This is a genomic window from Paenibacillus sp. FSL R7-0198, assembly GCF_038000415.1.
In the GTDB taxonomy this organism is placed as follows: Bacteria; Bacillota; Bacilli; order Paenibacillales; family Paenibacillaceae; genus Paenibacillus.
Genome location: NZ_JBBOCB010000001.1, coordinates 230,685 through 346,027, shown reverse-complemented (window position 1 = coordinate 346,027; position 115,343 = coordinate 230,685). Strand labels below are relative to the sequence as shown.

Sequence of the window (115,343 nt, the reverse complement as noted above, 5' to 3'; positions counted from 1 at the left end):
TTCTGCTTGACCCAGACGTTTCATTGGTGTTGCCGCAGAAAGTGCTTGTTTACTCTCTTCCGGGATAATCGGTGTGTCGATGAAGCCTGGGCAAAGGGAGTTCACCCGAATATTTTGCTCAGCATACTCGAGCGCGAGCGAACGAGTCAGGTTCACTACGCCGCCTTTAGCTGCATTGTAGGCTGCAGAGCCAGGCGAACCAACCCATCCGTACATGGAAGCCGTGTTGACGATTGTACCTCCACCAATTTTGAGCATTTCGCGAATCGATTCACGAGCAACCAAGAATACGCCGTCCAGGTCAACATTGACTGTATTGCGCCATTCAGCATAATCAAGCTCATGCGTAGGATGAACACGTCCGATTCCCGCATTGTTGAATACGATATCGACTTGACCAAATGCTTCTACGGTTTGTTTGAAAATCTCAGAAACCTCTTCTTCACTTGTTATGTTGGCTTTAATAAAGAGAGCTTCTGCTTTAAGCGCTTTCAGTTCCTGCTCAAACGCCTTGCCTTTTTCATCATTTAGATCCACCAAGACCACTTTAGCTCCTTCGGAAACGAATAAGCGAGCTGTCGCTGCACCAATCCCGGATGCTCCTCCTGTGATGACTGCAACTTTATCTTGAAGTTTGCCCATGAATAAATCCCCCAGTATAATATTTTGAATAGCGCCTATATAAATAGTGCTATATGATGTTTACAAAACTAATTCTATGCTTAAAATTGTAACAATCCAATCATTAAGATGTGACCAAGTGTCTACCTCGTAGACACTTTATAAAACTATGTCTATATTTATAGGAGTTTTTTTGAATGAATAATGAACTTATTGTGACATCTCAACATCGTAATCGAACCAAGGAGCACCTAAAAACCGCTCTGATTCAGCTCATTAAGAAAAAAGGATTCCATGGTGTTTCTGTCAAAGACATCGTTGATCAGGCCGGTTATAATCGCAGCACGTTTTATTTACACTACCAGGATAAATATATTCTCGCCGAAGAGTTGTTGAGTATGACACTCGAAGGATTGAGGGGCGCAGTAGGTAAACCTTACTGGCACGGTCAAAAGGTTTCAACAAACAAGCTGGATGCCGAATCTTTTCAAATCGTGGATTATATCTACGAACACCGTGACTTCTTCGAACTGATTCAATACGATGATACGTTACCCGGTCTACATACAGGCTTTCCACAAACCATACTCAAAATCTATCAGGAGCAATTTGTCTTTGAGACGATCAACAACTCGCCAGTTAACATGGACTATTTCAAATACTATACCGCCTACGGTTTTTTTGGACTGTTGAACAATTGGATATTAAGCGGATATCGTGAGTCGCGAGAGTCATTTATTAAAAACGTGATTGAACTCACCAAAACGCATATTCACTCTTTTCATTATGTCGGTAACACGTTTGAATCATGATCTCGAGTAAGTTGATTTGAAAATCATGATGAACGATATGTCTGCCTTAGATAACAGGCCAGTTGCAGATGGAGCAGATGCTCCTGATTACTCAGGGACATGCCCAGAATCTCTTCGATTTTATGAATACGCTGATACAAAGTATTGATATGAATATGAAGTGCTGACGCAGCTTGGACTGCAGAACCTCCGCACGCCATATACGTCATGAGAGTTTCCTCTAGTCCGCTGGTCTGCCCTTTGGCAGGCCGAAGTGGCTCAAATATCTCTGCCATAAATGCATTTAAATCCTCAGCCGGTTGTCGGATAAACAACCGGTTAACACCAATATCCGTATATCGGATCGTCCCCTGTTCTCCTCTTGTCTTCTGGTATGCAAGCGCCTTGTCCGCTTCCTGGTATCCCGTATTAATGGCATCAACCCCAGACCGCACTGAACTTAATCCCCCCAACAATTTCACATGATTACGATGTTCCCACTCCGGCAGTAATGCGCTGAACTGTTGTTCCAGTTTGCCTGGCTTGTGCGACTCGTTTAGCATAAGCAGTACTGTAATTCGTCTTTCATTGCCAAACGCAATGGGCAGCGCGCCTGCTGGCATTTTGTCTCTTAGATAAGCTACCAATTGAACAGACAATGCGCTAAGCGTAGAAGGGTTGACCCACTCCGCAAACTCCAGCAGTCCCACCACGATGGAGGTTGAAGGAACGATTCCGATCTCCCCGGACTTCTGCCAATAATCCTCTGAATCCTGACTGAGCCTCAAATCGTTGAAAAATTGCTGTGTTTTTTTAAAATAAAATTCGGCCAGGGACTGTTTGCGCATCAATTCCAGGGCCAAAATGGAGCTTCCCTGCTCCAGCGCAATCAACTGCAATGGTTCAAGCTTTGTGATCATCTGGATAATGAGATAACCAAGGCACTGATTGGCTGAAGCGATTGGATACAGATATTGATACGATCGGTCGGCTTTTCCCTCGATACACGTCAGATAATCTGGATGATGCAAGGATTCGTATAAGCTGCGAAGACTTTCTGTATTCCAGCCATTCATGATTTTGCTGCGTTTCGGAATCCATTCGTTGTCGATAAAATCCACAAAGGTCATTGGTACGCCAATAACACGTGTCAGTTCGTTAACAATAGATACCACGCCCTTATTTTGCAGCGAAAGCCGCATAAGCGAGGAGTGAATCTCATCCCGTTTCATGAGTGTCTCGTTCTGTTTGCTCAGATTCTCGTACAGTTTGGCATTTGTGATCGCAATCGAAACCTGATCTGCAAAGCTTTGCAGCAGTCGAACATCCGACTCCGTGAATAGCGGGACCCTTCCTTTTTGATAAACGATTAACACACAATCCGATTGACCTTCTACCTTGATCGGCACCGAAATAATTGAACCTATATCTTGAAAATTATACGCCGAATTCAGATGATATTTGTTCTCCGATGTCATATTGCCAAAGTCGTCTTCTACTGTAGATAAACCGTTGTAGAGCTTTGGTGTACCTCGCTTAAAGGTGTTCCCGATGATCCCTTCACCTGGTTTCAGTTTCATTCTCAGCATGCCTTCACCCATCTCCCCTGCTCTTGCCTTGACCGTCAACGCGTCGATCGCAGGGTCATACCTCCACAACACACCTATGCACTCATAAGGGATAACCGATAACGCACTTACCAAAATCCGTCCAAGCAACTCGTTCAGATCCAGAAGTTGAGTCACATCCCTGATGCTGTTCATGATTTCATTCAAGGCTCGTTCATTCTTGCTTGCCACAGCTTCCGTATAGTATGGGTAAAGCAAAGACGACAGTGTAACTAAATCTTCCGCAGAAAACTCCCAGTTCTTAAATACCCGGATAGCCACACATATATTGTTATTGTATGGAAGAAAAACTAACATATTTTCTTCTGATTCCCGTTCTACTTTGGGATGTTGCAGTGGAAGCTGTTCCGCAAAACAAGGCGGTGTACTTTCTCTTCTGCCTATCGCTTCGATCAGTACCCAATCCGCCCAGTTACTGCTGATCCATACCTCATAATCGCAGTTCCCCAAGCGTTCTTGCATGATTTTATGTAAGATTCCATTCAATGCAGCCGCCTCCTGTCAATGTAGGTTTTCACATCATGATTCAGATAATTATACAGAGATATACATTGTCTTGAAACCCCTACATCATGTAACTTTAAAGCAACACAGAAATTTAGTTAACATTTGATGAGAAAGAAGGTAACGCGATGTCTAAAATCATGCACAGTAAACACTTCAAGTACATTGTTCTCACTCTCTTGTTTCTCGGCTGGTGTCTTGGCAACCTGGATCGTTTCGTCATCAACTATGCCATTGTAGGCATTACTCAGGATCTGGGCCTAGGTGCTTCTGCACAAGGAATCATCCTCAGCAGCTTTTTTCTCGGATATGCCATTATGCAAATTCCAGGCGGAGCACTCGCCGACCGTTTCGGTTATCGGAAAGTTATTCTCGTTTCCTTGTTCTCCTGGTCTGTATTCACTATTCTGACGGGTTCAGCCTGGTCGTTGTTCTCTCTTATCTTTGTCCGTTTCCTGTTTGGGATTGGAGAAGGTAGCTTCTTCCCTTCCGGTTCCAAGGCGATTGCCACGAACTTTCCCATTAATCAGCGCAGTGGAGCCATGTCCATTATGCTATCATCCGCAGCCATTATGGGGGTAATTACTCCGATTCTTACCGGACATGCCCTTGTGACTATTGGCTGGCGCAACCTGTTCTATATCATTGGTGCGGTAGGGATTCTCATCACAGCCTTGATGTTCTTTTTATTAAAAGAACCCGTCAAGCCTGCACTTGCGAACTCCCGTTCGGGCCAACAACCCAAAACGTCACTGAAAACCGTCCTGAAGACGCCCATGATTTGGAATTTGTTCATCAGCTATTTCAGCATTTATGCAGTGAACTGGGGACTTCAATCCTGGATGCCGACGTACATGGTCAATGTCCGGGGACTGGATATGACTCAAATGGGACTGCTCGCCGCCATTCCGGCTTTGGTCAGCATTTTCACCATGATTCTCAGCGGCTATGTGCTTGACCGTATCCCGGCAGGCAAAGATCGAATTATCGCTTCCGTGTTCGGTGTACTTGTGGCCTTGTTCCTGTATCTGATGGGCTCCGCGGGCAGCATCACCACATTCATTACGTACATGACAATCGTTACGGCAATGGCCGGATTTATCTCAACACTGATCATTTCGAAGTCCCTTAAAACGATGCCCGAATCTGTCGTCGCAACAGCCAATGGATTCATTAACACAGGAGCTCAGCTTGCAGGTTTTCTGACTCCGATGCTGATCGGATTCCTGGTTGAAGCTTCCGGGGGATCTTATGCCACCGCCTTTATGATGCTGATTGCTTTCGCTCTGATCTGCTCCATTACCTTGATGTTCTCTCGTCGTTCGAATTCGGATCAGGATAACACAACTGAGATGCAAGCAAAAGCTGTATAAACAATTTCTCTGCAATTCATAAATAAGAGTTTGCCGCCACATGTTACTTCGACATTTAGTTCATGTTCTATACGACAATACAACCATTTTAACGAATAAGAGGTGCTATGAATTATGACTACAACTGTAGATTTGACTCAATTTATCTCGGAAGCCATTGAAGGAAAACGCGATATGTTCACCAATGCCAGTGACCGAGTCTGGGGGTTTGCAGAGACACGTTTCGATGAATTTCAATCAGCAGAGTTGCTTATAGGGATGCTGGAATCCGAAGGTTTCACGATTGATAAAGGTGTGGCAGGATTGGAAACCGGGTTTATCGCTTCCTATGGTTCGGGGTTGCCCGTTATTGCTCTATTGGGCGAATACGATGCCCTGGCTGATCTCAGCCAGGAAGCTGGAATCAGCACATATCAACCTCTTCAGCCGCGTGGAAACGGTCATGGATGCGGGCATAATCTGCTCGGCATTGGTGCAATGGCTGCTGCAGTAGCGATCAAAGACTATCTTCAGGAACATCCGGAAACCCCGGGAACGGTGCGCTTTTACGGATGTCCCGCAGAGGAAAGTGGATATGGTAAAACGTATCTGGCTCGCGAAGGTTATTTTAAAGATGTAGATGCTGCTCTCTCCTGGCATCCTCATTCCTTAAATGCCGTTATGCATGGAAGCTCCAATGCTGTCATTCACGGCACATTTACCTTTAAAGGCATTAGTGCACATGCTGCTGCCGCTCCTCACCTGGGACGTAGTGCTCTCGATGCAGTTGAGTTGATGAATATCGGTTCCAACTACATGCGTGAACATATGATTGATCAGGCCAGAATTCATTATGCGATCACGAACTCAGGCGGCTTGGCTCCCAATGTAGTGCAAGCGGAAGCCGAGGTCACTTATCTCGTTCGAGCTCCCAAGAGCGCACAGGTACGCAGTCTGTTTGAACGGCTGGTGAAAGTGGCCGAAGGGGCTGCCCTGATGACCGAAACAACGATGGACTTCAAATATGAAGGCGCCTGCGCCAACCTGATTCCGAACAGTACGCTTGAGAAAATAATGCATCAGCATCTCGTTGCCTTCGGCGCACCTGAGTATGAAGAGCAAGAATACACCTACGCCAAAGCGATCTACGATACGCTGCCCCTACAGAACCAACAGGAAGCTGGCGCGTTAGTTGGCCCTGAGCTTGCGCCTCTTTTGGCTGAACGACCACTACCTAACTTTATTGCTCCGTATTCGGATGAGCGGGAAACGTTCATGGGTGGTTCAACCGATGTAGCAGATGTCAGCTGGAATGTGCCGACAGCACAGTGTATCACGACGACGATGGCCTTTGGCACGCCGCTTCACGCATGGCAAACCGTTGCTCAGGGCAAGAGCAGCTTTGCTCACAAAGGCATGTTACTCGCAGCTAAAGCGATGGCGGCTACGGCCATTGAGTCCATTTTACATCCAGAGATCATCAAGGAAGCACAGCAGGAATTGCTGGACAGACTCGGCGGGGAAGCCTACGACTGTCTTGTTCCGGCAGATGTGCAACCTCCGAAACGGGGAGAATAAGACCGTGAGGTTCAAAGACGTATTTTCTATTATTGGTCCAGCCATGATTGGACCCTCAAGCTCCCATACCGCTGGAGCAGCACGGATTGGACGTACAGCTAGACAGCTGTTCGGGGAGTGTCCCTCACATGCTGAGATCCTCATGTTTGGTTCTTTTGCCGCAACGTACAAAGGACATGGAACCGACACCGCCATCGTGGGTGGTCTGCTGGACATGGACACGGATGACCCCGGACTGCCTGATGCATTTGCCCATGCAGACACTGCTGGTATGGAAACCATCATCCGTCCGGGGACGGGGCTGTACCCTCATCCGAACACGGCCGAGATTGCATTAACCAACGCTGCGGGAAATCGTACATTGAATATGGTAGGCACATCGATCGGTGGAGGAAATATCGAAATCGTCCGGATCAACGGCTATAACCTGAAATTGACGTCGCTCTATCCTACACTCATCATCCGTCACAGCGATGAACCGGGCGTCATTGCCATCGTCACTCGGTTGCTCGTGGATAATCACATTAATATTGGACACATGTCCGTGGATCGAAAGAATCGGCGCGGTGAAGCTATGATGGTACTAGAATGTGATGGCAAGGTGGATCCTGCCGTGGTCCGCCAGATCGAAGTCATTCCAGAGGTCCAGGAAGTCACTCTACTCTGTCTTTAGCTTAAATATCTGACTTCAGCTTTCTCAAAAAAAGGAGTTTCGCCAATGAATTTTCGAACCTTAAAACAACTTGCTGAACTGGCGGAGACCCGTAATCTCACACTCGGCCAGCTCATGCTGGAAGAGCAATGTCATGAATCGGGCGAAGACAAGGATGCTGTCTTAAACCAAATGCAAGAATACTATGAAATTATGAAAAGTGCGGTGCATCAAGGTCTGCATACCGATACTACTTCCAAAAGCGGCTTGACTGGAGGAGATGCCCGGAAACTGATGGCTTATCGTACAGATGGACAGTCCCTACTCGGCGATCATGCCAGTCTGTCGATGAGTTACGCCCTTGCAGTTTCTGAGGTCAACGCCTCGATGGGTCGAATTATTGCTACACCGACGGCGGGTTCCTGCGGCATCATTCCCGGTGTATTTATTAGCAGCCAGGAACGGTTTGGGTGGTCTGATGAACAAATGGTTTACGGCCTGTTCGCGTCTGGAGCCATTGGTTACGTCATCGCCAACAATTCGTTCATCTCTGGTGCGGAAGGAGGTTGTCAGGCGGAAGTGGGTTCTGCCATCGGGATGGCAGCCGGGGCGTTGGTGGATATCCGGGGCGGGTCCCCTTCACAGGCGATTCATGCCGTTGGACTTGCTCTGAAAAACACCCTTGGCCTAATCTGTGATCCGGTAGCCGGCTTGGTCGAGATACCATGCATCGTGCGTAATGGCTTTGGTGCAATTACTGCTCTGGGAGCCGCCGATATGGCTCTTGCTGGCGTACGCAGCGTCATCCCTTCGGATGAGGTAGTGCAGGTCATGCTGGAGGTTGGATCAGCGATGCCTGAATCTCTTCGCGAAACAGCCGGCGGCGGCCTCGCCCAGACACCAACGGGACGCAAAATCACAAGGGATTTACAGCACAAATAAAGAACAGGCATGTCATTTATACGAGAGGAATAAAAACCTCAAGATAAATGCATGCCTAATAATAAAAGGGACCATAACACCAGCTGGACAATGTTTTCTAGCGGCAAAATAATTAATGCTCTAGGGTTGCAGAAAATTGTTCAGTGCCATTTTTATTAATTAAAGCAACTTCAAAATCAGATACCCATGTAAGTTCACCTAGATGTTTAGCATAGGCGAATTCATCTGGTTGTTCTGATATGACCTTCTCTAAAAGTACTTGCGTACCATCTCGTTGTAAAATAGATAGGAATATATCCATGCTTTCTAAATTATGATGACATATGACTTTAGCATTGTACTTCTTATTGGGACTCTTTACGGTTTTTCTCCAAGTCCATTCATTTACATAACCTAACGCCTCTATTTGCAAAGCTATCTCCCTAAATGGATCAACCTCCCAATTATTACGTAGAGCAAGTTTCTCTATGCCCTCCATTAGCAGTCGAAGCGTAGCCTTTTTTTTCTCCAACTCATTTTTTCCACTAAAGTCATTCAAACTAAATTGGATTGGTACCGAACACACACCAGAAACGTTAACAATACGTTCATCCGTAATGTTTTCTACACACTCTATTAGGACTTTCCAACAATCTTTCGTTTTGTATTTCCCCAACAGACGTTCATACATCGCTGTAATACAGCGAGTTTCCAAACTAAAAGAGCGTCTTTTCCATTTCCAATTCAACGCATAATCTAATTTCGTTGCTTCGTTGTACTCACATTTTTGTTTTTTCATTATAGATTCAATATTTTCATCATCTACAATATACGGTAAATCCAAATTGAATCCTTTTAGATACATCTGGTTCTCTCCTTAGATTACTCCCGATGGTAAGTACACTATTAACTTTTCTCCAAACTTGAAGCCCAATTTTTAAAGCAATCAAGCATCTCTTCTAAATTTTTTGCTCCCCCTGCACTGTGAAACACGCGATCTCTCACGATACAGTAGAACCAATCTTCTTCATTTCTCTCTTCTTCAATCGAATCAAATGGCGCATCTTCTAAATATGTATCCTTCAAGTCGATCTCGACAGACCAACCAGGATTATCCACCGTATCAATTCGCACACCGTATGAATGTTCCCAATCACCGTCACAGTTTTCATAATACCAGCTTTGAATCCATTTTAGGGTATCCATCATCGTGACCTCTTTTTGTTTTTTCTACTCTAGGGACTTATTATTTAAAGGAATCCTTATGCCATGTTTCATGCTTTTTTCGTATGAATTATCTTTTAGTAATAATTTGCTTTTTTTATGTAGGGTATACTTAAAAGCAAGGGGAAAACTTTATTTCAAATCAAGGAGGTTATTATGAAAAAAATAACATTATTTATCTTCATTAGTATGATTATACTTGCGGGCTGTTCTAACAAGGATGAGAAAGAGAATTATCCAGTTTTCGAGGGCACTGTAGTATTTAAAACAGATGAAAATGACAAGTACAAATTTCTTGTACTACAAAATATAAGTAAGGAAGACCTGGAGAATGGAAATCTTGAGGATTTTATAGGACTAGCACAAGATCAGGAAGCTTCGTATTATTTGGTCGATAGAGAAACATATGAAACATTTGAAGTAGGGCAAAGAGTAAGGATCACTGCTGGCTTTGACCAACTAGAACCCTCGCCACCCATTAGAACGGTTGTGAGTATTGAACAAATAGGCTAAGAATTCTTCGATTGCCCAAAAGATAAAAAGACCTTAACGTTTCCACGAACGTAAGGTCTTTTATCTTTTTGGTTTTAAGAGTTCGGAGTTAAATCTCGCAGGGTTAAATCCGTCCCCCTCTTCTCTCGTTACCCCTTCTGAAAACTCCAGGCAAATCAATACTAAGGCTTTTGAGGTTTCTTAATCATCTCTACGCCGTCAAAGGTAAGGCTGTCAATATCCGTATCCTTTTTCAACATATATTTATCAAAGAACGCCTTTGTATAAGAAGTGATGATGTTGCGCTGTTCCATCGCGTCTCGGGTTCCTCTGGATTTTTTATCCGTAGTTGTAAACAAGGAATCGGAGAAGTCACCATGGACTACATTATCAATAATGGCAAAGTAGGTGTCCTTACTGTTGGATTCAAGAAGAAATGCATTTGTATTATAGGCTAGCACGGTGCTAAGCTGCATGAAAGGTTTCTTAAAATCGCTATCTAAGGCACCTAACATATTACCGTCAAGGTTTACAGCGCCGACAAATCGGTCATCGTCACGGCTAACAATTGCCGCTGTCGTTCCTCCAAAAGAATGTCCGAACACACCCATACCGAGATCAAGCTGTAATCTGCCTTTAAACATGGATTCCATGTCACCTGTATTCATTTTGTACAAGTTATCTGCAACATATCGAATATCCTCGCTCTGTAAAACGGCATATTTTGCAAACTTGACTGCTTCAGGCGCCGAAGTTAATTTGCGAGCAATCTCAATAGCTTTTTCTTCCTCAAGCTTCTCTGTCACAATTTCAGGTGGTGTTAGGGTGGCCGCTTCCATTCCGTATTTCGTTACTTCGTCCATAAATGTCTCTGACAACCCAACCGTTCGTCCATCTTTAAGTTTGTACACACCACTTTCGGCATGGCCGATGGATACCACAATATAGCCAGCGCTTGCCAGGTCTTGAGCGAACAAAGTGCCTTGCTGTGGGTAAGCGCCCGCGCCATGAACAAAGAATAAAACCGGATATTGTTTTTCCTTTTCAGACAAGGCCAGATCGTCATAAGACCATGTCTTGAAATTGGAATCAAAAAGTTGCTCACCACCCGCCGTTCCTCCTAATCTAACCAAAAGCTCATCCCTTAGTGAATGAAACTCCGGAAATGCATACTCTGCCGTCGGCTTGCCCTCATTGCTGTCTGACGGATAGAAAAATAATGCCGTCAGTTCTCTTTCTGAATGGTTAGATGCTGTGTACTTGAAGTCCATCTGTGTACGTCCGACCGTATAACTTCCCATTGGTTTCGGAAACTCATTCTGATCAGAAGCAACACTATTTTCAGGTTTAGGAATTTCCTCCTGTGTGGAAGTCCCGCTATTAGTGCTGCTGCAGGCGGAGAGCATGGTCAGTGAGAGAACAGTTGCCAGAATCGTTGTCAGTCTTTTTTTCATCATTTTTCCTCCAATTTGTATTCATGCATCTATCATAAACGGAGGAAAAAAATAAAAAATCGTACAAAAGGGCAATCCCCACATGTACGATCGGGCAAATCTATGAAACGTTCGATTATAAATGCAATATTCCACGCTCCACCGCGACGGCGACGGCCTGCGGTCTCGAATCCACACCCAATTTATTGTAGATACTCGTTAAATGAGTCTTTACAGTCCGTTCGGATATGCCCATATCAAAGCCGATCTCTTTACTTCGAGAGCCACGGGCAATCGCTTGAAGTACGATCAGCTCTTTGTTTGTAAGTGATATTTTCGATGAAGGTGACTCTTTCGCCTTTCCTGATGCCTTGTGAGCAAATACTTTCTCGCTGATCTCCGGTAATAGCAACGTTTCCCCTCGCATTGCTGCATCAATTGAACGAAATATCATTTCTCGTCCCGTGTCCTTCAGCAAATACCCTTTGGCACCTAACGCCAGTCCGCGGATCATCATCTCATCCTCGTTATATGTAGTCAAAATAATGATCGGTATATCCATTCCTTTAGCTCTGAGCGCTGTCATGGTATCCAGGCCGCCCATTTCAGGCATGTTTAGATCCAATAGAATAATGTCCGGCTTGTAAGTATCCACCCGTCGAACCGCTTCCGCACCGTTAGATGCTTCTGCAACTACCTCGTACCTTTGATTGGTTTCCAGGATCAGCTTAAGTCCCTCCCGAACGACGAAATGGTCGTCCACAATAAGAATCTTGATTGTCATACGGTGGTGTCCTCCTGTTGTAATGGAATGCGAACAGAAACTTTGGTTCCCTGCTTTCCGCTTTCAATTTCGATCTCCCCGCCCATAATTCGGGTTCGTTCATATAAGCCAATTAAGCCATAACTACCGGATTGTTTCTCGATGAGGTTGGTATCGAACCCTATTCCATCATCCGTTATGCTTAGCTCGATTTCGTTTTCCCGTGCAGCAACCATTACTTCTACATTCGTAGCATTAGCATGTTTAGCTGTATTGGCCAAGCATTCTCGGATGATATGTAAGCTATGTTCGAAGATCAACTTCGGCACCACCAGATGGGGCATTGATAACGGAGTGACAATACGAATCCCTGTTATATGTGAGAAATGTTCAGCCTCTTCCTTCACTGCTTTAGAAATATCTATGACCTCTGCAGAATACGAACGCAAGTCGTCAATTGCGCTTCTCGCTTCTGAAAGCGTGCGCTTTGCTTGGGCTTTTGACAACTGAACAATCTCGTGGGCACGATGGTTATTATCATTTTCTAAATGCGCATCCACGGCATCAAGCTGCATGATAAGACCTGCCAGCCCTTGTGCCAAGGTATCATGTAAATCACGGGCCATCCTTTGACGTTCATTGGCAATCGTTAGCTCCTCCACTTTCCTGTGTGCTCGTTCCAATTCACGTAAAAACGACTGGGTTCGCAATTTGGCACGAACTTGTTTATAGAACAAAGCGGCATAGCCGATTACGAAAAACATGATAAAGAAGAGCGATGGTACTGTAGATGGCAAATCCTCGGTAGTCCCGAGCCAAACCAGGGAGACAGAAAACAAGGTGCAATAAAAGGTACATACTAGGAGCACCTTCATCCGTTGAGCGTATACGCCAATACTCTGACCCGCCAAAGCCGTCAATAAACTTACAAAGATGAGAGAATGAGCATTAGGCATGAATAATGCACACCCCCAGACAATACATCCTTGTGTCACAAAATAAATCCAGGGTCTTCGATCAACAACGTATCCGGCATACCAATGCAGCAGAATGTGAACCAGAATGAGAGCTGTAAACATCATAAATTCAAACCATGTGGGCAACATCGGTAGCTGGGAATACAATGCAGAAAAATAAATCAATATGCCCCAGATCAAAGCAGGCAAACGAGAATCACGCAGAACATTTTGAATATCAGATCGGGAGCTTGTATACGGTTTGTTTATCGAATAATCACTCATGCTTGATCACCTCTATCAGGTACTATTTATAAAACAATCTCTCTAAACACAAAAAAAACGGTACATTACTGTACCGATCATTATCTCACTCCATCTATGTTAATGTACGAAGTGTCTCGAAGTCCAGCCCCAGCAGAATCGTCACGATTCCACGCAGCCTTATCGCCCCGCACTATCCCATGATCCATTTCTTCTGTGAACATGTATTCCTCTATTCTGCTGCTATACTACCCATTTTCATTTCATGCTCGTTTCCATTATTACCCTTAACGATATCAACTGAATTATATGGAATAATATGCCTTTTTAAAATTAAAACCCGCTGATAACTTTTAATTTCACATGGATAAATATGTGATTTGGTCCTCTTTGGAGTGTCCCCTTTTCCTTCCAAAAAGATCGTTACATGTTTTCCAATACACCAGCTGCATGCTTGGTTTCTTTATACAAAAAGTAATCAAAATCGGCATGTTTTCGGGTTCCGCCAAGATCCTGCACACAAAGACCGATATAGGTTCCCGTAAACCGGATATACTCCGGAGATTCATCGGACAGATGTGTGATATCAACCCACTCGCCTGCTGTATTCCAGGATGAATCACTATTTAACGCATAGTAAAAGCGGGCGCGATCTTGATCCACCACAGCCTTTAAACGGAGCATGTTCCCCGACTCTAGCGGAATATCCTCCAGCAGTTCGTCGTATACCCCGTATTTGGACTGAATAATCCCCAGGCACAGTCCTTTCTCTTCATGATACGTTACACGTAAATAGAGATAGTCCTGGGTATCGTAGTACAAAATCAATCCTGCCATTTGCTGTGGATGGTCCGGCGCAAATTCCAGACACGTCTCGGCTTCACACTCCAAGGCCTGAAGTCTCCGTGCGATTATACTTTGCCTATGCGTTGAACTCATCGACTCCATGCCGTGCAATCGCAAGTAACCGGGACGTTCCGTCAAGCTGAACCAACTCGAATCGGGTGGAATGCGAAGTGTATTCCAATCATGCCGAAGCTCAAAGTGATCGAAATGATCCATTTCAGCAATCGGCTCAAACGGATGGGACGGGATCATCGGTGCAGGCACCTGAACCTCCGGATATCGGTCACCGCTCGCAAGTCTCAGCCAGCCGTCTTCACTCCACGTACAGAGCTGAAGTGCGGTCTCACGTCCAAGAATGCAATATTTGTGATGAACGGGTCGTCCGACCAGATGAGCCATGTACCATTCACCGGTATGCGTTTCGATTAGACTACCGTGGCCTGCCTTTTGCAGAGCTAAATCCGGTCTGCCGTATGAAGTGAGGATCGGATTGGCAGGATCGACCTCGTAAGGGCCTTGTAACGTACGGGAACGTGCTGCTGTAACCGCATGCTCATAACCGGTTCCTCCTTCAGCCGTAATCAGATAATAATAGTCTTTGTGTTTGTACAGATGGGGTGCTTCGGTCAGTCCTAATGCGGTTCCCTTAAATATGTTCACCGCAGGACCAACCAGCTTATGTTCCTGAACGGAATATTCCTGAAGAACGATGCCTGCAAACCGGTTGTTGCCCTTACGGTGATCCCAGATCATATTGACCAGCCACTTACGCCCATCTTCATCATGAAACAGGGAAGGATCAAAACCGCTGCTGTTCAAATACACCGGATCTGACCAAGGCCCCTCGATATCCGTTGCGGTTACTAGGTAATTGTGGGTATCTTTAAAAGCGCCTACCCGGCTTTTGACATCGGTGTAGATCAGGTAAAACACACCGTTGTCGTAACTAAGACAGGGTGCCCATACGCCTCCGGAATTAATGTTGCCCTCCATGTTCAACTGCGTTACACGAGTCAGCGGAGAAGCGATGGGCCGCCAATGAACCAGATCCCGGGAATGGTGAATCCGTACACCAGGGAACCATTCAAAGGTGGAAGTAGCGATATAATAATCCTCCCCTGCTCGGCATATGGACGGATCGGGATGGAAACCGGGAAGGATGGGATTGGTGATCATTTTCTTGATCTTATTCATGGAAGAAACCTCCGGTATGAAAGTAATGATCTGTACAACAACAGATACACAAAAGGTGGATATCAGTACCAGCCCAGCGCTTTTTTGCCGGCTTCCAGGGCGGTTATGATCCGCTCTACATCATATACATTCCCTCTCCAAGTCCCACCGCTGACCGATTGCAATGCAGCCCAGAGCTTTGTATCATCCGGCAAAGCTTCATCAGGCCTCATATCGGGATGAAAGGACCTTTGTGCCAGGATGATAGCACCTTCTTCCGGAGAAACCTCGATCTCTCCTTCTCCGACAAAGTTCATGCTGCCCTCCAGCGTGTTACGATCAACCGCGATGTCAATCAGGTCTCCGTTCCGCAGTTTGCCAATCGGTCCGCCTGCCAGCGCTTCGGGGCCAACATGACCAATACACGCTCCGGTGGAAACACCGGAGAACCGGGCATCCGTAATCAGTGACACGTATTTGCCAAAAGGCAAATGTTTAAGCGCAGATGTAAGCTGGTACGTCTCCTCCATACCGGTTCCCGATGGACCTCGCCCGAGAAGCACAACAACGTCGCCAGCCAGAATACCTCCGGTCTTAATCGCATGGATCGCCTCACGTTCGGTGGTAAATACCTTTGCTCTGCCGCGATGACGGTATACGCCATGCTCATCCAGCACATCAGGATCAATAGAGGTGGATTTGATGACAGAACCTTCCGGAGCGATATTCCCGGTTGGAAATGTTACGGTCGAAGAGATTCCAAGCCGCTCAGCGTGTTCTACACTCATGATGACACTGTCCGGATCGATGCCGTCCTGCTCTTTCAACTGTTTCCGCATGAGATGACGGCGTTCCGACGATTCCCACCAGTCCAGTACCTGACCCAATGACGTACCTGTAACCGTTGGTACAGACTCATCCAACAGACCCAGCTGTCTGAGGTGAAGCATGACCTCTGGTACACCTCCGGCCTGAAAGACACGTATGGTCGGATAAAAGATGGGTCCGTTTGGCAGGGCACTAACCAGCCTCGGAACATTTTTGTTGACCTGTATCCAGTCCTGTACCGTGGGTACGGTTAAACCGGCGGCATGGGCAATCGCCGGTATGTGAAGAAGCAGATTGGTCGATCCGCCAAACGCAGCATGAACGGTCATCGCATTGCGAATGGATGCATCCGTGACAATGTCTGCCATCCTCATCCCCTGAGACTCCATATGGATGAGTGCACGTGACGATTGGCGCGCCATTTCAAACCAGATGGGCTGCCCGGAAGGTGCAAGCGCGGCATGTGGCACTGTCATACCCATTGCCTCGGCTACAACCTGGGCTGTAGCCGCGGTACCTAGAAACTGACAGCCTCCTCCCGGTGTAGCACAAGCTCGGCATCCTAAATCGGACGCCATTTCCAGAGAAAGCTCCCCGTTGACGTACCGTGCACCGATGGTCTGAATTTTACCGGCATCCTCTCCATCGGTAGGCGGAAGTGTGACGCCACCGGGAACGATTACGCCAGGCAATTGCGGCATGCCGGCAAGTGCGAGCATCATCGCTGGAAGACCTTTGTCACAAGTGGCGACACCAAGCACGCCTTTACGCGTTGGCAGAGAGCGAATCAGTCTGCGAAATACCATAGCGGCATCGTTCCGGTACGGAAGCGAGTCAAACATGCCGGTTGTCCCCTGTGATCTGCCGTCACACGGATCGCTGACATATCCGGCAAACGGGATTCCTCCCCGGCTTGACAGTTCTTCTGCGGCAGCCTTCATCAGCAGGCCGACCTCCCAGTGGCCCGTATGGTAACCGAGTGCTGCCGGGCTGCCGTCTTCGTTGCGTATGCCACCTTGTGTACTCAAGATCAGAAATTGTTTTCCGTTCAATTCCCCGGGTTTCCAGCCCATTCCGACATTCTGGGACATGCCGAACAAGTCGCCGCTTGGAGCATTCCGCAGCAAATCATCCGTTAAAGGCAGACGTCCGGCAGCCCCTGGAGCATGGGATATGATATCAAAGCAGTTGGATGCCGTCTCTCCCATAATCGACGTAATCTGTTCGTACATGGTTGCCTCCCACAGTTTATGACTTCACAAAGACCGTTTTGATGGCCGTGAAAAACTCGATAGCCGCTTGCCCCTGTTCTCTGGAATGTGAACTTGACATCTTCATTCCGCCGAACGGAGCCTGAAGCTCTACGCCGGCCGTTTCTGCATTAATTCTGACAAGTCCTGCATCCATGTCCCGGATGAAAGAAAGCATGGCTCCGACGTTTTGTGTATAGATGGAAGCACTTAAGCCGTAATCGCTGTCATTAGCCGCTTCGATCGCTTCCTCCAGGGAATCTACCGCAATCAAGGCAAGGACCGGGCCAAAGATTTCTTCTCGGGCGATGGACATATGGGATTCGACCCCTTCAAATACGGTCGGCTGCACATAGAATCCCTCTTCCAGTCCCGGACCGTCCGCTCTTTTTCCGCCAGCGAGAAGAATAGCACCTTCATCTTGGCCTTTTTGAATATAACTCAGCACGGTATTGAGCTGTCCTTCGCTTGCACATGGACCCATCCAGCTTCCAGCAGACATGCCGTCACCCAGCCGGATTTCCTGGATTTGCGAGAGCAGCTTTTCTTTGAAGGCATCGTATACTTTTCGTTCAATAATGACTTTGCTGGTGGCCGTACATTTTTGCCCGGTCGATTTCAACCCACCGCTGATGGTGGCTTCCACAGCCAAATCCAGGTCAGCGTCAGCCGCGATAATAATCGGGTTTTTCCCGCCCATTTCAAGTTGATACTTGGCCCCACGTGCCAGTGCTGCGCCGCCGACCCGTTTGCCCACTTCATTGGAGCCTGTGAACGTTATTCCCCCCACATCCAGATGCTCAGCAAGTGCAGATCCGATCACTGAGCCTCTGCCGCATACCAGATTAAGAACACCTGCCGGGATGCCTGCCTCTTCAAAACACTCCATGACTTTAGCGGCGGTGACCGCAGTTTCCTGAGCCGGCTTCAACACAACCGTATTGCCGTAGATCAAGGCCGGAGCCGTTTTCCAAATCGGAATGGCTACTGGGAAATTCCAAGGAGCAATAACCCCTACAACGCCAAGGGGTACGCGGGTCGTAAACATCAGCGCTTCGCTGTCCGTTGATGGAATGACATCACCGGTTTTTCGCATGCCTTCTCCAGCGTAATATCTTAAGATCGCGACACCGCGCAGTGTCTCTCCTTTGGCTTCTGGGAGTGTTTTGCCCATTTCTCTGGTCATCGCCTCTGCAACTTCATCGGCCCGGCGTTCCAGCACATTGGCTGCTTGAAATAGATAGTTGCCGCGTTCCGCACCCGATAACCTCCGCCAATCTTTTGCTGCTTCTTTCGCGGCTGCAACAGCCCGGTTCAGATCCTCTACGCCGGAGGTGGGTACGTAGCCAACTACCTCCTTCCGATTCGCCGGGTTGATGCTTGGTTCGGTTTCGCCGGACGTCGCCTTCACCCATTCTCCGTTAATGTAATTGCTGTATGTCTGCTCTACCTGAAATGTAGTCATCCTATTCATCCTCCTTATACATTAGTTTGAAATGACAGGGTTAATCAGTGTCCCGATATTGCTAATGGATATTTCAATGCGGTCCCCGGGTGCAAGTGTAAAATCATTGGGTGGCACAATGCTGGTGCCTGTCAATAACACCGTACCGTCAAACAGTTCGTTATCTCTGGCCAGAAAAGAAACCAGTTCATCGAGTTTTCGGTTTAACTCACTTGTGCTTGCCTCGCTTTTGACAACTATTTCACCTTCGCGATATATCTCGCAGACAATGCTGAACGCATATGGATTCTGCACCGTTTCCGCTAGACGAATGGCCGGACCTATAGAGCAGGAATTACGCCACATTTTTGCTTGCGGCAGATACAGCGGGTTTTCCCCTTCAATATCGCGGCAGCTCATGTCATTGCCAACGATGTATCCCACAATGCTGCCATCCGCGGCAAGCACCAAGCCCAGTTCAGGCTCCGGGATCTGCCAATTGGAATCGCTGCGAAGCGTGACTGCCTCAAGCGGTCCTATAGTGCGGGCTGCTGTGGATTTAAAAAAGATCTCCGGCCTTTCGGCATCATAAACTTTATCGTAAAAGGTCTTTGCATCCAGCTTACCTTCCGTCGCTTCATAATTTCGCGCTTCCCGGCTGCGCTGATAAGTCACACCCGCCGCCCATACTTCCGGAGCTTCAAGTGGCGTGATCAGATGCAAGGAAGTCCAATCGTCAGTTAACTTGTTTAACGGTTTAAAAGCGCTTTCAACAAGTTGAACTGGAGAAATTCCCTGCTTTCTTGCTTGATAGATCAAACTCATAAAATCTGCTTGTGGCAAACGATACGCTTGTTCATCATCCGTAACGGCTGCCAACCACTTCTGTTGTCCGTCCAGAAATCGAATAATTCTCATTCAAGCTTGCCTCCATTTTTCCCCATCGGGTTGATAATACTACCATAGCACCCGCTATGGTTCATGACGATGTTCTAATCACTCCGACGATTTACCCTTTTCACGCATTTTTTTTCTGTTAAGATGAGGTTAGATCCGTTGAACTAAAGATGGTTTACGAGGATACTCCGATGACAGGATGTTGGTATATAGAATAGTACAAGGGGGTTGGTTTGCTGTGACCAGGCTTTCGGATGCTGTGTATTTAGGGCGTCTGCCCGATGTTCGCATGTCTTTTCAATTATTGGGGCTGCATGCAAGAAAAGTAGATTCCAGCTGGACTTATCCGTCTCACGAACATTCAATGTATGAAGTGCACTGGATGATGGACGGGCAGATGAACATGGTTGTCAACGGGCAGTCTTATCGTCAGTCGGTTGGTGACCTTCTGTTCATCCGCCCTGGTATGACCCACTCTTGCACCGGAGCCGGACTGGAGGGGTTCACTTATTTTTCCGTGCATTTCAGCATACACGATACATCCTTTTGCAGAGAACTTAACCGTTGCAAAGACATCTATTATCCGGCAAATTCGAATTTGGCTCTGGGGCTCTCCCCTTCCCTGTCTACCTTGTATGGGTTGGCCACAGAGCATTTGTCTAGCTCGCTATCTTCCTCCAAACAGATGAAGGTACATGCCGCCGTGTTTGAACTGCTTGGTTCCCTGGTCGGCCAGTTATCTCAGCAAGCTTCCGTTACGTTGTCGAGAAAAGAAACCATTGCCCATCAGATTGCAGAGCACATTGAGGATTCGGTAAGATATATCCATCTTCACGGGGAAATTCAAGAGAGTGAGCGAACCTGGATTCAGGACATTGCCAAATCGCTGAGCATTAGCCCGTCACAGGTTAATCGTATTTTTCGGCAGGTATACGGCATCGCTCCACGCAAGTTTCTATCTGAAACCCTTCTGAACGAAGCGCAGCGGCTGTTAAAACAAACGGACCTGAACATAGACCATATTGCGATGATGCTGGGGTATAAGACTAATGCGCATTTCAGCCGCCAGTTCAAGCGGTGGACAGGCATCGCGCCAAGTGAATATCGCAGCCATTCTCAGCAGGCTCTGGCAACCAACCATACAGATGATTGAAGAATAATAGTAGTACAAGCGACACCTGTCGGTATGTTTGGAGAGCGCTATCATTGTTGGGTAATTATATACTTTTTTTTATAACAGATATTCAGTCGAGTTCATCTGATTGGCAGAACTTCACGGATGCGTTTCCAAATTGAATCTGCACAGATGCTTGAAAATACCAGTCTGGATTATACCTTGTTGCGATTAACATGGCTTTATAACCAAACGGGTATGTGAACCCAATACTGATTGGACAAAGCCTTCAATTTATTAGTGCTTCATCACTTCGTTTAGAATAGAAAACGGATAAAAAACCGCTCACCCGAGTAACGGATGAACGGTTTTTTCATCTTAAACAGTTAGTGATGAATACCAAATCGTTTCAACCAACCATTCAGGTAGTTCGCTCCACGGGATGCCAGCAATCCAGCAGCTACCATCGATGTGTATGCGGAAATTCCGGTCAGTCCGAATGGATTCAATCCGAATGAGATTGCTAAACCAACGCCGACTACGATTGACACACCATATGTAGCTCTATCCTTAATTGGGAGAACTGTCTTAACTACCTCTGTAAGAGCTTCAGTTAAGCCCGCCAAAAGCAACCACAAGCCAACTGAGGCTACGGCTGTAGTAAGTACTGCATTCAATGTAACCATATTACTTCACCGCCTTGGCAATCAGAATGGTATTCAGAAACGCTAGTTCTGCGGCTGTCAGAGTCCCGTTCTTAGCTTTAGTGATCCAAGCTTCGTCTGTAAAGTAGCCCTTAGCCTTAAAATTAGTCAGTGCGTTCACGAGCATGTCTACCGCCCATTTATCAAGTTTCATTGGTTCGTCATCCCCCGATACTGTATTTTGTGGTACATTTACTTGAGTCGTAGTGCAATCCTTAAATTCCGCTACCACGTCATTCAGAAATTTCGTCTTGCTTATGCCCATAATCTTCAAGGCGTTCTTGTAAGGGTCGCTCTTACGATTGGGGTCAAGTTCGTTGTGTCCTGAGATACATTTCAGAGGATCCAGTTTGAACTTGTTACAGAGGTATGCCATGTACCAAACGTAACGCTTGTAAGACTCTGTGTTATTAATGCTACCCTTCTTATTGGAGTAACAAAGCTCTACGCCGATGGCACGATCATTAGAATCGAATCCGTAAAGATCATTGTCAGTCTTTACGTTGTAAAGGACATGCCAAGCCTTCTCTGTGAGGGGCACACACTCAATGATTACTTCATCATCGATAAAGGTATGCGCCGATGCACTTTGGACATTAGCGGAGTTAATGTAGTAGTTCACGTTACCTGCCGCTGTACTTCCATCGTTACCTGTATCGTGTGCCACGATAAAGCTAATTCCCTGATTCTTGATACCGGAACGTCTCTTGGTATTGTTAGGCAGATACCGTTGCTCGATAGTGTATTTCATTTTAAAAGTCATCTGGTTCACCCTTTCTATTGAATTTTCGGTGTATTATCTACTTTAGTTCCCTCCACAGTAAGGACACTTTCTACTAGAGAATGCTCAGGCACTGTAAGGGGAGTTTCTGAATTGGTAGTTTTGAACTCTTTCACAGTCTGTACGGCAAATACTCCGCCAACAATAGTCATGACCACCGTACTTAAGCTATTAATCGCCTCTAAGGATACAGCACTCACCGCCGCTCCTAAGAATGGTGCAAAGAATGCAATTGTTAGAAACAACGCGAACAAACCTCCGAATAGTACCATTAAAAAATCCTTTGCAGAAAATCCGTCTCCATCGTTCCAGAAAGCATTAATTAAAAAATTTCTCACCCTATGCTACATCTCCCCTCCGTGTTGAGAGTTGAGCTACTAACTGCTCTACTTTGATGTTTAGTAGTCTGTTCTCTGTAATAAGTTCCATATTTTCCTGGCGGAGCGTGATCACTTCGTTGCTCAGTAGTTCAATCTTTTCTTCGGATGAGGTCAACCTTTCAATCAACCTCTCACGGAAGGCTTGCTCGTCTTTGGAGAGCAGTTCCCTGTCAGTCACTTTGTTGTTACTTTTACCACTGGCATAGCCGATTACACCGGATACAGCTGTACTAACAAGACCGACGACTGCTGTGATTACCCCTACATCCATATCTATCACTTGACCTTTCCGTACCTGTATGAATTATGTTGAGACGTTCTTATTCTACCTACAAACAGAAAAAACTTACCGATCCTACCATGGAAAACTGTGTACAGGATATAGAAAAATAAACAGCAAACATTCAGAAAATTTCATTCTCTTACAACTATAATATAAGTAATTTAGGCGTGAAAATAACCCCAACCAAGTAAGGTAGGGGTTATTTTCATTACATGATGAAGCAGTAACCGTAGTCAGCGACTACATCAATTGTGGATACAATGTCGTTACGATACAGAATATCAAGTTGTGACGGTACTGTACGGAATTGCCATGTTTCGATGAAGGACGGAAGGTCTGATTTATCAGTCTGCCTTGCTACGATTCTACCGTCGAGGTCTTTGTCAGCACTTCTTCGGATAGTGATTGTAGAAGTCAGGTCGGACTTGTCAGTTCTCCGTACCGTAATGCTACAGTCCAGTAGGTCACTCTTCTCCAATACTTCAAAGCGCATCGGGATTTGAGAGAAAGCACTTCTGCGGACTATAATTTTGGAGTTCAGGACTCTCCATTGGATGGTGTTAATGCTACCTCCAATGTCGCTGTTGTCCCTCTGCTTTACGATAATCTTACTGCTCTTGTCGTTCTTGCCCCAAACCCTTACGGCAATCTCCGAAGGCAGGTCAGAAGGGGTAGTTCTTCTGACCGAGATTGTACCCGCCACGTCAAGGAAGTGGTGAACTTCGATTGTCGAAGGTAGGTCTTCGTGACCGAACTGACTAACAGTAATATTAGATGGGAGGTTTACGTGCTCATGGACTTCGATAATCGACTTGAGGTCGCTATCGTCTACCGGAATAATGAATACTTTACCCGTCATTTTATTTACAGGAGGAACACCTAAAGTAGTAGGTAGGTCTTCATTTGCTCTGTATATAACGTCCATGTTCGCAGGTAGGTCGCTCTCCCTTCTCACACGTACTGTAATGCTAGAAGGAATGTCATCCTCAGCGTTCAGGACAACTTGGATACTACCTGCGATATCGGAAGCAGGGCTAATGTCAATACGTCCGTCGAGGTCTGAATCCCCAACAGGGATGAAGTCAACGTTACCTGTCATCGTGTTATCGAAACGAACGCCTAACTTGGAAGGAATGACATTAAAGAACACTGGTGAGATAGTAGAAGCAAGGTCACTATCAGCCTTGACGATTACCTTGAGCGTTCCCGCCGTGTCGTGGTTTGCCCACACCCGTACTCCGATTTTACCTACGAACTGCGACCACTCTTGGACTTGCAGGGTCGAAGGAATCTCCGAGATGAATCGGGTTCTTACTCCGATAGTACCCTTCAGGTCTTTGCTGTCGTAGGCAGGTACGGCGATGACAGAAGCCAAGTTGCCTGAGATAATTCGAATAGTCGAAGGAATGACGCTTGCCCCAACAACATCAAGGCTTCCTAAGATATCGCTCATGTACTTCACGTAGGTTCTGCTGTTAAGGTCACCATCTGCGCTGTGCATTACTGCCACACTAGAAGGCAGGTCTTTGTTAGCCACTACGTCTAGGCTTCCTGTAATATGAGGTCTGTTTACCACCAGACCGCCCTCAAACGAGGACTCGCTTTCTACCCTTACTCCGATGCTTGACTCAAGGTCAGCAGGTTTGGTAACGACCACACTAGCAGGAGTTTCCTTTCTACTTACCGCCACGCTTGCCGCTACATCATTCTCGCCTACTACCTTGACCGTAATCGTGGCGTTAATGTCGGCAGGAAGAGTAACTTCCAAGCTAGAAGGAGCATCCGGTCTGCTTACCGCCACAGTAGATGGCAGGTAATCGAACCAAGTAGGTGCGACTCGCAGTTGAGCGGCAATATCGCTGGTCAGTGGTACGAACAACGAACCTCCCAAGTAATACCCAACAACCTGCAAAGATACAATCAGGTCGCTGTCTGCTTTGCCAATTACCGTTACCTCAGAGTAAAGGTCTTTGTTGATGCCAACGTTGACTTTGATACTTCCGTCAATGTCTTCATCTCCACTGTGCCTTACGGTCACATTAGCAGGAAGGTCAGTATCCTCACTACGCTGTACCGTGACAGCCCCGCTAAACTCAGGCTGAGATACAGCAATCTTCGCTTCCATATCTTCGTCAACGTAACCACGAACCGTAAAGCGTAACTCGATATCGTTGTGAGGTTTTACGAAGATGGTAGCAGGTCTCTCTTTCACATTGACAACCAACCAAGAAAAGAAGTCCTGTTCAATCTCTACTCTTACGCCGACCTTAGAAGGAAGGTCTACTCTATCTTTAACGTAGAAGCTGACTGGAAGCTCAGGTCTACTTACTGTCAGGCTACCGTCAATCTTAGCAAGAGCCCTGTTCGATACTCCCAAGTGAGAAGGAACATCGTGGTTGTTACGGTACACGACATGAACGCTGGAATCCAAATCAGGTTGGCTTACTGTAATAGCACCGGAGAACTCATTATTACGAGTTACTTCAATGGTCGCAGGAATCTCTACGTCCAGCCAAGCAGGTTTTCTAACACGCAGTCTTGATGCCTTATCGTAGTGCTTAGGTACTCTAATGCTAGAGTCGATGTTAGAACGTCCAAAACTCCATACAGCAGGGTCAAAGTACGTGACCACTAACTGAGGGGCTAGGCTTGCTTCCTTGGTAAAGAAGTATTCATAATCGTTCTCAGGCTCGTCAGCCGCCACCAAGTAGAAGTCAACTAGGTTGTTCCCCTCTCGGTACTGTCCTTCGATGAAGTCTGTCACATCGAATGTCACGTGCCCGTCTTCAGTTGCTACTGTGTAGGCGCTGGTAATTTCTGTACCAATGCTTGGACGGTTGTTCCATGTTACGCCCATCTCCGACCAGCTTCCGTCAACTGCGTACAGCTTCAGGTTCTTGTCAGGCTCTTGACCGTACACCATGCGAAGTTCAACCTTGTCGATATCGTAGCTTCGTTTCAAGCTAGAGATATCGAATCCAAGTAGTGAGCGAAGCACCTTACCTTTATAGCTACCGACTGCGAAAGTGGTCTCTTCCCCATAGTTAAGGGTTGGAACATCTTCCCTAACATATGTGTCTTTGATAACATCCAGAGTAACTTCCTCACGGATTGGTAAAGTGATATCTACAATACCTGTCATCTTATTGGTAGGTGTGACTCCCAAGAAGCTTAGGAGGTCTCCTGCCCCACCCTTCGCTACGTCAATGCTTGACTCAACGTCACTGTGGACACGAATCTTAGCAAGGACTTTGGAAAGAATCTCACTCCGTGCAGGGTACATGACATTGATTCTACTGTTCAGGTCTGCGTGACTAGGGATGATAATACTACCCGCTAAGTCGTTATGCCACAGGATGGAAATGCTAGAGTCAATCTCAGAATGTTCTGCTCTACGGATGGAGATTTTACCCTTCAGGTCTCTAACAACCCAAACATCAATACTACCCGCCAGGTCTTTTCCTTCGGTACGTCTCACTGTAATACTAGAGTCTACTGACTTGTCGTAGGTTTGGCGTATAATAACACTACCTTCAATCGTGCTAAAGGAGTACACGTCGATTGAGGAATCAATATCGCTTGCCAATCTCACTCTGACAATGAACTCACTGTCAAGGTCTTCGTTGCCGTAAGCAGGAATCTCCAATCTACTGGACAGGTATCCCGAATTTACTTGGATGCTGGACGGTATCATGCTTGCCCCTACTACATCAATCTCAGCAAGAATGTCCTTTCGGTAAGGCACATTAATTTTAGAGTTCAGGTTAGCGACCTTATTCTGCCTTACGGTAATACTGCCTACCGTGTCGCTGTGAATGATAGGGAAGATTCTACCTTGCAGGTCAGGTCTGGATACTGCCGCCCGCCCATCAAGGTCGCTCTTATCCTTACGTCTTGTCTTAATTACCCCGTCTAAGTCACTTCGGAATCTGACGTAAACTGAAGAGTTCAGGTCAGGTCTGGACACCGTAATGCTAGATTCCTTTTCCACTTGCGAGGAACGTCTTACAGAAACGCTACCCTTGTAGTCGATATAAGGATTAACCCCAATTGTACCTTGAAATTGGAACTGGTTGGCAGTGATGCTAGAAACAATATCACTGTTCTCGCCGCCCCTTGCGATTACCTGCGAAGGAAGGTCATCACGGTTCAGTACATAAATCGTACCTGGTTTGTTGCGCTCACTTACGGTAAATGTTCCGAACAGGTCTTCGTCCACCGAATGGCGAACTGTTACGCTTCCTCCCAAGTTAACGTAAGGTCGTACATAGACTTGTGCAGGACGTTCTTTAACGGTAATAATTGCCCAACCGTAAAGATTATCTTCACTCCATACTCGAACACCCAATTGCGAAGGAGTGTCTTTTCTGTTGGCTACGTAAAGTTCTGAGTTAAAGTTAGGTCTGGAAATTACAATACTACAGTTCTCGAGGTCGTACAGGTCTACTTCTCTTACGGACACCTTAGAATCAATCTCACTCCAAGTATTTATCCTTACCGTACCCTTACCGGACAGGTCAGGTCGGCTAATCATCACACTGGAAGGATAGTTCTCGAATCTCTTACCCGATGGCGTAACCGTAATCGTCGAAGGTAGTTCTTTCTTATCGGACTTCTTGAATACATTAATCTTAGAAGTCAAGTCCTTTTTAGCAGGGTACGTGACTAAGATACTCGTATCAATTCCAGAACGTCCAGTGCTTCGGATTACTTCATCGAAGTAAGTGTACTCGATGGTAGGTGTCAATGAAGCCCCTGCATCCATTGAAAAGAACTGCACAGATTCATCGCTCTCATTTACCGCCCGCAAGTAAAAGTCTACAAGGTTCTTTCCCTGCTCTTTTGCTTGCAGGATGAAGTTGGTAATGTCGAACTCGATGAAGCCTTTCTCAGCGTTTACAACGTAGTCTCCTTGGCTAACAATGTCACCGGAGTCAGGTTGGTTGTTCCAAGTGATTCCGAACTCTGTCCAAGCACCATTGACGGCGCTTAGTTCAATTGGGATAGTTGGAGTGCGTCCGATTGAATGCTTCAGTTTCATGACTACTTTTTCAATCTTGTAGTCGTTGGTCAGCCCCATGAGATTAGTAATATCGAAGCCGACAATGCTTCGGAACACTTCTTCACGTGTTGCACTGTAACCTGTAACCAACGTTTGCTCCCCGCCGTAGTTCAGCTTAGGGTATGCTTGACGAACGAATGCGTCACGTTTAGCGGTCAATTTATCGGTTACTCTCGTAGGTTGCTGAATATCTACAATTGCTGTCATCTTGTTTGCAGGGGTTACACCTAGCGTCATAGGCAGGTCAGAGACTTGCTTGACGTTTACATTAACGCTCAGGTCACTGTTATCAGTGCCCCAAATGTCGGTATTACCTGTCATGGAGTTTCTTATACGGACACCAATTCGACCGTCGATGTAAGACTCACTGACACCCATCGCAAAGATACTACTCTTGATTTCCGTCTCGCCCCGACCGAAGATATCAACCGTACCGTCCATAGTATTGGACTCTCTAACGGCTATCTGCGATTTAAGGTAGCTATCTTCCGTTCTCTTGACTTTTACCTTCGTATTCAGGTCGGCATCCCTTACACCCCAAATGAACGATGTACCTTCCATTGTGTTCGTCTCTGTTACGGAGATAGCACCATTCAACGCTTCAGTGATTGGAGGGGCTACTGCTAGGCTACTGCTTATCTCCGAATCAGCCGCCACTGCGTTAAGTATGGAAGTATGTTCAGCGGTAAAGTAAGTGGTGTTAGGGTCTATCCTGTTATATGCTTGAAGGTTGAATGTTTTAGAATAAAGTGTATGTTCTGCTGTTAATTGTAAGTCACTCGTCCCGTACTCCACCGTGTTATGTCTAGCGGTTAAGTTCAACCGCACACTCTTAGGGAGAACTGCATGGCTACCAGTTAATAAAAGTGGCGACTTCCCTTCTGTTCTATGACTTGCCGTTAAATTGAACGTTGCTGTCTTCAGCAAGACGTTATGGTTGGCAGTTAAGGTATAAGGGGTATTTTCATTAATGGTATGGGTAGCCGACAGTGGTAGGAAAAGAGTCTTGGTTAAACTAACGTGCGAAGCCGAAAAACTCGACTCCGCACCAATGATTCCTGATGCTGACAATTCAACCACTTCCTATCCCATTGTATTGAGATGAAAAACCCATTACTCTGCCGAAGTCACTGTTACGGTTATATCGAACTGCCCTGCACCAGTTACCCCATCATAGGTCTTTACTCTAGCGTACAAGTCAAACTCTCTACCACGTAGGATACTTAACCCGTTCAAGGAAAGTGGGTTGGCATTGTCAGTGAATGTCCCATCCAAACTAAGCTGAAGTTCTGTCTTATCTGACACCCCTGCCGCCCTTGCCCAACCTACATTAATACTTTTTATTTGGTACTTATACCCATTCTTTAGCCTGACCTTCTTAGTGGGGGAGTTGCCGCCCTCAAGCACTGCCCCAAAGTCCAAGTTTGTAATCGGCTTACCTGCGTCAAGTAGGAGGAACGACATGAAGTCTTCAAACCACAAAGCAGGGTAGGATACCGGACGAAGAACCCAAAACGTATTTACGCTTGTTGTCTGGTTAGCATTCAGGTTGTACATATAAGAAGGGTCTTTGAGTTGCGTCTCCGTAACAGCTAAGGCAAGGTTTCCGTTATACCCTGCATAGTTCATTCTTGTGCTGTAATAGCAGTTAATAATATTCATCGGGACACTGTTCGTCCAGCCTCCTGCAAACCCTCCCAAATAAGAGTTATTGGAATTATAGGATATAGTATTGGAAGCCCACGAACTATAGCATTGAGGGTTGGCTGAAGATATACTTCCTACGATACCGCCTACGTAGTTGGAATACTGCTTGATATCGACATTGAGCGAGTAAACGTTGCGAATTGTACCATTCGACATACTCCCTAAAATCAGACCGGAATAGCCGCCCACGTAAAACTTACCCCCACTGACATATACGTTCTCAATCAGCGCTCCCGCCACAGTCATTGACCCTGCCACAGCCGCCATATAAGCTACGCCCGTTGTTTGTATATCTACGTTTACCATACCGAAGTTTTTAACTACTGCGGTTGCCCCAACCTGAGGAAACAAGCCCCCGTAATTGGTAGCCTGTCGGTTGAAGTAGTTGCTGATTACGTACCCATCCCCATCGAACGTACCAAGAAAGGCTGTTGTATGCCCAAGATAAAACCCAAGACCTGTATTGTAAGGGGCGATATTAAGGTCAATGTCATTAACTAGCTGTGCACACTTGGATGTGTTAATAGTACCTACCTTGCTCAAGAACTCAAACAGGTCGTACCCATCTTCAATCAGATAAGGGTCGTTCGCTGTTCCTGTGCCTCCCTTATAAACTCCATTAGCCATTATAAAATCACCTCTGAGTGGAATTGTAATTACATATGAAAAGCCCTTACCATCATTATAAGATAGCAAGGGCGCATTTTAGCTTTTGCTTGGGTCAGCTTTGACAAGGATATCAAACATGCCGCCCCACATGGATTGACGGTTGGCGGCTATGCGAACATAAAAGCTAATCTTCGCATTATGCTCTAACTGCTCCACGTAGGTCAATTTGTCAAGCGGATCGAAAGGAGCGTCTAGCTTACTTACCTCTGCTTTAGCGTTCGTACCGTCAAGTTCTCGCTGGTCTACTGTCAACCGGACATTCTCTACCGGATAGCCTAGAGTATTCTTTACAAACACCCTCTCTGCCGCTGTGGTCTGCCCTGCAACGATTGTACCGAAGTCGAGGTACTTAATTACCTCTCCGAAGTCATCCGAGTAGAATGACTCAGCGGCATCGCAGAACATCAATCCTGATAGGATACCTACGAAAGTGATATCCAGCGACCTAGCCCCGCCCAATTCATCCAACGTGTCAACTCTGAGTACGTTGTTAACACCATTTTTGACCTTAGTCTTCGGAATGGTGTATTGAATGCTTAGAGGTACCGCGTTGTATCCGGTATAACCATCCTGCGGGTATAGCTGTTCTCCGTTTAACGTCAGCCTGTACTGTACCTTGTCGATATCTGAGTCATTAACTGTGGCGTTAAGGAAGTTACCCTTTACCGTCCCTGTTATCGTAGGGGCAGTGTTTGTCTTAATGATTACCTGCGTCCAAGTCGTCAATGAACCTAAGTCATCTTTTACTTCAATCTTCAGGGTGTTAGCCCCCACGTTGAAGTCTGCGTTGTTGATGACCAAGCCGATTGTTGCAGGTGACGGCTCAAGTTCTGTAAAGCTAGTAATCGGGTATTTCTGAACATTGTTCAGGAGCACACGGTACTGTACTTTATCACCTTCAGGGTCGGACACTGTTCCGCCAATCATGATGTTGTCCTTGTGAATCTGAACGGCAGACAGTTCAGGGGAAGCAGTGGGGGCAATGTTAGTCTTGGTTGTCGTCCACGTAATGGCATCAGTCATTCCTGTCGTATCCCTGACTTCCAGCATTACAGAGTTGCCGCCCAAGTCAAAGTAAGTATGGGACAGGTCTTTAGTAAGCATGAAATCAGGTAACTGTGGAGAAGTCCATCCACTCGAAGGGAATCTCTGCGTACCATTTACTAACACCCTGTATGATATGAGGTCATGTTGTACGTGGTCAATTGTGACGACTAGCTGGAAGTCTTCCTTGTGGAACTCCTTCGTAACGCTGGTGGCAGAGAACTCAAAGGCGATTTCACCACCGCCCATGAGCCGTCTAACATCGTTTGTCACGTTCTGCCACGCAACTACACCATTACCGCTGTTGTTATTTACAGTAGTACCTAACATCCCATAATGGTTGTAACCTACAGACCGGACATTACCTTCGTAGTCCAGCGCCATAGTATGATAGTAACCCATAGCTACCTGCTTGGTGTTTGCCGCCACCAATGTAGGTGTTGGATTTATACTACCCCCTACGAACCCTCTGCCTAGCTGACCGTAATCGTCATTACCGAAGGTATACAACTTACCTTCATTTGTCACAATTCCTGAGAAGTACCCGCCGCAAGTGACTGAGCGACAATTATCCATAATCTTGTGAGGTGTCGGGTAGGCGTTACTTGTACTGTTACCTGTGGCTCTGCCTGTTTGACCATGATAGTTGTACCCTGCTCCCCACACCGAACCATCATTCTTCAGGAACAATGTATGGTACACACCTCCGTCCACTTGGCGCACATCATCCATGACGTAGGTGAAGCTGTACCTAGCCTGCGTCCCTGCGATACCAAGCCCACCGTATCCGTTGTACCCTGTAGCATAAAGCTTACCCTCTTGGTCGATCGTAAACGAAGAAGTATACCCTGCCCCTATCCTACGAATACCTGTGGCTACCTTCTGTGGTACGTAGCTATCGTTTGAGCTTCCGTTACCTAGACTGCCGTAATTATTATAACCAAAGGTGTATACGTCACCGTTATTCTTTAAGACAACCGTGTGCAGGTATCCACAGGCTACTTCCTTAACATCGGACATGACCTTTACAGGCGTGGGATACGCATTACTGTTTCTCCACCCCCTTGCGTCACCAAGCTGACCGTAGTAACTGTACCCAAAGGTATACAGGTCTCCATTCATAAGGAGTACAGCAGAGTGGTAGTGCCCCTCAGCCACCATTTTGACATTAGGTAGTTGAGAAACCTTTGTTTGGTAAGGGTAAACAGCAGAGGATGAAAACCCTAGCTGACCGTAGCTGTTATGCCCAAAAAAGTAAACGTCACCGTTGTTTTTAATGTACGACGAGTGCAGTGCTGATTGAGTACTCATTTATTCCCTCCTAGCCGCATATTAAGCGGGGTCTCCTACGACTCTTACATCGAATTCTCCCCCGCCAATGGCTTTTGGTGAAGCATTGATTCTTACGTAAAAAGGTACGCTCTCCGCATGGGCTAGGGAATCAACCTCTATCCTATTAGTTGCGGTGAAAGGTTTGTCCGTCAGGCTCAACTCTACGACCTCTTCGGTAGGATTAAGGTCTTTCTGCGCCGTTGTCAGTATGATATTCTTTACTTCGTACCCAATGGTGTTCTTCAGAGTAACTTTGAACATTCCTGACAAGTTGCCTGCCACAATCGTCCCTACTTCAAGATACTTCAGAACCTCACCGATATTAGTAGAGTAATACTGACCGTCCTCAGATATGAACATAAGACCTGCGTAGTCAATCAGGGTGGTTTCCTGCCAAGTCTTGCTCTCCCCCATGTCATCTTCCATCACGATTTCTACCTTGTGAGTGTTGCCGAAAACAATAACTTCTTTAGGTATCATGAACTGAACGTCAATGGGAGTCGGTATATACTGCGTCCATACACCAGCGGAGGGAGGGTAAACCTGTGAACCATTTATCAAGACTTTGTAACGAACGGCATCCCCGTCATCGTCAGTAATGTGAGCAAATAGGGTCTGCCCTTTAACTTCAGCTTCCACTAGAGGTAGTTTATTTAGCTTACTGACGGTCAAATTTTTACTCACTGTCGCCCCGTACTCGTCTACCGCATTCACTATAACCGTATTGTCACCAATTAGAAGGTCACTGTTACGCAGTGAGTATACGTAGGTATACGGTGTATTTAGGCTCTCAGTGAACCCTCCTGAGTCGGGGTACTTAGCAACCCCGTTAAGTAAAATCTGAAACTTAGCCTTATCTTTTTCTGCGTCAGACACGACTATCTCAAGGGAGATGTGCTCCTTATGGCAGGTCAGCGTAGATGCCGTTATGTTAAGGAAAGGGTCAGTGTTTGTCTTGAGGACGGTCGCTACAGCCGTCACCTTAGCAGAGTGCGTATCTATAGCTTCCAGCGTTATCGTGTTGGAACCTAAAGCAAGATCCCTATTAGATAATAGGTGATTGACTGTAATAGGCACTGGAAGGGATGATACGGTGGCTTTCTCCACCCCATTAACAAATATCTTGTAGGAGGTTGGCAAGTCATTCGTATGCCCTATCGTTGCGGTAACACGGAAGTCTTCACGTGTCAGCGTGGCAGGTGTTGCCTTCAGGTCATTAATTAAAGGTCGCTTGTTTCTTACACTTAGTTGAATAAGCCCGTACTGGTATCCGTTGGCGGTAATGTATGTCGCCCCGCCGTAGTTGAAGCTGGAAGCGCTGAAGTAACTATTTAATTTATTTCCAATCATGGGGTAGGAGTTAGCTAAATTACCATAACGTTTACTGTACGCCCCTAGACGTACCCCGCCGGATAACGGAAGAAATACGTACTCGTCCGTGACAGCGAAACTAACTAAGTTGTTTGGAGCATACCAAGGAATATCTACGACAAACTCTGGTATAGCATTGGGAGTGTCCAGCTTGATCTTGTACAATTTAGCCGTAGTCCCTTGACCAAGACCGTTAGCGAGTAGGTAAGCGTATCCTTCATTCGTTTGTTTGTTGAATGCGAACTTAGTTCCTGCCCACGTTACCAGCACCCCGCCGTTGGATAAGCTTGAACTAAAGGTGTACTTCGCAGTGTAGGTCAGATTCCAGTTCATACTTGGCTTATTAATACGGTACTTGTACATGGTATAAGGGTCTTCGTCATGGATAATGTACAGGTGGTCGTTCCAAGGGTTGTAATCATAGCAGTCAGGATGCGTAGTAGTATATTGCATACCAGTTAGCTGGTAATTTCTTACGTAGCTTACTGACCCGCCCACAGTAGCAGTTCTGACCATGTGCCATATGTCGTTACCTCCGTGTCCTGTGTCACCGATAACATCCAACGTGTTATCAATCTGTACCATCTGCATGTTGTATACGTACCAAGCAGGTATTTCACCGACCTTGGTTACATTCAAAGAATAATCCTTATTCAGCACATCCCCGTAAAACTCTACCTGCTGTATGGTTTGGTCTCCCGTACCTGTCCTTACAAGAGTCACGGTACTTCCATACCAGTTACCACTCGCTTCGTACCAAGTGTTTGTGATGGTTAAGTTAGTGACGACTCTCACGTTATCTACATATATGGACACCCCTTTAATTGGGTAACTTGGGTGCGATTTAAATCTGAGCTTAGTAAAGCGAATCGGAACGTCCCACTGATACGTAAAACCTGCGTAGGGGTCTCCGTTGTCATCAAAGGGATATGTCGTGTTAGGTGTAAGAAGACCAACGGGGTCGAACCTGCTGTATCCACTCGCAAAGGCGTAATCGTACTGAGGTGCTACGTTCTCGATGGAGGTTGTGTACCACTGTCCGACGAGTCCATTCCCTGTGGGTACAGCCCCCGCCGTGTTCATTACGGTTGTTACCTCAGATGCAGACAGCTTCCTATTCCAAATACGGGCGTTACGAATATATCCGTTAAACTGGTAAGAAGTGCTCAGAGACCACCCACCAAACGCCGCTGAGTTGCTTACAGTCATTGAGCGTGAACTACCAAGGCGCTGTGCTATCGTCTGCTTGACCCCGTTAATATAAATTTCCAGGTTTGATGCATTAGGTACTCCGTTATAGAAGACAGCCGTCACATGTACCCACTTATTCGCTAAACCACTGCTTGCTATCCCAATAACATCACTATTATTTGTGTTGATTCCTAAGCTTCCAGACACTAAGTAAATGTCGTAGTTGTCAAAGCCGAAGGGCATCTGCCCATCATCTCCCCGCCAGAACATCCAAAACTCTACAGTGTTTTGAGCGCCCGCTGTGCGGTTCACGCCCGTAGAATCTACAATTAGGCGGTTGTTTTTATGATTAGCCATTGTATTGACCTCCCTTTCTTACAGGGCATTGCCTGTTACTCTAATCTTGAAGTTACCTCCACCCACCGCCAAGTCGTTCATTGTCAGACGGACATAGAACTTAAGCGTGTCTCCTGTGTCGTAGGTGTCAGGGTAAAGCAGTTCACTCTCAGGAGCGAATGGTGCATTGCTAATGCTGACCTCAACCTTCTCGTTGATTGGGTGAAGGTCTCCCTGTAACGGTTTAATCTTGACATTCTTTACAGGATATCCGAGCGTATTCTCTACGAACAACTCAAAGATTCCTGACTGCTCCCTAGCATAAAGGACTCCAACATCCAGATGCTTGAGCATAACCCCGAAGTCTGTAGTATAGAAGTTGCTAGAAGCATCCTTAAACATCAGTCCACTGTACCCTAGTACTCCTGTCGAAGACCACTCTGATATGTCTCCCGCCGAGTCGATTACCTCAACCTTCACTGTATTAACTTGGTTAGTGATGATTTTCTTCTTGGGTAAGGTGTACGTAACAGCTAAAGGTGAAGGGAACGGGGCAGAGTAACCGGACTCAGGGATAACCTGTTCACCATTTAGCAGAACTCTAAACCTAACCATATCTCCGTCAGCGTCCTGCATGAGTATGTTAAGTGTGTTTCCTTTCATGGCCACCGTCAACTCAGGTTTTGTGTTCACCTTTGTCACCGTAATTGTGCCTGATACAATTTCAGTATTGGTCTTGTAGTTATCCTTCACTTCAATAGTAATCGTGTTGCTACCGATGTTTAATTGGTCAGCCCTGAACGAGCGCCGAACAGTCAGTGGGGAGTTGTAACCTGATACTGTCCAGTCATTAACCACAATGTCATTTAGCAATACCCTGTAAGTCATGAGGTCGGTGGGTTCGTCCTTTACATAGGCTTCAAAGATTACGTTATCCACGTGCGTAGTTGATCTTGAAACGCTGGTTACGACTATAGGTTGGTTATTCGTCACCGTGATGATGAAGGTCTTTGTTGATACTCCACCGTAATTATCCTTAAGTTCCAACGTTAAGGTGTTATCCCCCAAGACCATTTTGGAAATTGGGACTGTTACAGTATTATTAGTCACTGGAAGTGGAAATAAAGTTGCGAAAGGCTTAATTACCGTCCCATTTATCAATGCACGGAACGTGGCTGAGGACGCACTACCTAATGTTTCAAGGGAGATATCAAACTGGATATCAAAGTCGTCATGTGCAGTGGTAGGGATTGTAGTATTAGATACAACTAAGTTAGTAAGGAATAAGGTCTTAACTGTGTTACTGAAGGTAAAGTAGTACGCTACACCTCTGTTGGTAGGGTTTATCTGGATGCACCCCGTGTTTCCCGAAATAGCAGTGACTCCGAAGCTTGATAGATTACCACTTTTCATGATAGACTCTGCTAACGAACCGTTGGACAAGCTAAAGCACCCAAGAAACCCGTCAGCTTCGTTCGAGCCAGAACCCCAATAAGCGTAATTTCCATCCACTAAGAGACCGCTCCCTGTGTAACTTGAGTCAAGAGCATAACCGCTACCTTGTATGCCAACAACCTTGGTCAACCCACCAGTCTTGTTATTCAAATCCCACTTATATATGCTCATGTCATTCCTGTTCCAGAACCAAACAGCGTCCCTTCCGTCCCAACCACCACGACCATATGAACCCATTGTGGTAGGGGCAGCATACTGAGTACGGCTTACAACCACTTGGTCGGACTGCCTAATAGTCCACTCGAACAGTAAAGCGTGACTAGAAGACCAACCGACAAGGTAATCTTGCCCGTCTTTAGTGTAAACGGCATAACCATAAGGCACTGAACTTCCGCTTGCACAAATATATTGGACGTAACTGTCATTTGCGACCCAATTTAAGCTCCTGACTAAAGAACCAAAAGTTCCGTCAGCATTTTTATTGTAAACATATACGGTGTTCAAGTTATATGAAGCAACGTATAGGTATTTATCTCCGACCATAACATCAGCCACAGAGCCATTCACCGTCTGCGATGCGGCTTGTCCTGTGAACACTAGATTTCCTATTTTATACGGCATGGACGTTCCTCCTTATATAGAAAAAGACTGTCTTAGGTTCAAGACAGTCCGAAATTAACTTCGCCGCCCACGCCTTTTCTTAGTGGTGCTTTGAGTTCTGTGGCAATTCGGTTGTTCTTCTTGATTAGAAGCACACCGTTAAGCTGTTGATCTGCTACAAGCCAGAAGTTGATATACATCGGCTCACCGAATGGAATTCTGCAAGTAGCTTTAAACTGGAAGGTTACTCCGTCAATCTCAATCAAAGACTTGTATCCAAAGTTAAATTGGGTAATTGTAGTGTCAGCGACAGTTCCGCCCTGACCCACAGCAAAGTTCACAGAAGACTCCGCATCTTTGTAGGTGATGATATCGTGAAACTTTCCAGCGTGACCGGTAAGGTTGTACTCTCTTTCCCCGTCCTTGTAGATAACTTCTATTCCCGAGCCACCGAGGTTGAACACACCGTCATTCTCGAAGAAAAATTTATTACCGTGACCGATAACGCCAAATCGAACCAACCGATCGCGATCAATATCGTAGAAACTGTTCTCTTCCTTGGTTGTAAGGTCGAATTCGGATAGGTAAGTACCATCTATGTACTCACCCACCCACACGAAGTCTTGTCCTACAGGAGAGATCCCGCTGTGTTCATTGAAAATCGAAAGCATGTTATGAATTCCTCCTTCATTGTATTGAAGTCAATGTTTACACGTACTGGTAAGACACACGTGTCAGGAATGTTACTAATCCTGCTGTAGCTGTTGGTGGTACGTTGGCACGAAGAGTTACCTTCGATAAGTTTGCCGTTGTGTTAGCAGTATTAATGTTACCGTCATTTGCCGCTCCTTTGATTGTTTTCGCAGGAGTGTCAGACTTCGTAGCACGAATATCTTTCGTGACTGTGCCGCCGATAGCAGTAAACGTGGATTCGGATAGAGAATCCACTTTAACTTCAATCCAAGTGTTTGTTACAAGTTCACCCGTGTTACCACCCGAACTATCCTTAGTTGTGATTGTGCAGTTCTGCATATCGGATACTGCGGACGAGCCGCCACGGTTATTCCAAATCAGTACCGTAAAGGTAGTGGACAACGAACCTGCGTCAACTGTACCGATATCCCACTGAGTTACTTGCGAAGAGTTATCGGACGTGTACCAAGAAACTATTGGTGCTGGCATTGTATTTCCTCCCTTAATTGCTTAGTTCTCGACTTTGTTCTTGTCAAGCTATAGACAATATAGGTTGGTCAGGTGAAACCTTAACAATTGCCGTGTAAAGTACACTACTATATTAGTCGTTTTATAGTTAGGTTCGGGGCAAATAAAAAGACCCCGATAAAGGGGTCTAGTTACTAGAGAATCTTCTTGTACTTGACGTACAGTACATCAGGGATTCCGTCAGTGATCTTCAACGTCTCAGGTGCGAATTTTACACCACGGATTGCGCCATTACCGTCTACAAGGTACTCGAAGTTGATGGTAGGTGTCTGTACTTGACCGTTGATGGACAGAAGGACAGTCTTAGGTTTAGCCAAGCCGTTAAGGAACACGTACTCAGTCTCACCGCCCGCCGCTTCAAACACTTCTTCTTCATCTTCAGTTTCAAGTTTCACCAAGCGGTCAGTTTGAGCCTTAAACTCAGCATCAGCGGCAGTCTCAAGGTCAACGATACGACCCTCAGCCGTGCCGAAGTTTCCCGCCTTGAAGTAGCCATTGGCAGAGTCAGAATCACGGTTAGCGATGCCCACAGTCAGCGTCTCAACTTCTACCAAACGCTGTGCAAGGTCAGCCAGTACAGCCTGAACGTTTGCACCATCGTAGTTAGGGTCAACGACTACCCCAACAAGGCTCGCACCTTTAGCCGCCGCAGTGGATGCCAAGTCGTTACGGATAGCTGTATCAGCTTCAGTACGTGCTTGAATCTCGTTGGCAATTTGCTGTACAATGCTAGTAGCGAGGTTAGCGTTACCGTCATTGTCCAGAGTGCCACCGCCACCGTAAATGTCCTTCATCAACTGGTTAAGGTTCATGTAGGCTTTAGCATCGACGGCATCTGCTACGAGACCTGCCCCGCCACTAACAATAGCATCAACAGGAATTACAGACAGGTTAGTACGGGTAATGTACTTGTAGTCGAATGTTACCGCATCTACGAATGTGTAAGGGGCCTCTACTCCTGCAACTTCACTGAAGAAGTCAAGGTAGAAATCTCCTGCATCTTCACGTACTTTACCGTAAACTCTATCTCCGTCTTCATCAATAAACGGGAAGTCTTGTGTGCCATTCTTACGTAGTTCGATTACGTTGCCGACAACAGTACCCTCAGTGTTGGAGTCAACTGCTACGTTAGTGTTTAGAATGTCGGGCGTGATTGCGATGGAGTTCAGCCCCACACCTACAGCTACATCATTCTTTTGAACGAACACGTCGATTTTGGTATTTTCAAGGGATTCACGGTGTGCGTGGAAATCAATATCCAAATATTGCTCATTGATTTTGTTGGCAACATCGAAGTGGTTATTACGCATCAACTTGTTGTTCAACTGTTCACCACGGAATCTAGCAATACCCCTAGTTCCTGCCATATTTATTCACCTCTCCTTTACGATCTTGCGGCTCTTTACCGCACATACATTATAAGCAAGTAGTCCAATATTTTACTGTGGGTTTGGTAAACTGTGGAACTATCCTAACCGCACTACCAGTTCTATTGTTACACCCTCAATGCCTTCTCCACGTTCGACCACGTTGATACGGAAATGGTCATCCTTGTTGATTCTAGGAACGGATACAGCGTAAGGTCTGTCTGACGTTCTACTGGAACGCTCGTTCCCATCTACCACGAGATTGCTGTGGAAGATTGTCTCCCATGTTGGGTTCAAACTGTCGTAACTTTCCTGAGAACACTTCTCAATTTGGAAGATAGTGTCAGCGTCTCCCTCACGTGATGTGGAAGCGTAAACCTCAGTGATATCTCCCTCATACGGGAAGCGCATGACTAGCTTGGCTACTCCGTCAAACACCCGACTCAGGAAGAATACCATTGTCTTGGATTCTACCCGCCGCTCAATAAAATCGAGACGTTCATCAAGGCTGGAATGAGGTGCGTCAGCGTCCTTGTATTGCCTTGCTTTCCGTATCTCTTCTTCCAGAGTCAAGAACCTGAGTTCATCAATGTTCCCGTTGCCCTGACGGTATTCAGGCTTCCATGTACGGATAAGGATTTCATCGCCCACCTGAAGCTGTACAGGAAGTCCAGCAAGGGGTGTGTCTCCTTCATACGTCCCTAAGTCCAACCGGATAGTTGTCGGGTCAATCTCTTCGTAGCCGCCGCCTTCTAGCAAGTGTGCTCCGTTAAAGTACACGTCTAACTGCTTCGTGCCCATCCGGTATTCGTGGTCAAGGTAGATGAACAACCCACGCTCTAATAAAAGGTACTGTTCGTCTACGATGATTTCCTGTTCATCCCAATACTGAAACTCACCGCTCCCGTAGCGGCGAAGGGTCATCTTCGTTCCTGCCATTTACGCTCACCTCCTTACGTATGGTTAATGTCCAGAATAAAGTGCAGGGGTTTAATCTGGAAACGGTCTTCCATCCTCTCAACTTTCATCCAGAACTTTCGTTCTCCAAGAGGTGGTAAACTGCCCATATCTAGAAGCTTCGAGAACTCCTCTGTCGGCGTGTCTGCCCCGTCATCATGGCAAATGTCTGCCCACTCGTACCCGAACGTCTCCATATACTTTAGGATGCCAAGCGATATGGTGTTTGCAGGTTTCTCCTTGGAAGGGTTCTGTAGTAACATCTGAACGAGAATCTGATTTTCATACATCGTGCCAAGATACGTGTCGGTCTCCTTGTTAAGTTCCTTACCATTCCAGATAACCTTTAGTTCAGTGCCAAACAGGTAAATGTCGCCACCGTAGATATCGAATGCGCCGAGACTTGATAGGAGCGTACCTTGCGTATCGTAAACCCTGATAATCCCGTTATAGGGCATCAAGGGCAGTTCAATCTCACAGCCTGTCCAGTTAGGCTCAACCACCGCTGAAGCCACTGAATTGCCGTCAGGGTCACAGAGGTAAACTGAGTACCCCGTAGGTAAGTTGCCTATCGTAATTTTGTCGCTCTTGCAGACAACCATCCTATCGAGGTTCAGAGTGTCGAAGTTAGTTTGTTCCCTATTCTTTAGGATGACACCCATCTTCTCAGCGACCATAGGAGCAGTATCGAATATCTCCCACCCACTACCGCGATGGGCATAGAATGTCCACTTATTTGCTTTCTTTAGTGCCCGCCAACGGCTATACTCCCTAATGGTTGTGTCTTTACTCTCAAGAAACTCCAATCGATGGTATCCGTCCTGCCAGATGATAATACCGCCTTCATCTAACAGTTCTGTCGGCACGTAGTCAGCGGTCACTTCCATTAGCACAGTCTGCTCTTCAGGAACATCGAACATAATAGAAGTGTCGCTTTCAGTGTGCGGAATGATGACCTGACCTAAAGCATTGTCGATTGAAACAGCATCACTAGGTGAAAGGGTATAGCGGGAATGAATACTCCCGCTATCGAACCTGTCATCGAAGATTAAGCCACTCGACTTCTTATAGATTCCCAATTATTATCACCTACCTTGTTTTCTTCCAGTTCCAGATGCTCCAAGAAGCTATCTTACCGATAATGAGCCAGATGCGAGGTTTCTTCGGTTCTTCAGGTGTCTTGAGAATACCCCCCTCAGATTTCTCAATTGTCGTCTCGATTACACGTTTAGGTCGTTCTGCACCTTCTGATTGCTCGATATCGACCTCAAGAACAAGCTTAGGTCTGTCGACTTTCTCCGGTTTTTCAATTCCCACCTCAATCGCCTTAGTAGGTCTAGCGGCTTCTTCCGGTTCGCTGATATGCGTCTCGATAGGCTCACGGTGATTCGTCACTTTGGAGTCGTCTTGGATATCAGTCTCAAGTTGCAACCTCTTCCGTACCCCTGACTCCAAATCCTCAATGACTGCAAGGTCTTGATGTGAGATGTGCTCAGCGAGTTCTCCTGCCTGAATAAAGGCACCCGTATCCTTACCGCTTACCGCTCCCTCCAACTCATGGGTGACTGCTTCAGCATTGGTTGTCGTTGTTGCTGTCCCCATTTCCGAGATAGTTCCAACTTTACTGCTATCATCAATATTAGCCGATTCACCCTCATGAATAACGCCCATTGTCGAGCCGTCATGGTATTGGGCTGATTCTCCTTGATGAACCACAGCTTCTTCGGAAATAAAGGAAGTTGCTCCTTCTATACCCACCACAAATGCGTCATTAGACTTGCCGCTGGTAGCCCCTTCTAGCTTGGACTCCACTGCTTCATACCCTTTGTCCGTAAACATTGCTGTGTGTTCTTCGTAAAGAACAGTCTCCTTCGCAACATCGCTATGCCAAGCATCCTCCAACTCCTGAATAGCTGTAGGTGAGTTTCCGTCACTGATTCGAGCGCCTTCGATTTCATGGGTCACTGCATCCCTGTCTGTCCGTTGTTCGCCCAAACTAATGCCGTGCCACACACCGTCCACACCTGTACCATTAAACGCTGTCTCAGTCTTGTGTTTATAGCTTACATGCTTGCTGTCAGACTGTGCGGCGGACTCCATATCCTGCTTGATGCCCTCTACACTTGTTACTTGGTTGGCTGTGTCCGGTCTTTCTAGCTCGCCTTCATACCCCATGCCCGCCAAACCTATCTCAAGCTTTGTACCTACACCTTCAGCAGTAGGGTTAGATAACGCTATCTCAGTCTTGTGTTTATAGCTTACATGCTTGCTGTCAGACTGTGCGGCGGACTCGATGTCCTGCTTGATAGCCTCTACACTTGTTACTTGGTTGGCTGTGTCCGGTCTTTCTACCTCACCTTCATATCCCATGCCCGCCAAACCTGTCTCAAGCTTTGTACCTACACCTTCAGCAGTAGGGTTAGATAACGCCGTCTCAGGTAAGTGAACTACACCGTCCCTTGTAATGTCGGTCTCTGCCGCAGTGAGCCCTGTCTCCTTAACACCTTCACCGAAGGTCTTCTGATCTGCCTTGTCCAGTCCTTGAATGACTCCGATGTGCTTGTTGGCTTCCGCAATTGCCCTGCTTATTTCAGTAATGTTTGCAGTCTGCTTGAAGTCCGATAAGGAAGCACCTGAAATTCCCTGCGGCATCGTGCCCTCCGGTTCTACTACGTACCGTCCGGTCGTCGGAGACTCTGCTTTCAGGTCTGCCCCCTTGTTGTGTTCGACGTGCACCTCTTCCTGATTGGAAGCAATAACCGTAACCCCTGCCCCCGCCTGTTTCAGCTTCTCGATTACCGTCTGCGTAATGGCAGGGAAATCAGCTTGTGTGAAACCTTGAGTGATGCTATCTTGGATGATGTTCTCCATCCCTGCTTCAATCAAATCTACCGCTTTTGAGCCGTACATAATTTCCATGAGTCGCACCGCCTTCAGTATTTCAGGCGATTCTGCAATCGCTTCCCGAATCTGCTCGAACGTATAAAGGGATTCTACCTCTGCCTGTATGCGCTTCGACATGCCAGCTACCGTCCACTCTTCGAATTCTGCATCCATTTTGTCACTCTTATCGGTAGCTTCTATGAATCTATCAACCAGTGGGTCGCCGCCCACGTAAACTTCTGCGTCACTGATAAGCTGGATAGCCCCGTCACCGCTCACATACGTAACATCCGTAAAATCGTCAATGTCAGCGTTGTATTCCTGTACGGCGCTTCCTTGGGATACCAGTTTGAGGTAACCTTCGTTGTCTCCAATAGCGCTAGAAGCGTCTGTAAGGCTTCCTGCTTTAGCCGTGTCCGAAGTGTACTCTACAGTTACAAGAAGGCTCTCAGTGGCATCCTTGACACTATCTGAGCTTGAAAATGAGGAATTGGTGATGTGCTTAGCGAAGTAGTATGATTGGTCTAAACTTTCAACGCCCGCCATATACTCCATCTCAATCTTACCGCTTTCCAGTTCGAGTGACTGCCTGCCCTCTTGCTCTGTGTCAGCCGTCACCGTCCGGTCAATCAAGAGCAGTGAGTTAGCCCAACTTTCCGCTCTAGTGAACGTCTCAAGTTCACTGTCCTGCCTTGTATCGTAGGTCAGGAACTCCTGCATATCTGCTGAGACACTTGTGTCCACAGACTGAGTAGATTCAATTCTAGCGTCCTTCACCTGAGAGGTTGCCTTGGATAAGAATTCGAGGCTGTGCCCGTTCTCGTAGGTAACAGCGGTGGTCTGCTCGTCCGTCTGTGTATTGACTAAAGTGTCGTACATCAAACTCTCCTGCATTGCGGCATCCTGTACGTTCTCTCCCTGTACCAAGACCCTTTCCACTTGACCATCGTAAACAGACTGAATCAACTCACCTCTTACGTCATCCTGCTGGCTTGCTTGCATAACTGTATCCGTCTGAATGAACTCCTGAGCATCGGCGTTCTGGTAAGTATGAACCTCAGTAAAAGGCTGAAGGTCTACGTCCTTATTCGTGTCCACCATCACATACTCACTCAAGATGGTTGGTTCGTTGTAAAGGGTCTCTGCCAGTACGTGTTCATTCATCTCAGCTTCACCGCCGCCGTATGTGTCGGCTACCGTGGTAAGCGTAAGTTCTGCTTCATTCCTCTTTTCAGCGAAAACAGGTGTTCCTGTCTGAGCATCAAATACCATATCCAAATGTCCTGTCTCTGTCCGAGAAACGAAAGCATCCTCCGTGACTTCCAGCTGTCTTGCTTCCTCCCTGCCCTCAAGAGTACCCTCCTGTCGAGTATCCGTAAGTACGTAAACTTCTAGAGAAGATCCCTTTACGGCTATCTCTGCGAGTTCATACCCTTGCTCACTACCCTCACTTACAAGGACTGCATACTCCAATGGATAAGAATCACTGACAGCTCTGTCAAACCCAACCTCACCTATTTCCGTATAGTGTAGTTCCCCTACCACGCTAATGTCAGGGTTATGGGTAGCTACGCTGGTTAAAGCCATCTCCCCATCTAAGATACTGCGGACGATGTTGGAAAGTACCGCCCGTCCTTCTTCAGCATTCAACCGGACACCGTTCTCTGCGGATTCAATTCCGCCCATCTGAGTGTCTTGTGAGATACCGGATACGGTGGATTCGAGCGCGTGTATTACACTTTGTTTGTTGGACAGGGAAATGGAAACCCTATTACCTTCTGCAACGGAGACCTTAACGTCATAAAGATCACCGGAAGCCAGTTCTTCAAGGTGTGAAAATTTGTCTATCCGACTGCCTTCACTTACCGCCGCACCTTCAGCTTCAAGTATCTGCTCAAGCCTACGTGCATCCTGCTGTCCATCTGTTGTTCCGTCTGTGACTGTTTCGCCGTTAAAATACTTATGGATGCCTGACAGGTACGATACGATAGAAGCTACTACAGTCTCTACTTCAAAGCCGTCATACTGAGTGATGTACTCAGCACTCCCTAGCCGCCCGAATAATCCGGTAGCCGAGTGAGGGGCTTTGTTTGCGTTCTTCATGGTATCCTCAATCAATGTCTTATAGGTACTGTTAACGGGAGCGGTCAGGTGATATTGATTCTTAGCATTGATAATTTGTTCAAACCCAATTTTCAGTTCATAGCCCCTTTTAGAAAAAAGGGCGGTGAAGCTGATTAGGTAAGATTTCTTACCGTTCATCATTCACCGCCAACCTCCCATACTATAGATTACGAGTTCTTTTTAAGCGTTTCTTTTAGGATGCCTAGGCCAATTGGAGCAAACGGTGACATGTTAGCTAGAGTGAACGGGCTAACAGGTGTGTCTGCCAAAGTGTAGCGGTACAGTTGCTTGTACTCGTAAGTGGCAAGAACTTCCGCTTCAGCCGCAGGTTCTTTACCCTCAAGGAAACTGATTGTCTTCGTCTCGATATCAACCGTGTAGTCCGTGCCGAGCGTTTGGTCTACACAATCCACCTGAACCTCAAGCTTGAACGGCGTACCGTCATCCTTCAGGGATGGCGAGTGAGCCATGTGGAAGACTTTGTTTACTCCGTTGCCCTTGCCCAATTCCTCATGGTCAGAAGTCTCAACTACTTCGAGTTCATCCAACTGAGAAATGTTCTTAGGGTGGACGGCATAACACTCATCCAGCTTGCCTACAAAGCCATCATTCGGGTGAACAATGTACATCGGAGAAATGTGGTACTTGCCACTATATACCGATGGGTTAAATCGGGTTTCGCCCGCATCAATGCTCTTATCGTGCGTAATGAATGCGAGGTAATGCTGTTGGTAGTACGTACCACCAATAGACTGCTGTAACTGTACTCCACGGTTTCCGTTGGAAGTGTTGTTTCCGTAGTCCACGTAAACTGCACCCAACTTCATGTCCTTTTTCCAAACAACTTCATCGGCTTCACGGCAACCGGAGATAATGACGTTGTTCTTACGAGGGGCTTTACCGAGGGTCGTCAGCCGCCCGATGTACAATGGAGCGAAGTACGTGTTCTCTGCGCCCGGAGTTGGGTCTGGACGGAAGAACATTACAATGCGGTCTTTGGTCACATTCCCCCAAAAGTACATCGTGCTGTCGCGTTGCCATCCTCTATCAAAGTTCTGCAACGGAGTGAAGGACAGAGCCGTTGGCAAGGACGGATAGATGTAGTAAATGGACGAGTACACAGCGTTCATCAGGTCGGTAGGTTTATCAGGGTCAAAGTTCTTAACCATAATATCACCGTAGTTCAGGGTTTGTGTTCCTGTGGCGTTCAGAATTTTCACGTAAGATGCGTGAAGTTCTGCCCCTGCGTCCGGTGCTTTTCCAATGAACGTTACAGTATTATTAGTGTAGTCAACTGTGTAATTAGTTGCGGCTTGTTCGACCTGATTTACATAAACCCGAACAGTGTCAGGTTTAATCGTTGCTACAGTAGGGATTGGGAACAATTTCTTAGTTCCGTCACCATCAGGTAAAATGGATTCAGGGTCTCCGATTACTACAGTACCACTTACGCCTTGTACAATACGTTCGCCCCGCACGTCATCAAATGTGAAGAAGTACATACGCTTCACTGGTTGTGGTGCAATTGGGGATGGGGAATAGTTGGATGTGATTGCGTCTGTAGGTTCAGGAGCAGAAGTGAACGTAACTACGCCCTTCATTGCATCCAGTGCGTAATCCGTGGAAGGCACGACGTTACCGTTCTTATAGATAATTGCCGAGTCTGCGATTACAGGGAATACTTGGTACTGGAACTTGGTATTCAAGGTCTCATCTCTAATCAACGCACCAAGAACGGAGTTCTGAGAAATAAACTCTTGCTCACCCAATGCAGGGGTACTCTTCTTACCGTAGCCGTAAACCATGCCGAAGTTACGCATTTGATTATCCGAGCCAAGAGACCTGAACAAGCGGACTTCTGCGAACTTGAGACCGTCTTGCGATACAGAGCGGTACTTAATGAATGTATCCCATCCCTTGGAGTTAAATAGCGCTTCAAGGTCTTTGGGGAATAGCTGAATCGTGGAATCTCCATCAAACCAACTCACAATAGATCACCTCTAGTTTAGAATTGCCCCGCCGATTTTACACAGCAGGGCTTGATTTTTATGGGGTTACAGGCGGTGTTGGGGGCGTAGAAGTAACTTCTACTCCTTCGTCATTGACTGTGTTGAAGTACAATCCGATACCCGCTGGGCGGTACTGAGTTCCTGGCTTGCTGGTCAGTGGCGATACGCCTTCGACCAAGAAGTAACGGAATACATCGAACTCGTCAGGGCAATGCTCCTTCTTTACACGCAACTTGTTAGCGTTAAAGGACAGCGCCGACAATGCGATAGTATCCTTCAGTGCTCCCCTCACCCCTTCTTCTGGATGTACTACGTACAGCTTGGAGGTGTGAACCTTACCGCTGTATCGGGATGGGTTAAAGGAATACTTGTAAAGAGGATTCTCAGCGTTGTTCCAAGCCCTTGGGTAATCTCTCTTACCATCCACTGAAGTACGCATTGGAGGGATAGCATTTGCAGGGGCGTTCCACGACAGGTAGTAAGCCTGATAACGAGCACCTAGTTTACCACGGCTTACCATGATGTTATCCAAACCGTTCGCAGGGAACTTAGGATAAGACTTCATGAGCGGCATGATGTTTGGTTGCTTCTTCGCAGTGTCATCAAAGTCGTATTCGGAGATTGCTGTCAGCCCCGCCGTACCTGTACTAGATACGATAGGCACACTACCCGTGAACATTGCATAAGCATCGTCACCTTCTTCAATAGCATCTAGCTTACCGAAGTAAAGAGGAATGACTGGAACAAGATTCCCTTCCGGTGCGGGTACATTATCACACTGGATGATGAAGAACAGGCTTTCTCCGTTCAAGTGACCTTTAATGGAGATTTCAGAGTCAGCCCACCAGTTCGTATTCTGAATGGCGTAGTTGATAGTGTCATCGTAGTAATTTTCCAGCAGGTTTGTCCGAAGACCAGCTTGCATAATAGGAGACTGCATCCGATTACCTTCGGCTTTAGTTACTGTAAAAGTAGCTGATGCACCTGTGCCCACCCAACCTGAAACTTCAACTTCGATATCCAACACTGCCCTCTTGAGTTCTGAGGTATTTAGCCAAGGCAATGTAATGTCAGGGTTGTTTGTAGTCAGTCCAGCAAGGTTCTCGACCATGTAAAAGTACAAGGTTTGTGGAGAACGGTACTTACGGAACTCGTTTGTCGCCCATTCAGAGAATACTTGGAGTGTCGCAGGAGCAGGTGCTTTAGTGTCAGGGGACTTGTTTAACTTTCTCAGCACACCTAGATTCTGATTCCAAGTACCAAGGACAGCCACCCCGAACATCTTACCCTCCGTGTTCTTGTAGATGAAATGCTCTGCTACGTAAATCGGAATGTCAGTAGTATCAAGTCCGGTATAAGTGCTTCGCATTATGCCTGAATCAAATGTCACTTTCTTAAAGTTTGCGACTGTCTCCCACCCTTGAGTAGCAAGCAGGTCGCCCAAACGCGGTTGTATATCCTGCTCCGTTACCTTTGGGATAAAAGATGCAGGCGTTGTGTCGATAAATGGCATTTAAATAACACCCCTTCACTTATTTGCTTGTATGAAGCCCTGTTATTACACAGGGCAGTTTACCAAGTATTCCCACGATGAACCTGAACCTGAGCTAGAACTCATCACTACTTTAATCTGCGTCACACCGCCCACAGGACTGTACTGGAACTGAAGCGAACCGCCATTGGATACCTCAGTGTTCGTGCTTGCAAGCAACTGATTCTGATAGTAAACATCCATTCGGTCAGCTACTCCGTACATGTTGTAGGTGATTACCACTCGTCCAGACGTGTTACCCATCTCATGGAGTTTTTCAGTGTAAGCACCGCCGCCAGAGTCATTCAGCTTACCGCACTGCAATGTGTTTGCGGGTGGTGGTGGAGCAGGTGGTGGTGGAACGTACTTGGCAGTTACCGATACGGTCGCCGTACCCGTTGCCTTCTGACCTAATTCATTCCACACCGTAAGCTTGACTGAATACGTGCCGACATTGTTGAACGTAAATGTTGCATTATCGACCGTATAGCTCCCCTTGTTCACATCGCTTGCTACTTCCCACTTGAAGTTTGTAATGGGAGAGTGTTTACTGTAGATAGAAGTAAACCTGATTGGTGTTTCCTCTTCTATACTTGAGTAAGCAGGGTCGATGGTTAGAATCAAGGCTGGTGGCTCAGGTGGTGCAGGAGGAATCTCAGGGAGAGTGTAGCCCGCCTTCAGGATGCCTAGTGCGGCAGGTCTGAACGGCGTTGCAGGTCTCTTTGTCAGTGGCGAGATGCCTTCGACCAAGTAGTAGGAATAAACTTCATACCTATTCTCGTCATCGCAGTAATCCCTCACAGCCTTTAACTCGTCACCATTCATTATAGTTAAGGGAGACGTTAAAATAACGTTTCGCAGTGTTCCGAACGTGCCATCTTCAGGGTGAACCAGGAGCGCACGGGATGAATGGGCTTTGCCACTATACCTTGAAGGACTAAACTGGTACTTGTATTGTTCATTCATGTAATCCTTCCATGCTCTTGGGTGCTTGTGTCCGTCAGAATCTTCCCTGGGTGGCGGCATAGTGTTTGACGGTACATTCCATGACAGGTAATGCGCCTGATACCTTGCTCCGAACTTGTTACGTTTGACCATGATTGAGTCAACGCCGTTACTTGGGTAGTGGGGGTATTCCTTCATAACAGGCAGTAGAATCTCTTGCTTAACTGACGCATCATCGTAATCGAACTTAGCTGACTGTTTGAGTGCGGCTTCTACGTCTGCCCCCTCTTTGTTGTACGCTGTTCCTGAGAACAGAGCAGACGGTGCTCCCTCAGCGTTCCTATTGGTCTCGATATGCACCTCAAGGAACATTCGACCTGATACCGGAGTGTAACCACTTACCCCATCCCCACTTTCTGCTTCAATGGTTACGGAGGACATACCCTCGATACCTGTGATATCAAACTGACCCATCAACTGAGCATCATTCTGATTGTTTGACGGTTCTTTCGCCCCCACAGTGTTGAACCGACCAATCTCCTGTCCTGCAATGGTTAGTTTGACTGCTTCGTCAGGCATGTCGCCGTCCGTGTCACCCATGAGCCATACCTTTACATAAGAACCTGCATTGACCATTGGCTTTCCTGAGATGATCGTCGAGGTCTTAGTCGTCTTCCGGTAGAAGTCAAACGTGATATCCCGATTAATAACTTCCTCAGTCAGGCCATTTACGTCGAAGTCTCCCATGTAAAGAGGAATCGCAGGTACGGCATTGCTGTCCCAAATCGGAGCAGTGTCAGCTAAGATGATTAACATAATACTTTTTCCGTCAATGAATCCTTTGACGAACACTTTGCTATCATCCCACCAGTTCGTATACTTCACGTCCACGAAAGCAATCTTCTCTGTATGTTCAAGCTGAGGAATACGAGTCCTTGCTGTAACGATTGGAGATTGATACATCTGAGGGAACGCGTCCGTTATTCTCGACTGAAGAGCATTCGTGTTATCGTCCAGCCCCCACATGCTTGTCTGCACCTCTACGTCCAGAGAAACCCGTTTCAGTTCATCGGTTTTCTCCCAACCCACCAACATCTTCCCATTTCCAATCCACTTTTCAAGCTGGTAAAAGTAAAGCGTGTGTCGCTCAAAGAGTGCATCTTCGTTTGCCTTCTGGATGGCCCATGAGAATACGCCGCTGTCCTGCGGTGTCAACTGCGTACCGTAATCTGCATTTTTATCGTAGATTGCAAATGGTACTTTGCACCCTGTCCGTCCAATCTGCTCATTGACTTTTGCCATCATCGCCATACCGAATAAGTTTCCCGATATGTTCTTGACGATGATATGCTTGGTCACGTAGAAGTCGAAGGCATCCGTGGACCCGACTGTGCTGTAGTAAATAGCTACCTGACCGGACACACCTGCTTCAAACGTGAGCGTGGTTGTCTCGTCTGGATTCTTGACCGCCGTATAATAGGATGTTGGAGCAATCTCCCCATCAATGAAAATGTAGTAATCGTCGTTGAGTACCTTCGGCAAATCAATTTTAGGGTTAGCCAGCGGAAGATAGAACCGCTTGATTGTAGGCTTTGTTAGCTTGTTAGAGTAGACGACCTTGGTAAACTCAGTAACCTTTGTCCACCCATTGGCTGTCATAATTCCAGCAAGCCCTTCCAGCAGGAACTCTTCATTGATAGTCGTGTCGAGCCACGGCGTTGGTTGATATGAAGTATCTGCCATTTAATCACCTTCTTCCTACTTGAGAGTTTGGTAGTTTGCCCATACGACCTTGGGCTTGCCGCCCTCATTAAAGAACTCAAAATGAATCTGCGTCCCTTGCTTACACGGGATGATTGCTGTCAGGTACATGCCCTCCGGTAAGTCCTTCGTGTAAATGTTCTTACAGACTAGCCGTTCCCCTACATACAAGTTCCAGTAGTCCCTTGCTTCATAGTTGGATACGCCTACTGCAATAGAGAGCAGTTCGCAATCTTCTTCAATGGTTAGCTTATGTTCGACCTTGCCCGCCATTTGGGACTCTACCATAATCCCTTCAATGTACGGCTCTGTTTTTGTTGGCATAAAAGGAGGGTCGAGTCTACCGCCTACCAAGTAACTTGCAAAATTAGCGCCGCTAGACATTCACTACACCCCCTTTATATATTCGAGTTCCAGATTACTGAACAACCCGTTCTCCCTAATAATAGTCCCTCTAATGGTGCTAAAAGATGCGATATCCGTTTCCTCTTCCATTTGCTCGTTGATTCTGGAAGGATATGCTATCTCTATAAGGAAGCCGTTAACGATTAGATTCTCGTCCCTCTCAAGCGTCAGCACTTCAATAGTCCCATTGTCATAGGTGTAAACCACTGAGGTTACGAGAGCGGAGTATCCTGCCATCTCTCTACGGGCTTCCACGTTAATTACATTTGGTTCTAAAGGAGCACTGTTTATGACTGTGAGGTCATCGCCGCCCGTATACAGACCAGACTTCTGCATCTCCCTACGAATTAAGTCAAGTATGGGATAAATCTCATTCGAGTTTAGAAAGTTTCTATTCTCCACAGAATCCACCTCACTTCTATGGCATTATAAGAAAAAGCAGGAAACAATTAGCGTCATAGACGTAAGTGCTCCCTGCCCATATGTGCTTACCCTACTTCTGATAGTGTCTGCCAGGTCAACTCAAGGTAATTGAAAATACCTTCGTTACTGCCCACCATTCTATTTCCCTTTACTAAATAGTAACTGGACGTGAATGTCTTTGCGTCGTAGACATAAACTGAATCCAGCAGTTCGATTAACGGATTCCCTTTGACCACCACATTCTTCGTTCTCGCCTGACGTTTATAGTCAAAGAAAATCTTGTTGGCTACGTCCTCCTTCAGCCCACGCATTGAAGAGCCATCGACTTCCTCAATCCAATCCAGTTGAGCACCTGCGGTACGCATGTTACCCTTGGTTGCAATTATCAGCGACTTATCGAAAAAGTGCTCGACAATCCCTGCTGTACCGGAAATCATCAAGTGGTTTCTAACACGGGAGTAATCCGTAGAAGAAGTGACTTCCATTAGATTCTCGCCGTCGATGAACTCCCACTTCATTCCAGAGACCATGGCCCAATCAGGTGCATCCAAGAAATCCATGCGTTCCATTCTGAACGTCCCGTACCTATCGCAGTAGATTCGGTATGGTAAGTCCTGAATGAGAGACTGCAAGGCATCGGAAGCGTTTGTACCTAATGGGAAGGTTACACTTGCCACGAACGGGTTCTGCCAGCCACCCACTTCCATGATGTTCTCTTGACTAACGGCTTCTAGTTCTCCGTTATCCTTGTTGAACTTCATGAATGTGTTCTTTCCCTTGTTTACGTCAGTGTACACTGTATCCTCAATTACGTAGTCAGGGTTAGCCATATCCTCTGCATGAACTTTCCATGCGGTGAATCCAGAAGCGACAACGATATCCTCCACGATGCTTGATTTAATCCAAGCAAACGCCCCACCGTCTCCCGCATAAGCTTCTTCTGGCGGGTATTGCATCGGCTTGTAGAACACAAATTCCTCAAGCATGTCGAACCTGTCCACACAGCTAAAGGAGATAGTCTTCTCCGCAGAGTTCTCTGTAATCTCGCCTTTAATCATCCCCGTGAATACCCGAACAACTTCTTCGCCGTATCCAGCGTAAATCCTGATTGGGGTGTACTCACTAATGACGTGACGCAGTTCTCCTTCTTCGTAGTAACTCAGGGGAGACTTGTCCGTTCGGAATGCGTCAGGAAACTCCGGTTTGCGCTCCCACAATGGAGAGTAGATACCTGAAGCGTTGTTCAGCGTAATCCTTGCTGTGCTAATAGTCGTATCGAGATGGGTATTGATTTCCCAATTCATTACGTCTACATCGATGGTGTACGTCTCTTCAAAGACGAACTCCCCTACTTCATACCACTTCTCCTTGTAGGTGTCACCGATAGCTGTAGCCAACTGCTCAACGGCGTAGTCGTTAGAAGCATAGTTGATGCTATCGAGGTAAATTGTCCCATCCGTCACAGCGAACAGGATTCTGCTCTGGTATGGGTAGTCGAACGCCGCCCCACGGATTCCGGTGTTGACCCAAACATCGTTAAGCTTCACGTATACGTCAATGTCCGTTTGGTCATGGCAAACTACGGTATACTCAATGAAATCGGCAGCCGTATTGAGTTGGTATGTCCCACCACCACTAGTGTAAATTTGGTCATGCTTTATGTTCAGAAGGAATCCTTTTGTACCATCGCTGATAACCAGCTTTCCACTTGTGCCCGCCGCAGTCTTCAGGCTGAAGTTAATCGTAAAAGGGAACTTCTTGATTTTACCTAGCTGCTCAATACCTGCTTCGCCGCCACTGGTTGAGATTGCCTGATAGTCACCTTTGTCTTTTTGTACAACGGTGCTGTACGGAGTCCACTTGTTGGCGCTACTCATGTTGTCCTCAAAGTCCCATAAGGTTTTTGTCTCTACCGTCTCCACATCAAACTCTTTAGCCCGCAACCAAAGAATACCGAACTTGCCTCTCGATGCTTTGGAAGAGTTGGCAAACGTAATCTCGACCACGTTATGTCCTTTTGGCATTGGGATTGATGGTGGATAAGCTACACCGTTCTTGGCATTAATACCTTTGATTCGCACGACCTCGTAATCATTTACCTTGACGATAATTACATCGTCTATTTCAAGGTCTGAGAAGTATGACCATCCAAGGTTTCCTGCCTTAAACCAGTCATGCTCGAACACTATCGTCTTAGCCTGACCAGCCCCGCCCGTACCTTTGAATCCGAGTACGTTCATCTGAGTATCGTCGTCAATGACCGTCATCTGTACCGCGCCGTCAGTCTTGGTGTACTTCTTAACGTCCAGCGTTGTCTTCTTGGTTGTAAAATCCTTGAAGTAGGTCTGCTTGGAAGTTGTCTTGTTGTACTGGTACGTCACGATTTCTTTGTCGATGCTTGTATCTCCGGTAGTGTCCGCTGAACGGGTCTTTCCGTCTCCCCAAGACTTCACTTTCACCACGACAGGCTTCCTACCAAACTTAAGGGCATTAGGCTTCGTGTCAAAAAGTATGTCAATCCGGTTTCCTTTAATGTCTCCGCCAGTATCATCGGCAAGATATTCTCCCCAACTTACTCCATCGACAACAAGTTCAACCTTACTCTTTAAGGGGATGATGGAAGGGTCAACGGCAATAATCTTCCAGTTCTTCCATGTGCGAACGTCAGTGCCGCCTCTTGTGATTCCTATACAGCCGGGGCAATCAGCGACATATGCCGTGGCTTCCATGTTGTATTCCACATGGGAAGTCGATGAATCAGCCATAACCGAAGCATCCATAAAAACAGAATCCTGTATGTTTCGTGGGTCAGCTTTGGATGCGGTCTGGATGGTCTTCTTACCGCGAAGGAACTGCTCAGGGTTCAGTGCCTTACCGTTAAGCCTTACTTCAAAGTGTAAGTGTGAACCGTCTCCCCCATTAGACCGAGAAGTACCGGAGTTGCCCCCTAGACCAACGAGACCTCCTGCCTTAACCTTATCCCCCACACTGACACTTATCTTGTTTAAGTGGGCATAGCGAGTCTCCCATCCGTTGCCGTGGCTAACATAAACAACTCTACCGTATCCTCTTAAGGTGCTGGCGACTGTGACCGTACCTGACCACACAGCGTAAACAGGGTCGTTCATTGCAAGGTCGAGGTCAATCCCTTTATGCTTACCTCCACGACCAACATACCGTGTGCTTCTTGGGTCGGTCTCAAAGAAGTCCGTGATATACATGCCGTTGATGGTACGCTCCCCGTTCTCATGTCCGTGCATGGTCGAACTGCTCTTGATTGGCATGGAGAAGTCGGAGTTACGAAGTTCCGTGCTAGTCTCCACCAACGTACCGTCAACGTAGTCCGTAAGTTTCTCAGCCTTGTCGATGGACAAAAGGTCACTTACAGCACTATCCATTACGTACTGTGCTGCATCGTACTTTCTACGGAATCCCCGCACGTATGATGTTTTGTCTAACTCCACGACCACCTTCGGCTCATTTCCAAGTGCATTCACACGCTCCATGATTCCTTGTAACAACTGCCTTGAAGGGTAGTTCACGTTAGAAACATAAGTCACTTATCCCACCTGCCTTATCTATATTTCTCTGTAATCCACTCAATGAATCGGTTTAGGTAGGTTACAGCTTCCGCTCTAGTAATACATGCTTCAGGTTCAAATTTGTCATCGGTGTAAAGAGGGAACACGTAGCAACCGTCATGGTATTTTTCATCCAGTAGAGTCAGCACATCGTTCCTGTACCAATTGGCTTGAATATCAGCTTTATCTGCAATATCTCGCATTGGCGTGGCGTTATATGCGAACGCACGGTCAGTGTATCGGTTATGAAGGTTCTCATAAATTCGGCTCATGAGTGCGAAGAAGTCTCCACGACGAATGCGAACGTCTCCGAAGAACCTGTCGTTATATGTCACCCGTCCTGATTCGACGATTACCGTCTCGCTTGTGCGTCTATTAACCCCATTAATCTTTGCGTTATACCCGATGGTTGCAGGGAATCCGTTATACATATAAGGAAGGTACACTTCACCTTTATGTATTACGAATACATCCCGTTGGAATCCGATAGCATTCCTGATTACAACTCCCGCATCGCTTCCAGCCCCTACAGTAACAATCATCCTCTTCAGCTTTACACCAAGCACCGTACAAGACTCCGGTGGGTTGCTCAGACTAAATTTGTAAGTGGTCGCATATTTTAGCGTTCCGTGCGGCATCCGGTAGTCAGATGTTCCGTTGTATGGGGTATTAAGGCAACCAATATCCTTCCGGTCAGGAATACCATAAGCGACACATACTACCTCTATGCCCGCCGACAAAGGGTTGGACATGGTAACTTTCCCATCCTCAATCTTTTCGGGAAGAACCTCCACCCCATTAATCATGACGAACATAGGGTTGTCGGCATGGTATTTATAGTCAGGAACAAGGAACTCCTGCTGTCCGTTGACTGTTACAAAACGCTTAACCATGCGTTCGTAACCTGTCTTGAATACGTTATAAGTCATGCCGCTTAGTACGTCCACGTCACCTGTACCGTCTGTCTTCAGTCGGGTAATCTCAAGGGTGTCGCGGTAGAACCAATCCAGAGGGTCAACGTCAATCCATCGTTTCATCTTAATACCCCCTTAATAATTTATCCACGTATCTATAAGTCCTCATAAGCAACGTTACTGACTCTGCCCGTGTCGCCGCTTCGTCCGGACGGAAGTTAACAACGGACTCCCCGTCTGCTTCCCAATTCGTTGCAATAAGTCCAAGTTGTTGCATATTGTCGATGTACTTGTTTGCCCAATGGTTCTCAATGTCGATGAACTCGGTCAGGTATTTGTACTCGAACTCCTGTTTGCGGACAAGGGACATACCAATGGTTACGATGTACTTGGTTTCCATCTCTGCAGTCCTGATGTTGGGTTCACCTGTTACGATGCCGATGTAAACTGTTCCCTTTTCGTCGTAATACTTATGCTGTGATCCAATATACTGAAGCCAATCAGCGTATTCCTTCTTGGAATAGAACAGCATGGTAAGTGTAGCGTCATAGTGGGAAGTACCGTTTTGCACGAGCCCCGCAGAAGATGCTAGGGTCTTATTGACATATGTCTTAAGTACTGGAGTTGGAGGCTTATATTCCGTAATCAGTTTCGCCTTGACCTGTGTAAACTGAACTCCGTTGTCGTAAAATAGCTTCTTCTTATAAACCGAATCCTCCGATAAGAGGCTGTTTTGTTGTGTCATGAGTGTACCTCCCTATACGTAACTCCCCACCTCATTTTAAGATGGGGAGTGAGTTGTTAACTTCGGTAGTTAATTGGGTTCATGGCTTGTTGGTTACGAAGACCCCCCACACGTCCCACTGACAGGCCTTGTCCGATGGACTGTCCGACCTGTTGCAACTGGCTGGATGTCATGCCGTTAGTCACGTTAGGAAGCGTGATGTTTACGGTCACGTCTCCTGCTCCAATGGTAGTTGTGTTATGAGTATTCCCCCGTGTGAGGTACTGGTAGCGACTCATAGCCTGTACACCATCTGGCATGTTGAACGTGCCTGCCGAAGCTTTCATTTCACTCAAAATTCCTAACTGAGTCTGTAAAGATTGCTTTTGCAAGTCGCGGATTTCTTGATTAATCTTATAGGTCTCGTCAGCTCCTGCCGCAGGTAGCCTAGCCTTCAGGTCAGTAATTACCTGATTGATTTCGGATACCTCTTCCTTGGCGTTGGCGATACGTCTGTTACGTAGTATTGGGGAAGAGTCATCAGGGTTTCCAGCACGAAGTTTGAGTTCCAGTAGCCTGTTCTCGCGTTCCGAATTGTTGTTCTGAATTTCTGCAGTACCTAGACCGATGGATGCAAGGTTGTATTCTTTAATTCTTGCTTGCTCGTTGGCAATTTGATTCTGAAGCTGTAAAACCTGCGTTGCTTGGTCTTCGGAGAGATCCCCGATGGATTCGATTGCTTTTAGGCTGGAGAGTTCGGACTTCATCGCAGACAGCTTATTCAGGGTGATTTGTTTCAGGGTATCCAGATATTCCTGAGACTGAGTATCCATGTTGTATGCCGCGGCTAATTCCTTCGCCTGAGCGAGAAGATCAATTCTTGACAGACTGTTATTTACCTTGCGCACCTGACCTTGGTATGTTTCCTGACGGTTGTTCCATTCTTCCTGAAGAATTTCTGCCTCACCTTCATTGGCTACTTTGTCTCTGGCCGATGTAAAGGAATCATAGGCATTCTTTGCATTTTGATACTCTTGCGACTCAGGATCAGAAGTTTCCATAATCGTCTTTGCATTTTGGATATACTGATCAATGATAGCCAATTCATCATTCAATACCTGACGTATGGATGCCGCTTGTGCTTTACGCATCGCAATGTACTCGTCGGAGTCGGTCTTCATCCCGCTCATGAGAGAACGGAGGGTTTCGATCTGGCTGGAATCTTTAATCCCCTTCAGATTGTCAGTGACACGATTAAGTACGTTGTCAGTATCAATGGAAGAGAGCTCAACAGCACCCTCCTTGTACTTCTTCTCATACTCTTTCGTAGCGATATCTTGGAGCTCTTTCTGTTCTTTTTCAGCCAATTTTGAGGCTTCGTACTGCTTGGTAAAGGCTTCCTGACGCATCTTTTTCGTTACCGCAGAACGTCCAGAGTTTTTATTGAACTCAGCAACGGCTTCCTCAACAGTCTGCCCTCCACTTTCTTCTCGCTGTTTGAGCCACTTAGAGAAGTCCTCCTGACTTCCTCCGTAGAACTTGAAGTAATTCATCATTTCGCCCATCATGCCGAAATCGTCGTTGGTCACACTGCTTTTGAAAAGAGTGGTAAAAGGGTTACCACTAGATTCGAATAAACCAAATTCAGACGGAGTTCCATCGAATGTAGACGTGACTCCATTCATAGCAGAGTAGAATAGCCCTGTCAGGTTATTACGTGTCTGCGCCCAACCGCCTTCGGCCAAAGCATCTACTTTGTTAGCCATTCCCTTCAGGTCGTTGTCACGGTCGTCAGCTTTAGCCAAAAGTCTTTGGTCGTCGGTTGACAGGTACGATTCAGACAACCCCTTAGCCGCTTGAGCAAGCCCAATTGCCCCTGCTATTTCCAGTGCCATCTTAGCAATACCGCCCGCCAAGTTCTTTATCGAAGACAGCGCACCTCTCCCTAAGTCTTTAATGTCCTTCAAGAACTGTTTGAAACCAGTCTTCAGGGATGTAGTCTGAGATAATGCAGAGTTCATTCCACGCACTGCGTTGGATAGGTTACCAAATTCAGGGGAGGCTCGTCGTGCAGATGTGGCAATTTCCCTTTGACTATTCTGATACTCATCCATCGCACGACTAAGACTCTGAATATCATTAATTTGAGGTAAACCATTGCGCTGTCTGTCTACCAAGTGGTCTTCAAATCCATTGAAATCTCCTTGAGACATTCGGGACATTCTGTCAGTCAATTCGGTGTATCCAGATACGTTTGCTCTGTAGGTTCCGAATGTCCCTTGACTAGCTGTACTATTGCTCAGCCTGGTCAGAAGGCTAGGGTTAATAACACCAGCCAATTCAGCTCTTGTGCCCAGACGGTTGTTGTACTGCCTTGTACGGTCGAATTTTTCATCGTCTGTTAACTCCGTCTGCTTCTCCCAATTCTTAGCTTCGTCCATCGTAGTAAAAAGAGTTGGAATGTCTTTTATATCAACTTTCTTTTCAGAAATGTAATCTTTAAAGTGTCTACTCTGTTCTTCCGACATACCATTCAGTTCCTGAACATATCGATTCAGCAGTGGATCTTGCTGCATAGCAGCTACCTCTTGTCGATTTAACTTCTTGAAGTCGCTATCAACACTTACATCTTTCATGTTATCTAGGAAAGCAGTCCGTGCAGTCTCACTCTCAAAGTTACTTCTAATACCTAGATTTCCAGCTCCCCACTTTATACCTTTGAGCATTAGCATTCCGAGCACCACATTCGAGAGTACATCACCCAAAGCTACAAATATCTGAGCATTCTTCGCCACGTTTTCTGCCAAGTTAATAAGTGCATAGGACACTTTATTTATGGCAGGAGTCATTTCTTGAACGATAGCATCAAAGGCAATGGTAGTCCCTTGTGTTGCTCGTTTAGTGTTGACAAGAGGGTTGTCTATTGAAGTCATAATCATTTTCTCGTACTGGGACTTATTGAAGTTATCAGTAACTTGCATTACCTTGACGAACGTGTTCATGACTTCGTGCATTGCCGCAGCACCCTTTGAGGACTGCGATGTACCGAACAGGGTATCAGCTGTGTTGCGAACTGTTAGACTGTCTGCACCGGACAACTTTTGAGAGATGGATTTGAAGAGTTCCTTGGCTGGAACTAGGAGTTGTCCTCCTGTATCCGTAACGTTCGCAAGACCAAGTTCCTGCAGTTTCTTCATGGCATCAGGAGACTGAAGCTTGGCAGCTACTTTCTCGCCATCATCACCGTAGTTCGGGTCAACAGCCAACTTATCCATTTTGTTCAGCAAGTTAGAAGGCTGTAATCTTTCTACAATGGAATTGTAGAAATGACTGACATTTGTCCCTTCTATTGCAGGAGATTGGTTGGAAGCGCCAGCCATTACAATAGCTGTCTCAGAATCAACTTTGGTATTATTAGAAGCAGAACCGGATCGCTTTATAATGTCGAAAAGTTCCTCGACGCTGGTATTCGTGACTTGAGATACTGCTGCTATCGGATGTGCCACCCTATCTTCCATGTCGGACATCTCAAGGCCGAACTGCGACTTTGCTGACTCAAGACCCTTTGCGATTTTAAGAGGGTCACTACCAGGGGTGAGGGCCTGCAACTGAGCAGTCACCCGTACGAATTCTTTCATTTCAACAGGCTCTTTGAGAAAACCGGAAGCTACTCCACCAACTTGATAAAGTTTATGGTAGTCCGTTCCGTAAAACATGGACTGTTGTCGAATAAACGATTGTAGTTCGTTGACAGTATTCTCTACTCCAGCCATGTTGGTGCTATTGAGGACATTTCCGTTTTCGTCTTTATTGTACTTGTCCTTCATCATCAAGTTCTGAATCATCTTAATCTGTTCGGTCTGAACAGACTTGAAGGTCTCGACAGCTTGGTTCAAAACAAGCATCGGTGCACCGACCATAACACCTGTAATCTTGTTGCGCATCATGTTAGAGACTGCGGACTCCAGAGCCACGTTGCTTATTGTTCCTGCAAAACTGTTCTCCTGACTTGAACTGTTTCCGTTGGATACCGTTTCACTTGGTGTTGTGCTGTCGTTCTTGCCATTCTCGGAATAGGATTCTGTAGAAATGTCAAGACCTCCTGCGTTCTGTATCTTAGCGTCTCGGTTTAATCCTTTTGGTCTTGACTGGACTTCATTAATCTCCTGGATGATAGACTGTACCTGTTCATCCACTTGTTCGCGGATTTTATCAATCATGGCATTATTAATATGATTAATTTGGTTGACGAGGTGACGCTTTAGCTTAGGTTCAGGCGTGATTTCCACATTGTTAATTGTCTTAACTATCTGGTCAATCTCTTCCTGTACACTATTACTCATTTTCTTGTCGAGAGCCTTAGCCACTCGTTCAAGTTGATGTTTCAATTCATTCCCACGGAAAGAACCTAAATCCACTGTTCCAAGAGTGTCCAATTGATCAACCGTAGTTTCGAGTTCTCTTGCAATAATCTTCTTGACTTTATTGCTGAGGTTTTGTATTGGAACGTCCAGCTTGCCTGCCGTCGCCCCGTTGATTCCTGCTACAGTTTTGTTGACGTACTCCGTAAAGCTACGTTCAAGTTCGTTCGAGATATTCTTAATATTGTCGGTGATCGCCTTGCCGCTAACATCAGGTACTTCCACTTCTACCGACTTCAACAGCTTTTCTTTTACATTTTTGATTGCTTTGTTCAAGTCTTCTTTGGTAATTATGAAGTCCCTAGAATTCGCTACATATGGGTTCTCAAGCTTATTCAGAATCTCTTGCTTGATTTTATTGACGAACGCCATGATGGTGTTATTGCCTACCGTAACTTGTAAACCTTCGAGAGAGTCAGGTCCAGTCAGACTTGCTGTGTGATTTTGAATAATGTTAATAAGGTTATGGATTTGCATTTTTACAACCTTAGCGACTTCCTCGTTGATTTCATTGAAATCTTCGTTGCTGATAGGTAGCTTCTGCCCTTTGGCATAACTAGAGTCTATTTCAACATTCATGTTACGGACATGCTTACGTAACTCTTCATTAATTTCGACCTCTATCTTACCGAGGATGCCTTGTAGAGTCTCACGCTGAACGGTCAGTCCTGTCGAACCTAACTGCTGAAGAAAAATTTCATTTCCTGCAATAAAGTTGTTAAGTCCTTTAGTTAATGATTCTGTAATATTTCCATCAGTTCCACGAGAAACTTGGGATTGCAGCCCAGACAGAGATGTCCGCATTGCGTCAATACGTTGGTCTAATCTACCAAATTGAGCATCGAGAGTTGCCATCTCCTGTCCCAATCGGGTCATGTTTTCAATGGATTTCTGAAATTCTAAAATCACATCAGATTGGATATTTTTCATAATCTCACCACCCTCATAAAATAAAACTCCTGCCCCTCCCTAGAAGGAAGCAGAGCAGGAGAATTTATAATAACTGTGCAAGGAAACTCATGTCTTCCGCATCGGCTACTTTATAACCATTCACGTAGTTACCGTCGGTTCTTGTTTCTTCCTCGCCACCGCTGGAATCTTCGTTGGAAGGAACACCGCTACCGAACAACCCGCCGAGAGACATACTAGAAACTTTGATAGTAAATTCAATGTGTTCATTACATTGTTCCAGGTAATAACCCAACTGAGGTAAGGTTAACTGCCATACATCCTGCTTTTTCAAGTGGCAGTAGTGGGCGAGTTTGAAGAAGATATTTGCCCAATTGACAGGCGGCATGCTGTCATAGTTTTCTTCCTCTACCTGAGTGGTTACATGGACTTTTTTAGCCCGTTGAGACCAATCATGCAGTCGATAATTTTCTTAGCCGTCTCCAAATCAACGTAATTTCCAAGATGTTCGACCGTCATGTGGTTGTAGTACGGTTTAAATGCCATTAGTAGCACATCAAGCAGTTCCTCAAATCTATCATCCCCGTCTTCAGGGATAAGGTTAGCGATGATTACACCAGAATCAATCGTGTTAAGTTTATTCATTAGCTTTCGAGCATCCATCAGACCTAATGGTGGAATATTGTAAGTTTTGCCGTCACGTAAACGAACCTTATCGTCCTCTTCAAAGAATACTTTCTCACACACTTCTGCTTCCTCTTGTGTCAAAGGATTCTTTTCTTTTTCAGTTACCGCCTCTTGTGTCTGCTCTTCAACTTGACTGGCAATCTCTTTGGTCACAGTACTATCTGCTCTTGGAATTACTAAATCTCGTTCACTCACTTTACAATCCCCCTTTAAATTCTCCCCCAAGAATCAGTTAATCGAAGTGACGACAAGGTGGGGGAATCCTTGTAATCACCTCATAGGACATTCTAAGTGAGTAAGCCAAGGCTATAACATTTTGTATGTAAAAAGACTCCCCGAGGGGAGTCTAATGATTAGCAATCTACCGATTGGGCTGAACCTGCCTCGTAACGCTTGATAGAACCAAGCTTACCGTCAAAGCGTTCAGGGTCGATTACAGTTAGAGTTACACTATGTGTGGAAGCTTGTTGACGTTGTGCGTCGAGAGTGAAGTTGGACTTCACACGGCATTGGTACAGCTCAGTTTGATAACCTTGAATCGTTCCATCTTTCTGTTCGAATTGTCCGTCGTGAACAACGTGAACTGTCAACGGCATGTCCTTGGTTGTGATATCGAGGATATCGACAACTTCGTTACGCTTGTAGTTAACATAAATGTCTACATCTTTCATAGCCGAGTTGAACTTCAGCGTGCCGCCGCTAATTACATACTGGTCTTCCGTAGGATTAGGATTGACCGTTTTTTTCAGAAGGACGTTACCTTGCAGGGTACGGACGGATATCTGAGGGTCTGTATTGAGCGAAGCACCATAAACAAGATCAGTAGTGAATTCAGAACCATTTTGTTTAACGTTGTGCTTCTCTTCCAGAACCCATACAAAGCCATCAGGGTCTGGAGTAATACCCGTTAGAGCCACAGCGTAGACGATGACAACTGTCTTGCCTGCCAGTGCCATGTCGAACACTACGTTCTGACCGGATATCGTCACGTCTGTACTCAGGTCTGTACCGCCCACTGCACCCTCAAAGGACTTAGGTGCAGGAGAAGCGATAGATACTTGAGTCAGTTCTGCTTGATATGGAGATGCAGAAGGAACTACGAAAGTCTCAGTAACCATACTGTAAGCAGAACCTGAGACACCTTCGCGCAGTTTTGAGCCAAGTACCAACCTAACAAGGTTGAGATCGAACTTAGCCGCTTCTGCGGTAATGTCGATTGTCTTCTTACGCAGCAAAGTGTCCAGAGCGACGCTAGAATCGCCAGCCTCGATGTCCTGCATATCCAATTGAATGTCTAGACGCATGTTATTTAGCGTACCGATTGTAACGAGGTCGTCACAGTTCGGGATTTTCGCCATGAATTTACCTGCACCTTTAATCAGCATTTTTTTGTTTTTAGTAACTTTCATTCAAAAAACCTCCTTTATTCGTCTATCCCAATAGCGAAAACTATTTGGGTGAAATACTTGTAGGTGTTTTCCAGTCAGTATCGTCTTCAGAACTTGTGACGTACTCCCTATTAAACACACTACCCTTCGGCATACCAAGGTACTGGTCGTCGAAAATCTGGCAAATCGGTCAGCGATGTTTACAGTCAATCCCACATCATCCTTCGTATAGATATCGAAGTCTACGATGAATCTATACTCAAGGTAATTCTCGCCTCTTGCTCCAGGATTTTTATAAAATATTATCAAGGGCAAGTTGTGCTGACTAAGTCTTGTGGCTTCTTTCTCTTCTGAATTTAGGTAGCTAAATTTTCTGGAGAATCGTTAGCCGGCAGTCCTAGCATTGCAAGATTTGAGGGTCTTGACGAAGCGTGGTGTGAATATAGGTGTAAACATTGGAGATGTGGATCCTCCCATTACATCACATCCTCTTATGAATGCTTCGTATACCAATATAAGCTGAAATGGGAACATTTCTAACAGCCCTGCGTATTGAGGTGTCCAACAATATCAACATCAGCCGGGGGATGCTCTCCCTCGCATCTGTAATAACCCATGATTGAAGTAGACTGGCCCTATACTCTTTTTACTTGATCTCAATAACGGATACTATGGGATAGCTTGCCGAAATCATAAACAGCTTTCCAGCTTTGAATGCCTTTTGCTCCTTGAAAATTAGACGTTGATCTTCATTGCCTACTCGAGGATTATGCTTGTCACTTACGTAAATATCGCCATAACCCAAGTTCTCGACAATCAGGATGGTATCTTTTTCCTGAGCGTTATAAATGAACTGTCCGAACATAGTAAGTTGTTGGGTTAACTCGGCTACCACATCCCCCTCCACATCCTCTACATTTACATCATCAGTCGCCTTCGACATGCTTCTTTCCCTTGTCTCTAAGTGTGCTTCAGCGACTTTTAATTCTTTCTTGTGCGTCCCAGTTGGTCCTGCCATGTAAGAAAACTCCTCTCAAAATGGTATTATTGTGATAATAAAAAAGGTGGGGGATGTAGCCCCTATCCGCCTTGTAGTTAGTGCTGAGTTAACAGGGTATCGACATCAGATCGTCAAAGGAATATTTTTTACTGAAGTTCACTTTATATGACTCAGCTTTGATTATATGGTTATTTAAAAACAGACTAACAAACTTAGGTTCATGCTAGTTTAAAAATATTTGAGTTGTACTGGGAGAATTGGTCTGTAATGACTTTCGCAATATTTATTAATTTAATATATTATTTATCTTTTAATCTTTAATCTTTTAATCTTTTAATCTTTATTGAGTGTAAAATTTACATTTCAAAAAAACATTTAAATAGGTGGAGATCCTAAAATGTAAAACTTACACTTCACGATTCCTAATGTCCCTATTTGGATTACATGGTTAGAACATAGGGATACATCATTTATGCTTAGAAATAAAATCAATCTGCTTTTTTCAGCTTTGAAATGAATTCTAATATTTTGTCAACTGTCCGCAAGTTATCTTCAAGAGTCTCAATGTCGTAGCCTATTTCCATGATTCGCTCAATTTCGATATCGCAAGTAAAAAAGAAGCCGTCCCCCCCGACAGTGATCTGTGCTGTCTTACGGAGCTCTTCCAACCGATCATTCCATCCGTGGTAACAGAAACGGCAATAAGGAGCATAATCATCCGGCTCACCATTTGGTATGACGTCGGACTTGACTATGCCCACGAATTTGCTAACCCTTGCTTCCTCTCCACACTTTATACATGATGTACGGAGTTTATGGACTTCATCAGCATGAGCAAGAATATCCCCTATATACCTGAATGTGTTGTTTTCGGAGTCAACATCGAGACCAAACAAGTAAACTTCAAGTCCTCCCATAGCCAGTCCCTCAAGAATTATGAAGCCATCTTCCTCTTGATTAAATAACTGTGTCTCATCTACTAGTATTGCCTCTAGACGCTCCGATTCGACTATAGCTGGGATTTCAGACAGATATTTAACAGCCCTCGCAGGGGCTTTATCACCTTCTCTAGAACGGACAAACTCATCACCCTCTCTCTCACTCGAAATAAACGGCTTGAACACAGCGACTTTGACACCGTCGCCCATCATTTCTTCGTAAAGGTCAATTAGTTTTTTTGTCTTACCGCTCCTTACTGATCCAACAAATGCAATTAATCTCCCGATGTTTGTCTCCATTACTTCACTCTCCCTGAAAGCAGACCGTTTAACCTTATGCCCGCTCTAACAATTTTTTTTGTGAATGTGCAACTCAGTTAAGAGTAATCAATCCATATGTATATCGAGATGTTCAATCATGTACTCGAAAACAGCAGACAGATTTCCTTTAAAATAATTTTTAGCTACTTTCTGTAAATATTTTTTATTTTTAGGAGTAGTTCTTAAGTAAATACGTTCCGTTTTCATGATGATAACCCTCTCTTCTTCATACACGGTCTACAGCCAGTGGGCGTTTTAGGTAGAACTTGCATCCGTTGATTCGAATCTTCTAGCTCTTCGGGCAAGACCAAGTAGCTGTATCGGTTCAAGACTTTCCCTGTAATTTCCCCGATACAGTGTAGACAAAGCATGGATTCTCCTTCCAGTCCTTCAGCCGCAAAGTTCTCCCTTGCTTTATCAGTAACGTACCTGAATTCACACTTAATACACTTGATTAAAAAGTCCATTTTAAATCAATCCCTTTATTTTTCTTCTTACCGTAAAGCGCAGGGCTAGTTTAGGATGGGAGAGACTTTTTCACTCTCCACAACCTTTACCATACTCGGCAGTATTCAGGATTTTATCTGCCCATACAAGGCTAACAATCCGCTTCACGATTCAAACCAGTATGTCCTAACCCCCTAATCCAAGTAATTTCCTTCTTAATTCCTCTTTTTTCTTATCTTGAGCGCAAGGACGGCACTCGTAGATTCCCATATACCTATCTACTAATTCTTGATAAGGAACACTCAGGGTCTCTGACAAACAGTGAATACACTTGCCACCATTCGTCTCATAGATAGAGGCTAAAGCCTTGGCATTCTGCGTGATGAAGCGTCCGCAATCGCATTTCATATGACCACCTCTAGTACCAATATAAGTTGATTTGTACACAATTGAACTTTTGTACGTACTAGACACATCTTTTTATAGGAGTAGTACGACTAATTGGAATGTAAGGGTCAGAAGAGAAATGAATATAATAAGACTAGAACCGAGTGGGCAGAAATAATGTGAGAAAGCAAAGTTATGTCAGCGGGATACACTATTACTATTTACCCTTTTGGAGGAGGGAGCCCAAAAATCGGGGTAAAAGCTAGCGGAAGATTGATTTGTCATAGAAGTGGAAACTCTAATAATATTTAGCTCCTTTCATATAGATGATGTAAACCAGAAGTACATGTCAATCATGCACAATACAATGGGTGTTTCTTACAAAAAGTCGAATCAAAAACGTCTGATGTTAGTTCTAGCTGCTAGGTATATTTTTGATGGAAATCATGAATAGGCGGATGGCATTCGAGCAAAGAGACTCATAAAACTACAAGGAAGAGTGATAAAACAATGGAACCGCTGAGACGTTGACTCACGTGTACATTGTTGACACTGTTCCTCTTTATTATGAATAAAAAATTATGCTGTGATCGTCCAAACTGGCATAGATTACCTTTCTACGTTATCAACCTAAAAAGGACCCCGAAGGGTCTTAATTAACATACTAGGACTTGATTTAAGACTTGATTTAGGATGAAATTTAATGGTCGTTTAGAGCTGTACTGGACTACGTGATAAGATAAAATACTCAAAGAGTTTTATATATCGTTGGAATACAAGTGAGTTTTAATGTATTCATCGAGTTGATCTAACCATATGCTGATAGTTTTCTTCTCTAGAGCACTGCTGAAGCGCCCTAATTCCCTACCTCCGTGGCTGACGATCATAGTTGGTATGAACATGACATCTGTGTGTATAGAGGGCACATATTCGACTTTAGAGACATCAATGTGCGGACGTTCCGAGGCTATATCGTCTATGGTCTTATGGAAACGTCGGCAATGACCGCATTCATTGTTGTAGTATAGGGTGATTTTCATTTGTAATATGTAAGGTGCTTTCCATAAGGGTTTATGTTCCATTTTTGATATTCGTTGGTATCCACTTATAGTGCTCCCTTCATTTAGAATTCATAGTGTAATAATAGAACTGATAGATGGGTAGTTATCTTAAGTCTCTTTTCAAAAGGATGTTTTGGTTATGATGAGTTCGCGCTTTCATCTCATCACTCTTTCTTATATAGTATCAGGGGCTTGTCGCCCCTCCTTAACATACAAATTTTGTTGTCTATTTCATCAACATCCAATACGATGATTTCTCTAGCTAAATTTTTTATGATTTTTTATGATTAATTGATAATTCGACTGTTGTCTCATCCGCTGGCAGCTGTTCAAGATTTTCGCCGTAAGAAGGGACTTTAGAATGATTTTAATAAAGATACATTTTAAGATATTGTGATCCAAACGTCCTTGTTTAGTTTGATTTCTATATACTATATTGATCCCCGCATCCTTATTAAAAAGTGCGAGTTATTTAAGCAGTTTGTTGAATAGCTTTCTGACGGATGTAATAAAGCACTCTGGTTGTGTAGGCGTTGGTGTCATACCCACACACCTCAAGTAGTTCTGTAATTTTATTGATGCACAAGTTCTCATTACGCTCCTTTGTTGCCTGAGTGATAAGTTCAATCTCCCGTTCATACTTGGAAGAGCTCTTAGTTTCCTCTTCCTTCAACTCTCTGTTCACAGTTTTGCTGCGGATTCGTGCGAGAGTACGGCTAATGGTCATGGGGTATACGTTCAGTTGTTCAGCAATCTGAGCATTGTTGTTACTTGTATCGCTCAAGAGCAGGCGCATGACCTTATTTTCGAATTCATTAAATATAGGGTCATCCAGTAGTTGCTCTACATAAAGACGATTGGCCACATCTTCTTCAAGGATTTTCTCGTCCTTGTTGACGAATTCAAAATTATCAATCCCGTCATAATGCTCAAGGCCATCGCTGAACATGGCAATCTCGCGATAGCGCTCAATTGACACATTAAGTAGAGCTGACATTTCTTCTTCAGCGGGGCGATACCCTAGAGCATCCTCAATCCCGACCATTTGCTTAATGAGGTCAACCGCCCCCCTGCTCAACCTTACAGACTGAGAATCACTATAAAGAAGCTGATTGATTTCCCAGAGGATGGGGCGTACAACGAATGTTGTGAACTTAATGCCTCGTTCAAAATCAAAATCCTTGATAGCAGTCAGAATGCCTATACAAGCATGTTGGTATAGTTCGTCCTCTGTGATTCGGAACTTCGTTTTAAGTTCTAGGATACTCCCCTTGTAGTGCTTGATAATAGAGAAGATAAAGTCTCGATTAGCCTTCAAGAAGTCTCCCATGAGTTCTCTGTTCTCTTTACACGCCTTCAAGAGAACCATATTATGCATATCCTTCATCTCTTTATCCCTGAGCTGTAGGTAGTTGGGACTCGGCACTATCTAATTCACCTCGAACTTTCTGTCTTTTTTGTATTACTTTTGAGAAGTCCGCTGACGTCACATCTGCTGTGATTTTGCAACTTTGTTCCTTGGTCTTGAGGACCTACTTTAAAGGCCTACATTAAGTTCTTGAAGTTCTGCCAACTTGTTATCGTTACATCAGAGGTGTGAAATACTCATTTTCTGGTCCCCTTCCTGTGTCAAACAAAATTATTTCCTGCATACTCTTAGTAGTCGCGCTAACCCTATCAGGAGGTGTGAACAAATAGAAAAGACCCCTCTCGGGGCCAATATAATTAAGTTGAAGCGCTGAGCTCATCTCAAAAAAGACGAAAACTTGAAAAGCTAACCAACGACTTATTTCCATGAAGGAGCAACAATTTCCGACTTTGTCCAACAGTGACAGAAAAACCGTTTTTTTGTAGAAACCTTGCTCCACCCCATTTACAGAGTTACATCCAGATATCTGAGTTTTTAAACAAATTTTTACTTCGCTTCATTTATGCTATGGACGTCCTTGTTTTCACATAAAAAAACGGCATGAGGGTTTTTCCCATGCCGTTTCAGTTTCAATTTTATTTACCCTATCATGTCTTTGTAGTTTAACTAATATTGCTTGCAGGCTTTCAGCAGATAGACTTTCTTGCCGACTTTAAGTCTTTCCTGTGCTGTTTTGAGTTCATGACATACTTTCGTAACCTTATTGTCCTGAACCATGATCCTGTGCAACTACTTTTTGATTTTTGCCAATGCTTTATTAACTTTGGTCAAATACTTAGTGTTATACGTCCCTCGTTTAACGTTCCCCTCGCCTTGATTATAAGCAACGATTCCCAATTCATCGCCGAATCTCTTTTGAGTATAGGCAAGGTACTTAGTGCCAATTTTGATGTTGATTGAAGGTTTTTTGAGACTCCCCGATATATTCATATATTTCTGTGTGGAGGGGAGCACCTGCAGCAAGCCTACGCTACCGTGAGTACTGACAAGGTTAGGGTCGAATGTTGCCCCCGTTTCAACTTGAATAATTGCTAGTATAGTATAAGGATCGACACCGTAAGTCTTGCTATTCTGTACGATAAGAGTGGCAAACTTAGTAGAGTCTGACTTGTTTACCTTGTACTTGAGAAGATGGTTCACTATGTTCTTTTGCACAGTGGAAGACTTTGTAACGACAGAAGTAGATTTAGGCGCAATTTTCGGTTTATCTGCAGCAGCTGTCATTTTAAGTACTGGTTTTGCTTCGAGTACAGCTTTTGCAATCATTGGGATGGGCTCTTTTTTATTCGCCTCTATCGACAAGAGGTGTCTAACGTTAAACACACTTTCTGACACAGAAACTTGGGGGATCGGATTATTATCGAAATCCGATGTTTTCTCATGCGGGGAGCAAGCAGTAATCGTCATGGCTAATGCCACTGTCAACTTAATTTTCTTCATTTAACAATTCTCATCCTTTTTGTTCTACAAGTATTTTCCAAACGAAGTCTATAATTAAATAATAGAAATCCTTAGATGCAAAGCCTCTGACTGAAGAAATAGAATAAAGAAAAGGTGAGCTAAATTGTCTAAGATGAATCATGGAGTAGCTTGGATGAATTTGAACTTCTCTTCGTCCGGTTTAATGTGCTAAATAAAAGTAACTGCTGACGCTCATTTTGCCAATAACCATGCCATTTGATTTCAAACCTTATTTCCTTTCTTCTTTTTGTCTTCTCTATTATGGTCGTGACATGCTTACAATAAGGTGTGAAAAAAGGTGGGCGCTTAGCCCACCTTAGCCATCCGTTGCTGAATATCTCTACACCACTCGTAGTCTCGCATCCATAAAGCAATGTCCATAAGAACATATAAGCCTATGAAATCCAGAGAATTCAGTTCCCAGTGCATAGACTTCCGACTCAGTAGGATATGTGCCCGTGTTCCTAGTTTTGCTTTTACTTTGACAAAACGCTCCGCAATAGAAACTTCCTTACCATACAGATTGAAAGTAACCCTATTCGGGGCGAGTGAGACAACTCTGCCAATAAGACCGTTATGCGGGTGTCCTTCACTTTCAATTTCTATGAAGTCGTCCACTTCTGGAAACATAGGCATGCCTCCTTTACTTTTTAGTTTACTCCTGCACGGTTAATTAACTACTTCTTGATCCATTCATAGTTGCTACGATAGCTGCAGCATATATAGATAGGGAACTTAGACGGTTATCCATATGGAGAATTCCATATTTTTCAGCGAGCCAAACATTAGTGCTTGGAACAAGTTAACATAGTTAGTACCAAGATAATGTCACTGGCACGTTCCGCTTGCAAACACAGTGCTCTTGTGAAAATGGACGATCTCACGATCTCTCTATCATTAGACCGCGTTACCTTCTGTTTCAAGAATTTCTAACAATGTCTGGTAAGTCGGCAGGTTAAGAGTAGTCTCTTCGATCCAGTGCTGGAACATATCCAACTGTTCCTCGTTAAACAATTTCTCTTCAGTAATGGAACTCAGAAAAATACTCTTCCCGTTAGCGTAGAAGTGTATCTCTTTCGTTTTGTTTTCGGGCACATCTTTTAATCGAAGCCCTTCGACTATTCTGTTGTCAATTTTCATCCATATCACGCCATTCTTAGTAAAATAGTCCGCTCATTTTTTATCCCAAATTGACACTGTGCTATTCGTCACTAGTTTTAGAAACTCTGGATGTAATAGGTATATATTTATTGATCAAAAACATTCTGATGTTTACTTATCAACTAAGGTCTAAACACTTATAACAAGAGTTAGCTTTAGCCCTAATAGCGTCAATATTCTCGTTCAATTTAATGTCTGAATTGTACAGGTCTGCGTAACTTTCTTTCAGCAAATTTAGTTCATCTGAAATTAAGCATTTACCTTCACCATCAAGAACATTTGTTACATCAAGACCCATATCCAAAACAGCCTTCCGATTGTTCAGCAGGATTTCATATACATCACGGAATTTGATTTTCATTGTCTTCTCGTCCTCCCAATTGTGCTGAGACGGTTTGTGTAGTCAGCAGAAAAACAGTCCTGCAGGCACTGTTTGTTGACTTCGATAAAAGCTTGTAAACTAAATGTGGAGGTCACATCAGCATTCATGATGCGTTCAAGCAATGCTTCAAGTTGAGACTTGTTTCTGCGAATTACATCCACAGTGGCAGGCGATACATGACGCATAGTTTGTTCCATATTCTTAATAGATCTCTCAATCTGCTCGACTTGCTCTACTACGACTCCGAGAGTGTAGACATAAGTGCTTGCCATTTTGATCCTCCTAATAATGTGAGGTTAAAGCTATCCCATCATTTGTTGATAATGTCGTGCTGCTACTGGCTCTATTTAGGTTTAATAGACCCATGTTTTTACTTTGTCTGGTTTCTTTTAGTTGCTTAATCAGTCAGGCCGTGGAATTGAAATTCTAATCAATTTTCACTGGATTAAGTACTTCGATCACTCTAATAGTCGCGATAGGAATGAATTTTCACTAAGTTCTGGTATAATTCGTCATTTGCAAAGTTGAATTATCAAGTCTGCTCATTATTCAGCCCTGTTATTAATCGACTTTGTAAATTTTCAACTCATAATAATATTTCTTCATTTTATGCTTAGAATACCGTTCTTTTTTGTCTGTTCACTTTTCCTCCTCTCTAAGGTGACCGGAGTATCTATATGATAAGATGTGTTCTCTTTAATCATATAGAGCCCTCAGCAGTGGAGTTCAACTGCTTATACTTCAGTAGTCGGGGTATCCCCATTTAGGGGTGCGATGAGAATTTTCAGTCAAAAAAAAGAGACCCATAGGCCTCTCATGTACATTTTATTTTCATGCCCTTTTAGACTCATTCTCCCTTGTTTATCAGCAACTCTTACATCATGAAATAGACCTTCCAGATAGTCAACGAGCAACTATTAGAAGGTCTGATATTGTCAATTATAATATCTAAATACGTTTGTGACCCCACGACTCTCATCTAATTATGCAACCTACATTCACCTTCCTGCCTTCGGTGCACTAGTATCTGTCCGGAACAGTTGCCAGTGACAGATACGCCCTTGTATTGTCCATTAGCTATTAAAAGTGGCAGTCACGATTGAAGGTTGTACGAGGGAGAGATGACCGTAGTGAGTGTAAAAGTTACCCAGTCTCTCCAGTTCAAATATCTCAGGTTAGCTGGCAATGGTAGAATTGAGAGGTTAGGACTCAGATTTTCTCAAGGTATATTAGACACTCGATCTATTAGTAGACTCGGTTACATTCTTTATAACCTCTCCCGCTTTTAATGTCCAGTAGGTCACCTTGGTAAAAGGTACACCTGCTAATTCTCCGTTGATGTTCTCAACAATGAACATCTCTCCCTGGCGATGAAGCCTGCGGAATATCTTTTTGTATTCGTCCTGTACGTCCTTTGCCGATTTAAGAATAATTTCAATAGGCTTGTCAACGCCATTCTCTACAATCTTACCTATCAACTTAGGATCAATCTCAAACCAATCGACTCGCTTAACTTCTCCATTATCAAGGAAGAACTTAGCCGTTACCTGAACCTTCATGGTTTTCACCCTCTACTTCTGTATAATGGTACTCTCTGAAGTCTTTAATGTGTATCTCTATACTTTCCATCCACTCGCCTTCTTCGTTAAGCATCTGTTCAATGTTTATGAGTTTCTGAAGGTTTTTCCTGCTGACTGGAGGGACTATCGTTTCCTCCCCTTCATTGTAGCGAAGCCACCACCTGAGAACAGTTTCGATAGTCAAGGTTTGATTTATGAAGTTACCGCAGTTGTTACACCACAGAACTAATGCCTTATCGCATTCCATTTCTTCAGGTGTAAAAGAAGAACGTGCCCCACAATGAGGACACTTGTTTAAGAAGCCTATCATTCACATCACCTCATTATAGTGGTCGATATATGGTTAGTTAGAGTTGCAAAATCTTAAACTCCTCATCGATTCTTCTATAATTAGCTGTAGTTTTCATAAATTCTTTACGTTGGGTGGTAGGTTTATCTAAATGATAAGGAATGCAATTGCTCATACATTTATAATCGAGTCTCTCCCTTAAAATATTTGAAATAGTCTTGATTATCACTTAACGCTTCATATTGAACCCCATTGTCGGCAGGGTATTGGTCAGTATGAATCACTTTTACTTCTTGAATGTCCTTCGGAATCCCGTTAGGGAATGCAGCACAAGTCATTCTTACACGTTCGTCCCGATTGAAGTGTTTACAGAATACGCAAGGAACTGTAATGTCCATTAAGCATAGCCCCCTTATGTTGCTTGTATTTAATACATTCATAAAAACTTGCAATTTTATTGATAGATATCTACCATCCTATACATTTGTATCCACCGTATTGCTCGTACCACTCCCATATCTTAGCATCAATGGGGACTCCGGTTATTTTGGCAGTGAATGTCTCAGGGACGAACTCAATAGGAAACCACTTGGTAGCGTAGTTACACAGGTTGTTTGCTATGTAAGATGATTGAGCGTTTGATAGTATTGTCTTCACGCCGTAGTTATCAGGGTCAAGTGCTGAATATTGAAAGAACTGCTGTGATCCGATATTGTGATAATGAAGCCAGTGCCCAATCTCATGAATGATTGTGCGCAGCTTGTCGGGTGAAGACTTCTGCCCTGTGCTGTACTCCATTTGAGCAATTGTGGCGGCGTTAGTGTAGTCATAAGTCTTGCTTATGACTACCTTTCCAGACGCAGGATCAAAGTAACCATTAGCTCCGTTTCCGTTCTCTATGTTAATAGTTAGCTTGTGCTTCTGAATCATCTCTGTAAAGCCATCGCATGTGTTCAGTAAAAGCGCCAAGGCTTCAGTCACATAGTTTGCTGCATCAAGTTTGTTTGCGAAGTTTACTGACACGCCAAGGTTCTGTGTCCATTTGTATGCATCTACGACGGAAATAAACGGTTTCCACGTAATGGGAAGTTGTATACCATCTTCAGGCGTATCCGGTGGCTGCTGGTCATCTGCTGGCTCTTCGGAAGGATCAGGGTAATTTCCCAAATCTGTTGTTTCAGTGAGTACCAAATCAACGTTATGCTCAGTAAGAAAGTGAAACATTAACTCAAAATTTTTTCTGTCTCCTTGAGGTGTATGGTACTCAAAGAGGAACTCTTTACCTGCCGCTACAGGATGTGCCACCTGAAAATATAATCCCTCCTCGTAGTTTTTACAGTGGATATTCTTAGCAACAAAATTGCCATCTATCATCAGATTCCAGTAGTCCTCGACGTTGTTCGAATTGGTTCGGATGGATACCGCATAGAACTCCAGGTCATGTGACATTGTAAAGGTATCCTTGAAAGTTCTATCCCCGTTCGCTTTAGCTGGAATTATGATTTCCCTACCTACAAAGTGAGGGCTTGGTTTCGTCGGAAAGTAGGGTGGGTCAAGCCGTCCGCCAACTAAGTACCGCTCAAACATTATCCAACACCTCGCAGAAACCGTTTCAGCTTCACGAAGGTTTTAGATAAGGGGTTTGGTGTATTGGGTGTCCTCTTTCGGATGACTTCCATCATCTCTTCTGCGAACGTTACAATCATTGCGGCAGCTACATCGGAATCTGCTTCTTCCTTACGACCACTGTTCTTTGCAATGTTTTTTGCAGTATGAGCAACCTTACCTGCGATGATTTCTGCGTATTGTTGTGTTGTCATCTTCATATCGTTACCCTCTTTCTAATAGTCGCTCCACGCACTTGCTAATGGATGTAATTTCAAGGCTTGACTTCGTTGGGATACACGTTCTTGGGGGTGGATTTTTCCTGTTGTCATGGGATCATCTCCTATCAGTTGCTTGTTTGGCATACACTCTAGTAGTCAACCCACTAGCCTGAAAGGGTGCGGCAATGAAAAAAGACCCCTTAGAGGTCTTTGACTTACTAAATATCTACTATGAATTATCAAAATCCACTTTACTGTTTAGGGAGATTAGGATACCCCAATTCCTCCTGTGAGGGAAATCATGCCGGTACCACGTGCTGCAACTTTAGAAGGTAGACCGTCAATCTGGGTTTCTACAACAGCTGGTACTGTCTGGTATGGTGTATCTCCGATAAACTCTACTGCACCTGGTCCCTCAATAGACATTGTCACTCTCTCGGATAATTCAGATGTTTCAAATAACAGCACTGTACGTGGGTGGTCATCATGAATACCACCTACCTTTGCAATAACAGGACAGCCTACCTCGATCAATTTGTCGTTCACATGCTGTACAAAGCTAGAGGTTACATGCTCATGGCTTGATGTATACTCTCCTGCATCAAGGACAATTGTGTAGTCTGTACCGTTGACGTTGATAACGATTATGTCATTCACTCCAGATTCCACTTCACGTTGAGGGGCGAGGTGGGAATTCCCCCATATTCGAATGCCTACGGATGGCATAAAAATCACTCCCTTTTAATCAGCTAAACACATTATAAGTAACTAACTTTCAAAAAAACAAAAAGAATCGTATTAAGTATTTTCTTCACTATCATTCTCATCATCTAAGTCTCCATCAGCAAAAATTCCAACTTTGTAATCAAAGCCGAACTTGGAAAGTTTCTTATTCACCTCTTCCTTGAATATATCCTTCCAGTCCAACAGACCTTCAGTCATGAGACGGATTTGTTCTTTGGAGAAATTACCACCCCAATAAGGGCTTACTTCGATATCTGATTTGAACTTAACGCCTACGTCATTGGGGATGACATTAGCCATAGTGTCTGTGATCGCTTTGAGCGCTGCAGGGTCAACTGTCTCTGGGACATCAAAAATCAACTCGTCATGCACCTGAAGAACAAGGTGAAGGTCGTCCTTTTCAAGCTGAGACATATAGCCTTCACGTAACCACTCACGGCGGTCTAAACACTTCGTTCCGTCAAGACGGGTCGGGTAAAATAGATCAACCATTGCCTTCTTAGTTTGGTCAGCAGATGAACCCTGAATCTTGGCATTACAGGACTGACGTTTGCATTTTTCAATCTTCCAATGCCATCCTGACTTCTTCCAGATGTCCTCTTGTTTAGCTTCGGCAATGGTCTCACCAAATCTACGTTTACGTCCGAGAACAGTCTCTATGAACCCCTTCTCCATTACTTCCTTGTGAGTTGTTGCTTCCCACATAAGATAGTTGGGCATGGAGGACTTAAAGCCTTCAATTAGTTGCTTAGCCTCCTCTTTACTAGAACCAATTTGCTCACTTAGCCCTAACTCAGTAATACCGTAAACTACCATTTCGTATCCCCATATTTCTATGAGAGTGGACTATCCCTTAACAGTTATTAAACTACGGCGGTCAATCTCACGATGATTATTTTTGAGATAGTTAACCACTCTAAGTTCTCTATGAACCTAAAGAGCTTTGGTTAAAAAAGCCTTTACCGCCTGAGATCAATACTAACAAGTTCCCTCATGCTTCATCACAATTTACTGTAAGTACCAAAGCGATTCGAGACACCTTGTAATCTTACATTTCCCATGAATTCACGCATATTGGAGTGAATTTAGCATCTTCAGTAAAGAGCAATGCCTTAGGTTGATCCTATCTAAGAGATAACTGTTCTCCCCATTACATAGATTCGATTGATTTGACCACTAGTGGTCAGGCGACCTATGATAAGTCTCTACACCATCATTCACTACTAACCTAGCGAGTTTTAGCTCGGTATTGCCGTATGGAGCGTCTCTCGACAGCCACTTAGATTTCACCGATATGAGAGGAGTTTAAATTCGGCATAGTTGTTACCGAACACTACGGATTTAGTTTTCTTACGGAGCAGTTCAAATAATCCAGCAAGGTATTCAATTGTTTGGCTTGAACCCCCCACAGTGGAAGCGTTCGCCCCTTTTTCCTTACTATTAAGATAGGTCATTGCGAAGAGAAGTTCTTGAGAACCAGAATATTTCGCGTGTATTTCCTCTATTTTATTAGAAGTTTCTTTTTCGGACTCACCCTTGTAACTTCGAATCATCTCAAACATATCGTAATCAAATCCGTGAATTTGGCACGTTACCCGACTGTGCATATCCAAATCCAACTTAAATATATCAATGAGGGTTTGCTCCTGAGAAAAGATAGCTAACCAGCGAAGTTCTTGTTGTGAAAAGTCGGCAGAAACCAGCAATCGACCAGCAGATGCACGGAATGCATATCGTATAAGGTCGAACTTTGATGGAATCTGTTGCAGATTAGGTGCTGAACAGGATACACGCCCGGTACGAACCATTTGATTGTAGGAACAGTGTATAATACCTTCCACTGTGTCATTAGGAAGTTTATTGCAAAAAGCGTCAATCAGCTTGGAAAGACCTCGATATTCCAGAATATAATCTACTATTTTATGAGCCTTGTCGTTTACAGTGACCAGGACATTCTTATTCCTTGTCAGTACCTTCTTGCTTGTTGATTGCTTAGGTACTTTACGCTTGAGTTCTTTAACGTAAACCATCTCAGGCTCAAGTATCTCGTGCTCCACGTATAACTTATTTGCTAGATGCGCGGGAGAAGCAAGATTAAATGCTTCAACGATCTCATATTCTTCCTTGAACTTAATACCCTGTCGCTGACGTGTTCTTGATTTAGTGAGGGTAATCGTTCTGCCTAAGACACTGAAGATATCTTTCTTAAGTTCATCCAACTTTTCCTGAAGAACTCTACCTATAATGTCTTTGAGAAACTTAGAATCAAGTTCTACACCTCGCCGCTCTGCAGTGACGAAAATTGCCAACAATGGCATCTCAACTTCTCTGAACAATTTGTAAACACGATATAGTCCAAAAGAAGGATTTTCTATAATGAATTTTTGATATCTGAACACCCAATGTGTCATGAACACGTCATGGCAAGCATAATAATTGGAGATCCTGTGAGGTATACTATCATATGGGATTTTGTCGAACATGCTACCAAACTTGAAAGTTGGCCGACAGAGTTCGTCACGACTCATTTTACCTTGCTCAATTAGCCAAGGGAGGGTGTATGAGTTGTACCATTCCTTTAGACCTTTTGGTTTGTTTTCATTTAACAACCCGCCCATTATCATAATATCCCAATGAATATTAAAGGTAATATCAATATTTGCCCAATTCTTGAGTACGTGAATATCAAATTTCCCGTTTGCCATTACAATCATATAATCAGCTTCTAACAATGGTCTAAGCGCGTTGGATACAACATCAAAAGGCAGAGTTTCGACATCCTTCGACATATTATGTAGAAATTTGCGCATAGGTATGTTAAAATATTGTTCTGATTCAAAACCGATAGAAATGGATATTAAAGAGTCCCGCCAGTTGTTTAGTCCATAAGTCTCAGTATCTAAATAGACGAAGGCATCGCCTTGATACATCTTTTTATATGCTTTATAATATTTCACTAGTCGCTCAAGTAGTTCAGGAGTATTAACAAGCGTATAATTATCAGGCATTCTAATAGAAGATTCGATATCCAAAATCTGCTGTTCTCTTTTAGTTAACTTTTTTTTAGATTTTAAAATTTCTGTTTTTTTAGTGCGGCTCGGTTGGGCGTTTTTCTTTTCAGCCTTTTTGAGAATTTCAAGTATTTCATTAGCTTCAGACACTGTGACCCTCCCTATTACACTTGAAATGTTGTAACGTCTTAACATGACGAATGGGCTAAGGTTTAAGAAAGTACAACAATGAGGGGCTTTATATCCCCTCACGTTTAACGATTAGAATGGCAGCTTACGTTGTGCAGTTGGAGTCCCTTGCTGCTTTTCGTAAGAGGGTACATGTCTGCCTTGAGACGATCGAATATCGCTGTTAGTATAGAACTGGGTAACACCGACCAGTGCCTGTACAAAAGCCGTAATCTCATCAGGGCTGTGTGGTGTTACTTGTGGTGTAATGTCAGGTATGTTGTCTAGTAATTCTTGAGAAGGATAATCAAGTGAATTGTTTGCCTCAAGATTAGCTACGTAACGGCGGGCGCTATAGGAAGTATCCGATGCCCCCTTTCCAGTGCGGTAAATGGTTACAAAATTCTTAGTTGGGTCAATCTCGTGCTGTATGAAATCACAGTTCAATTTTTGAACGTGGGATTTAGCTAGAGAGACGAATTTTATTTTATTTTCAACCGCATCATAGACACGGAACTTAATGCGAAGTGCAGGATACTTGGAAGGATTTGCTTTACAAAGGGGGCAAATATTTTTTCCAGGGCAACGAACATACTTAGGATTCAAGGTAGCTTCAAAATGCTCACGGATACCGAGCAAGTTTTCAAACCAATCAATAAAGAGCAAAGTCATGGGGTTCCCTTCTTGAAAAGTAATAAAATCTGCACCACCAGAAAGAATTGCTCCAAGACCACGAACTACAGTGTTAGACATATCGGCTTTCCTCCAATAAACAGTTTTGTGTTTGAGATTAAATAACTTCAAATAATTAGTCATTCCACATTTTTGAAAGATAGGAATGACTTGTTAAGAAGTTGGATATGATATGTAAGGAAGATTCAATGTTCTCTTAAATGTTTCTTCACTTCATTTTTTAGTAATGTTTCTATGCTATTCAAAAGATAAAAAAAGGTTGTTTCAAAAACGTAAGAATTGGTTAAATAATCTAAAGTTTTTAGAATAATATTCATATGAATTTGATAAAGATGGATTGTTATAAGCAGTGTTGTAGTGTATTGACACTACCCTCAGCAGAGTGGTAATATGATCGTATATAGACTTGGAAAGAAATACCTAGGAACAAATGAGAAAATTAAAAAAAATGTGAAGTGTTATGTGATATACTTAAATAAAAGTATCTTCATTCATTTGAACCCTTTGTGTTATATTTAATTAGTTATTGGCTCTAAAAGATATTTAACTTTGACATAACTTTTTAAGTTTGCTCATTGCACGTGAAGCATGGGACTTGTCTAAACCGAGGAGATTAGAAATTTCTGTCGGTTTCATGTCTATTCCTCCTTCTGTGAAGAGCATGAAATCAATTATTTTACGTTGTTGCGGAGTAAAATCAGTGTGATTATTCAAGTAATCTGTCTTTACATCAGATAGACCGTAACCCACTTCTTCAGTTGCGTAAGAGAAGAAGTCAATGGTTGAACCTTGCTCTTCATCTGCACCATCGCAGTAGTTTACAAGAGTGCTGTTCTTCGTAATCATTCTGTTATTTTTACGATAGTAGTCGTAAACAGCACGTTGAACGACAGTGTGTGAGAATGTAAACACATCTTTTTTAACTTGTCTTTTGTCGATGGCAGTCAGAATACGTAGAACGGCTTCGGATTTAACTTCTTCACGGTCTTCGTGTCTTACACCTTTTAATATGAAGTTAAAGATTGGCGTCAAAGTTTCGATATCGAAGTTAGCTACGGTTGTCTGATTGGTCACAGTTAATTCCTCCAATGGGATCATGTATAATGTTTTACCTTTTGATATAGTGGTCGTTGTATGCTGTAGAAAAGGTGCGAAAGAAATTCACCTACTTGTAAATTGCACCGATAAGGTTCACATTGTAGGTGTCAAGACGGTCTAGTAGTCCAGCATTGAGCAGCTCATTGCTATCTTTGAACGCAGGAAAGCTAGGGTAGCGAACACGGTTTACAATCAAACCTGCCCTATCCAGTAATATGGCGGCATCCTGCATCCCCTTCTCACCCGCCTTATCGTTGTCGAGCATCAAGTCAACCTCTTCGATGCCTGCCAACTGTAGCTCCCGAACCTGATTTCTGAAAAGGATACGTCCATTAATTGATACCGCGGGAATACCTATCTGGTAGTTGGACATACAGTCAGTAGGTGACTCGACCATTCTGACTCTTTTGATTCGGTTTGTTGTAGTTCTAAGATTGTTAATGAAGTGAAGACCGAAGACGATATCTTTTTTTATCGTAATTCCTTCATTTATGAACTTAGCACCGTGATAGTTGTTGCCGATTTTCCTCTTTTGAATAAAACGGAGTTGTCCGGTTCTGGTTCTTTGAGGGAAGACCAACATTTCGGTTTTGGTGTCAACACAAATTTCATAGGTCTCAAGAGTACAATCTTTAAAACCCCGGGCACGCATGTAGCTCATGCCTGATTGAAAGAGAACTTCATTCTTTGATCTTGATTTCTTTAGAGTCACTAGTTTACTTTCTTCAAGATAGGGGATTACATATTTGTTCCTACGATTATCTATATAGTCAACCATATCGAACGTTCTACTTTTTTCCTCAAATGTATAGGTTGAGAGCAAAAAATTTATGCCCTCTCCTTCGTTTAAGTCAAGAGCATTCTCAATTAAGTTGTCTATTGTCCCTAAATAGCCACAAAAGAAGCAGTTGCAGTGATAGGGGGACTCTTTAGAGATTCCGAAAGAAGCTCTAGATTCTGCGTGTAAGGGACAACAACTCATGATCCATTGACCTGTATCATTTAAACCCGTGAATGCATTAGAGTTGCTTAAACCCTTAGAGAGATACTGAAAAGAAAAACGTAGTTCTTCTATCAACTGTTTGGGGTCGATGTGCAAGGATTCAAGAATCTCTATATTTGGATTCTCTTTTGTTGATTTGTAAATATTCCACTCCCCTTACTCCCTTATTTTTGCATGAAAGGGTTTTTATGCGATTCAATATGTATATAGACAAGTGGAAGTATTACTATAGAGAGTTGGTAACTCTTCTGAGCGGGATGAGAGAGTTAAATACATGTATTCTTGCATTAACTGCATTTGTGCTTGTCTCTCTTAAAAATATTGTTCTCCAATGTAATCATCCAAGACGGAAACGATTCCAGTATCGAAGTCGTAGCGCACAAGGAATGATTGCCCACTTATGTTATTTCTATTCTTAATGACCAAAATACGGAATGTATTATCACTTACTTTAACGATAGAGATTCCTTTGGAAGCATCTTGTACTATTGAGAAAGCTTCCCCGATATCTGTAGCATCCACATTTTCTGTAATATCTTTTTTAATTTTTTTGAGAGCGTCACGGTTCGCTTGAGCAACTACCATAGCAGGTTTTCCAGTGTTGAGGATAACTTCACGGACACCTGCAGACACTTCAAATAATCGTTGGCGGAGGTCTCCCGTACTACGATGTGAGAGTCTAACTTTTGATAGTTGATCAAGAGTCCAGCGATTGTGACCTTCTCGCTCCAGTATCCTGTGTATTTCGTCAAGCGTAAATGGTTTGCCGCCGTTGCTGTCAAAGTCATAAATCATCATGTCCTTCTTCTTCTGCTTAAGTCGGTCAACAAACTCTGCATAAGCGTCTCTCTTTTCACCAGAAAGCGTACCTCGTGTTAAAGCTAGTCTAGATATTTTTGCAAGCGTATTGTCCCAATTCAGAGCAATTTCGGATGCTCTTTGCTCAAGTGAAAAATAGGCAGGATAGTCTGTGGCTAACGAACTATTCCATGCAGCTCCCATCATAAATGATGATATGAGTGTTTTTCCCATGTTTGTTGGCGCAAACACAAGGAAATAATCAACCGCTCCTTCGAGTGATTCAAGTCCGTTGGTTGCTAAATCAAGTGGTTTAAAACCCGTTGTCATTCCAATAAATTCATCTTCTGCTCTACCATGAATTCTGTTATAAGCCTCTAGCCTTACTTGAGCATTCTTAACATAGGAGTACCCTTGACTGCTTGATCCAATTGACTTCAAAAAACGCTGCGCTTCCATTTGCAATTGTTGAATTGCCGCTGTCGTTTCTTTATTAGCGAAGGTTTCTGAAGCTGATACAAGTATCGGTTTAAACTGTCTGTATAGGAAGTCCTCTTTCAGTGATTTAATTACATGGTCGATATTCTCTAAATCCACCAATTCAAATGTATTAAACTTGTTCATTACCGTTTCAATAGTTGGCAATTGTCCATTAATTCTTATGAAAAATTTGATGAACTCAAAAGCGTCTTTGTGGATTTGGAAATAATTCTCGGTGATTCCTGCACCCTCTACTACGCCCCAGTCTTTAACAGTGAGGACGTGATTTAATAGTTGGAGTTCTTCGATCGCAGCCAACGTTTCCCCTCCCAATATCCAATTACATTATCAGTAGTTGATTCATGTATTGGTAAAGGTGCGCGAGGATCACAAATACTTCTTTTCTTGTTCATTATGTATGTTATTATTACTTCGGCAGTAAATAGCATTTCGTGAATTTTGGCAATAAGAAAAGACTTGCTCAATTACAATAATGATCGGTGTAATCGACAAGTCTTTAAGGTGTCGCCATATGATATGCCTAAACACTAATATACAATTCAAACTATGATTAGAAAGAAGAAGTCACACTTTATCACAAGACTTAGATATTATGCCGATTTGGGGGCTTTTTTGAACGTACTGGTCGTTAGACCTTGTGAGTGTCGTTATTATAAATTTATTGTAAATAAAGCAATTATCTGGTGATTGAAAAGCGTGCGTAACTTAAATAAGCCCATTGGCTTACGTGAGTTAACATCAATGTCTTCCTTACTAGAATCGGATATATCGACAAAAAATCGGGAAATTTCGGAGCCACCCATTATTATATGAATAGTGGGCATCCTGAAGGGACATTGCCCTAATCAATATAACCTTGACGGTAGTCGTGGTGTGTAATTCAAAAAATTTAGTCCGTCAAGCCTAATCCATTTAGAGCAATAAAGTTTGAGGAAAGGAAGGCGGATTACAATAAGTAGTACTGAGTTTCCAAGTAGGGAATTTCAATACCTCCTACTTGATAACTAGACTAGGAATATAACGAAGGTGAGTACAACCAATATAACTTTAACTTGAACAAATTCCATATAATACAGCTTTCTATTGCTCGGATAAAAGTTTCCGTCCGCATTAGTTTTAGGGTGAATAGAACTACTCCTAGGATTACATTAGCAACCTTCAGACGTTCTACATATAGTTGTTTAGCGAACTTATTAGAGCTATCATAGCAGTTCCTAGCCGTATATTCAACTAACTTGTGATGTCCAGGTTTAGAGTATATTAATAACATTTACAATGAAAAATTCTATTTCTAGTCAAATTACCTTTAGTAAATATAAGTATTATCTTCCCTCCTATCTCTTCCCCCCAATGGAATGACCATTGTATTGTAAAACATTCGGGAAACAACCATATCACCAAGCATGTCATCTTGACGTAATCTTGAAGTAGTGAAGTTACTTGTAAAGATAGTGCTTTTTTGTTCTTCTTTACGTAAGTCAATAACATCATAGGTAAGATCCCGAATTATCGGGGTTATTCTGCCACTCCCTATGTCATCGAGAAGTAGTAAAGGAACGTCTTTCATTTGACTTAGTTCTTTGTGCGCTTCAAAGCTAAACTGTGCGTCATTGCGAATATAAATATCCCGTTGACGGTTAGCCCATGCCCCAAATTTAACATACATTGCTACTGGACTTTCATAGTCAAACCACCCTGAGTCACGACAAACCTTGTAGATAAATTCATTAAGGACTGCATTCGCAGTCCATGACTTACCTGTCCCCTTATTGTAGTTAATCAGCGCGAGGTTTGTACCGGAAGTGACGAAGCCCACTGGATTAGTGAGCAATTCCTTTACTATTGGAGCGAAGTCTACATTGTCATCGTCCACTACGTAGTTGTAAAGGTTTGCGCTATGGTACTCCTTCGGTATCTTCGCCAGTTCAATAGCCTTGGACAGCTTTTCATAGCCGATGCAGAATGTGTGCATATTATCGAGCGGTAACTTGAACTCGCCGCTACGAAGTCTACACCAATCCTTCACAACACAGTTTTTACATGTGCTGAAGAGTTCTTCTTTATTCTCAATCGTTGTACTCATTTTTTGCCTCCTTTAATCCTTTTTAGGAAGTCGTCAGCAGTCATACCACTCTTTATTTGTAATTGAGTTTCAGTGGTGCTCTTCTTCTCTTTTGTGATAATGTAAAAGGGTCTCTTTCCTTGAGTAATGAACAAATCTATCTCAACGGCTCTTCCAGATGTACAGAACCATTCAAGCGATTGGTTATCATAGCCGATTTGAAAAAAAGCTTGTATCCTTTTTTTAACCAGTATTTTATCATTATTAGTTTTATCAACTATACGTCTAAACATTCCACGGTGCTTACTACGTGTGGACTCGTGAGTTCTTCCTGTTGCATTAATGAACTGTTCATAAAAGTATTGAACGAAGTTATCCATATTCCATTTCTCTACGTCATCAGGAAGAACAAATCTATTTGTATCCATTAAGATACTTCCATGAATTTTAATAGTTCCGTTTAAAAACTTATCTGTTGTGTTTTTCATCATAGGTTGATCAAACGTTTTAGGCTTCACTTTCTCAAGGTCGAGTGGCTTATACATGCCATCAGCATTCTTCAATATACCCTTTAAAAGGGTCTCTCTTATATAACCCTCTGTTTCAACATTGACCGGAATCTCTCGGAACACAATTCCCTTGGCAACTATGTTCTCAAGCATTTTCATGAAGGAGTTGTAGACTTCTTCGTAAAGGCAAGCTTCCACGTTCTTGTAAACTTCGTTAACTGCGCGCCAGAACATCTCCGACACATGTAAGTGCTCTATTTTATCAATACTCATCAAGTAGTAGGTGTTTGTCTTTCGATTACCGTTTCGATCTTTAAGGATAAATTTTTTGTCACAAAGTTCTTTGATATATTTGATGGCGGTTTTCTTGGTGCAATTGCAAGCCATTGCTATTCTAGATACTGCAGGAAATGCTTCTCTGCCATTCTCACAAACGTACTTAGATATTACGCCATATGCTATCTTCGATGTGTCTGATAAGTCTAAACAAGAGATGACCATATTCGGTATTTGAATGTGCCCTCTATTTCCAGAATCTTGATAAATGCACTCTCTTTCTTTAGATAATATCACCGGTTCTTTGTGTACCATCGTTAAAATCAGCTCCCTACCTCATTAGTCGGTGCAAGTACTGAAATAGTTGCTAAAGTTAAAATCCTAAATGCACAACCAACTTATCCTTAGGATAAGTATTACTGTAAATCATATTTAATATATTGCTACTCATTAGTTTAAGTGAATTAATCAATCTGATGTTCATTTTTCACTAGTCAACCCTTAATAGGGCATTCGTGAATGATATGTAATATATGTTCTAAAATATCATTCATTCTCTTTCCGCACTTCGTGCAATCATAATTCAATACTACACAGTCCTTTCCCCGAGCCCTACTTTAGAGGCCAATGCTCTTACAAAACTCTGTCGTTATCTGGTTGAATAATTCAGCCTAAGCATATTTCGCTTCCTGTTTTAAATCCCTAAAACTCCAGTATAACCTTAGGTACGTAATACGAATAAGAGTATGTAGAGCGTTGTCCAGTGTTCTTATCAATCAGCAAGAATAATAGCCGCAGTGGTAGAAGTTACTGCCTGTTACGGCCTTCTTAACTTTCATCTTTATTTCTTCTCTCCTGTAAATGTAGCTAATCTATTCAAATCACTAGCATTTAGCTCATAATGTTTGACCCCCTCAATTTTCAATGGTCGTTCTATGTTTAAAAAAGTTGCTTGTTTAAGGTAAAACAAATTATTGCTTTATCAGCTAAGTAGTTGGAGATCGCGAAAATAATACCAGGGTTTAAGAGTTGTACACAAGTTTTTTTTGTGTGGAGATTAAAGTGAGAAGTTTACAGATATTCATAAAGACTCAAATTCGAAGAGGAAAAAGATAGATCAAGATGTGGAGGAGAATTTTTTTCACATTGTGTGGAAACTAGTATGGAAAATCTTAAGACGGTACTGTATTTGGTTCAAAAGATTGGTCTTCAAGCCACCATGCGTAAGAAACTTCGATATAAAAGGAACTCGCAAGGTTCCCGAATAGTGAGATGCCAAGTAGGCTTTCATGGCTCTATCTTTCAGCCATGAAAGCCCTGTTTAATAAAATAAGATTGTGGACTACGAACTTTTTAGTCAACTAAATGACCATAGGCGGGTACTTTAAACACTTTCCAAACTTTTATCCATACAAAAAATGGCTTGACTAGTCGTTTACATAAACCAAGATTTTTAGTAAACGTCTCATGTCTACGACAACTCTATGGGACGGCCACCATGTAAATTAAACAAACCGACGAGGACAGTGTACCGAGGTCAGCTTGGGTTTCTTATGTTTTAGATGTGTGGAAATTTTTGAGAAAGTCTCAACCATCGTAATTTACTCAATTCTCATGTTTACTTTAACTTATTATATTTAACTAATATAATGCCTATCATAGCAAAAAAAGGCAGCAGGAATGTCGCCCTACCACCCTATTTGAAATTGGGATTGACTATAAGCTTAAATACTTCGTCCACTTGAACTTGTAGATACTCACATACTTTGATTGCAACCGGAAGCGATGGTTGATGCTTATTACGTCTCAGCAGGTTGATGGTATCTTGCGTAACATTACAGTATGTAGCTAATTCTTCCTCAAGTTCTTTAAGAGATGGTCGGGCAGTGCCACGAGTTCCAGCTGCTCTTCTTGCTTGCTCCATTATCAATAGTTCAGTTAGGTTGTTTTCAGTCTTGTACGGTAGTGGTATTCTTGCCACAATGAATCATCTCCTAAAAAAGTGCATATACTTTTACGTTCTCGTCGGTACTCTTTTACTTCCATAATTCAGGAAACGAGTCACTTGATCAGTCTGAGCGTTGAACCTAATCATCATAAAGAAGCTTAGTACAGGTGTATCTATAATAGCTACTTTATATCCTTCCTTGAGTGTTTGTTCCAATTCAGAGTTAATTCCATAAACTAAGTAACTAAAAGAAATCCAACTTTGATTGTAGCTTGCTGACTGTAGGAAAGAACAATACTTAGTTTTGGAAATAAGTCTACTCTTCCGCTTAGTGAACATAGTATAAATTTATACATTCTTATGAATTATTTCATAATATCTTAACTATTAATTATTATATTTCGCCCATTTGCGTATTGTCAATACTCTACCGTTATGTAAGAGGACGATAAAATTACACCAAGTTTACAGAAAACGCTTTATTATTGTGCCAATTTTTTTGCTATATTAGCAATATTCTCAACTGAATTATACACCTTCCCATTATATTTCCCATTTTCATAGTTCTCATCTTCTTTTAACTCAGTTTTGCAAATATCCATATAAGTCATGAAGACTCAAGTTTTACGGTTCCCTCTTTGCTGCAACATTGTTTTAGCTATGGAGAAGGTCTTGTGTAGTCCAGTCTACCGAAAGCTACTCCCCTATCTATTAATAGATAAGAAGGTTCACCTGTGCCTGAATACCATGTTAACTGATCACTGGAATTTAGACAGCATCGCTATGTAGTAACACCATATATTATTTTATCTACTCCACTCGACCTTTTAATGAGACCCTACTTATCCTGGATTACGCGCTGATTTTGAACAACATATCATGTCCAGTCTATTAACATAATGCGAGTATATAGTTTCCCGTACAGAGGAAAGTCAAGGGTGTATATGCTTCTCATTTACCTAGCTAAAATCATCCACCTTCCTTGTCATCACTCTATGTTGCTGTTATGGGTAAGTCAAAGAACCGTTTCTGAATGAAACGTTCATTTTTTTTGAACAAAAAAATGCCACTCATCGTGGCATTCTCTCGGTACGCATTCAATTATCCTGCTCAGGCAGGTTTGTACTATTTTCCAGTTTCAGCAAATGTTTTAATGCGTTCCCCGATCTGGTCACGAACCCTTTGGAATACGGCCCATTTCTCTTCATCTGACCCTTGCGCTTTGGCAGGATCATCAAGTCCCCAGTGTTCTCGCTTCACATGTGGAGGCGTCATTGGACATTTATCTGCGGCATACCCACATAACTTGACTACAAAATCAGCGTTGTTCAACAACTCTGAATCAATGATGTCCGAGGTTTGAGTTGAAATATCCAGATCAACTTCGTTCATGGCTTCAACCGCTTTTGGATTGAGACCGTAGTCCTCCAGTCCTGCTTCTCGATTTCTTAAATAGCAGTATGGCAAGAAGTAAAGCAATGCTTACAGCGGCAAAACCCAACCAATTCAAATACAGGACAGATGTACGATTGATCACAAGCCCACCTAATCCAGAACCCAGTGCAAAACCAAATTGGATAAACGATGTATTTACGCTAAGGGCAATGTCGGGATTACGAGGTGCCAGTGTAACCAGATATAGTTGCTGGGCCGGAGATATGCTCCACGTTGCTAACATAAAAATCATTAAAACCAAGATTAACATTATAAGATTAAATCCAGCTAGAGCAAACAAAAGAAGAGTTATGCCTTGTAACAGAAGGCCTAGACAAATTGTAAACTTTGATCCCTTTGCATCTGCCAATTGTCCGCCCACTTTTGATCCGACAAAGCTGCAAATTCCCGCGAGAAACAGAACACCGCTTATCTCGGTCATGGAAAGAGAAGACGTAGCTTGTAAGAAAGGCGTAATGTACGTGAACAGTGTCGAATAGCCGCCGATATACAATAATGTAATAAGCAAGGCAGTCAGAATGAGTGGATTTTTTAAAATGGAGAGCTGCATTCTGAGGGTGATCTTTTCTTCCTCTTTGATTGCCGGAACCTTTTTGTAGATAATAAGTAATGGAAGAACACTTAACAATCCAATGATTACAAATAGAACTCTCCATCCAAACATTTCACTAAAAAATGTACCCAATGGGACACCAAGCACAAGCGAACTGCTTAGCCCCATCAAAATGATGCCGATGGCATTGCCCCTTTTTTCTTTTTCAACCAGTCGTGTCGATACGGCCATCGCTACTACGGTAGCGATTCCTCCGCTCGCCCCTTGAATAATTCGCACCCATAGTAATGTTTCGTAAGAAAGGTTTACAAGCATAAGTCCGTTGCTGGCTATAAACACACTGAGGGTGGACACCAGTAACTTCTTGCGATCCATATTTATTGTAAATGCAATGAGAATCGGGGCGATAATGGCCGCTGCTAGAGCAAACACAGTCACCAGTAAACCCACTTCGGAAGTAGATACGCTCAAGTCTGTGGCGATCATTTCAATGACTCCTGTAATAATGTATTCAATGGTTCCAATCAGAAAAACAGCCAATGCCAAGATATATATGATCCATTTATTTTTCAATTTACTCCACTCCGTCTTTTTCAGTTAATTATTTAGTATTGGAATTTGTATTTCTATAAATTGTGCATCTTTTTCTTGGGATAAGGGTAAATATAATTCCCTACCAGCTTCGTTCTCCTTGATCTGATAGTTATTCTTCTCAATCCATGTAGCTAGATGAACACAGGCTTTACAGGCAAAGGTGGCATTGGAACGATAAGCTATGGTAGCCATCATGGGCTCAGCTGGAAGAGTCCGCAGTTGAAATGGGTCGGGAGGTGATCGCAGCTCACAGGTTAAGAAATAACCTATTTCAAACTCGAACTCTTCCTCTTGTCCAGCGATTTCTCTCCACAAAACAACCTGTGGTCCGTGGATTAGTTGGCGCATTTCTTTTGTTAATGACTGATCAAACTGATGAAATAAACTCGGTATCTCCTCTTCCCTTCCGCACCCTGTCTGAAAAAGAAACTGCCGAGAACCTTCCTCTTTGATTCGTATTTCTTGCCCGGTTTCGACATGCCCCTCTTCCTCTAGAAGCTGCATGCGTTCTTCAATTCGGACGAGTTTAGCTTGTTCCGCATCAATAATCTGCTGAATTTCGCTTCTTTTTAGCTTAAACATGCCTTGAATATTCTCCAATGTAATATGTTCCTGTAACAGCTGTGTGATTTGTGGCAACGTAAACCCCAATTCTTTATAAATGAAGATTCGGTTGAGCTCGAGAAGCTGATCTACGGAATAGTAACGGTAACCCGTATCTTGATCTACCTTTCTCGGCTTAAGTATGCCAATCTGGTCATAATAACGCAGTGTTTTTAATGAGACCCTGCTTAACCTGGAAAACGCACTGATTTTGAACAACATATCATCTCCAATCTTTTAACATAATGCGAGTATATAGTTTCCCGTACAGGGGAAAGTCAAGGGTATATATGCTTCTCATTTTTATATCTAAAATCAAATACCTTCCTTGTCTTCACTCTATGTTGCTGTTATGGGTAAGTCAAAAAACCGTTTCTGAATGAAACGTTCATTTTTTTTGAACAAAAAAATGCCACTCATCGTGGCATTCTCTCGGTACGCATTCAATTATCCTGCTCAGGCAGGTTTGTACTATTTTCCAGTTTCAGCAAATGTTTTAATGCGTTCCCCGATCTGGTCACGAACCCTTTGGAATACGGCCCATTTCTCTTCATCTGACCCTTGCGCTTTGGCAGGATCATCAAATCCCCAGTGTTCTCGCTTGACATGTGGTGGTGTCATTGGACATTTATCCGCGGCGTCTCCACACAATGTAACTACGAAATCAGCATTGTTCAACAACTCTGAATCAATGATGTCCGAGGTTTGAGTCGAAATATCCAGATCAACTTCGTTCATGGCTGCAACCGCTTTTGGATTTAGACCGTGGGCCTCAATTCCTGCACTATAGATATTCCAGTCCTCACTCAGATATTTCTTGGCCCAACCTTCAGCCATTTGACTCCGGCAGGAATTGCCTGTGCACAGGAAGTACAGTGTTTTTTTACTCATGTTCATCGTCTCCTCGTTACTTGAATTATAGATTGCTTTTATAGAATGCTTAACCACAGATACAGACCCACTAGCGTAATAAGCAGAGTCGGAATCGTGATTATGATACCCGTCTTGAAGTAAGTGCCCCATGAGATTTTGACGCCTTTCGTGCTAAGCACATGAAGCCAGAGCAGCGTCGCCAGTGAACCGATCGGGGTAATCTTGGGACCTAGGTCTGATCCAATAATATTGGCGTAAATAAGCGCCTCCCGAACCGTTCCTGTAGCCGTTGTTGCATCAATGGCAAGCGCATCAATTAGCACGGTAGGCATATTGTTCATCAAGGATGAAATAATTGCCGCGATAAAGCCCATACCAATCGTTGCCGCAAACAATCCTTGATCCGCCACAGCCTGAATGACCACGGCCATCAGATCGGTCAAACCTACGTTACGTAGACCATAGACCACGACATACATGCCGATGGAGAAAAATACGATGGCCCAAGGTGCTTCTCTGACAACTAATGCAGTCGGTACAGCAGAACTCCGGGAGGCCATGATCAGGAAGAATATCGCGACAACACCTGCCACAAGAGATACGGGAATTCCGATAAATTCACTGGTAAAGTATCCAATAAGTAGAACCCCTAACACCACCCACGACAACCGAAACATCTTCATATCCTTAATGGCAGTTACCGGAGGTTTCAATTCACTCGCATCAAATCTTTTAGGAATACTCTTGCGGAAAAAGAGATATAGTACACCGATACTCGCCGCCAGTGAGAACAGATTTGGAACAAACATCCTTCCTGCGTACTCCATAAACGTAATACCAAAGAAATCGGCAGACACAATATTGACCAGGTTACTTACAACCAGCGGCAATGAAGTTGTATCCGCAATAAATCCGCTGGCGATAATGAATGGAAATACTTTTTTCTCATCGAAATTCAGTGCACGTACCATGGCTAGAACAATCGGTGTCAGAATCAGTGCGCCCCCGTCATTGGCAAAGAAGGCAGAAACCACCGCTCCCAGGATGGAGACGTAAACAAACATCCGTACACCATTGCCATGAGCGGCTTTGGCCATATGTAAGGCAGCCCACTCGAAAAATCCGATACGATCCAGAATTAGTGAAATCAGAATGATTGCAACAAAAGCAAACGTGGCGTTCCATACGATTTGTGTCACATCCCATACATCTTCCAAATTGACCACACCGACAAGTAAAGCAAGGATTGCTCCGCCGCAAGCAGACCAACCAATGGACAGGTTTTTAGGCTGCCAAATAACGAGTACAAGTGTAATCAAAAAGATGATGCAGGCTAACAGCGTAGAAAACAAAACCATGCCCCCCTTCCAGTTCAACTTAATTTATATTTGCATATAATGATATGCTTATATATCGATCAAAAATTAATTACATACTGAAGTAAAGTTTTCTTTATTTAACGATTTAAGAATAGTTGCTGTATCTGGCATCAATTCCAGGACAGATTTAATATAGGGTGTATTCTCTACATTTAAAGAGTAGTATACCCACTGACCACGTTTATTTTCTTTAACCAGACCTTGATCCTTCAGCTTGCGCAAATGTTGACTAATTCCAGGTTGTGACATGTCTAAAATCTCTACAAATTCACACACGCACCATTCACGTTCTTTGAGGAGTGTAAGGATCGTAAGGCGTGTTTTATCACCCAACAATTTAAGCTTATCCGCTACCTCTTGCATAGAATCCATAGCACTTCCTCCTTCAACAACATATAAGTGTATGCTTATATTATAATAGCAAAAAAATGAAGTCAATGTTTACTTCATGATTAAGCCCAAAAAGCGTTGGTTCGAATTCGAATCAACGCTTTTTGGAATTTATGATCATTTTTTAAATAAACAGATTATGATTTGCTTGTGATGCTTGTCCAAGATAATAACCTACACCACCAATTTTGACTTGGTCTATTAATTCTTCACGTTGGATACCCATTAAATCCATGGACATCTGGCAGGCAACAATCTCTACTCCTTGAGCAATTGCGCTCTCTATCAATTCTTCCAACGAAGGTACATGATGTTTTTTCATCAAACCACGGATCATCTTCGGGCCTGCTCCGAGCATATTCATTTTGGACATGCCAAGCTTCTGGCTACCGCGAGGTAACATCATATCAAACATACGGCCGATCATGGTTTTGGATAACTTCTGCGGTTGCGGCTTACGAATGATACTCAATCCCCAAAATGTGAAAAACAGGGTTACTTTCCGTCCACTCGCTGCTGCCCCATTTGCAATAATGAGTGAGGCGATCGCTTTATCTAGATCACCACTGAAGACAACCATCGTGCTGGCAGGATCACTGATGGGGGAATCCGATACGGGTTGTGCTGTATTTTTAACAATGACGGACTCAATGGTACCGCCTTTCATTCTTTCCAACTGCAAGATTGTGGAACCCGACATCGTGGCCCATGCTTTGACATCTTCATAGAAGCCTGGATCGGAAGCTTTCACGCGAAGGGTTTCCCCGTTCGAGAGTTGATCCATTTTCTGCTTCACTTGTATTAGCGGACCAGGACAACTTAATCCGCATACATTCAAGTCATGATCAATACGTTGCGGCTGTGTTGAGTCAGTGGGAATAGACTTTTTTTCCTTAACGTCCACCGCAGGATCATGATGATCTTGTTTTGCAGCAGTAAAAGGAGCAGGCTTAAACTGGGCTTGACGGTATGTTTTATAACCACCACTCAAGTTTTTCGCGCTAAAACCATGCTGGCGCAAAATTTGCGAAGCGGTGTAACCACGTAAGCCGACTTGACAGTATAGCCAGATTTCTTTGGATGGGTCTAATTCATCTAACCGTTGACGAAGCTCATCAACTGGAATAGAGAGTGAACCCGGAATATGACCATTTTGATGCTCAATTTCACTGCGAACATCCAGAAGTATCGACTGCTCCGGCTGACGATCAGCCAGTTGATTATAGGTGAAGGTCTGAACACGTCCAGTGATCATATTCTCTGCTGCATATCCAGCCATATTTACGGGATCTTTGGCAGAAGAAAATGGTGGCGCGTAACTCAGTTCAAGTTCTGTCAAATCCCGGACATGTCCTCCAAAATGAATGGCTACACCAATGTCATCAATTCGTTTATCCACTCCATCATAACCGACTGCTTGTGCGCCTAAAATTTTACCTTCCGGAGTAAACAGCAGTTTAAGCGTAATTGCGCTCGAACCAGGATAATACGATGCATGAGAAGCAGGGTGTACGATAACGGTTTGATATTCCACTCCGAGACGTTGTAGTGTTTTCTCATTACTGCCTGTTGTGGCTGCGGTCATTCCAAAGACTTTGATAATGGACGTACCTTGTGTTCCTTTATAGGTAGAAGGAAGCCCTGCGATACGGTCAGCAACAATACGACCTTGTTTGTTGGCAGGTCCGGCAAGTGGAATCGTTGCCTTCGTACCATGAATGGTTTCCGTAACTTCGATGGCATCCCCAACAGCATAGATATGTGGCACACTGCTTTCCAAAGCTTCATTTACGATAATATGTCCACGTGCACCCAGCGAAACGCCGCTATCTTTCAAAAAATAGGTGTCTGGCGTTACGCCTATCGCAAGAATAACCATGTCAGCAGTCAGCGTATGACCATCCGCAAGTTCAACTCCTATGCCCTGCTCTAGGGAATGGAATCCCTGAACACGCTTGGAAAACAGCAGGTTTACACCATGATTCTCCATTTCCTGTGCCAATGCGGCTGCTAACTCGGGATCATATGGTGTGAGTACTTGTGCGTTCCCCTCAATAAGCGTTACATCCAGACCAGCTTCCTTTAGATTCTCAGCCATTTCTACGCCGATAAATCCACCGCCTATGACGATCGAAGACTTGTTGTTAGAAGAACTTACCTGTTCTTTGATCCGATCGATGTCTGGAATACTTCGTACGGTATAAATTAGTGGATTGTCCTTACCCGGCAGATCGGGAATCATCGGTTTTGCACCTGGTGACAATATCAACTCGTCATAGCTTTCTTCATATGCACCGCGCTCCTGGGATTGTATCTTAACCACTCGCTTCTGCGAATCAATAGCTACGACCTCACTTCTTGTACGCACATCGATACGAAAGCGATCTGCCATCCCTTTTGGCGTCTGCACCAGCAGACGCTCTCGATCATCGATTGTGCCACCTATATAATAAGGTAAACCACAATTGGCAAATGAGATATAGGGTCCCTTCTCAAAGATAATAATCTCGGCATGTTCATCCAGACGGCGAAGACGTGCAGCTGCAGAAGCACCTCCAGCTACACCGCCAACAATAAGTACTTTTTTGCTCATGATTCACAATCATCCTTTTCAAATAAAGTTTTAATAATCTGTTCAACCCGTTGATCGGCAAGCACATAGTTCACTTCAAGTCCATTTCGCTCCGTAGCAACAATACCTGCACTACGAAGCTTTTGGAGGTGTTGTGAGACTGTTGATTGGGGAAGATCCAGACATTCCTGCATATAAGAGACATTACATTTTTTTTTCATCATCAGTCCCCGAACAATGCATAAACGAATGGGGTGAGACAAAGCTTTCAGCAGATTAGCTGGTTCATCGAACTGTTTAATGTTATTGCTGTCAAAAGCGGGAGTGTTCAAAAGTATTCCTCCTAAATCGTTATATCGTAATAATACGATTTATTGATTTGCCTGTCAAATGTATTCTGGAATTAATGCGTTCAATAAGTCGCATACCCTCTCAACCCTACGGTTTTGGCTGGTTTCAGGTGGAAGATAAAAATGATAAAAATGCCTGCAAAAACCGCTAAAAGCGACATTTGACAGGCATTCATGTTGTATCAGGCCTTTATAGATAGCGATTTAATTAAACGTCTTATATTAGAGTATAACAGGCTGGATCAGTCCGTCCTTACCAAACAGAAGTGGGTTCATACATATTTCGCGGTGATATCCCTTACCGGAGGAAAATCTGGATAGTGGCGTGACAAAACGGTGATAGGCAATCTGGTATTGACCCGTTTCGGAATTATTAAATATACAGTGATGACCTGTACCCAGCATGCCCTTCTCGACATTTTTGCTCAGAATCGGGTATCGATAGGTAACAGGACCGTACAATTGCTCTGACGTACCGTAATTCACATGATAGTCTTCACTACCTGTATCGTCACAGGACCACGTAAAATGGTATAGTCCCCCCTGCTTTAACACAGTTACCGCCTCACGAAAATCATGCAAGCCCACCAGGTTGCTCATTGTGTCCTCCACGACACTTATCATGTCTTCACCGAGCTCCACAATGGCAGCATGTCCATTGCCAAATAACAGATACGGTTTTCCATTATCATCGACATAGATAGAGGGATCAATCGCTTGTCCCATGGTAATGCCCAGACGTTTCAACTGCTCCATTGTGATTAAAGGCTGCGACTCGGCCAGGAATGGACCAATCGGTGTATCTGCTACAGCAACGCCAATGGCACTCTCTCCGTTCCGCATTTTGCCACAGAAATAAAAATAGAACTTTCCGTTTCGGCTGGCAATTGCCGGCGCCCAGGCATTACCGGTTGCCCAGGCAACATCCTCTGTTCCCAGATCAAGGATCACGCCTTCGTCTCTCCAATGCTTCAGGTCTGAAGAAGAAAACACCTTAAACTGTGTACCCGACCACCCCTCGAAACCATCAGTCGTCGGATACATATAGTAACGATCCCCAAACTGTGCGACATCAGGATCGGCATATTGTCCAGGAAGCACCAGATGACCATCCCCGAAAGCAGCGAGAAGCCGGCTGCACTCCTCAGCTGTGATTGGCAGGACACTTCCATGACGCTTTTGATTCGTTCCCATATCAAAATCATCATCAGGGACGATTCGGAATTCTCCGCTTCCCAGATCTGTAGTCAACAAAGGAAGATAACCCTTGCCTTCAGCAAATCGATCAACAATCAGGCACCATTCCTCCCGGTCATTGAATTTAAAGATTTGAGGTCCCTCCACACCTGCCACAGCCTCCAGTACTGGGGATTGCAGCGTAACAAACGCCCCTTTGTCCAGAGAGTCACCTTTTTCTACCCTTATGTTTTTGGTTGTTTCATCCTTGGAGTATCGATAGTAAGAGCCAGCTGAAGGAAGAATCGTTGTATCAATAATATGATTATCCCGTTCAATGTATTTTTCCGATGCCGAGAACGTACGAAAGTCTTTTGTACGAGCGCTGTATATTTTTTGTTTTCGTTCTTGCTCCTGAGGTTCCTGCGTCGCAGAAGCCCAGAATACGAGAAACTCATCCGTTATTTCATCATACACAGCTTCAGGTGCCCAGACACATCCAGCCCCTTCAACACCTAGTGTGACGTTCCATGGGGATGACCAGTTCACGAGATTGCTGGATTCCCATACAATTACGTCACGGCTCCCGGCATTAACGGCATGAGTCCATCCTTTACCGCTTGCGATGCGGAGATCCGTTGCAATCAGATAAAATTTATTTTCCTTGACGGAACGAATCAGAAACGGGTCCCTTACCCCCTTTTCTCCAAGGTCGGAAAACAGCACAGGTGAGCCGCCATTAAGGTCCTTCCAGTGAAGACCATCCTCGCTATAAGAGAAATAAACCTGCTCTCCGTCTGGTTGTTCGCCAATAAAATGTACAAAGAGATACCCATCATAATTTGGAGTTGTTTTGGTCAATGGTAAAGAGCCTCCTGAAAATGAAATTGTTCTTATACTAACAGTAATATAAAAATGAGAGCGTTCTACTTATGTTGTATCATACTTCAAAAATAGCGGAATGAGTATATTTTTGTAATCTCGTATGCTGCAAAGAATTAACACAACGCCTTTATTTTACCTTAGGTATACAAAATTCTTGGTTTTCATTTACAATTAAATGCTAATCTTCTTAATGATGAACAAATGAATATAGATTCATGCATTCATTTTTGTTGTTGAGACATTATGAGGAGGAATCATTGTGAAATTATCCAAAAGAGTATTACCAGCGGTAGCGCTGACTCTGGCTGTATCGGCTTCTACTCTCTTGTCTGCCGGACAAGCAAGTGCCGTTCAAGCTGTAAGTGTGGAGAAAAAACAAATCAAGAACATCATCTTCCTCATTGGGGATGGCATGGGGACCTCTTATACTTCCGCCTACCGTTATATGAAAGATGATCCTTCAACCAAGGGCATGGACAAAACCGTATTTGACCCTTATCTGGTTGGAGCACAAATGACCTATCCGGATGATGATAAACAAAATGTGACGGATTCCGCTTCCGCAGCAACGGCCATGTCGGCAGGTGTAAAAACCTACAATGCGGCCATTGCGGTTGACCCTGAGCAGAAGGAAGTCAAAACCGTACTTGAGCAGGCAAAAGAAAACGGCAAGTCCACCGGACTCGTGGCTACGTCGGAGATCACTCATGCCACACCAGCTGCATTTGGTGCCCATGATATCAGTCGAAAAAATATGGATGCAATTGCGGACGATTATTATGATGAGTTGATTAATGGCAAGCATAAGGTGGATGTACTTCTTGGTGGAGGTAAATCCAATTTTGTACGCGAGGGTCGTGACCTGACGAAGGAGTTCCAAAAGGCAGGATTCAGCTATGTCACAGATCGTTCCTCTCTCCTTGCGGATAAGAATCAACAAGTTCTTGGACTGTTTGCGGACGGAGGACTGGACAAGTTGATTGATCGTAGTGCTGCAACTCCATCATTGGCTGAGATGACCAATACAGCGATTGATCGTCTCAGTTCGAACGACAAAGGATTCTTTTTAATGGTCGAAGGTAGCCAGATCGACTGGGCAGGACATGATAATGATATCGTTGGCGCAATGAGTGAAATGGAAGATTTCGCAGCAGCATTTCAGGCAGCTATTGATTTTGCCAAAAAAGACGGTGAAACACTTGTTGTAGCTACTGCCGACCACTCCACGGGCGGACTTACGCTCGGAAAAGACGGAGAGTATAACTTCTTCGTAGACCCGATCAAAGCTGCACTGCGTACGCCTGACTTCATGGCAGCACAAATTGCAAAAGGTGCTTCGGTTGAAGAAACACTGAAAAGTTATCTGAAACTGGAGTTGAAGCCGGAAGAGATTCAATCGGTGAAAGAAGCAGCTAAAAGTGCGGACGTAACAAAGATTGATAATGCCATTGAAGCAATTATTGATAACCGTTCATATACGGGCTGGACAACAGGTGGTCACACAGGTGAAGATGTTCCGGTCTATGCCTACGGCCCTGCAAGTCATCGCTTCGCCGGTTTGATTGATAACACAGATAATGCCAAGATCATATTTGATATTCTCAGCAAGCATCAGTAATTCGATAATAATTCAATATTTTAGGATCAACCCTTCTCTTCTTTCATTCTTAGAGAAGGGTTTTTTTTCATTTCTGAGGTTGTCACTCTACATCAAATGAAACAAAACAACATGATCCGTTATAATTAAAAAAAAGATATAAAAATGAAAGCGGTTGATAAACCATGAAACATTACATGAAGCAGATGCTTGTCACTAATCTGGACCGTACACTGCCGATCTATTTGGAACAAACCGGTTATAACGAATGGCAAGAAGAATTTGATAGACCTGATGGCTATCATTGTTATCACTGGCTGCAAACGACAGGCGGTGAAGGGCAATTCGAATGTGCGGGGAACACGATGACACTTGGGCCTAACCAGGGAATTCTATTGCCACCTCATGTTCCGCACCGTTATTACACATCGTCACATCCCTGGTCTACTTGGTACATCACATTTAGTGGTGATTTAGCCCCTACGATCATCTCTTCTCTGGGATTGGCCACATCCAAGGTCATTCGTTGGGAAGGCGATTCCAGGCTATCGAGAATTCATAACACTACCAGCCGATTGGCGAGGCGGCAGTCCGAATTCAGCGGAATGGACAGCTCCACGTTTGTGTATCGATTTCTAATGGATCTGAAACGTTACGGACAAGTGGACAACCAACGCTCTTATTCCCAACAATCCTCGCGACTGGCACCCTTGATTCGATTCATGGAGGAGCATTTTCATGATGCCTCAATCGGCTTGGCTGATCTGTCGGAATATGCAGGCTTAAGCTCGCAGCGGCTAAACTACTTGTTTCGCATGACGACTGGAATGAGCCCTTATCAATATCTGATTCAACTGCGAATTCAGAAAGCGAAGGAACACTTAATGAACAACAAACATATGACCATCAAAACCGTTGCTTCTCTCGTGGGATTTCTGGATGTGAGCCATTTTGTCTCTACCTTCCGAAAATTTGAGAATATTACGCCTCAACGTTTTCGTGAACTTCATTAATCAGTTTCATTTTATTATATGAACTTCATTTTTTATTATATATATTATCCGATCATCAGCTATTAAAATAATTGATATATTTAATATTTTTATATGGCGGTGATCAGGATGTTATATGCAGGCGCTAACTACCACCCCCACGACTGGCCGCGCGAACGCTGGCAGCATGATATCGACTTGATGCGTGAAGCTTCGTTTACAATCGTTCGACTCGGACATTTATGCTGGGACAGCTTCGAGCCATCCGAAGGAAACTACACCTTTGCATGGTTTGACGAAGTCATGACCTTGTTTGAGAAAGCGGGTATTCAGGTCATTCTGGATATTGCGACCCGTCCGGCTCCGACTTGGCTGCACAGAAAGTATCCCGAAATTTCTTTGAGTGCTCCGAGCGGCCTTCGTATGGAAGCGCAAACAAGATATATGGAGGATGTCGGTCATCCAACCTTTCAAGAATACGCTTATGATTTTGCCAGAAAACTCGTCATGCGCTACCGACATCATCCGGCCCTTTATGCTTTCGGATTATGCAACGAGCTGGGCTCCGGTGCTCCATCCTATTCCAATGCGGCCCGGGACCGATTCGAGGTCTGGCTTCGTAATAAGTATGCAACGGTCGAGCAGCTTAATGAAGCTTGGACTGCACAGCGCTGGTCCCGTAAACTGAACAGCTTCAGTGATGTGGTCCTCCCGATTTCGGGACAGGTCAAAGGTGCGCCAGAACGCCTTCTGGATATGGCACGTTTTTACTCCGATGAGACGTTGGCTTATATGCAAGGATTGAGTGACATCGTGAGGGAATTAGCTCCAGACGTCAGAGAAACAACGAACCACTGGTCGGAAAATCCGGGCTACGGTTTCGATTATCTGAAGCAGTACCGGGAAATGATCGACTTGCCGGGCATTGGCTTCTATCCCGGGACCAATCCGGAAGATAAACAAGCGCTAACTGCTGCGTGTTTCTTCATGGACCATCGCATCGGTGAGTTGGATCGGCCGATCTGGTGTCTGGAATTCCAGACTGGGGACTTTGGCGGCTACGCTTCTCCACCGGGAGCGATGCGAATGTATGCGTACCTGTCTCTGATTCACAGAGCGCAGGCCGTCTGTGCCTGGACCTGGCGCACAATGCTGGGTGGCGAAGAGCAATATGTGTTTGGTCTTGTGGATCATGATGGCATACCCGGCTGGAAATATGATGAATTTGCACGTATTGCACAGGAATTCAAACGGTTGCAGGATCTGGATATGCCAAGAAAAACGAACCCGGACATTGCCATTGCTTACTCCTTCGAGACACTGAAGGTTATGGCGGGCAACCCAAGCTATTACAAGACCGACTATACGGGGCAGGTTTTGCAAGCTTACAGCGCTCTGGAACAATCCAATCTGGATTGCAACATCGTCAATCTGCGCAGCCTTCATCAAAACTACAAGCTGATTATCGTACCCGGACACGCGATCATGGATGAAGAATCGGCTGCAACACTACGGGCTTTTGTTGTACAAGGGGGTACCGTTATCATGACGGCTTATTCTGCCAAAGTCACTGCGAACAATCAGGTATTTGATACTACCCTACCTGGAGGCTTGAGTGATGTATTTGGCATCCGCTGTGGTGCATTTGTTCGAACGCGGAGCCATACCCCTTGGGAGAATGCCGGAGGTTTGGAAAAAACCGAGCTTGGCCTGGAGCGTGAGAAGCCGGTCATCGTCATGGATTCGGAAAACATTCAGCCGGATATCGATTATTATGAGATCCTTGAGCCGCGTACCGCGAGCGTCATCGCCAGTTTCACGAATACACGTGAGTCTTCCCCGGCGGTCACCTGCAATAAATATGGACAGGGTCAGGCAATCTATGTGGCCTTGCCTGCCAATACAACGTTTTTGAGTGCGCTTCTGCATCGTCTGTATCCAACACTTGGTATAGCCAAAGGTCCCGCCACACCATCTGGTGTCGTGGCTCGTCATCTGGACAACACAAATACTCTCTATGTCAACACAACAGGCAAGTCGCAGACCGTGCCCCTTCAGGAAACGGCAGTTGGTATGCTGTCAGGCCAGACCATGGTCTCTGAGTTGAAGCTTGAGCCCTATGATGCTGAAATCATTCAATTCATTTCATATTAAAGGAGATGTTACTCATGAGTCACTCTATTCAGACTCTTGCCAATATCACCCCGTCCGACCGTCAACTGGCCTGGCAGGAGCTCGAATTTTATTCATTTATTCATTTTGGGATAAATACATTTACAGATAAGGAATGGGGATTCGGTGACGAATCACCTGCCCTCTTCAACCCTACCGACTTTGATGCCATGCAATGGGTAGAGGTATGCAAATCTGCAGGAATAAAGGGTCTCATCCTAACTTGTAAACATCACGATGGTTTCTGTCTCTGGCCAAGCGCATATACGGAACATACCGTGAAGAGCAGCCCTTGGCGCGAAGGCAATGGTGATATGGTAAAGGAAGTCGCTGAGGCTTGCAGGCTGGGTGGTCTGGCATTTGGCGTATATCTATCCCCGTGGGATCGTCATGACCATCGATACGGAACCTCCGAATACAATGAATATTTCAAGCTGCAGTTGCGTGAACTGTTGACCTCCTATGGAGACATCTTCTGTGTATGGTTTGATGGTGCCTGCGGTGAAGGACCAAACGGTTTGAAACAAGTGTACGACTGGGATGGCTACTATGAAGTCATTCGCGAACTGCAGCCAGGTGCCGTTATATCCGTATGTGGTCCGGATGTGCGCTGGTGTGGAAATGAAGCAGGACATACACGGGATTCCGAGTGGAGTGTTGTTCCGGAGGAACTCAGGGATTGCGAGAAGATTCAGGAGGCTTCGCAGCATGTGGATGATGGACAGTTTGCCAAGCTTGCTAACTCTCGCGACGAAAATTTGGGTAGCCGTGATGCTGTAGCCGGAAAGCCGGTTACCTGGTACCCTGCGGAAGTTAATACTTCGATTCGGCCAGGCTGGTTCTACCACGCTGCTGAGGATGATCAGGTCAGAAGTCTTGAGAAACTTCTCGATATTTATTACAAGTCCGTTGGCGGTAATGCTACGTTTCTGCTAAATTTGCCTCCGGACCAACGCGGCAGAATTCATGAGAATGATGCCAAACGGATGCAAGAACTTGGCGATCAACTTCGCGCTACGTTTCGCCATAACCTGGCCTTCGGAGGACACGCCACTGCATCAGAATCGCTTGATGAGAAACATGATGCCACGCGTGTGCTGGACGGGGACAAAATGACGTATTGGTGCCCCAACGAAGGAACCGAACACGCCGCCATTGAGCTTGATTTATTGGAAGAGCATACGTTTGATACAATCCTGCTTCAGGAGCATATCCGTTCTGGACAGCGCATTGAGAAACTTCACATCGAATATCTGGATGGCGAGATATGGCGTGATCTGTACGACTGTACCATCGTTGGATACAAACGGATTTGCCGCTTTCTCCCTGTTCGAGGAAGGAAGCTCCGCTTGATCATTGAAGAATCCAGATGGTGTCCGACATTATCTGCTGTTGAAGTCTATTTAAGTCCTCAAGATTTGAATAAATAATAAAAAGGTCGCTTATCCTTGTTGGATAAGTGGCCTTTTTGACGTTCGGACACACACATGCCTGTTCCGAGTTTGCTAATATGCATTATATCCCATGGAGTTGGTTAACTTATACAAACCACTTGCATTGAAAGGAGAGAAATCCGATAAATGCAGTTAACGATTGGTTAAGGCAGATTGCCCACAACTACATTCTCATTGTCATTGCTGCGGTGCTCTTTTTTGCAATCAAAGCCGTCATTGGATTCTATACGTACAAGCATTATGATAAAAAATTGGATGCACTTACAGATAAGGTGGATCGTCTTCTGGAAGAGAAGACAACGGAGTGATGCGGCTTATTGTGAACTATACAAGTAACAAGCTTTGGAGGAAAATTGCATGTTAGGAAACATTTTGTTAGGTATGGTTATTCCCATTATATTGGGTGCATGGATTTTGCGTCGGAACTTTACCATCTTTATTCTATATTATCCACTTGGTGTGGCTGTAGCAGCATGCATCAACAATATCGGGTTTAATTACTTCTGGAATATCCTTCCGAATACTCATAATCAATCCTTTGCTGCTCTTCCAATGGATCTTGGAGTCTATCCAATCGCCGGCTGCCTGATGATGTATACGATTTTAGAAAAAGGTGCCAAGCCATGGTTGGCGATCCTTGTTGCATCCTTGTCGCTGACATTAATCGAATGGGTTGCCAAAATAATGGGGCATGTCATTTATTTTAATGGATGGAACATTATTTGGACCTTTTTGTCATACCTCCTGCCATTTGTTATTGCTTATGGTTACAGTAAAATATTGAGGTATACCAAGTAAAAGTGCCACTGAAGCTTTCGATTAATAGGACGGGACTGAGTATATGGGTTAACGCTGATAGGCATACATGCATATCCTAACTCATATTGGTCTTGGAGGGATTCGTAATGTATGTGTCATATCCGTATGGTTACAGGTACACTTTTACTCCGGTATGGGCAACATCATCAGCCGAAGCACTTGAATTAATCAAAACGGCTGTGCAAGGAGAACGAAACGATGAGCTGTTCTATGATTCACTGATTCAGTTGTCACCCGATGCCAATCAGGCTGCCATCATCACGAGCATCCGTAATGATGAACGAGGACATAATCAAATGTTCCGCCAAATGTACAAGGATCTGACAGGCCAGGAGATTTCGGGTGTAAGCAGTGAGCCAGTTGAGACGGTCCCCTCTTATCTTGCCGGATTGCAAAAGGCATTTCAGGGTGAATTGGCCGCCGTGGAAAAGTATAGAAAAATATGGTTTGGCCTCCCTTATGGCATATATAAAGACACGGTGTGGGGAATCATCCTGGACGAACAGAAACATGCGGATAAATATAACAATCTGATTACCTACAATTTGCCGAGATAATCTTGTATGGAATAAATAACGCGCGGATTCTTTTTAAAGATGAAAATTGAAATCAACAAAAACCAGTGAATGAGTAAAGCTCACTGGTTTTTTGCTTTGACGAGTCTCACTTTTATAAGCTTGCTATCCAATGCACTCTTTCAAAATATCAGGTTCCACATGAACGTGAACAGTGTACACGTCATGCTCCTCCATCAACTCGTTCTCCACGTCTGTACAGATATCGTGTGCTTGTTGAAGATCCAGCTCAGCATGGACTGTTATGACAACGTCTACTACAACGTTATTGCCATAGTTCCGCGCTCTCACGTCTTTAACTGTCTCTACGCTATCAATTCCGGCAATCGTTTTTTTGTACTCCTGAATCAGTTCAACATCAAAACCGTCCGTCAGATGATGTGTGGCTTCCTTGAAAATGTCCCAAGCGGTCTTGCAGATCAGGAAACCTACAATGACAGCCGTTACAGGGTCCAGCCATGGGAGGCCGAACTGGGAACCCACGATCCCAATGACCGTACCGGTGCTCACCCAGGCATCGGAAATGTTATCACGAGCTGCAGCCATGACCGCCTGACTTTTAATACGTGTAGCAAGTCTCTTGTTATAGCGATAGACCACATACATGATTACCGCGCAGAAAATGCCTGTGTACGCAGCGATGATATCCGGAGATTCACGTGTACCCTGGAACACAGAACTAACGGCTTGAAACAGCACTTGTAAACCTACTGCCATCATAATGAAAGAAGCAACAAGTGACGCAACGGTCTCTGCTCTCCAGTGACCATATGTATGATCTGTGTCGGCTGGGCGTTGGGCAAGCTTCAAACCGATCAGTACAGCTATTGAGGCCACAATATCAGTGGCATTGTTTAATCCATCCGCCTTGAGCGCTTCTGATCCGGCCATATTGCCAACGATCAGTTTTAATACGGTCAAACATATGTAGGCGATAATGCTGATGATAGCTCCGCGCTCCCCCAGCTTTAGATTATCGTATTTAAGTTGATCCACATGATATCCTCCTGCAATCTTCAATTCAAGCACGTGTATGATGGTACCATTGAAGATTTGTGTGGGTCTAGAGAAACGTTTTGAGTGTGACGAAACATAATCTGAAAGCGGCAATTTTTTTACGAGCATCCAAAAAAGTTGGATTTGGCAAACTTAAGTGATTAATGGGTGGTAAGAGGAAGGTGGCCGACTGCCTTCCCTTGTAACCACACTTTCTTGCACTTAGACATAAAGAGCCGAATGGATCGTTTTGATCCACTCGGCTCTTGGTGTTATATTGCAATCATTTGTATAACATCACTTACCGTTGTTCCACTTCCATTCATAAATCACTGCCCTTATTCAGAAAGTGTCGGTTCATCTGGTGCTTCATTGGCAAGCAGATCCGAATCATCGGAATGCCGTTCGAACATAACAGCGTCAACCCTCGTATAGATCATATCCGCAGGAAGCGTTGGCGGATCTACCGTTGTAGGCGTAACCCTGGTTAATCGGACATACTCGCTGCCGTCACCCGTAAAGTCGAACATTCCCAGATTAACCCAACCTGATGAGCCGACCGTTGCATCCATATAGATGACCTCGGTACCCGTTTTATGCTTCACTTCCACTTTGACATTATTATCGTTTCCCGTCGTATGGACAAGTTTGTAGATCGAGACCGTATATTTCCCTTCTGGAAACTCGCCTTTCCACGTGGCTGATGATCCTTGAACTGTTGAATAGCGGGATTTAACCCCAATTTTGTATCCGGCTAAATTGCTTTGGCTCCAAGACCCTTCTGTCGTGTATAACCCTGTTGTATTTGTACTATCGACGATAACCGTTAGGTCCCTGATCGTGATGGTCAAAGGCGGTGTGGTTAAGGTCACTCCGTCAATCGTGACAGTAGCCCATACCTCAATGTGATCCGTGTCTCCATCAAGATTAAGAAGGGTCAACACCCCACTGCTATTCACTTCAGCCAGATCCGTACGATCAACGAAATACTGCACATCAGCCTGTGTAAGATCACCGATCAAACCGTTATCTAAATAACCGGTTACGCTCAGTTGTGCGGTTTGAGTCATCTGCAGCTCGTTCCGATCGGACAGGATCACAGCAGACTCCAATTGCGGTATCCTGTTTGGGTCCACCCACATGATTGCATCGGCAACGACTCTGGATTTGTTGGCCTTATTGGTTAATTCCACGTACCCGCTATCGCCTGCAGCAAAAGGATAATCCCCCAGGTGCACCCAAGTACCATTCGCTGTTGTCTCATCAACTGTCACCGTTTCGGAGCCGCCGCTGTGATAAACGGTAAATGAGGCATTTGTTGCCCAATTTTCACTCGTTGCAGTTATCTGTGGAAGCTTGTAATACACACTGTAAGTGACACTTTCCGGCAGCTCAGGCCGCCATCTCATTTTGCTTGTCGCTGTGCCGGTCGTAGATTTGGCATACACATAGTTATCATAATAATAATCGTTAGCCATCGTATCCCTTATCCAGACGCCTTCTGTCTCCGCCTCCGTATTATCCACAATGATGGTTGAACTATCCTGCCCATCGGGTTGGACTGGAGTTTCCGATACCTGATCCGGCAGATAGAGTGTCCGCTTACGGGTCTGTTTCCCCTCCGATTCCACGTAATACGTAAAGGTTTGGGATAAATCATTCACCCGTATCGACCATTCCATCGGATAGATCGTATCTGGGACGCTCGTATACGTGGCCCCGCCATCCAAGGAATAATGGATTGTCGCTGGTTTTGTCGTTTTGGCCTGCACATAAGCATCATAAACCGTTTCGTCAGGCTTAACGATCAGCATGCCTTTAACCGCATCAATTGGACTGTGTGTATCAAAGAAATAACTTGCATCCGATGTATCTGCCGTTCTGACCTGATGCAGCGGTACATCAATATCAAGTCCCTCTACAATGATCGCAGTGATTCCCTTGCCTGAAACCGTAGCTTGAATGATTCCGCCACTCATAACTGCTTGCTCTGGTGTACCATTGTCGCGGATGATCGATACGGTATAATCCTGTGCCGGGTTGAATCCAATGATTTGTTCATTTAATTCAATTGGAGTCTGAACTTCATCTGAAGATGCGTTGCTTAACCCGATGTAGAATTTATCCCCGCTCTCACCCGTTATCCAATTCAATTGAGGATGGTTGGTCTTAATAATCCCCTTGGGCATCCATAGCCAAACGTCGGAGTTACCATAAAATTGACCTGGTTTATTCCCGTAAAGGTGATATTTGAACCATAAAAAATTCGTTTCAAAAACGGAAGGAAACGTAATGCTCCCGTTTGATTTCAATGATTGTTCGCTGATCAAATAATCCATCGTTTGCCCGAGTTGCCCCGGAATATGGTGATAATAGATGGATGTAGCCCCGCTTGGGCCTTCCAGAGGAAAGTCCGGTTCAAGTTGGCTAACGGCGAAGCCTTTATAATAATAACCTGGATAACTGGAATATCGTCCAATAACCGCATTATGAGCAATATCCTGCAGCAGTTTATCCCCTGTATAAAGCGACAATCTCAGCATGAATGGAGCTTCCTGAGCATTCATCCGATAATAACCGGTTGTACTTCCTGCTTCAAACGTCAGTCCGCTCGGTGAAACAAGCCAACGCTCCGCTTGAACGCCTCCGGCAATATCTTCGGGAAGCTTAAGCCTAGGATATTGAAATTTACCACTTTCCGGCCAATGGAACGACTCCGCGTAATTATATGTCTCCGGCTGAGGAATCGTAACGTTACCTTCAGGAACTGGACGAGCAACAAACATGGTTGCATACCGTTTGGCTTCCTTATAGGCGGCATCCAAGTATTTGGGATCCTGCGTTTCCTCATATAGCTCCAAGATCTCCATCCACAGCTTGCTATAATAATAAATGAACTCATTTTTACTCACATCGACAGATGCAGGCGTATCGATATGTTGCGTGATATAGCTGTCGGCTGCATCCTTCGCAGCTTGCAAATACTTCGCATCTCCAGTCATCCGATACATCATCAGGGGTTGAATGACAGGCCCCCTGTCTTTCTGATCCGGGTCACGCACAAGGTACTCTTCCTGAGCGAGTGCACCAATTCCTGCCGAAGTGCCCATCATCTGATTGACAGCGGCTACGCTTGAAACATCGAACGGCAGAGTAGCCATTTTCCATAACGAAGGCACACCGTATACTTTTTTCTGCGTTGGCGACCAACCGATACCATTTCGCGATACGCCATACTGGACGGACGGCAGTGCTCTCGTATCGTATAGCTGGTCATCTCCAGTCAAATAGTAAGCTCCCAAAAGAACCGCATTTGAGCTTGTTCGGACGCTATCTTCGTTTTCGATATCGATAAAACCCTTGGCACGGCTCCACCACCCGCTGGGTGATGGGACATAATTCACAGAGTCGTCCCCTTGCGGCTCAATTTTAAGTAGATCAATCATATTAAACATCGCGTCAGTAAGCGATTTATTTGAAACATTTTCCCGGTATGCAGAATAATCGTATTCATTGCGAAGAATATCCACGTAGGACTCATACAGATTGCTTTTTTGAGCGATTAGCCCCATATGAAATTGATAGGTACTTTCAGCCGTCATTTGTGAATAATTCCCCAACTGAGGCGCATACAGGATTGGCTGCACGCTGCCTTCGTTGTTTACCAGGCTCATGCCAAGGCGTTGTTTCGTAACGCCTCCCGTCGGTTCAAATTCAACCGGAAGCTCTTCCGAAGGTACAAATACGCCATACGTCAATGGATTTCCCGAACCATCCTTCTTCTCGACCAGGCTCATCGGAGCGCTCAGCTCTCTCAAGCTTGTTGATTCCACTGTACCTACCATTTTGGCATGTGACCTGAATCCATTTAACACTTCATTGATGCCCGAGGCGGACTCTGTTGTGAAGGACTGGTATCCAATCACGTAGTTGCCGTCGCGGCGAGGTGTGAAGGCAAAGGAAACATCGGGTTTATCCCCTGCCATGGCCCACTTCACTTCAAAATCGTAATCATTGCCATGCGTAGAATCGGTTAATATCGCCGTCTGGCTGTCGGGAAAATGGACCCCGTCGAATGTAATCCAGCGTTTGTTCATCGTATCATAGTAATTGGTTCGGCTCCCCGCATTCCCGTCCAATAAAACCCATTGTTCCTCAAGTCTTTCCGATTCATTATTGATTGGAACCCAGTTCCCTGTCTCCGTGTTTTTGTAGAACATGTCACGAACGATAGATTTACCTTCATCCCATGCTGCCTCATAAAAGGTTGCCTTGTAATTAGCATTTTCGATGCTGCCTTTCTCTGTGTAACTGAGATTCGCTAAGGTACGGCTTCTTAGCGGGGGGAGCGGTGGTGCTTGTTGACGGATATTCCCCTCGAACTTGACTGCATCAGCCCGCGTAATAATTGTACCCGTAGAAGGCTGCGTTCGAGTCAGCCTGACAAATTCGCTATCATCACCACTAAACTCATACTCCCCCAGATCCACCCATCCAACCGATGGACCTGACGAAGGTCTAAGATCCATAAACTTAACATCCGTAACCCCGTTATGAACAATCTCAATTTTCACATTACTATCTGCTTTATCCGCCCAATCCAGCTTATAGAACGATATTCTCGCCGTCCCTGCTTCCAAGCGTGGATTCCAGGTGATGCTTCTACCTACAGCGTCTGTAAATTTGGAACTGGAATTATTGTATCCCTTCACTCCTGCACTTGTCGTCCAATAAGGAGCGGAGAACCCGTTACTGACGTTGCCTGAATCAACAGTGACGACATTATCAATTGTGAGGCTCCCATCATCAATGATAATTGTCTTATGTGGCTCTTTCTGCTTTATATTCCCTTCGAACTTGACCGCATCCGCGCGCGTAAGGATCGTGTTCGTGGTGCCGGTAGACCGGGTCAATTGAAC

Annotated in this window: 87 protein-coding genes and 2 pseudogenes (2 of these 89 cut by a window edge); 13 read left to right on the top strand and 76 right to left on the bottom strand. The window is 44.4% G+C overall.

Annotated elements, in window-relative coordinates:
* Nucleotides 1-642: the 5' portion of an SDR family NAD(P)-dependent oxidoreductase gene (locus tag MKY87_RS01340; RefSeq protein ID WP_340962574.1), read on the bottom strand. The gene continues 96 nt to the left of window position 1, outside the view; 642 of the gene's 738 nt are visible here — the first part of the coding sequence; its start codon is at nucleotides 640-642; its stop codon lies beyond the left edge, outside the window.
* A 176-nt stretch (nucleotides 643-818) separates the two neighbouring features.
* On the opposite strand from MKY87_RS01340, the gene MKY87_RS01335 reads away from it, so the two are divergent.
* The gene (locus MKY87_RS01335; RefSeq protein WP_340962572.1) at nucleotides 819-1,433 is read left to right on the top strand and encodes a TetR/AcrR family transcriptional regulator; all 615 of its coding nucleotides are present in this window, start codon (nucleotides 819-821) and stop codon (nucleotides 1,431-1,433) included.
* A gap of 23 nt (nucleotides 1,434-1,456) precedes the next feature.
* Here MKY87_RS01335 and MKY87_RS01330 read toward each other — a convergent pair whose 3' ends face one another.
* Nucleotides 1,457-3,526, bottom strand: coding sequence for a helix-turn-helix domain-containing protein (locus MKY87_RS01330; RefSeq protein ID WP_340962570.1), 2,070 nt, complete (start codon nucleotides 3,524-3,526; stop codon nucleotides 1,457-1,459).
* Nucleotides 3,527-3,672: 146 nt separating this feature from the next.
* Between MKY87_RS01330 and MKY87_RS01325 the strand changes: the two genes are divergently transcribed.
* The 4 genes from MKY87_RS01325 to sdaAA all read left to right on the top strand — a co-directional run bounded on the left by MKY87_RS01325 (nucleotide 3,673) and on the right by sdaAA (nucleotide 8,068).
* Nucleotides 3,673-4,917, top strand: a complete 1,245-nt coding sequence (locus MKY87_RS01325; RefSeq protein WP_338586886.1) for an MFS transporter — start codon at nucleotides 3,673-3,675, stop codon at nucleotides 4,915-4,917.
* 114 nt (nucleotides 4,918-5,031) lie between these two features.
* Nucleotides 5,032-6,474, top strand: coding sequence for a M20 family metallopeptidase (locus MKY87_RS01320; RefSeq protein ID WP_340962568.1), 1,443 nt, complete (start codon nucleotides 5,032-5,034; stop codon nucleotides 6,472-6,474).
* A gap of 4 nt (nucleotides 6,475-6,478) precedes the next feature.
* Nucleotides 6,479-7,147, top strand: a complete 669-nt coding sequence (gene sdaAB / locus MKY87_RS01315) for an L-serine ammonia-lyase, iron-sulfur-dependent subunit beta (RefSeq protein WP_340962567.1) — start codon at nucleotides 6,479-6,481, stop codon at nucleotides 7,145-7,147.
* 45 nt (nucleotides 7,148-7,192) lie between these two features.
* Nucleotides 7,193-8,068 carry an L-serine ammonia-lyase, iron-sulfur-dependent, subunit alpha gene (gene sdaAA, locus MKY87_RS01310; RefSeq protein WP_339783720.1) on the top strand — a complete coding sequence of 292 codons (876 nt, stop codon included), beginning with the start codon at nucleotides 7,193-7,195 and terminating at the stop codon, nucleotides 8,066-8,068.
* A gap of 112 nt (nucleotides 8,069-8,180) precedes the next feature.
* Here the strand turns inward: sdaAA and MKY87_RS01305 are convergent, their stop codons facing one another.
* Both MKY87_RS01305 and MKY87_RS01300 read right to left on the bottom strand, forming a co-directional pair.
* Complete coding sequence (locus tag MKY87_RS01305) at nucleotides 8,181-8,912, bottom strand: hypothetical protein (protein WP_339783722.1); 732 nt, start codon at nucleotides 8,910-8,912, stop codon at nucleotides 8,181-8,183.
* A gap of 41 nt (nucleotides 8,913-8,953) precedes the next feature.
* Nucleotides 8,954-9,256, bottom strand: a complete 303-nt coding sequence (locus tag MKY87_RS01300) for an immunity 53 family protein (RefSeq protein ID WP_339783724.1) — start codon at nucleotides 9,254-9,256, stop codon at nucleotides 8,954-8,956.
* Nucleotides 9,257-9,427: 171 nt separating this feature from the next.
* Between MKY87_RS01300 and MKY87_RS01295 the strand changes: the two genes are divergently transcribed.
* Nucleotides 9,428-9,784 carry a DUF3221 domain-containing protein gene (locus MKY87_RS01295; protein WP_340962566.1) on the top strand — a complete coding sequence of 119 codons (357 nt, stop codon included), beginning with the start codon at nucleotides 9,428-9,430 and terminating at the stop codon, nucleotides 9,782-9,784.
* Nucleotides 9,785-9,945: 161 nt separating this feature from the next.
* On the opposite strand, the gene MKY87_RS01290 is transcribed toward MKY87_RS01295, so the two are convergent.
* The 8 genes from MKY87_RS01290 to MKY87_RS01255 all read right to left on the bottom strand — a co-directional run bounded on the left by MKY87_RS01290 (nucleotide 9,946) and on the right by MKY87_RS01255 (nucleotide 19,638).
* Nucleotides 9,946-11,217, bottom strand: coding sequence for an alpha/beta hydrolase (locus tag MKY87_RS01290; protein ID WP_340962565.1), 1,272 nt, complete (start codon nucleotides 11,215-11,217; stop codon nucleotides 9,946-9,948).
* A 115-nt stretch (nucleotides 11,218-11,332) separates the two neighbouring features.
* Entirely contained in the window at nucleotides 11,333-11,980 is a 648-nt protein-coding gene (locus MKY87_RS01285; protein WP_339783729.1) for a response regulator transcription factor, read from the bottom strand.
* Complete coding sequence (locus MKY87_RS01280; protein WP_339783730.1) at nucleotides 11,977-13,200, bottom strand: sensor histidine kinase; 1,224 nt, start codon at nucleotides 13,198-13,200, stop codon at nucleotides 11,977-11,979. Before MKY87_RS01280 ends, MKY87_RS01285 begins: the two co-directional genes overlap by 4 nt.
* A 211-nt stretch (nucleotides 13,201-13,411) precedes the next feature.
* Nucleotides 13,412-13,594, bottom strand: a complete 183-nt coding sequence (locus MKY87_RS01275) for a hypothetical protein (RefSeq protein WP_340962562.1) — start codon at nucleotides 13,592-13,594, stop codon at nucleotides 13,412-13,414.
* A gap of 8 nt (nucleotides 13,595-13,602) precedes the next feature.
* Nucleotides 13,603-15,219 (bottom strand): glycoside hydrolase family 43 protein, encoded by a 1,617-nt coding sequence (locus MKY87_RS01270; protein ID WP_339783732.1) that lies wholly within the window; start codon nucleotides 15,217-15,219, stop codon nucleotides 13,603-13,605.
* A gap of 62 nt (nucleotides 15,220-15,281) precedes the next feature.
* On the bottom strand, nucleotides 15,282-17,258 hold the full coding sequence (locus tag MKY87_RS01265) for a YjhG/YagF family D-xylonate dehydratase (RefSeq protein WP_340962561.1): 1,977 nt from the start codon (nucleotides 17,256-17,258) through the stop codon (nucleotides 15,282-15,284).
* Between the two features lie 16 nt (nucleotides 17,259-17,274).
* On the bottom strand, nucleotides 17,275-18,741 hold the full coding sequence (gene gucD, locus MKY87_RS01260; protein WP_339783736.1) for an alpha-ketoglutaric semialdehyde dehydrogenase GucD: 1,467 nt from the start codon (nucleotides 18,739-18,741) through the stop codon (nucleotides 17,275-17,277).
* Nucleotides 18,742-18,762: 21 nt separating this feature from the next.
* Complete coding sequence (locus MKY87_RS01255) at nucleotides 18,763-19,638, bottom strand: fumarylacetoacetate hydrolase family protein (RefSeq protein ID WP_340962560.1); 876 nt, start codon at nucleotides 19,636-19,638, stop codon at nucleotides 18,763-18,765.
* Between the two features lie 217 nt (nucleotides 19,639-19,855).
* Between MKY87_RS01255 and MKY87_RS01250 the strand changes: the two genes are divergently transcribed.
* Nucleotides 19,856-20,770 carry an AraC family transcriptional regulator gene (locus MKY87_RS01250; RefSeq protein ID WP_340962559.1) on the top strand — a complete coding sequence of 305 codons (915 nt, stop codon included), beginning with the start codon at nucleotides 19,856-19,858 and terminating at the stop codon, nucleotides 20,768-20,770.
* A 347-nt stretch (nucleotides 20,771-21,117) separates the two neighbouring features.
* On the opposite strand, the gene MKY87_RS01245 is transcribed toward MKY87_RS01250, so the two are convergent.
* The 62 genes and pseudogenes from MKY87_RS01245 to MKY87_RS00945 all read right to left on the bottom strand — a co-directional run bounded on the left by MKY87_RS01245 (nucleotide 21,118) and on the right by MKY87_RS00945 (nucleotide 101,795).
* Nucleotides 21,118-21,417 carry a hypothetical protein gene (locus MKY87_RS01245; protein ID WP_091020963.1) on the bottom strand — a complete coding sequence of 100 codons (300 nt, stop codon included), beginning with the start codon at nucleotides 21,415-21,417 and terminating at the stop codon, nucleotides 21,118-21,120.
* A 1-nt stretch (nucleotide 21,418) separates the two neighbouring features.
* On the bottom strand, nucleotides 21,419-22,186 hold the full coding sequence (locus MKY87_RS01240; protein WP_340962558.1) for a peptidoglycan recognition protein family protein: 768 nt from the start codon (nucleotides 22,184-22,186) through the stop codon (nucleotides 21,419-21,421).
* Nucleotides 22,187-22,212: 26 nt separating this feature from the next.
* Nucleotides 22,213-22,554 carry a hypothetical protein gene (locus MKY87_RS01235; RefSeq protein WP_339783744.1) on the bottom strand — a complete coding sequence of 114 codons (342 nt, stop codon included), beginning with the start codon at nucleotides 22,552-22,554 and terminating at the stop codon, nucleotides 22,213-22,215.
* 1 nt (nucleotide 22,555) lies between these two features.
* Nucleotides 22,556-22,867, bottom strand: coding sequence for a bZIP transcription factor (locus MKY87_RS01230; RefSeq protein ID WP_047844338.1), 312 nt, complete (start codon nucleotides 22,865-22,867; stop codon nucleotides 22,556-22,558).
* A 220-nt stretch (nucleotides 22,868-23,087) separates the two neighbouring features.
* Complete coding sequence (locus MKY87_RS01225) at nucleotides 23,088-29,012, bottom strand: DNRLRE domain-containing protein (RefSeq protein ID WP_339783746.1); 5,925 nt, start codon at nucleotides 29,010-29,012, stop codon at nucleotides 23,088-23,090.
* 42 nt (nucleotides 29,013-29,054) lie between these two features.
* Nucleotides 29,055-30,275 (bottom strand): hypothetical protein, encoded by a 1,221-nt coding sequence (locus tag MKY87_RS01220; protein ID WP_339783747.1) that lies wholly within the window; start codon nucleotides 30,273-30,275, stop codon nucleotides 29,055-29,057.
* A gap of 78 nt (nucleotides 30,276-30,353) precedes the next feature.
* A complete protein-coding gene (locus MKY87_RS01215) occupies nucleotides 30,354-32,672 on the bottom strand; it encodes an RCC1 domain-containing protein (RefSeq protein WP_339783748.1) in 2,319 nt (772 codons plus the stop codon).
* Between the two features lie 21 nt (nucleotides 32,673-32,693).
* Nucleotides 32,694-35,612, bottom strand: a complete 2,919-nt coding sequence (locus MKY87_RS01210; protein WP_339783750.1) for a LamG domain-containing protein — start codon at nucleotides 35,610-35,612, stop codon at nucleotides 32,694-32,696.
* Between the two features lie 18 nt (nucleotides 35,613-35,630).
* Entirely contained in the window at nucleotides 35,631-37,667 is a 2,037-nt protein-coding gene (locus MKY87_RS01205; protein ID WP_340962557.1) for a hypothetical protein, read from the bottom strand.
* 38 nt (nucleotides 37,668-37,705) lie between these two features.
* Nucleotides 37,706-38,317: a hypothetical protein gene (locus MKY87_RS01200; protein ID WP_235431570.1), complete on the bottom strand. Its 612-nt coding sequence runs from the start codon at nucleotides 38,315-38,317 to the stop codon at nucleotides 37,706-37,708.
* A gap of 37 nt (nucleotides 38,318-38,354) precedes the next feature.
* Entirely contained in the window at nucleotides 38,355-38,828 is a 474-nt protein-coding gene (locus MKY87_RS01195; protein ID WP_047843130.1) for a hypothetical protein, read from the bottom strand.
* Nucleotides 38,829-39,001: 173 nt separating this feature from the next.
* On the bottom strand, nucleotides 39,002-40,234 hold the full coding sequence (locus MKY87_RS01190) for a hypothetical protein (protein WP_339783752.1): 1,233 nt from the start codon (nucleotides 40,232-40,234) through the stop codon (nucleotides 39,002-39,004).
* Nucleotides 40,235-40,333: 99 nt separating this feature from the next.
* Nucleotides 40,334-41,173, bottom strand: coding sequence for a hypothetical protein (locus MKY87_RS01185; RefSeq protein ID WP_339783753.1), 840 nt, complete (start codon nucleotides 41,171-41,173; stop codon nucleotides 40,334-40,336).
* A gap of 14 nt (nucleotides 41,174-41,187) precedes the next feature.
* Entirely contained in the window at nucleotides 41,188-42,270 is a 1,083-nt protein-coding gene (locus tag MKY87_RS01180; RefSeq protein WP_339783755.1) for a cell adhesion protein, read from the bottom strand.
* Nucleotides 42,271-42,280: 10 nt separating this feature from the next.
* A complete protein-coding gene (locus tag MKY87_RS01175; RefSeq protein ID WP_339783756.1) occupies nucleotides 42,281-46,339 on the bottom strand; it encodes a hypothetical protein in 4,059 nt (1,352 codons plus the stop codon).
* A gap of 26 nt (nucleotides 46,340-46,365) precedes the next feature.
* A complete protein-coding gene (locus MKY87_RS01170) occupies nucleotides 46,366-48,186 on the bottom strand; it encodes a hypothetical protein (protein WP_339783757.1) in 1,821 nt (606 codons plus the stop codon).
* Nucleotides 48,187-48,244: 58 nt separating this feature from the next.
* On the bottom strand, nucleotides 48,245-49,720 hold the full coding sequence (locus MKY87_RS01165) for a hypothetical protein (protein WP_340962556.1): 1,476 nt from the start codon (nucleotides 49,718-49,720) through the stop codon (nucleotides 48,245-48,247).
* A 45-nt stretch (nucleotides 49,721-49,765) separates the two neighbouring features.
* Nucleotides 49,766-52,426, bottom strand: coding sequence for a PKD domain-containing protein (locus MKY87_RS01160; protein WP_339783759.1), 2,661 nt, complete (start codon nucleotides 52,424-52,426; stop codon nucleotides 49,766-49,768).
* Nucleotides 52,427-52,441: 15 nt separating this feature from the next.
* On the bottom strand, nucleotides 52,442-52,828 hold the full coding sequence (locus MKY87_RS01155) for a hypothetical protein (RefSeq protein ID WP_062834625.1): 387 nt from the start codon (nucleotides 52,826-52,828) through the stop codon (nucleotides 52,442-52,444).
* A gap of 3 nt (nucleotides 52,829-52,831) precedes the next feature.
* A complete protein-coding gene (locus MKY87_RS01150; protein WP_339783760.1) occupies nucleotides 52,832-53,251 on the bottom strand; it encodes a hypothetical protein in 420 nt (139 codons plus the stop codon).
* An 86-nt stretch (nucleotides 53,252-53,337) separates the two neighbouring features.
* A complete protein-coding gene (locus MKY87_RS01145; RefSeq protein WP_339790611.1) occupies nucleotides 53,338-56,670 on the bottom strand; it encodes a peptidoglycan DD-metalloendopeptidase family protein in 3,333 nt (1,110 codons plus the stop codon).
* 176 nt (nucleotides 56,671-56,846) lie between these two features.
* Nucleotides 56,847-57,890 carry a hypothetical protein gene (locus tag MKY87_RS01140; RefSeq protein WP_339783761.1) on the bottom strand — a complete coding sequence of 348 codons (1,044 nt, stop codon included), beginning with the start codon at nucleotides 57,888-57,890 and terminating at the stop codon, nucleotides 56,847-56,849.
* A 1-nt stretch (nucleotide 57,891) separates the two neighbouring features.
* Entirely contained in the window at nucleotides 57,892-58,512 is a 621-nt protein-coding gene (locus tag MKY87_RS01135) for an S-layer homology domain-containing protein (RefSeq protein ID WP_339783762.1), read from the bottom strand.
* Between the two features lie 56 nt (nucleotides 58,513-58,568).
* Nucleotides 58,569-63,842 carry a phage tail tape measure protein gene (locus MKY87_RS01130; protein ID WP_340962555.1) on the bottom strand — a complete coding sequence of 1,758 codons (5,274 nt, stop codon included), beginning with the start codon at nucleotides 63,840-63,842 and terminating at the stop codon, nucleotides 58,569-58,571.
* A 64-nt stretch (nucleotides 63,843-63,906) separates the two neighbouring features.
* Complete coding sequence (locus MKY87_RS01125; RefSeq protein ID WP_235431569.1) at nucleotides 63,907-64,209, bottom strand: hypothetical protein; 303 nt, start codon at nucleotides 64,207-64,209, stop codon at nucleotides 63,907-63,909.
* A 32-nt stretch (nucleotides 64,210-64,241) separates the two neighbouring features.
* Nucleotides 64,242-64,703, bottom strand: coding sequence for a DNA polymerase III subunit gamma/tau (locus MKY87_RS01120; RefSeq protein ID WP_339783764.1), 462 nt, complete (start codon nucleotides 64,701-64,703; stop codon nucleotides 64,242-64,244).
* Between the two features lie 158 nt (nucleotides 64,704-64,861).
* Entirely contained in the window at nucleotides 64,862-65,917 is a 1,056-nt protein-coding gene (locus MKY87_RS01115; protein WP_062834620.1) for a hypothetical protein, read from the bottom strand.
* Nucleotides 65,918-66,542: 625 nt separating this feature from the next.
* Nucleotides 66,543-66,914 (bottom strand): hypothetical protein, encoded by a 372-nt coding sequence (locus MKY87_RS01110; protein WP_340962554.1) that lies wholly within the window; start codon nucleotides 66,912-66,914, stop codon nucleotides 66,543-66,545.
* Between the two features lie 470 nt (nucleotides 66,915-67,384).
* Nucleotides 67,385-68,134, bottom strand: coding sequence for a hypothetical protein (locus tag MKY87_RS01105; protein ID WP_340962553.1), 750 nt, complete (start codon nucleotides 68,132-68,134; stop codon nucleotides 67,385-67,387).
* Between the two features lie 87 nt (nucleotides 68,135-68,221).
* The gene (locus MKY87_RS01100; protein WP_167350869.1) at nucleotides 68,222-68,362 is read right to left on the bottom strand and encodes a hypothetical protein; all 141 of its coding nucleotides are present in this window, start codon (nucleotides 68,360-68,362) and stop codon (nucleotides 68,222-68,224) included.
* 1,385 nt (nucleotides 68,363-69,747) lie between these two features.
* Complete coding sequence (locus MKY87_RS30705) at nucleotides 69,748-70,029, bottom strand: thioredoxin family protein (protein WP_445669444.1); 282 nt, start codon at nucleotides 70,027-70,029, stop codon at nucleotides 69,748-69,750.
* Between the two features lie 493 nt (nucleotides 70,030-70,522).
* Nucleotides 70,523-71,476 (bottom strand): sigma-70 family RNA polymerase sigma factor, encoded by a 954-nt coding sequence (locus MKY87_RS01095; protein WP_340962552.1) that lies wholly within the window; start codon nucleotides 71,474-71,476, stop codon nucleotides 70,523-70,525.
* A gap of 732 nt (nucleotides 71,477-72,208) precedes the next feature.
* Nucleotides 72,209-72,919: a transglycosylase SLT domain-containing protein gene (locus MKY87_RS01090; RefSeq protein WP_339783768.1), complete on the bottom strand. Its 711-nt coding sequence runs from the start codon at nucleotides 72,917-72,919 to the stop codon at nucleotides 72,209-72,211.
* A 327-nt stretch (nucleotides 72,920-73,246) separates the two neighbouring features.
* Nucleotides 73,247-73,570 (bottom strand): hypothetical protein, encoded by a 324-nt coding sequence (locus MKY87_RS01085; protein ID WP_339783769.1) that lies wholly within the window; start codon nucleotides 73,568-73,570, stop codon nucleotides 73,247-73,249.
* A 267-nt stretch (nucleotides 73,571-73,837) separates the two neighbouring features.
* The gene (locus MKY87_RS01080) at nucleotides 73,838-74,080 is read right to left on the bottom strand and encodes a hypothetical protein (RefSeq protein WP_339783770.1); all 243 of its coding nucleotides are present in this window, start codon (nucleotides 74,078-74,080) and stop codon (nucleotides 73,838-73,840) included.
* A 139-nt stretch (nucleotides 74,081-74,219) separates the two neighbouring features.
* Nucleotides 74,220-74,462: a hypothetical protein gene (locus tag MKY87_RS01075; protein WP_339783771.1), complete on the bottom strand. Its 243-nt coding sequence runs from the start codon at nucleotides 74,460-74,462 to the stop codon at nucleotides 74,220-74,222.
* Nucleotides 74,459-74,755 carry a hypothetical protein gene (locus MKY87_RS01070; RefSeq protein ID WP_340962550.1) on the bottom strand — a complete coding sequence of 99 codons (297 nt, stop codon included), beginning with the start codon at nucleotides 74,753-74,755 and terminating at the stop codon, nucleotides 74,459-74,461. Before MKY87_RS01070 ends, MKY87_RS01075 begins: the two co-directional genes overlap by 4 nt.
* 957 nt (nucleotides 74,756-75,712) lie before the next feature.
* Nucleotides 75,713-76,042 carry a hypothetical protein gene (locus tag MKY87_RS01065; RefSeq protein ID WP_339783773.1) on the bottom strand — a complete coding sequence of 110 codons (330 nt, stop codon included), beginning with the start codon at nucleotides 76,040-76,042 and terminating at the stop codon, nucleotides 75,713-75,715.
* Entirely contained in the window at nucleotides 76,020-76,373 is a 354-nt protein-coding gene (locus tag MKY87_RS01060; protein ID WP_047843106.1) for a hypothetical protein, read from the bottom strand. The genes MKY87_RS01065 and MKY87_RS01060 overlap by 23 nt, the downstream gene beginning before the upstream one ends.
* Before the next feature lie 158 nt (nucleotides 76,374-76,531).
* The gene (locus MKY87_RS01055) at nucleotides 76,532-76,750 is read right to left on the bottom strand and encodes a hypothetical protein (RefSeq protein WP_339783774.1); all 219 of its coding nucleotides are present in this window, start codon (nucleotides 76,748-76,750) and stop codon (nucleotides 76,532-76,534) included.
* A 70-nt stretch (nucleotides 76,751-76,820) separates the two neighbouring features.
* The gene (locus MKY87_RS01050; RefSeq protein WP_339783775.1) at nucleotides 76,821-77,939 is read right to left on the bottom strand and encodes a hypothetical protein; all 1,119 of its coding nucleotides are present in this window, start codon (nucleotides 77,937-77,939) and stop codon (nucleotides 76,821-76,823) included.
* Entirely contained in the window at nucleotides 77,939-78,178 is a 240-nt protein-coding gene (locus tag MKY87_RS01045; RefSeq protein WP_339783776.1) for a hypothetical protein, read from the bottom strand. The genes MKY87_RS01050 and MKY87_RS01045 overlap by 1 nt, the downstream gene beginning before the upstream one ends.
* A gap of 267 nt (nucleotides 78,179-78,445) precedes the next feature.
* Entirely contained in the window at nucleotides 78,446-78,904 is a 459-nt protein-coding gene (locus MKY87_RS01040) for a hypothetical protein (protein ID WP_339783777.1), read from the bottom strand.
* Nucleotides 78,905-78,976: 72 nt separating this feature from the next.
* Entirely contained in the window at nucleotides 78,977-79,738 is a 762-nt protein-coding gene (locus MKY87_RS01035; RefSeq protein WP_082762767.1) for a DNA polymerase, read from the bottom strand.
* A 470-nt stretch (nucleotides 79,739-80,208) separates the two neighbouring features.
* On the bottom strand, nucleotides 80,209-82,083 hold the full coding sequence (locus MKY87_RS01030; protein WP_340962549.1) for a DNA polymerase: 1,875 nt from the start codon (nucleotides 82,081-82,083) through the stop codon (nucleotides 80,209-80,211).
* A 111-nt stretch (nucleotides 82,084-82,194) separates the two neighbouring features.
* Nucleotides 82,195-82,854 carry a hypothetical protein gene (locus MKY87_RS01025; RefSeq protein WP_339783779.1) on the bottom strand — a complete coding sequence of 220 codons (660 nt, stop codon included), beginning with the start codon at nucleotides 82,852-82,854 and terminating at the stop codon, nucleotides 82,195-82,197.
* Nucleotides 82,855-83,337: 483 nt separating this feature from the next.
* Nucleotides 83,338-83,868 (bottom strand): sigma-70 family RNA polymerase sigma factor, encoded by a 531-nt coding sequence (locus MKY87_RS01020; protein WP_339783780.1) that lies wholly within the window; start codon nucleotides 83,866-83,868, stop codon nucleotides 83,338-83,340.
* Nucleotides 83,869-83,959: 91 nt separating this feature from the next.
* A complete protein-coding gene (locus MKY87_RS01015; protein ID WP_340967358.1) occupies nucleotides 83,960-84,553 on the bottom strand; it encodes a toprim domain-containing protein in 594 nt (197 codons plus the stop codon).
* A 153-nt stretch (nucleotides 84,554-84,706) separates the two neighbouring features.
* A pseudogene (locus tag MKY87_RS01010) lies at nucleotides 84,707-84,970 on the bottom strand (CHC2 zinc finger domain-containing protein); the annotation flags it as partial.
* A gap of 237 nt (nucleotides 84,971-85,207) precedes the next feature.
* Complete coding sequence (locus MKY87_RS01005; RefSeq protein ID WP_339783782.1) at nucleotides 85,208-86,491, bottom strand: DnaB-like helicase C-terminal domain-containing protein; 1,284 nt, start codon at nucleotides 86,489-86,491, stop codon at nucleotides 85,208-85,210.
* Nucleotides 86,492-87,500: 1,009 nt separating this feature from the next.
* Complete coding sequence (locus MKY87_RS01000; RefSeq protein WP_339783783.1) at nucleotides 87,501-88,277, bottom strand: ATP-binding protein; 777 nt, start codon at nucleotides 88,275-88,277, stop codon at nucleotides 87,501-87,503.
* A complete protein-coding gene (locus tag MKY87_RS00995; protein ID WP_339783784.1) occupies nucleotides 88,274-89,356 on the bottom strand; it encodes a helix-turn-helix domain-containing protein in 1,083 nt (360 codons plus the stop codon). Before MKY87_RS00995 ends, MKY87_RS01000 begins: the two co-directional genes overlap by 4 nt.
* Before the next feature lie 1,381 nt (nucleotides 89,357-90,737).
* On the bottom strand, nucleotides 90,738-91,022 hold the full coding sequence (locus tag MKY87_RS00990) for a helix-turn-helix transcriptional regulator (RefSeq protein WP_047843096.1): 285 nt from the start codon (nucleotides 91,020-91,022) through the stop codon (nucleotides 90,738-90,740).
* Nucleotides 91,023-92,114: 1,092 nt separating this feature from the next.
* Nucleotides 92,115-92,426: pseudogene (locus MKY87_RS00985) on the bottom strand (arsenate reductase/protein-tyrosine-phosphatase family protein); the annotation flags it as partial.
* Entirely contained in the window at nucleotides 92,386-93,570 is a 1,185-nt protein-coding gene (locus MKY87_RS00980; RefSeq protein ID WP_340962548.1) for an MFS transporter, read from the bottom strand. The gene MKY87_RS00980 and the pseudogene MKY87_RS00985, both read right to left, overlap by 41 nt.
* Before the next feature lie 24 nt (nucleotides 93,571-93,594).
* The gene (locus MKY87_RS00975) at nucleotides 93,595-94,413 is read right to left on the bottom strand and encodes a MerR family transcriptional regulator (protein ID WP_340967357.1); all 819 of its coding nucleotides are present in this window, start codon (nucleotides 94,411-94,413) and stop codon (nucleotides 93,595-93,597) included.
* A 252-nt stretch (nucleotides 94,414-94,665) separates the two neighbouring features.
* Nucleotides 94,666-95,085: an arsenate reductase (thioredoxin) gene (gene arsC / locus MKY87_RS00970; protein ID WP_340914584.1), complete on the bottom strand. Its 420-nt coding sequence runs from the start codon at nucleotides 95,083-95,085 to the stop codon at nucleotides 94,666-94,668.
* 38 nt (nucleotides 95,086-95,123) lie between these two features.
* Entirely contained in the window at nucleotides 95,124-96,425 is a 1,302-nt protein-coding gene (locus tag MKY87_RS00965) for an arsenic transporter (RefSeq protein ID WP_340962547.1), read from the bottom strand.
* Between the two features lie 66 nt (nucleotides 96,426-96,491).
* Complete coding sequence (locus tag MKY87_RS00960) at nucleotides 96,492-96,818, bottom strand: ArsR/SmtB family transcription factor (RefSeq protein ID WP_340962546.1); 327 nt, start codon at nucleotides 96,816-96,818, stop codon at nucleotides 96,492-96,494.
* Nucleotides 96,819-96,960: 142 nt separating this feature from the next.
* On the bottom strand, nucleotides 96,961-99,429 hold the full coding sequence (locus MKY87_RS00955; RefSeq protein WP_340962545.1) for an FAD-dependent oxidoreductase: 2,469 nt from the start codon (nucleotides 99,427-99,429) through the stop codon (nucleotides 96,961-96,963).
* Nucleotides 99,426-99,740, bottom strand: coding sequence for an ArsR/SmtB family transcription factor (locus MKY87_RS00950; RefSeq protein ID WP_036615511.1), 315 nt, complete (start codon nucleotides 99,738-99,740; stop codon nucleotides 99,426-99,428). Before MKY87_RS00950 ends, MKY87_RS00955 begins: the two co-directional genes overlap by 4 nt.
* A 240-nt stretch (nucleotides 99,741-99,980) precedes the next feature.
* Entirely contained in the window at nucleotides 99,981-101,795 is a 1,815-nt protein-coding gene (locus MKY87_RS00945; RefSeq protein WP_340962543.1) for a family 43 glycosylhydrolase, read from the bottom strand.
* A 283-nt stretch (nucleotides 101,796-102,078) separates the two neighbouring features.
* On the opposite strand from MKY87_RS00945, the gene MKY87_RS00940 reads away from it, so the two are divergent.
* The 6 genes from MKY87_RS00940 (at nucleotide 102,079) to MKY87_RS00915 (ending at nucleotide 109,410) form a co-directional block, all read left to right on the top strand.
* Entirely contained in the window at nucleotides 102,079-103,437 is a 1,359-nt protein-coding gene (locus MKY87_RS00940; RefSeq protein ID WP_340962542.1) for an alkaline phosphatase, read from the top strand.
* 164 nt (nucleotides 103,438-103,601) lie between these two features.
* A complete protein-coding gene (locus tag MKY87_RS00935; RefSeq protein WP_339783792.1) occupies nucleotides 103,602-104,429 on the top strand; it encodes an AraC family transcriptional regulator in 828 nt (275 codons plus the stop codon).
* A 108-nt stretch (nucleotides 104,430-104,537) separates the two neighbouring features.
* The gene (locus tag MKY87_RS00930) at nucleotides 104,538-106,562 is read left to right on the top strand and encodes a beta-galactosidase (protein WP_340962541.1); all 2,025 of its coding nucleotides are present in this window, start codon (nucleotides 104,538-104,540) and stop codon (nucleotides 106,560-106,562) included.
* 14 nt (nucleotides 106,563-106,576) lie between these two features.
* A complete protein-coding gene (locus MKY87_RS00925) occupies nucleotides 106,577-108,010 on the top strand; it encodes an alpha-L-fucosidase (RefSeq protein ID WP_340962539.1) in 1,434 nt (477 codons plus the stop codon).
* A gap of 381 nt (nucleotides 108,011-108,391) precedes the next feature.
* Nucleotides 108,392-108,832 carry a CBO0543 family protein gene (locus MKY87_RS00920; RefSeq protein WP_338586856.1) on the top strand — a complete coding sequence of 147 codons (441 nt, stop codon included), beginning with the start codon at nucleotides 108,392-108,394 and terminating at the stop codon, nucleotides 108,830-108,832.
* A gap of 107 nt (nucleotides 108,833-108,939) precedes the next feature.
* On the top strand, nucleotides 108,940-109,410 hold the full coding sequence (locus MKY87_RS00915; RefSeq protein ID WP_340962538.1) for a ferritin-like domain-containing protein: 471 nt from the start codon (nucleotides 108,940-108,942) through the stop codon (nucleotides 109,408-109,410).
* A 123-nt stretch (nucleotides 109,411-109,533) separates the two neighbouring features.
* On the opposite strand, the gene MKY87_RS00910 is transcribed toward MKY87_RS00915, so the two are convergent.
* Complete coding sequence (locus MKY87_RS00910; RefSeq protein ID WP_340962537.1) at nucleotides 109,534-110,424, bottom strand: cation diffusion facilitator family transporter; 891 nt, start codon at nucleotides 110,422-110,424, stop codon at nucleotides 109,534-109,536.
* A 338-nt stretch (nucleotides 110,425-110,762) separates the two neighbouring features.
* Nucleotides 110,763-115,343 carry the 3' portion of a golvesin C-terminal-like domain-containing protein gene (locus MKY87_RS00905; RefSeq protein ID WP_340962535.1) on the bottom strand. Its footprint extends 447 nt past the window's final position, so 4,581 of the gene's 5,028 nt are visible here — the last part of the coding sequence; its start codon lies beyond the right edge, outside the window; the stop codon is at nucleotides 110,763-110,765.

Bases quoted from the DNA above. Each gene is read 5' to 3' on its own strand.
- MKY87_RS01215 (WP_339783748.1), bottom strand. From the start codon at position 32,672: ATGAGTACTCAATCAGCACTGCACTCGTCGTACATTAAAAACAACGGT.
- MKY87_RS01135 (WP_339783762.1), bottom strand. From the start codon at position 58,512: ATGACACAACAAAACAGCCTCTTATCGGAGGATTCGGTTTATAAGAAG.
- MKY87_RS01300 (WP_339783724.1), bottom strand. From the start codon at position 9,256: ATGATGGATACCCTAAAATGGATTCAAAGCTGGTATTATGAAAACTGT.
- MKY87_RS01195 (WP_047843130.1), bottom strand. From the start codon at position 38,828: ATGCCAGCACCAATAGTTTCTTGGTACACGTCCGATAACTCTTCGCAA.
- MKY87_RS01015 (WP_340967358.1), bottom strand. From the start codon at position 84,553: ATGAGCTACATGCGTGCCCGGGGTTTTAAAGATTGTACTCTTGAGACC.
- MKY87_RS01115 (WP_062834620.1), bottom strand. From the start codon at position 65,917: ATGAAAGTTACTAAAAACAAAAAAATGCTGATTAAAGGTGCAGGTAAA.
- MKY87_RS01085 (WP_339783769.1), bottom strand. From the start codon at position 73,570: ATGTTTCCAGAAGTGGACGACTTCATAGAAATTGAAAGTGAAGGACAC.
- MKY87_RS01140 (WP_339783761.1), bottom strand. From the start codon at position 57,890: ATGAAACGATGGATTGACGTTGACCCTCTGGATTGGTTCTACCGCGAC.
- MKY87_RS01185 (WP_339783753.1), bottom strand. From the start codon at position 41,173: ATGGCAGGAACGAAGATGACCCTTCGCCGCTACGGGAGCGGTGAGTTT.
- MKY87_RS01125 (WP_235431569.1), bottom strand. From the start codon at position 64,209: ATGCCGCCTGTCAATTGGGCAAATATCTTCTTCAAACTCGCCCACTAC.
- MKY87_RS01290 (WP_340962565.1), bottom strand. From the start codon at position 11,217: ATGAAAAAAAGACTGACAACGATTCTGGCAACTGTTCTCTCACTGACC.
- MKY87_RS01090 (WP_339783768.1), bottom strand. From the start codon at position 72,919: ATGAAGAAAATTAAGTTGACAGTGGCATTAGCCATGACGATTACTGCT.
- MKY87_RS01175 (WP_339783756.1), bottom strand. From the start codon at position 46,339: ATGATGAACGGTAAGAAATCTTACCTAATCAGCTTCACCGCCCTTTTT.
- MKY87_RS01160 (WP_339783759.1), bottom strand. From the start codon at position 52,426: ATGGCAGATACTTCATATCAACCAACGCCGTGGCTCGACACGACTATC.
- MKY87_RS01070 (WP_340962550.1), bottom strand. From the start codon at position 74,755: ATGGCAAGCACTTATGTCTACACTCTCGGAGTCGTAGTAGAGCAAGTC.
- MKY87_RS01065 (WP_339783773.1), bottom strand. From the start codon at position 76,042: ATGAAGGTTCAGGTAACGGCTAAGTTCTTCCTTGATAATGGAGAAGTT.
- MKY87_RS01295 (WP_340962566.1), top strand. From the start codon at position 9,428: ATGAAAAAAATAACATTATTTATCTTCATTAGTATGATTATACTTGCG.
- MKY87_RS30705 (WP_445669444.1), bottom strand. From the start codon at position 70,029: ATGAAAATCACCCTATACTACAACAATGAATGCGGTCATTGCCGACGT.
- MKY87_RS01110 (WP_340962554.1), bottom strand. From the start codon at position 66,914: ATGGCAGGACCAACTGGGACGCACAAGAAAGAATTAAAAGTCGCTGAA.
- MKY87_RS00925 (WP_340962539.1), top strand. From the start codon at position 106,577: ATGAGTCACTCTATTCAGACTCTTGCCAATATCACCCCGTCCGACCGT.
- MKY87_RS01200 (WP_235431570.1), bottom strand. From the start codon at position 38,317: ATGCTTTCGATTTTCAATGAACACAGCGGGATCTCTCCTGTAGGACAA.
- MKY87_RS01245 (WP_091020963.1), bottom strand. From the start codon at position 21,417: ATGGTTACATTGAATGCAGTACTTACTACAGCCGTAGCCTCAGTTGGC.
- MKY87_RS01075 (WP_339783771.1), bottom strand. From the start codon at position 74,462: ATGAAAATCAAATTCCGTGATGTATATGAAATCCTGCTGAACAATCGG.
- gucD (WP_339783736.1), bottom strand. From the start codon at position 18,741: ATGACTACATTTCAGGTAGAGCAGACATACAGCAATTACATTAACGGA.
- MKY87_RS01210 (WP_339783750.1), bottom strand. From the start codon at position 35,612: ATGGCTAATCATAAAAACAACCGCCTAATTGTAGATTCTACGGGCGTG.
- MKY87_RS01080 (WP_339783770.1), bottom strand. From the start codon at position 74,080: ATGAAAATTGACAACAGAATAGTCGAAGGGCTTCGATTAAAAGATGTG.
- arsC (WP_340914584.1), bottom strand. From the start codon at position 95,085: ATGAGTAAAAAAACACTGTACTTCCTGTGCACAGGCAATTCCTGCCGG.
- MKY87_RS01240 (WP_340962558.1), bottom strand. From the start codon at position 22,186: ATGAAATACACTATCGAGCAACGGTATCTGCCTAACAATACCAAGAGA.
- MKY87_RS01220 (WP_339783747.1), bottom strand. From the start codon at position 30,275: ATGGCTAATGGAGTTTATAAGGGAGGCACAGGAACAGCGAACGACCCT.
- MKY87_RS01190 (WP_339783752.1), bottom strand. From the start codon at position 40,234: ATGGCAGGAACTAGGGGTATTGCTAGATTCCGTGGTGAACAGTTGAAC.
- MKY87_RS00935 (WP_339783792.1), top strand. From the start codon at position 103,602: ATGAAACATTACATGAAGCAGATGCTTGTCACTAATCTGGACCGTACA.
- MKY87_RS01285 (WP_339783729.1), bottom strand. From the start codon at position 11,980: ATGACAATCAAGATTCTTATTGTGGACGACCATTTCGTCGTTCGGGAG.
- MKY87_RS01000 (WP_339783783.1), bottom strand. From the start codon at position 88,277: ATGAGTACAACGATTGAGAATAAAGAAGAACTCTTCAGCACATGTAAA.
- MKY87_RS00965 (WP_340962547.1), bottom strand. From the start codon at position 96,425: ATGGTTTTGTTTTCTACGCTGTTAGCCTGCATCATCTTTTTGATTACA.
- MKY87_RS01035 (WP_082762767.1), bottom strand. From the start codon at position 79,738: ATGGTAGTTTACGGTATTACTGAGTTAGGGCTAAGTGAGCAAATTGGT.
- MKY87_RS00920 (WP_338586856.1), top strand. From the start codon at position 108,392: ATGTTAGGAAACATTTTGTTAGGTATGGTTATTCCCATTATATTGGGT.
- MKY87_RS00955 (WP_340962545.1), bottom strand. From the start codon at position 99,429: ATGAGCAAAAAAGTACTTATTGTTGGCGGTGTAGCTGGAGGTGCTTCT.
- MKY87_RS01205 (WP_340962557.1), bottom strand. From the start codon at position 37,667: ATGCCGTATAAAATAGGAAATCTAGTGTTCACAGGACAAGCCGCATCG.
- MKY87_RS01100 (WP_167350869.1), bottom strand. From the start codon at position 68,362: ATGAAAACGGAACGTATTTACTTAAGAACTACTCCTAAAAATAAAAAA.
- MKY87_RS01255 (WP_340962560.1), bottom strand. From the start codon at position 19,638: ATGAGAATTATTCGATTTCTGGACGGACAACAGAAGTGGTTGGCAGCC.
- MKY87_RS00960 (WP_340962546.1), bottom strand. From the start codon at position 96,818: ATGGATTCTATGCAAGAGGTAGCGGATAAGCTTAAATTGTTGGGTGAT.
- MKY87_RS01045 (WP_339783776.1), bottom strand. From the start codon at position 78,178: ATGAAGATGACAACACAACAATACGCAGAAATCATCGCAGGTAAGGTT.
- MKY87_RS01105 (WP_340962553.1), bottom strand. From the start codon at position 68,134: ATGGAGACAAACATCGGGAGATTAATTGCATTTGTTGGATCAGTAAGG.
- MKY87_RS01325 (WP_338586886.1), top strand. From the start codon at position 3,673: ATGTCTAAAATCATGCACAGTAAACACTTCAAGTACATTGTTCTCACT.
- MKY87_RS01265 (WP_340962561.1), bottom strand. From the start codon at position 17,258: ATGTACGAACAGATTACGTCGATTATGGGAGAGACGGCATCCAACTGC.
- MKY87_RS01280 (WP_339783730.1), bottom strand. From the start codon at position 13,200: ATGAGTGATTATTCGATAAACAAACCGTATACAAGCTCCCGATCTGAT.
- MKY87_RS01335 (WP_340962572.1), top strand. From the start codon at position 819: ATGAATAATGAACTTATTGTGACATCTCAACATCGTAATCGAACCAAG.
- MKY87_RS01055 (WP_339783774.1), bottom strand. From the start codon at position 76,750: ATGGACATTACAGTTCCTTGCGTATTCTGTAAACACTTCAATCGGGAC.
- MKY87_RS01145 (WP_339790611.1), bottom strand. From the start codon at position 56,670: ATGGATAGTGCTGTAAGTGACCTTTTGTCCATCGACAAGGCTGAGAAA.
- MKY87_RS00995 (WP_339783784.1), bottom strand. From the start codon at position 89,356: ATGGTACACAAAGAACCGGTGATATTATCTAAAGAAAGAGAGTGCATT.
- MKY87_RS01320 (WP_340962568.1), top strand. From the start codon at position 5,032: ATGACTACAACTGTAGATTTGACTCAATTTATCTCGGAAGCCATTGAA.
- MKY87_RS00930 (WP_340962541.1), top strand. From the start codon at position 104,538: ATGTTATATGCAGGCGCTAACTACCACCCCCACGACTGGCCGCGCGAA.
- MKY87_RS00915 (WP_340962538.1), top strand. From the start codon at position 108,940: ATGTATGTGTCATATCCGTATGGTTACAGGTACACTTTTACTCCGGTA.
- MKY87_RS01050 (WP_339783775.1), bottom strand. From the start codon at position 77,939: ATGTTTGAGCGGTACTTAGTTGGCGGACGGCTTGACCCACCCTACTTT.
- MKY87_RS01305 (WP_339783722.1), bottom strand. From the start codon at position 8,912: ATGTATCTAAAAGGATTCAATTTGGATTTACCGTATATTGTAGATGAT.
- MKY87_RS01270 (WP_339783732.1), bottom strand. From the start codon at position 15,219: ATGAATAAGATCAAGAAAATGATCACCAATCCCATCCTTCCCGGTTTC.
- sdaAA (WP_339783720.1), top strand. From the start codon at position 7,193: ATGAATTTTCGAACCTTAAAACAACTTGCTGAACTGGCGGAGACCCGT.
- MKY87_RS01165 (WP_340962556.1), bottom strand. From the start codon at position 49,720: ATGCCATTTATCGACACAACGCCTGCATCTTTTATCCCAAAGGTAACG.
- MKY87_RS01060 (WP_047843106.1), bottom strand. From the start codon at position 76,373: ATGATAGGCTTCTTAAACAAGTGTCCTCATTGTGGGGCACGTTCTTCT.
- MKY87_RS01025 (WP_339783779.1), bottom strand. From the start codon at position 82,854: ATGTCTAACACTGTAGTTCGTGGTCTTGGAGCAATTCTTTCTGGTGGT.
- MKY87_RS01230 (WP_047844338.1), bottom strand. From the start codon at position 22,867: ATGGATGTAGGGGTAATCACAGCAGTCGTCGGTCTTGTTAGTACAGCT.
- MKY87_RS01155 (WP_062834625.1), bottom strand. From the start codon at position 52,828: ATGTCTAGCGGCGCTAATTTTGCAAGTTACTTGGTAGGCGGTAGACTC.
- MKY87_RS01130 (WP_340962555.1), bottom strand. From the start codon at position 63,842: ATGAAAAATATCCAATCTGATGTGATTTTAGAATTTCAGAAATCCATT.
- MKY87_RS01040 (WP_339783777.1), bottom strand. From the start codon at position 78,904: ATGCCATCCGTAGGCATTCGAATATGGGGGAATTCCCACCTCGCCCCT.